The 115,343-nt window shown below is 63.0% G+C and carries 94 protein-coding genes (2 of these 94 only partly in view); 66 read left to right on the plus strand and 28 right to left on the minus strand.

Features of this window, described 5'->3' with window-relative positions:
* From tssH to WDB88_RS14345, 3 genes are all read left to right on the plus strand, one after another.
* Positions 1-154: the final stretch of a type VI secretion system ATPase TssH gene (gene tssH / locus WDB88_RS14335; RefSeq protein ID WP_330647223.1), read on the plus strand. Its footprint begins 2,555 nt before the window's first position; only the last 154 of its 2,709 coding nucleotides appear in the window; its start codon lies beyond the left edge, outside the window; it ends in the stop codon at positions 152-154.
* Positions 141-539: a lysozyme inhibitor LprI family protein gene (locus tag WDB88_RS14340; protein ID WP_339109788.1), complete on the plus strand. Its 399-nt coding sequence runs from the start codon at positions 141-143 to the stop codon at positions 537-539. The genes tssH and WDB88_RS14340 overlap by 14 nt, the downstream gene beginning before the upstream one ends.
* 92 nt (positions 540-631) lie before the next feature.
* Positions 632-1,285, plus strand: coding sequence for a hypothetical protein (locus tag WDB88_RS14345; RefSeq protein ID WP_330647221.1), 654 nt, complete (start codon positions 632-634; stop codon positions 1,283-1,285).
* A 6-nt stretch (positions 1,286-1,291) separates the two neighbouring features.
* Here WDB88_RS14345 and WDB88_RS14350 read toward each other — a convergent pair whose 3' ends face one another.
* The 4 genes from WDB88_RS14350 to WDB88_RS14365 form a co-directional block, all read right to left on the minus strand.
* Positions 1,292-3,235: a hypothetical protein gene (locus WDB88_RS14350; RefSeq protein ID WP_339109790.1), complete on the minus strand. Its 1,944-nt coding sequence runs from the start codon at positions 3,233-3,235 to the stop codon at positions 1,292-1,294.
* Positions 3,232-4,509 carry a hypothetical protein gene (locus WDB88_RS14355; protein WP_339109802.1) on the minus strand — a complete coding sequence of 426 codons (1,278 nt, stop codon included), beginning with the start codon at positions 4,507-4,509 and terminating at the stop codon, positions 3,232-3,234. The genes WDB88_RS14350 and WDB88_RS14355 overlap by 4 nt, the downstream gene beginning before the upstream one ends.
* A gap of 67 nt (positions 4,510-4,576) precedes the next feature.
* On the minus strand, positions 4,577-5,056 hold the full coding sequence (locus tag WDB88_RS14360) for a DUF1036 domain-containing protein (RefSeq protein WP_339109791.1): 480 nt from the start codon (positions 5,054-5,056) through the stop codon (positions 4,577-4,579).
* Between the two features lie 147 nt (positions 5,057-5,203).
* Entirely contained in the window at positions 5,204-6,073 is an 870-nt protein-coding gene (locus tag WDB88_RS14365) for a tetratricopeptide repeat protein (RefSeq protein ID WP_330647218.1), read from the minus strand.
* A 336-nt stretch (positions 6,074-6,409) separates the two neighbouring features.
* On the opposite strand from WDB88_RS14365, the gene WDB88_RS14370 reads away from it, so the two are divergent.
* From WDB88_RS14370 to WDB88_RS14405, 8 genes are all read left to right on the plus strand, one after another.
* Positions 6,410-17,746 carry an autotransporter-associated beta strand repeat-containing protein gene (locus tag WDB88_RS14370; protein WP_339109792.1) on the plus strand — a complete coding sequence of 3,779 codons (11,337 nt, stop codon included), beginning with the start codon at positions 6,410-6,412 and terminating at the stop codon, positions 17,744-17,746.
* A 117-nt stretch (positions 17,747-17,863) separates the two neighbouring features.
* A complete protein-coding gene (gene tssK, locus WDB88_RS14375; RefSeq protein WP_330647216.1) occupies positions 17,864-19,195 on the plus strand; it encodes a type VI secretion system baseplate subunit TssK in 1,332 nt (443 codons plus the stop codon).
* A complete protein-coding gene (icmH, locus tag WDB88_RS14380; RefSeq protein ID WP_339109793.1) occupies positions 19,195-20,859 on the plus strand; it encodes a type IVB secretion system protein IcmH/DotU in 1,665 nt (554 codons plus the stop codon). The genes tssK and icmH overlap by 1 nt, the downstream gene beginning before the upstream one ends.
* 1 nt (position 20,860) lies before the next feature.
* Positions 20,861-24,514 carry a type VI secretion system membrane subunit TssM gene (tssM, locus tag WDB88_RS14385; protein WP_339109794.1) on the plus strand — a complete coding sequence of 1,218 codons (3,654 nt, stop codon included), beginning with the start codon at positions 20,861-20,863 and terminating at the stop codon, positions 24,512-24,514.
* 3 nt (positions 24,515-24,517) lie between these two features.
* Positions 24,518-25,192, plus strand: a complete 675-nt coding sequence (gene tagF / locus WDB88_RS14390) for a type VI secretion system-associated protein TagF (protein WP_330647213.1) — start codon at positions 24,518-24,520, stop codon at positions 25,190-25,192.
* Positions 25,193-25,210: 18 nt separating this feature from the next.
* Entirely contained in the window at positions 25,211-25,981 is a 771-nt protein-coding gene (locus tag WDB88_RS14395; protein WP_330647212.1) for a protein phosphatase 2C domain-containing protein, read from the plus strand.
* Positions 25,978-27,975, plus strand: coding sequence for a serine/threonine-protein kinase (locus tag WDB88_RS14400; protein WP_339109795.1), 1,998 nt, complete (start codon positions 25,978-25,980; stop codon positions 27,973-27,975). The genes WDB88_RS14395 and WDB88_RS14400 overlap by 4 nt, the downstream gene beginning before the upstream one ends.
* Positions 27,976-28,021: 46 nt before the next feature.
* Positions 28,022-28,552 (plus strand): hypothetical protein, encoded by a 531-nt coding sequence (locus WDB88_RS14405; RefSeq protein ID WP_339109796.1) that lies wholly within the window; start codon positions 28,022-28,024, stop codon positions 28,550-28,552.
* Between the two features lie 225 nt (positions 28,553-28,777).
* Here the strand turns inward: WDB88_RS14405 and WDB88_RS14410 are convergent, their stop codons facing one another.
* On the minus strand, positions 28,778-34,609 hold the full coding sequence (locus WDB88_RS14410; protein WP_339109797.1) for a DUF3320 domain-containing protein: 5,832 nt from the start codon (positions 34,607-34,609) through the stop codon (positions 28,778-28,780).
* 500 nt (positions 34,610-35,109) lie between these two features.
* Here WDB88_RS14410 and WDB88_RS14415 point away from each other — a divergent pair, with 500 nt between their 5' ends.
* The 5 genes from WDB88_RS14415 to WDB88_RS14435 all read left to right on the plus strand — a co-directional run bounded on the left by WDB88_RS14415 (position 35,110) and on the right by WDB88_RS14435 (position 39,386).
* Complete coding sequence (locus WDB88_RS14415) at positions 35,110-35,739, plus strand: MotA/TolQ/ExbB proton channel family protein (RefSeq protein ID WP_330647208.1); 630 nt, start codon at positions 35,110-35,112, stop codon at positions 35,737-35,739.
* Positions 35,740-35,745: 6 nt separating this feature from the next.
* A complete protein-coding gene (locus tag WDB88_RS14420) occupies positions 35,746-36,213 on the plus strand; it encodes a biopolymer transporter ExbD (protein ID WP_339109798.1) in 468 nt (155 codons plus the stop codon).
* The gene (locus WDB88_RS14425; RefSeq protein WP_339109799.1) at positions 36,213-36,632 is read left to right on the plus strand and encodes a biopolymer transporter ExbD; all 420 of its coding nucleotides are present in this window, start codon (positions 36,213-36,215) and stop codon (positions 36,630-36,632) included. Before WDB88_RS14420 ends, WDB88_RS14425 begins: the two co-directional genes overlap by 1 nt.
* Positions 36,629-38,035, plus strand: a complete 1,407-nt coding sequence (locus WDB88_RS14430) for a hypothetical protein (protein ID WP_339109800.1) — start codon at positions 36,629-36,631, stop codon at positions 38,033-38,035. Before WDB88_RS14425 ends, WDB88_RS14430 begins: the two co-directional genes overlap by 4 nt.
* 178 nt (positions 38,036-38,213) lie before the next feature.
* The gene (locus WDB88_RS14435) at positions 38,214-39,386 is read left to right on the plus strand and encodes an iron-containing alcohol dehydrogenase (protein ID WP_339109545.1); all 1,173 of its coding nucleotides are present in this window, start codon (positions 38,214-38,216) and stop codon (positions 39,384-39,386) included.
* 408 nt (positions 39,387-39,794) lie between these two features.
* Here WDB88_RS14435 and WDB88_RS14440 read toward each other — a convergent pair whose 3' ends face one another.
* Positions 39,795-40,055 carry a hypothetical protein gene (locus WDB88_RS14440; RefSeq protein ID WP_330647203.1) on the minus strand — a complete coding sequence of 87 codons (261 nt, stop codon included), beginning with the start codon at positions 40,053-40,055 and terminating at the stop codon, positions 39,795-39,797.
* Between the two features lie 507 nt (positions 40,056-40,562).
* Here WDB88_RS14440 and WDB88_RS14445 point away from each other — a divergent pair.
* Positions 40,563-42,449, plus strand: a complete 1,887-nt coding sequence (locus WDB88_RS14445) for a PhoX family phosphatase (RefSeq protein WP_330647202.1) — start codon at positions 40,563-40,565, stop codon at positions 42,447-42,449.
* Positions 42,450-42,506: 57 nt separating this feature from the next.
* On the opposite strand, the gene WDB88_RS14450 is transcribed toward WDB88_RS14445, so the two are convergent.
* Positions 42,507-42,839: a DUF2322 family protein gene (locus tag WDB88_RS14450; RefSeq protein WP_339109546.1), complete on the minus strand. Its 333-nt coding sequence runs from the start codon at positions 42,837-42,839 to the stop codon at positions 42,507-42,509.
* A 59-nt stretch (positions 42,840-42,898) separates the two neighbouring features.
* Positions 42,899-43,801, minus strand: a complete 903-nt coding sequence (locus WDB88_RS14455; RefSeq protein ID WP_339109547.1) for an EamA family transporter — start codon at positions 43,799-43,801, stop codon at positions 42,899-42,901.
* 345 nt (positions 43,802-44,146) lie between these two features.
* Between WDB88_RS14455 and WDB88_RS14460 the strand changes: the two genes are divergently transcribed.
* The 7 genes from WDB88_RS14460 to WDB88_RS14490 all read left to right on the plus strand — a co-directional run bounded on the left by WDB88_RS14460 (position 44,147) and on the right by WDB88_RS14490 (position 51,106).
* Complete coding sequence (locus tag WDB88_RS14460; protein WP_339109548.1) at positions 44,147-45,361, plus strand: GTP-binding protein; 1,215 nt, start codon at positions 44,147-44,149, stop codon at positions 45,359-45,361.
* A 258-nt stretch (positions 45,362-45,619) separates the two neighbouring features.
* Positions 45,620-46,600: a biotin synthase BioB gene (bioB, locus tag WDB88_RS14465; RefSeq protein WP_339109549.1), complete on the plus strand. Its 981-nt coding sequence runs from the start codon at positions 45,620-45,622 to the stop codon at positions 46,598-46,600.
* 10 nt (positions 46,601-46,610) lie between these two features.
* Complete coding sequence (locus WDB88_RS14470; RefSeq protein WP_339109550.1) at positions 46,611-47,744, plus strand: aminotransferase class I/II-fold pyridoxal phosphate-dependent enzyme; 1,134 nt, start codon at positions 46,611-46,613, stop codon at positions 47,742-47,744.
* Entirely contained in the window at positions 47,741-48,361 is a 621-nt protein-coding gene (bioD, locus tag WDB88_RS14475) for a dethiobiotin synthase (protein ID WP_330647196.1), read from the plus strand. Before WDB88_RS14470 ends, bioD begins: the two co-directional genes overlap by 4 nt.
* Positions 48,358-49,644, plus strand: a complete 1,287-nt coding sequence (bioA, locus tag WDB88_RS14480; protein WP_339109551.1) for an adenosylmethionine--8-amino-7-oxononanoate transaminase — start codon at positions 48,358-48,360, stop codon at positions 49,642-49,644. The genes bioD and bioA overlap by 4 nt, the downstream gene beginning before the upstream one ends.
* Complete coding sequence (locus WDB88_RS14485) at positions 49,641-50,276, plus strand: pimeloyl-ACP methyl esterase BioG family protein (protein ID WP_339109552.1); 636 nt, start codon at positions 49,641-49,643, stop codon at positions 50,274-50,276. Before bioA ends, WDB88_RS14485 begins: the two co-directional genes overlap by 4 nt.
* Entirely contained in the window at positions 50,273-51,106 is an 834-nt protein-coding gene (locus WDB88_RS14490; RefSeq protein ID WP_339109553.1) for a methyltransferase domain-containing protein, read from the plus strand. The genes WDB88_RS14485 and WDB88_RS14490 overlap by 4 nt, the downstream gene beginning before the upstream one ends.
* On the opposite strand, the gene WDB88_RS14495 is transcribed toward WDB88_RS14490, so the two are convergent.
* The 3 genes from WDB88_RS14495 to WDB88_RS14505 form a co-directional block, all read right to left on the minus strand.
* A complete protein-coding gene (locus WDB88_RS14495) occupies positions 51,042-51,650 on the minus strand; it encodes a GntR family transcriptional regulator (RefSeq protein WP_330647193.1) in 609 nt (202 codons plus the stop codon). The genes WDB88_RS14490 and WDB88_RS14495 overlap by 65 nt on opposite strands.
* Positions 51,651-51,889: 239 nt before the next feature.
* Positions 51,890-53,179 (minus strand): FAD-binding oxidoreductase, encoded by a 1,290-nt coding sequence (locus tag WDB88_RS14500; protein WP_330647192.1) that lies wholly within the window; start codon positions 53,177-53,179, stop codon positions 51,890-51,892.
* 20 nt (positions 53,180-53,199) lie between these two features.
* The gene (locus WDB88_RS14505) at positions 53,200-53,865 is read right to left on the minus strand and encodes a haloacid dehalogenase type II (protein WP_330647191.1); all 666 of its coding nucleotides are present in this window, start codon (positions 53,863-53,865) and stop codon (positions 53,200-53,202) included.
* Between the two features lie 216 nt (positions 53,866-54,081).
* Here WDB88_RS14505 and WDB88_RS14510 point away from each other — a divergent pair, with 216 nt between their 5' ends.
* The 10 genes from WDB88_RS14510 to WDB88_RS14555 all read left to right on the plus strand — a co-directional run bounded on the left by WDB88_RS14510 (position 54,082) and on the right by WDB88_RS14555 (position 65,155).
* Complete coding sequence (locus WDB88_RS14510; RefSeq protein WP_330647190.1) at positions 54,082-54,450, plus strand: cupin domain-containing protein; 369 nt, start codon at positions 54,082-54,084, stop codon at positions 54,448-54,450.
* A complete protein-coding gene (argE, locus tag WDB88_RS14515; protein WP_339109554.1) occupies positions 54,447-55,583 on the plus strand; it encodes an acetylornithine deacetylase in 1,137 nt (378 codons plus the stop codon). The genes WDB88_RS14510 and argE overlap by 4 nt, the downstream gene beginning before the upstream one ends.
* A 136-nt stretch (positions 55,584-55,719) precedes the next feature.
* Complete coding sequence (locus WDB88_RS14520) at positions 55,720-56,571, plus strand: GNAT family N-acetyltransferase (protein ID WP_339109555.1); 852 nt, start codon at positions 55,720-55,722, stop codon at positions 56,569-56,571.
* Positions 56,572-56,587: 16 nt separating this feature from the next.
* Positions 56,588-57,958 (plus strand): aspartate aminotransferase family protein, encoded by a 1,371-nt coding sequence (locus WDB88_RS14525; protein WP_330647187.1) that lies wholly within the window; start codon positions 56,588-56,590, stop codon positions 57,956-57,958.
* Positions 57,958-58,869, plus strand: coding sequence for a glyoxylate/hydroxypyruvate reductase A (locus tag WDB88_RS14530; RefSeq protein ID WP_339109556.1), 912 nt, complete (start codon positions 57,958-57,960; stop codon positions 58,867-58,869). The genes WDB88_RS14525 and WDB88_RS14530 overlap by 1 nt, the downstream gene beginning before the upstream one ends.
* A 281-nt stretch (positions 58,870-59,150) precedes the next feature.
* A complete protein-coding gene (locus tag WDB88_RS14535; protein WP_339109558.1) occupies positions 59,151-59,882 on the plus strand; it encodes an HAD-IA family hydrolase in 732 nt (243 codons plus the stop codon).
* 97 nt (positions 59,883-59,979) lie between these two features.
* Positions 59,980-61,590, plus strand: a complete 1,611-nt coding sequence (locus WDB88_RS14540; RefSeq protein ID WP_339109559.1) for an ABC transporter substrate-binding protein — start codon at positions 59,980-59,982, stop codon at positions 61,588-61,590.
* Between the two features lie 89 nt (positions 61,591-61,679).
* Entirely contained in the window at positions 61,680-62,627 is a 948-nt protein-coding gene (locus tag WDB88_RS14545) for an ABC transporter permease (RefSeq protein ID WP_339109804.1), read from the plus strand.
* Positions 62,627-63,475 carry an ABC transporter permease gene (locus WDB88_RS14550; RefSeq protein ID WP_330647183.1) on the plus strand — a complete coding sequence of 283 codons (849 nt, stop codon included), beginning with the start codon at positions 62,627-62,629 and terminating at the stop codon, positions 63,473-63,475. Before WDB88_RS14545 ends, WDB88_RS14550 begins: the two co-directional genes overlap by 1 nt.
* A gap of 3 nt (positions 63,476-63,478) precedes the next feature.
* Complete coding sequence (locus WDB88_RS14555; RefSeq protein WP_339109561.1) at positions 63,479-65,155, plus strand: ABC transporter ATP-binding protein; 1,677 nt, start codon at positions 63,479-63,481, stop codon at positions 65,153-65,155.
* Positions 65,156-65,184: 29 nt separating this feature from the next.
* On the opposite strand, the gene WDB88_RS14560 is transcribed toward WDB88_RS14555, so the two are convergent.
* Positions 65,185-65,679, minus strand: coding sequence for an Lrp/AsnC family transcriptional regulator (locus WDB88_RS14560; protein ID WP_330647181.1), 495 nt, complete (start codon positions 65,677-65,679; stop codon positions 65,185-65,187).
* A 168-nt stretch (positions 65,680-65,847) separates the two neighbouring features.
* Between WDB88_RS14560 and WDB88_RS14565 the strand changes: the two genes are divergently transcribed.
* From WDB88_RS14565 to WDB88_RS14580, 4 genes are all read left to right on the plus strand, one after another.
* Positions 65,848-67,173 carry an FAD-binding oxidoreductase gene (locus WDB88_RS14565; RefSeq protein ID WP_339109562.1) on the plus strand — a complete coding sequence of 442 codons (1,326 nt, stop codon included), beginning with the start codon at positions 65,848-65,850 and terminating at the stop codon, positions 67,171-67,173.
* Positions 67,174-67,292: 119 nt separating this feature from the next.
* Positions 67,293-68,756, plus strand: coding sequence for an aldehyde dehydrogenase family protein (locus WDB88_RS14570; protein ID WP_339109564.1), 1,464 nt, complete (start codon positions 67,293-67,295; stop codon positions 68,754-68,756).
* 18 nt (positions 68,757-68,774) lie between these two features.
* Entirely contained in the window at positions 68,775-69,821 is a 1,047-nt protein-coding gene (locus WDB88_RS14575; protein ID WP_339109565.1) for a tartrate dehydrogenase, read from the plus strand.
* Between the two features lies 1 nt (position 69,822).
* Positions 69,823-71,289, plus strand: coding sequence for an NAD-dependent succinate-semialdehyde dehydrogenase (locus WDB88_RS14580; RefSeq protein WP_339109566.1), 1,467 nt, complete (start codon positions 69,823-69,825; stop codon positions 71,287-71,289).
* A 48-nt stretch (positions 71,290-71,337) separates the two neighbouring features.
* On the opposite strand, the gene pdxY is transcribed toward WDB88_RS14580, so the two are convergent.
* The 4 genes from pdxY to WDB88_RS14600 form a co-directional block, all read right to left on the minus strand.
* Positions 71,338-72,189 (minus strand): pyridoxal kinase, encoded by an 852-nt coding sequence (gene pdxY / locus WDB88_RS14585; RefSeq protein WP_339109567.1) that lies wholly within the window; start codon positions 72,187-72,189, stop codon positions 71,338-71,340.
* Between the two features lie 165 nt (positions 72,190-72,354).
* The gene (locus WDB88_RS14590; protein WP_339109568.1) at positions 72,355-73,626 is read right to left on the minus strand and encodes an amino acid permease; all 1,272 of its coding nucleotides are present in this window, start codon (positions 73,624-73,626) and stop codon (positions 72,355-72,357) included.
* Positions 73,619-73,975 carry a cupin domain-containing protein gene (locus WDB88_RS14595; RefSeq protein ID WP_330647174.1) on the minus strand — a complete coding sequence of 119 codons (357 nt, stop codon included), beginning with the start codon at positions 73,973-73,975 and terminating at the stop codon, positions 73,619-73,621. Before WDB88_RS14595 ends, WDB88_RS14590 begins: the two co-directional genes overlap by 8 nt.
* 4 nt (positions 73,976-73,979) lie before the next feature.
* Positions 73,980-74,720, minus strand: a complete 741-nt coding sequence (locus WDB88_RS14600) for a YqcI/YcgG family protein (protein ID WP_330647173.1) — start codon at positions 74,718-74,720, stop codon at positions 73,980-73,982.
* Between the two features lie 134 nt (positions 74,721-74,854).
* Between WDB88_RS14600 and WDB88_RS14605 the strand changes: the two genes are divergently transcribed.
* A complete protein-coding gene (locus tag WDB88_RS14605) occupies positions 74,855-75,295 on the plus strand; it encodes an Lrp/AsnC family transcriptional regulator (RefSeq protein WP_330647172.1) in 441 nt (146 codons plus the stop codon).
* 216 nt (positions 75,296-75,511) lie between these two features.
* Here WDB88_RS14605 and WDB88_RS14610 read toward each other — a convergent pair whose 3' ends face one another.
* Together WDB88_RS14610 and tssI are read right to left on the minus strand one after the other, a co-directional pair.
* Positions 75,512-75,769 carry a PAAR domain-containing protein gene (locus tag WDB88_RS14610; RefSeq protein WP_330647171.1) on the minus strand — a complete coding sequence of 86 codons (258 nt, stop codon included), beginning with the start codon at positions 75,767-75,769 and terminating at the stop codon, positions 75,512-75,514.
* A complete protein-coding gene (gene tssI, locus WDB88_RS14615; protein ID WP_339109569.1) occupies positions 75,769-77,817 on the minus strand; it encodes a type VI secretion system tip protein TssI/VgrG in 2,049 nt (682 codons plus the stop codon). Before tssI ends, WDB88_RS14610 begins: the two co-directional genes overlap by 1 nt.
* Positions 77,818-78,027: 210 nt before the next feature.
* On the opposite strand from tssI, the gene WDB88_RS14620 reads away from it, so the two are divergent.
* Both WDB88_RS14620 and WDB88_RS14625 read left to right on the plus strand, forming a co-directional pair.
* Complete coding sequence (locus tag WDB88_RS14620; RefSeq protein WP_330647169.1) at positions 78,028-78,222, plus strand: hypothetical protein; 195 nt, start codon at positions 78,028-78,030, stop codon at positions 78,220-78,222.
* Entirely contained in the window at positions 78,219-79,682 is a 1,464-nt protein-coding gene (locus WDB88_RS14625; RefSeq protein ID WP_339109570.1) for a sodium:solute symporter family protein, read from the plus strand. Before WDB88_RS14620 ends, WDB88_RS14625 begins: the two co-directional genes overlap by 4 nt.
* Before the next feature lie 92 nt (positions 79,683-79,774).
* On the opposite strand, the gene WDB88_RS14630 is transcribed toward WDB88_RS14625, so the two are convergent.
* Entirely contained in the window at positions 79,775-80,956 is a 1,182-nt protein-coding gene (locus WDB88_RS14630; protein ID WP_339109571.1) for a pyridoxal phosphate-dependent aminotransferase, read from the minus strand.
* A gap of 38 nt (positions 80,957-80,994) precedes the next feature.
* Positions 80,995-81,645, minus strand: a complete 651-nt coding sequence (locus WDB88_RS14635; protein WP_339109572.1) for a TetR family transcriptional regulator C-terminal domain-containing protein — start codon at positions 81,643-81,645, stop codon at positions 80,995-80,997.
* 271 nt (positions 81,646-81,916) lie between these two features.
* Here WDB88_RS14635 and WDB88_RS14640 point away from each other — a divergent pair, with 271 nt between their 5' ends.
* The 4 genes from WDB88_RS14640 (at position 81,917) to WDB88_RS14655 (ending at position 85,135) form a co-directional block, all read left to right on the plus strand.
* Positions 81,917-82,681, plus strand: a complete 765-nt coding sequence (locus tag WDB88_RS14640; protein WP_339109573.1) for an ATP-binding cassette domain-containing protein — start codon at positions 81,917-81,919, stop codon at positions 82,679-82,681.
* A 55-nt stretch (positions 82,682-82,736) separates the two neighbouring features.
* On the plus strand, positions 82,737-83,510 hold the full coding sequence (locus WDB88_RS14645) for a transporter substrate-binding domain-containing protein (RefSeq protein WP_330647164.1): 774 nt from the start codon (positions 82,737-82,739) through the stop codon (positions 83,508-83,510).
* Positions 83,511-83,578: 68 nt separating this feature from the next.
* Positions 83,579-84,292: an ABC transporter permease subunit gene (locus WDB88_RS14650; protein ID WP_339109574.1), complete on the plus strand. Its 714-nt coding sequence runs from the start codon at positions 83,579-83,581 to the stop codon at positions 84,290-84,292.
* Positions 84,293-84,385: 93 nt separating this feature from the next.
* Positions 84,386-85,135: an ABC transporter permease gene (locus tag WDB88_RS14655; RefSeq protein ID WP_330647282.1), complete on the plus strand. Its 750-nt coding sequence runs from the start codon at positions 84,386-84,388 to the stop codon at positions 85,133-85,135.
* 49 nt (positions 85,136-85,184) lie between these two features.
* Here WDB88_RS14655 and WDB88_RS14660 read toward each other — a convergent pair whose 3' ends face one another.
* Positions 85,185-85,850, minus strand: coding sequence for a GntR family transcriptional regulator (locus tag WDB88_RS14660; protein ID WP_339109575.1), 666 nt, complete (start codon positions 85,848-85,850; stop codon positions 85,185-85,187).
* A 249-nt stretch (positions 85,851-86,099) separates the two neighbouring features.
* Between WDB88_RS14660 and WDB88_RS14665 the strand changes: the two genes are divergently transcribed.
* Genes WDB88_RS14665 through WDB88_RS14680 form a run of 4 tightly spaced genes read left to right on the plus strand, consistent with a single transcriptional unit; the run spans position 86,100 to position 91,502 of the window.
* A complete protein-coding gene (locus WDB88_RS14665; RefSeq protein ID WP_330647161.1) occupies positions 86,100-87,347 on the plus strand; it encodes an NRAMP family divalent metal transporter in 1,248 nt (415 codons plus the stop codon).
* A 39-nt stretch (positions 87,348-87,386) separates the two neighbouring features.
* Entirely contained in the window at positions 87,387-88,151 is a 765-nt protein-coding gene (locus tag WDB88_RS14670; RefSeq protein ID WP_339109576.1) for a 5-oxoprolinase subunit PxpA, read from the plus strand.
* Positions 88,148-89,722 (plus strand): urea amidolyase family protein, encoded by a 1,575-nt coding sequence (locus tag WDB88_RS14675; RefSeq protein ID WP_339109577.1) that lies wholly within the window; start codon positions 88,148-88,150, stop codon positions 89,720-89,722. Before WDB88_RS14670 ends, WDB88_RS14675 begins: the two co-directional genes overlap by 4 nt.
* A 16-nt stretch (positions 89,723-89,738) precedes the next feature.
* Positions 89,739-91,502, plus strand: a complete 1,764-nt coding sequence (locus WDB88_RS14680; RefSeq protein ID WP_339109578.1) for a biotin carboxylase N-terminal domain-containing protein — start codon at positions 89,739-89,741, stop codon at positions 91,500-91,502.
* A 97-nt stretch (positions 91,503-91,599) separates the two neighbouring features.
* Here the strand turns inward: WDB88_RS14680 and WDB88_RS14685 are convergent, their stop codons facing one another.
* On the minus strand, positions 91,600-91,941 hold the full coding sequence (locus tag WDB88_RS14685) for a zinc ribbon domain-containing protein YjdM (protein WP_330647281.1): 342 nt from the start codon (positions 91,939-91,941) through the stop codon (positions 91,600-91,602).
* A gap of 250 nt (positions 91,942-92,191) precedes the next feature.
* Between WDB88_RS14685 and WDB88_RS14690 the strand changes: the two genes are divergently transcribed.
* From WDB88_RS14690 to glnT, 8 genes are all read left to right on the plus strand, one after another.
* Positions 92,192-92,545 carry a 6-pyruvoyl tetrahydropterin synthase family protein gene (locus WDB88_RS14690; RefSeq protein ID WP_330647157.1) on the plus strand — a complete coding sequence of 118 codons (354 nt, stop codon included), beginning with the start codon at positions 92,192-92,194 and terminating at the stop codon, positions 92,543-92,545.
* Entirely contained in the window at positions 92,542-93,249 is a 708-nt protein-coding gene (queE, locus tag WDB88_RS14695) for a 7-carboxy-7-deazaguanine synthase QueE (RefSeq protein WP_330647156.1), read from the plus strand. The genes WDB88_RS14690 and queE overlap by 4 nt, the downstream gene beginning before the upstream one ends.
* A 60-nt stretch (positions 93,250-93,309) precedes the next feature.
* On the plus strand, positions 93,310-94,668 hold the full coding sequence (dgt, locus tag WDB88_RS14700; protein WP_339109579.1) for a dGTP triphosphohydrolase: 1,359 nt from the start codon (positions 93,310-93,312) through the stop codon (positions 94,666-94,668).
* A 111-nt stretch (positions 94,669-94,779) separates the two neighbouring features.
* Complete coding sequence (locus WDB88_RS14705) at positions 94,780-95,415, plus strand: helix-turn-helix domain-containing protein (RefSeq protein ID WP_339109580.1); 636 nt, start codon at positions 94,780-94,782, stop codon at positions 95,413-95,415.
* A 188-nt stretch (positions 95,416-95,603) separates the two neighbouring features.
* Positions 95,604-96,491: a glutamine amidotransferase family protein gene (locus tag WDB88_RS14710; RefSeq protein ID WP_339109581.1), complete on the plus strand. Its 888-nt coding sequence runs from the start codon at positions 95,604-95,606 to the stop codon at positions 96,489-96,491.
* 3 nt (positions 96,492-96,494) lie between these two features.
* Complete coding sequence (locus WDB88_RS14715; RefSeq protein WP_339109582.1) at positions 96,495-97,178, plus strand: GXGXG domain-containing protein; 684 nt, start codon at positions 96,495-96,497, stop codon at positions 97,176-97,178.
* Positions 97,179-97,189: 11 nt separating this feature from the next.
* Complete coding sequence (locus WDB88_RS14720) at positions 97,190-98,515, plus strand: FMN-binding glutamate synthase family protein (RefSeq protein ID WP_339109583.1); 1,326 nt, start codon at positions 97,190-97,192, stop codon at positions 98,513-98,515.
* Positions 98,516-98,596: 81 nt separating this feature from the next.
* Positions 98,597-99,901 carry a type III glutamate--ammonia ligase gene (gene glnT / locus WDB88_RS14725; protein WP_339109584.1) on the plus strand — a complete coding sequence of 435 codons (1,305 nt, stop codon included), beginning with the start codon at positions 98,597-98,599 and terminating at the stop codon, positions 99,899-99,901.
* Positions 99,902-99,931: 30 nt separating this feature from the next.
* Here the strand turns inward: glnT and WDB88_RS14730 are convergent, their stop codons facing one another.
* Positions 99,932-100,882, minus strand: a complete 951-nt coding sequence (locus WDB88_RS14730) for a GlxA family transcriptional regulator (RefSeq protein ID WP_339109585.1) — start codon at positions 100,880-100,882, stop codon at positions 99,932-99,934.
* Between the two features lie 110 nt (positions 100,883-100,992).
* On the opposite strand from WDB88_RS14730, the gene WDB88_RS14735 reads away from it, so the two are divergent.
* From WDB88_RS14735 to nrdF, 9 genes are all read left to right on the plus strand, one after another.
* The gene (locus tag WDB88_RS14735; RefSeq protein ID WP_339109586.1) at positions 100,993-102,243 is read left to right on the plus strand and encodes a sarcosine oxidase subunit beta family protein; all 1,251 of its coding nucleotides are present in this window, start codon (positions 100,993-100,995) and stop codon (positions 102,241-102,243) included.
* Between the two features lie 9 nt (positions 102,244-102,252).
* Complete coding sequence (locus WDB88_RS14740; RefSeq protein ID WP_330647147.1) at positions 102,253-102,522, plus strand: sarcosine oxidase subunit delta; 270 nt, start codon at positions 102,253-102,255, stop codon at positions 102,520-102,522.
* Entirely contained in the window at positions 102,519-105,464 is a 2,946-nt protein-coding gene (locus WDB88_RS14745; RefSeq protein WP_339109587.1) for a sarcosine oxidase subunit alpha family protein, read from the plus strand. Before WDB88_RS14740 ends, WDB88_RS14745 begins: the two co-directional genes overlap by 4 nt.
* On the plus strand, positions 105,457-106,011 hold the full coding sequence (locus tag WDB88_RS14750) for a sarcosine oxidase subunit gamma (protein ID WP_339109588.1): 555 nt from the start codon (positions 105,457-105,459) through the stop codon (positions 106,009-106,011). Before WDB88_RS14745 ends, WDB88_RS14750 begins: the two co-directional genes overlap by 8 nt.
* A 173-nt stretch (positions 106,012-106,184) precedes the next feature.
* Complete coding sequence (gene purU / locus WDB88_RS14755; RefSeq protein WP_339109589.1) at positions 106,185-107,069, plus strand: formyltetrahydrofolate deformylase; 885 nt, start codon at positions 106,185-106,187, stop codon at positions 107,067-107,069.
* A gap of 591 nt (positions 107,070-107,660) precedes the next feature.
* Positions 107,661-107,885 (plus strand): glutaredoxin-like protein NrdH, encoded by a 225-nt coding sequence (gene nrdH, locus WDB88_RS14760; protein ID WP_330647143.1) that lies wholly within the window; start codon positions 107,661-107,663, stop codon positions 107,883-107,885.
* A 9-nt stretch (positions 107,886-107,894) separates the two neighbouring features.
* On the plus strand, positions 107,895-108,317 hold the full coding sequence (gene nrdI / locus WDB88_RS14765) for a class Ib ribonucleoside-diphosphate reductase assembly flavoprotein NrdI (RefSeq protein WP_339109590.1): 423 nt from the start codon (positions 107,895-107,897) through the stop codon (positions 108,315-108,317).
* A complete protein-coding gene (gene nrdE, locus WDB88_RS14770) occupies positions 108,293-110,428 on the plus strand; it encodes a class 1b ribonucleoside-diphosphate reductase subunit alpha (protein WP_339109591.1) in 2,136 nt (711 codons plus the stop codon). The genes nrdI and nrdE overlap by 25 nt, the downstream gene beginning before the upstream one ends.
* Positions 110,429-110,448: 20 nt before the next feature.
* Positions 110,449-111,417 (plus strand): class 1b ribonucleoside-diphosphate reductase subunit beta, encoded by a 969-nt coding sequence (gene nrdF, locus WDB88_RS14775; protein ID WP_330647140.1) that lies wholly within the window; start codon positions 110,449-110,451, stop codon positions 111,415-111,417.
* Positions 111,418-111,488: 71 nt separating this feature from the next.
* On the opposite strand, the gene WDB88_RS14780 is transcribed toward nrdF, so the two are convergent.
* The 5 genes from WDB88_RS14780 to WDB88_RS14800 form a co-directional block, all read right to left on the minus strand.
* Positions 111,489-112,184 (minus strand): autoinducer binding domain-containing protein, encoded by a 696-nt coding sequence (locus WDB88_RS14780; protein WP_339109592.1) that lies wholly within the window; start codon positions 112,182-112,184, stop codon positions 111,489-111,491.
* A 196-nt stretch (positions 112,185-112,380) separates the two neighbouring features.
* A complete protein-coding gene (locus tag WDB88_RS14785) occupies positions 112,381-113,055 on the minus strand; it encodes an ATP-binding cassette domain-containing protein (RefSeq protein WP_330647138.1) in 675 nt (224 codons plus the stop codon).
* The gene (gene devC, locus WDB88_RS14790) at positions 113,052-114,224 is read right to left on the minus strand and encodes an ABC transporter permease DevC (RefSeq protein ID WP_330647137.1); all 1,173 of its coding nucleotides are present in this window, start codon (positions 114,222-114,224) and stop codon (positions 113,052-113,054) included. Before devC ends, WDB88_RS14785 begins: the two co-directional genes overlap by 4 nt.
* Positions 114,224-115,075: an efflux RND transporter periplasmic adaptor subunit gene (locus tag WDB88_RS14795; protein ID WP_330647136.1), complete on the minus strand. Its 852-nt coding sequence runs from the start codon at positions 115,073-115,075 to the stop codon at positions 114,224-114,226. The genes devC and WDB88_RS14795 overlap by 1 nt, the downstream gene beginning before the upstream one ends.
* A gap of 98 nt (positions 115,076-115,173) precedes the next feature.
* On the minus strand, positions 115,174-115,343 hold the end of the coding sequence (locus WDB88_RS14800; protein WP_339109593.1) for a DUF1295 domain-containing protein. Its footprint extends 571 nt past the window's final position; the window shows 170 of its 741 coding nt (coding positions 572-741); its start codon lies beyond the right edge, outside the window; its stop codon occupies positions 115,174-115,176.

The following is a 115,343-nucleotide window of genomic DNA, read 5'->3' on the forward strand; positions in this document are numbered from 1 at the left end:
GGATTCGGGCGGGCGGATGATCGACAATATCATCACCAACACGATTTTGCCCGAACTCTCGCGCGAGGTGCTGCGCCGGATGGTCTCGGGCGAGGATATTTCCCGCGTGACCATCGCGATGAAAGACGGAGCCTTTGCATATGAAATTGTCTAGTTCTTGGCTGATGATGACGGCGCTTCTGGCGCTGCCGCTCATGGGGCCGGTCGCGGCGCATGCCGATGTCGACGAAGACTGTGCCAGCGCCAAGACGCAGGCCGAGATGAACCAGTGCTATGACAAAGCCCTGACCGAGGCCGAGGCCAAGCTGCAGGCGGCCTATACGAAGGCACTGGAAAACAACAATGCCGAGGAGCCGGGACTGGCGGCAATGCTGGAAGTCGCCGAACCCGGCTGGCTGGCCTATCGTGACCAGCAATGTGCGCTGGAAAATTACTATTCGCGCGGTGGCTCGGGCTATGGTGTGTTTGTGGCCTCTTGCCGCATCAAGATGACCGAGGCACGCACGGCCTTCCTGACCGATATGGTCGAGGCGCCCTGATGTGATGCCCTGCGTGCGTGATAGGGGTGGAGATCTTCCTCCGGCGCGCGGGGCGTCTTTTCCCCTTTTACTTTACAAACAAGGATTTCTTTATGGCTGATGTTCAACCGCTTTCCAATGTGCAGATCGCGCCGACCAAAGGGTCGCTGACATGGAATTCCGAAGGCACCGAGGGGGGGTATTACCATTCGCGCAGGCTGCATGTGCCCAGCAGTGCGTCGGGCCTTACGATCGGGCGCGGCTATGACATGAAAGAAAAGACCAAAACGAAGATCATGGCCGATCTGAAGCGCGCAGGTGTCAGCACCGAAAACGCCACGCTTATCGCGGGGGCTGCGGGAAAATCGGGCGCGCAGGCCGAGAAATTCATCACCGATAACAAGCTGGAGAAATTCGAGATTTCCCAGCAGGGCCAGAAGGTTCTGTTTGATATCAGCTATGCCGAGACAGAAGCTGTTGTGATGCGCATCTGTAGCAAGGCCGACACGGTCGCCACCTATGGCGCGGTTAATTGGGGCAAGCTGCATGGGGCCATCAAGGAGATGCTGGTCGATCTGAAATTCCGCGGGGATTATGATCCCAGATCACGCAAATTCCTGCAAAAGCATGTGGCTGCTAACGATCTGGCGGCGTTCGGGGCGGAGATCGTGAAACGGATGAACTGGCTGGGCGTGCCGCAAGACCGTTTCCAACGCCGTAAGACCTTCATGGAAAAGGCGATGAAGGCCGCCAAGGTCGCGGCCTGAGGTCGCTCAGCCCGCGTCTGCCCGCGCCAGTATCGTGTCGATGGCGCGGCGATAGGCGCGGGTGGCGGGGCTTTGTGTGCTGGCCAGCGGCAGCGATGCCGTGCTCTTTCCGCCAACCTTGCGTTCCGCCCAGATCTGCAGGTCGGCTATGCTGCGCCCTGTCAGGAACGGGTTGGCCGACACGACATTCGCCCCCATCACCGTACTCACCAGCGCATCGGGATCGGCCCGCAGCGCCTGTACCGCGCCCTGCGGTCCTAGAAAATGCGCCAGATACAGCCGTCCCGCTGTGATCGGAATGCCGTTTGCAGCCAGATAACGGCGGTTCTCGCGGGTCAGGGCATAGACCATCTCGACGGACAGAACCGGATCGGTGCGCAGCGCCAGCACCTCGTCACGGGTCAGGGTTTGCATCAGTTCGGGGTGATATTGCGAAATCATCCGCAGCCATGTCGAGATGATGAACTGCCCCGGACCAAGCGCGCTGGACCGCGGATTGCGCGCATTGGCCTGCCCGCCGCTTTCGACATGGATGATGCGGGCGATCAGGGTCCGGATCGCCTGATCATCCTCGTCCGCAGGGCCGCTTGCGGACGGGTCCGTTCCGGCAGGCGGCAGGGCCCCGTTTGCCAAGGGGGTGGCGGCACCGGCACAGGCCCATTCCCCCGCCTCTTCGACAACATAGCACTGGCGCGGCGCGTGGCCGGCGGTTTCGGCAGGCAGCCCGACATAAAGGATCTGCCCCAGCGCGCCCCCCTGTTCTGCCGCACCCGTCACCCTTAGCAGTGTGATCTTCTCCTCGGGCTGGGCGCGCCTGTCCAGACTGAAGCGCTGCGCCACCATGGCCACCAGATTGCCCGCCACGCTTTGGGACAACCCGCTTTGCAATGCGGTTGTGTAAAGCGCATCCAGCAAAAGCGGCGGGGCGTTTTCCGTGCGGAAGGCTTTGGCCGCGCGTGCGGGCAGCTCCATGCCGTCCCACGGATTGGCCGCGCGGACCCATCTGCCAGACCCGACCTGTGCCAGACTGCCGCGATACCCTTCGGGGCCATAAAGCGAGACCTGCCGAAGCTGGTTGGCCTTGGTTGTGGCTGTCGAAGGTTCCAGCCGCAGCGCCATGACCGATTTTGCCGGCAGCGCAGATGTCTTTGCGCCGGTATTTGCGTCGCTCCCTGTGTCGGGCGCTGCGTCTGTCCGTGCGGTGGAGAGCGGCGCAAGCTGGCGCATGACGGCTTGTGCACCGGCCTGCGAAAACCCCGCCTGTTCCAGCAAACCCGCCCCCGATGCCTCGCGCCGTGCCAGCAGGATCTGGTCCTGAAACAGCGCGCGGCGTTGGGCCTGCGGACGGGCAATGATGGCCAAACGGTTGGCGGCAGGCCGGAAGGGGGCAGAGCGTCTTTGGGCCAGCGCACGATTGCGGCGGGCCTGATACAGGGCGAAATCTTCGGGGCTGGAGGGCGGGTTGAGCTGGAGCCGGTCACTATCGACCGCCAGCCGCGCCTGCGACAGATGCAGCGCCAAGCTTCCTTGCAGCCGCGCGGCTGGCAGGCCGTCCTCGGCCCGCGTGGCAAGGGTGCGCTCGGTCTGCGCATCGGGTTGCGGCAGCCATAGCATCAGCGGATCGCGTGGCAGGTTCAATAGCGCCACGAACGGGTCGGGTTTGGTGGCTGTGTCAGGCGGGGCGGGCGGGTCTTCGACCATCGCCAGATCCTGATCTTCCGATATCGCGCCCGTTTGTGCCGCAAGGGGGCGGGGGGGTGCGGGCCCCTCAAGGGGTGCAGTCTGGCGCGTCTCGGGGGAAGGCTGCCACCACCATGCCAGCGCACCGGCCCCAAGCGCCAGAGCGGCTGCGCCAAGGAGCAGACGCCGTGCAATCCGTGCGCGCCGGCGCGCGCGCGCGCGCGCATTTGCGGCACGGAACGCGGGGTCGATCCCGTCTTTAGGGCTCATTTGTACACCCCGTTCATCAGCCGCAGCTTCTTGATGACGGGTGTATCTTCTTTCGGCGCGGCAGGCGGGGGCGCGGTGCGCTGGGGCGTTTGGCGGACAGGCGATGTGCGCGGTTTCTCTTCCCTGACGACGGTTTTCGGCGCGGGGCAGGCCACATCGGGGGCCAGAATGATCTGGCGATAGAGGGCGGCTGCGGCGTCTTCGGTGACGGCTTCGCTTGTGTCGTCACGCTCGTTGAAATAGCCGCGCACGGCCGCGCGCGAGCCCGCACCCCATTTGCCATCGATGCTTTGACGGTAACAGCCCATGCGTGCGAGTTCGGTCTGGATCGCGCGGGCCATCTGTGCGGCGGGCGGGTCGAAGGCACCTTCATTGACCAGCGCCCGATAGGTCTCGGGATTGTCCTGACGCAGGGCGATCCGGCTGGCGAGATCCCGCGCTTGGGTGCCATCTTCGGGCGTGGGTGTCAGGAAGGCAGGGCCGATCAGCCCCAGAATGACCGAAGGCTGGGGCAGACCTTTTGCGGTCGGAATGGCGGCCAGTGTCTCGTCGGGCACCTGCGTCAGATCCGCGCCTTGCGGGGGGGCGTAACGGAATGCGGCGGGCAGGGGGGCGGCGCTGCTGTCCTCGGGGGCCGGAGCCGAGATCTGCACCGTGGCAGGGGCCGTTTGGGCAACCGGTGTCAGCATCAGATCCGGCGCATCGGGGGCCGCATCGCTCCAGAAGCCCGCGAAATAGGCCGAAACCGGTTGTGCGGAGGCCAGATCACCGGCCTGTTGCAGCCGCGCAAACAGCCGGTCTCCGCCGTCGGGGCAGGTCTCGCCCGGCGCGGCGCTGGCAATCAGCCGGATCCGGTCCGATCGTGGCAGGGTGCGCGGAGCGGCAGGGGCACCGGAGGCCTGCGCACAATTACCGCTCAGCAGCACGGTCTGTGACAGGCCACTCTGGATGATCAGGTTGCGCAGGGCGCTTTCGGTCAGCCGCGCGCCGCTTTGTGCCATATCGCCATAGACCGCCACCACCATTCCGCGCCCTGCCTGATGCGCCTGCCCCAGCGCTGTGGCGATTGCCGCCTGATCCGGCGCGCGGGCCACGGTTGTGCGGGTGGCACCGGCAGTGGTCAGGGCCTGCGCGGCACTCTGGGGCAGGCCCGCCCCGTTTTGCGTCAGGTCGACCACCAGCGCATCCCAGATTTCGGCGGGGGCGTCCTGTGCCATTGCCTGCCCTGCACCAAGGCCGAAGCCCGAAGCCAAGCCCACCCCCAGGCATGTCATAACCAAGCTGGGGCCGCCCGGCAGCCTGCGCGCCGCTTCTTTCTTGGGGGGCGTGTCGATAGGGTGATTACGGCGCATCGGGATAGACAGAGAGCGTAAAGCCTCTTTCCTCTTTCGTATCGACTTCCAGATAGCGCGCTTCGAGATAGCCCCGTGCAAGGCAGTCGCTCTCACCGCGGATGTCGAATTGTTGCGGTGCGGCGCACATCGGGGTGGCTCCCTCGACCAGCACCTTTCCGAACGGGTCGGTGGCCAGCACATAGACAAACCGCGCATGTAACGGCTGGTCGGTCAGCTGCGCGCATTGGCCCGGCCCGATCACCCACCAGCCTTTCGTTTCAAAGAGATCGTCGCGGGACTGGCCGAATGCCGCGCTGAAGACATCCAGTGTTTCATTGCACAGCCGGAAGCCCGCCGGTTCGGTCTGTGCCGCGCTCCTGTCCGCGGCAAGCCCCCCGATTGCGCCCGCCAGAAGCCCTGCCACCAGCCAACTGCCCGCGCAAGGGCGCAAGCGGGAGCGGGGCTGCTGTATCGCGGCGGCGGTCATGTCGCACTCCATGCGGGCAGTCGCGGCGCAGGCGCGGGAAGGGAAAGCACGGGCTTTCACGTCACGGCCTGCGGGGGTCATCATATCCCAAAGCATAGCACATGGGCCTGTGGCAAGCCCATGTGTTTTCCTGATCTGGCGCGCGGCTCAGGGATTGGCTTTGGCCGCGGTGCCTGCGCGCAGGGCGTCCATCTTGGTGCGGGCCTCTTCCTGCGCCTTGGCAAGATCTTCTGCCGAGAGCTTTTCTTCCAGCTGGTCACGCAGCTTCGCTGCGTCGGGATGGTTCCGTGCGGCTGCCAGATTGGCGTAGACATAGGCCTCGCCCAGATCTTCGGTGATGCCGGTGCCGCTCTGATAGGCCAGCGCCATCTCGTACAGCCCCAGCGCATTGCCCTGATCGGCGGTCTTCTGGAACAGCGCCACGGCCTTGGCGGGATCGGCCTTGATGCCGGTGCCGTTTTTCAGCGCAAGGCCCAGAAGGTTGCGGGCGGCGATATGGCCCTGATCGGCGGCTTTGGTCCATTCTGCCACGGCTTTGGCCTCATCCTTGGCCATGCCGCGCCCGTTCATATAGACGACACCGCAATTGAACGCGCCATTCGCATCGCCTTGGTCGGCGGCCGCGCAGACCAGCCTTGCGCCCTCTTTGTAATCGCGCACCACGCCGCGCCCGTCGAGATACATCAGGCCCAGACGGTTCTGGGCCTCGGCGGACCCCTTCTCGGCAGCGGCGCGATAGAACTCGGTCGCGCGGGCGGGGTTCTTGGCGGTGCCCAGACCCAATTCGTAGAATCGGCCCAGATAGAACCCTGCATCGGCATTGCCGGCATTCCACGCGTCTTCGAACCCTTTCGCGGCCGCTTTCACATCGCCCTTGTCAAGCGCGGCCACTGCCGGTGCAAGAGGGTCATCTGTCGGGGCGGTCTGGGTTTGCTGGGCCAGCGCCGGAATGGATGTTGCCGGAAGCGACAGGGGCAGGGCGCAAAGCGAAAGAAGAACAATAGGGGACAAGCGCATGATCTGATCCTGATTAAATAGGTCTAATGATGATTGGCCCATCGCTAGAGCGACAGGCCCGTTCATGCAAGCCCGTAAAACAGCTTCTTGCGGCAATTCGCATCCCGACTTTCGGGACGCGCGCCGGGTCGAGGCGGTATAACCGGACACGATTTATCTCACAGGCAGAGATATTCAGCATTTATTAGAACTTGGGGCTTGCCGTACACGGTCGATCATTAATAAGAGAGGATAACTTTCTTTTCTGATCGCTTTCTATCTCGATATTCTTTGGGGGCTGGTGTGGTAATTCGTCATTTCATTGTTACAAAGTTCAAGCGTAACGATTTTGCAGCAGTGGCCCGCCCCCCGCGCGGCAAACGGATTGCCCTTCTCCTGCGCACCACGGCTCTGGCCTTGGCAATGATGGTCGGCGCGGGTCAGGTCTGGGCGGATAGCTATATCTGGACCGGCTCTGATGGCCAGTGGAGCGCGGATGCCAACTGGGATCTCGCCGCGACGCCGGGATCGGATGTCGCAAATCACGATACGGTCACCTTCAGCGATGGCGCAGCGACCCGGCATGTCGACCTCGACGGGCAAAGCTGGTCGCTCAGCGGGATGACCTTTGACAGCACCACGCCCTACACGCTCAGCGATGGCAGCATCATGCTTGTGGCAACAGATAGCGGCGATCCTGCTGCGTTGAACTTCCTCGGCCCGACCAGTCCCGATCTGACGGGCGTGGGTTTCCTTCTGGCCGCCGATACCGAGATCACCAACGCGGCCCCGCTGACCACCATCGCGGCGAATTTCTCCGGCGCAGGCAACCTGAGCGTGGACGCAGGTGATGGCAATACCGTGGTATTTACGGGCCTCAACACCCAGTTGGGCGACACGTCGGTGCAATCGGGCACCCTTGAGGTAATCGGCGGCTCGGCCCTGAGCGATTATGGGGTGGTGTCGCTGGAGAGCGCGGGCACGGCGTTGATCGTCGAGACCGCCGAGACCGTCGGCGGGCTCAGTGGTGTCGCGGGCAGCACGGTCACGCTCAATGATGACCTGACCGTGGCGAGCGGGATGACACCCCTTCCCACCACTTATGGCGGGGTGATCTCGGGCACCGGGTCTTTGATCGTCGCTGGCGCGGATCTGACGCTGTCGGGGGTCTCGGAGTATAGCGGATCGACGGAGGTCAGCGACGGCACGCTGACGGTGACCGGGACGGGGTCTCTGGCCAGCCGGTCGGTCGAGGTGGGCGGTTCGGGTCAGCTTGCGACCGCAGGCGGGGCGCTGGAGGCCGAGGCCTCGGTGGTGCTGGATGGCGGCTGGACGCTGTCGGGCGACGAGACGGTGGCGTCGCTGTCGGGCACGGGGGCTCTGGGGCTTGGCGATGCGGATCTGACGCTGGGCTCGGTCGGGTTCTCGGGCACGGTGGAGGGCACGACTGCGGCGGTCCTGTCGGTTGCGGGCAGCACGGGCAACAGCCTGGGCGGCGATCTGTCGGGCTTTGCGGGGACTCTGGCCCTGAGCAATGCCGATCTGTCGATTGCCGATGATCTCTCGGGCCTTGTGACGCTGTCTTCGGGCACGCTGTCGACCAGCGCGGCGGCGCTGTCGGCGGGGGTCTCGGTGACGGGCGCGGGCGCGATCATGGCCACGGGCAGCGGCGAGACGCGGCTGTCGGGGGCGCTGGATCTGTCGGGGGCGCTGTCTTTGGGCAGCAGCGACGGGCTGGCGCTGGATATGACGGCGGGGGTGATCGACAGCGGATCGACGCTGACGCTGACCTCGGGCAGCCTGCGGCTGGTGGATCAGGAGGCGGCGGATCTTCTGGCGGCGCTGTCCTCGACCGAGGTGCAGAGCGGCGCGGTGCTCGATCTGGACGGTCAGGCGCTGACGCTGGCGGATCTGCAGGGCGCGGGCGAGGTGAGCAGCACGTCGGCGGCGGTTCTGACGCTGGCCGATGGCACGTTCAGCGGGGCGCTTTCGGGCGCGCTGTCGCTGGTCTCGACCGGCGATCTGACGCTGTCGGGGGTCTCGGAGTATAGCGGATCGACGGAGGTCAGCGGCGGCACGCTGACGGTGACCGGGACGGGGTCTCTGGCCAGCCGCTCGGTCGAGGTGGGCGGTTCGGGGCAGCTTGCGACCGCAGGCGGGGCGCTGGATGCCGAGGCCTCGGTGGTGCTGGATGGCGGCTGGACGCTGTCGGGCGACGAGACGGTGGCGTCGCTGTCGGGCACGGGGTCTCTGGGGCTTGGCGATGCGGATCTGACGCTGGGCTCGGTCGGGTTCTCGGGCACGGTGGAGGGCACGTCTGCGGCGGTCCTGTCGGTTGCGGGCAGCACGGGCAACAGCCTGAGCGGCGATCTGTCGGGCTTTGCGGGCACTCTGGCCCTGAGCAATGCCGATCTGTCGATTGCCGATGATCTCTCGGGCCTTGTGACGCTGTCTTCGGGCACGCTGTCGACCAGCGCGGCGGCGCTGTCGGCGGGGGTCTCGGTGACGGGCGCGGGCGCGATCATGGCCACGGGCAGCGGCGAGACGCGGCTGTCGGGGGCGCTGGATCTGTCGGGGGCGCTGTCTTTGGGCAGCAGCGACGGGCTGGCGCTGGATATGACGGCGGGGGTGATCGACAGCGGATCGACGCTGACGCTGACCTCGGGCAGCCTGCGGCTGGTGGATCAGGAGGCGGCGGATCTTCTGGCGGCGCTGTCCTCGACCGAGGTGCAGAGCGGCGCGGTGCTCGATCTGGACGGTCAGGCGCTGACGCTGGCGGATCTGCAGGGCGCGGGCGAGGTGAGCAGCACGTCGGCGGCGGTTCTGACGCTGGCCGATGGCACGTTCAGCGGGGCGCTTTCGGGCGCGCTGTCGCTGGTCTCGACCGGCGATCTGACGCTGTCGGGGGTCTCGGAGTATAGCGGATCGACGGAGGTCAGCGGCGGCACGCTGACGGTGACCGGGACGGGGTCTCTGGCCAGCCGCTCGGTCGAGGTGGGCGGTTCGGGGCAGCTTGCGACCGCAGGCGGGGCGCTGGATGCCGAGGCCTCGGTGGTGCTGGATGGCGGCTGGACGCTGTCGGGCGACGAGACGGTGGCGTCGCTGTCGGGCACGGGGTCTCTGGGGCTTGGCGATGCGGATCTGACGCTGGGCTCGGTCGGGTTCTCGGGCACGGTGGAGGGCACGTCTGCGGCGGTCCTGTCGGTTGCGGGCAGCACGGGCAACAGCCTGAGCGGCGATCTGTCGGGCTTTGCGGGCACTCTGGCCCTGAGCAATGCCGATCTGTCGATTGCCGATGATCTCTCGGGCCTTGTGACGCTGTCTTCGGGCACGCTGTCGACCAGCGCGGCGGCGCTGTCGGCGGGGGTCTCGGTGACGGGCGCGGGCGCGATCATGGCCACGGGCAGCGGCGAGACGCGGCTGTCGGGGGCGCTGGATCTGTCGGGGGCGCTGTCTTTGGGCAGCAGCGACGGGCTGGCGCTGGATATGACGGCGGGGGTGATCGACAGCGGATCGACGCTGACGCTGACCTCGGGCAGCCTGCGGCTGGTGGATCAGGAGGCGGCGGATCTTCTGGCGGCGCTGTCCTCGACCGAGGTGCAGAGCGGCGCGGTGCTCGATCTGGACGGTCAGGCGCTGACGCTGGCGGATCTGCAGGGCGCGGGCGAGGTGAGCAGCACGTCGGCGGCGGTTCTGACGCTGGCCGATGGCACGTTCAGCGGGGCGCTTTCGGGCGCGCTGTCGCTGGTCTCGACCGGCGATCTGACGCTGTCGGGGGTCTCGGAGTATAGCGGATCGACGGAGGTCAGCGGCGGCACGCTGACGGTGACCGGGACGGGGTCTCTGGCCAGCCGCTCGGTCGAGGTGGGCGGTTCGGGGCAGCTTGCGACCGCAGGCGGGGCGCTGGATGCCGAGGCCTCGGTGGTGCTGGATGGCGGCTGGACGCTGTCGGGCGACGAGACGGTGGCGTCGCTGTCGGGCACGGGGTCTCTGGGGCTTGGCGATGCGGATCTGACGCTGGGCTCGGTCGGGTTCTCGGGCACGGTGGAGGGCACGTCTGCGGCGGTCCTGTCGGTTGCGGGCAGCACGGGCAACAGCCTGAGCGGCGATCTGTCGGGCTTTGCGGGCACTCTGGCCCTGAGCAATGCCGATCTGTCGATTGCCGATGATCTCTCGGGCCTTGTGACGCTGTCTTCGGGCACGCTGTCGACCAGCGCGGCGGCGCTGTCGGCGGGGGTCTCGGTGACGGGCGCGGGCGCGATCATGGCCACGGGCAGCGGCGAGACGCGGCTGTCGGGGGCGCTGGATCTGTCGGGGGCGCTGTCTTTGGGCAGCAGCGACGGGCTGGCGCTGGATATGACGGCGGGGGTGATCGACAGCGGATCGACGCTGACGCTGACCTCGGGCAGCCTGCGGCTGGTGGATCAGGAGGCGGCGGATCTTCTGGCGGCGCTGTCCTCGACCGAGGTGCAGAGCGGCGCGGTGCTCGATCTGGACGGTCAGGCGCTGACGCTGGCGGATCTGCAGGGCGCGGGCGAGGTGAGCAGCACGTCGGCGGCGGTTCTGACGCTGGCCGATGGCACGTTCAGCGGGGCGCTTTCGGGCGCGCTGTCGCTGGTCTCGACCGGCGATCTGACGCTGTCGGGGGCTTCGGAGTATAGCGGATCGACGGAGGTCAGCGGCGGCACGCTGACGGTGGCGGGCAGTGTCGGGGATGTCGATGTGGCCGCCGGTGCGCAGATGGATGTGCTGACTGGCGGCTCTGCGGGGCAGATCACGCTGGCGGGATCGGGCAGCAATGCGGGCGAGATCTCGGGGCTGGTGCAGAGCGCGGGCAGCTTTGTGAACAGCGGCACCATTACCGGTGCGGTCGGCCTTTCGGGCGGGCAGTTGGAGAATGACGCAGAGGGTGCGATCGCGGGCGTGCTCGCGGTTTCTGGCGGGGCCGTGGTCACGAATGCGGGCGCGCTGGCCGCGCTGAGCCTGAGCGATGGCACCGTGACCACAACCGGCACGTTGGGGACGGCGACGGTTACGGGCGGCAGCCTGCTGAATAGTGGCATCCTGTCAGGGGATGTGCTGCTCTCGGACGGGACGCTGGACAATAGTGGCGAGCTGTCGGGCGCGACCACGGTTGAGGGCGGTACGCTTGAGAATAACGGTCTTGTCAGCGGCAGCGTGACGCTTGCTTCCGGCATGGTGAACAATACCGATACCATCACCGGTCTGGTAACGGTGGAGGGCGGCACCTTTACCAATGATGGCACGCTGGCCGGACTGGATATTTCTGCCGGCACGCTGGTCAATCATGCAAGCGCTCAGGTGACGGGGGCGTTGACGGTCTCCGGTACGGGGCTTGTGACGAATGCGGGTTCGCTGGCCTCGGTCGAGATGACGGGCGGCACGCTGGGCAATAGTGGCACCCTGACCGAGGCCTTGGTGCAGGCGGGGGCGCTGACCAATGACTTTGGCGGGGCGATTGGCACTCTGCGCCTGAGCGAGACCGGCAGCGTGATCAATAGCGGCACTCTGGCCACGGCGATTGTCAGCGGGGGAACGCTGACCAATAGCGCCAGCGGCACCCTGACATCGGCCCTGTCGCTTCTGGCTGGCAGTGTTGTCAATGAGGGCGTGATCTCGGGCGATCTGACGCTGACCGGCGGCAGCCTGACCAATAACGGTGCTATCCGCGCGGATCTCGATATCAGCGACGCGACGGTCACCGGTGCAGGCACGATCACTGGCGATGTGACGCTGCGCGCAGGCGGTGACCTGACGGTGACCAGCATGCTTGACGGCTCGGTGGCGGTGCTGCTGGGCGGCACGCTGACGCTGTCGGAGGCCGATGTTTCGGGCGGGATCGACAATGCGGGCACTGTCGTGCTGAGCGGGTCGGTCAATGTGGATGGCGATTTCACCAATACCGGCACGCTGACCACCTCCGGCAGCACGCCGGTCCTGCTGACGCTGACCTCGGGCAGTTTCTATGCCGGTGGCGATATCGATGCCTCGGCCAGCAGCCTGATCATTACGGCGGGCGAGATCCAGATTCTGGCGGGCTTCAGCGTGACCGGCGATGTCACCTATGACGGCACGGTCACCAATGCCGGTCTGGTCGAACTTGGTCAGGATCTGAAAAACAATCTGGTCAACCAGACGGGCGGTCAGGTTTCGGTGACGGCCAATGTCGATGGGGCCGGGTTCGATGTCACCAATAGCGGCACATTCGCCATCGCGGAAGGTTTCGGGCTGGGCAATCTGGACCTGTTCCAGAACGAGGGCGATCTGGTTCTGGCCGACACGGCCAGCCTTGCGGCGCAGCGGTTTGCAGGCAGCGGGACCCTCACGCTGAATTCCGGTTCGGTGCTGGATATCTCGGACAGTTTCGTGCTGGGATCGGGGGGCGCTCTGACGGTCTTGGGGGCGGCGGCCTCGCTGGGCAGCAGCGCCTCGCTGACGCTTTCCTCGGGCAGTCGTCTGACAGTCGAGGACGGCCAGAGCCTGAACGGGCAGGCCACGACGGTCGATAGCGCGGGCAATATCATCGTCGGGCAGGATGCCAGCCTCGTGCTGGCGGGGCTTACCTCAAGCGGCAGCCTGACCAATAGCGGGACATTGACCACCACCACCGCCCTGACCAGCACCGGAACGCTGGTCAATAGCGGCACGATCACAAGCGGGCTGATCGTTGCGGGCGGGACGGCCACCAGCACCGGCAGCCTTGGCGACTGGACGGTGAGCGACGGGCGTCTGTCGCTTGCGGGCACAGGCGCTGCGGGGGTGATCACCGGCGGCGAGGTCGATATTGACGGCACGGTGGGCAGCATCGCGCTTTCTGGCGGCACGCTGGATCTCTCGGGGCAGTCGGGTGTGATCACGCAGGAGGGCGGCAGCGTCACGCTTTCTGGCGGCGTGGCCGACGGGCTTGTGGCCAGTGCCGGAGAGGCGAGGCTTTCTGGCGGCACGCTGGCCGGTGCATTGGCGGTGTCCGGCACGGCGGATGTGACAGTGGGCATGGCGCTGACCAATGCTGTGACGCTGGAAGAGGGCGCGCTGACGCTGACTGCTGCGGGCAGCATCGCGGGGGATCTGGGCTTTGCGTCGGGCAGCTTCACCAATGCGGGCACGCTGAGCGGCAATCTGGCGCAGGATGGCGGCAGCACTGAAAATAGCGGCACGATTTCGGGCGGCGTCATGCTGACCAATGGCAGCTTTACCAACCTCGTCGGCGGGCTCACAGGGGGCGTGACGCAATCGGGCGGCGATCTGGTCAATGCGGGCATTCTGGCCGCGCTGGAGCTTTCGGGCGGCACGGCGCTTTCAACGGGCGAGATCCTCGGAGCGGTCGATATTTCGGCGGGCAGCCTCGACAATGACGGGACGATTGGCGGTCTGGCGACGGTCACCGGCGGTCGTCTTGACACGAGCGGTGCCATTTCCGGCGGGCTGACACTGGCGGGCACCGATGCCGAGGTCGACAATAGCGGCAGCGTGACCGGTGCGATCACCGTCTCTGCGGGCGCGCTGACCAATAGCGGAGCGCTGAATGGCACCCTGACCCAGACCGGCGGCAGCGTGATCAACGAAAGCAACGCGACCCTTGCGGGCGATGCCACCGTGTCGGGGGGCAGCCTCGAGAATGCGGGGACGATTGGCGGCGATCTTGATCTGCTTGCGGGGAGTGTGACCAATAGCGGCAGCGTGACCGGCGATACCAGCGTGTCGGACGGGGCGCTGCTGGTGTCGGATGGTGGCAGCTTCTCGGGCGATGTGGTCCTTGCCGGTGATAGCGGCGCGGGCGGGGCTGTCGTGCAACTCTCGGGCCAGACCAGCGTGGGCGGGGATCTGGTGAATGACGGCACCATCACGACCGCCGACAGCACGGGGGCCGGTGTCAGCGTGGCCGGTGATTTCACCAATAACGGCACGATTGACGGCTCGACAGGCCAGATCAGCATCACGGCCTCGACCATTATCGTGGCCGATACGGCCTCGGTTCTGGGCGATGTCGTGCTGGAGGGCGCACTGGTCAATGCGGGCATGGTCGAGCTGACCAATGATCTGGAAGACGATGTCACCAACCAGCTTGGCGGCACGATCTCCGTGACCTCCGATGTGTCGGGCGCAGGCTATGACCTGACCAATGCGGGCGCGCTGGTTGTTGCGGATGCCGTGGCCTTCACCGGTCTGGGGGTGGTCGACAATAGCGGCACCATCGATCTGGGCGCAGGGGCAGAACTGGCCTCGGCCACGATGAACAATAGCGGCGAGATCACGCTGGGCGCGGGGGCCGTTCTTTCGGGCACCGGCAACACGCTCAATAATGACGGTACGATCACCGTTGGCGATGGCGGCACGGTCACCGATGCGGGCGCGATCAACAACAGCGGTACCATCACCTATGACGGGTCGGGCGTTCTGGCCGCCGATACGGGCGATAACGGCACCGCGCTTGTCAATGACGGTCTGATCCAGACTGTCGCAGGCGGCAATGATACCATCGTGATCGGTGATGGCAGCGCCAACAGCTTCGAGAATACCGCCACCGGCACTTTCGTCATCGGTGCGCTGGACAGCGTCGTGGCGACGCAGACCGATCTGGACAATGCGGGGGCGCTGAGCATCGGCAGCGGGGCCAGCCTGAGCCTTGCCAACCTGACCAATACCGGCACGCTGGAAAATGCCGGAACAGTGGATGTGTCTGGCAGCCTGACCAATGCGGGCGGCGCAATCGTCAATAGTGGCGCGGTCAGCGCCGATCTGGCAATGACGGCAGGCACGCTGGCCAATAGCGGTACTCTGGCCGAGGTCACGCTGGCGGGCGGCACGCTGACGCAAAGCGCAGGCAGCATTGCGGCGCTGTCGGTCACCGGTGGCAGCGCCACGCTTTCGGCGGGCAGCGTCACGGGCGATCTGGGTATCACCGGCGGCAGCGTGGAGCTGGCCGGAGCCGCCAGCGTGTCTGGCACCACCCGCGTGGGCAGCAGCGGCAGCCTGACCAATGCGGGCCAACTGGCCGATCTGGTCAGCGCGGGCACGACCGTGACAAGCGGCACGGTGACGGGGAATGCCACGATCACCGGCGGCAGCTTCACGTCCACCGGCACCATCCTTGGCAGCGCGACGCTGTCGGGGGCGGCGCAGGCACAGCTGTCCGGCACCATCGCGGGCACTCTGGCCCTGAGCGATACGGCCAGCGCCGAGATCCTCTCCGATCTGTCGGTGGCCGAGGTCACGAACACGACCGAGAGCAGCCTGCTGCTGAGCGCGGGCACTCTGGCGGTTGGCAGCGGCAGCCTGACCAATACCGGCACGCTGGAGATCGCGGGCGGCACGCTGGAGGCCGCGGTCGAGAACGCGGCCACGCTGGTGATGACCTCTGGGGTGATTGAGGGCGATCTGGCGGCGGGTGGTCGCGCGCAGACCGCATTGGCGGGCAGCCTGAACGGGGCACTGGCCATCACCGATGCTGCCAGCGTCGAGGTGACGGGCGATCTGGACGGGGTGACCTCGATCAGCCAGACCAGCAGCAGCGCGCTGGTGCTGTCGGCTGGAACGCTCAGCCTGACGGGCGCGCAAGGCGTCAGCAATGCGACCACGGTGTCGATCACCGGCGGCACGCTGCTATCTGACGCAGGTGCGGTTTTCACCAACGCGGCAGATGCCACGCTTTCGGTTGCGTCGGGGGGCACGCTCTCGATGGATGTCGAGAACGAGGCCGGGGCCCAGATGCTACTGGCCGGTGCCATGAACGGCGATCTCGTCAATGCCGGAACCGTGTCGCTGACCGGTTCGCTGACAGGCGATGTGAGCAATGAAACCGGCGCGGCGCTTGCGCTTTGGGGCGAGGTCACCGGCACGGTCTCCAATGCCAGCGGGGCGCTTCTGGCGCTTGCGGGGACTGTGGATGGCGATGTCAGCCAAGCCACCGGCGGCGTGTTGACGGTGGCGGCAGATGACAGCGCGACGATCACCGGATCGCTGTCGGGGCTGGGCCAGTTCGACATTGATGGGGCGTTGGCCATTGGCGATGAGTTCACCCTCGGCACGGCGGATGACGATGCGCAGGACGCGGTCCTGACGCTGGCAGGCGGTCAGCTTTCGGCGGGCAGCTTCCGCAATTTCGGCACCGTTTATCTGTCCGAGGATGCGGCGGTCAGCGCCGCGACGACCAACTATTCCACCGTCTATGTCACGGGCGGCGCGTCGATTTCGGGCAGCTATAGCAATGCGTCGGGCAGCCTTCTGTCCTTGGCCGATGATACCACGACAACCACGTTGAGCATTGATGGCGATGCGGCGCTGAACGGGACCATCGTCCTTGATGCGGCTCTGGGTGCGACGGATCAGTCGGCGGATAAGATCGCGGTGTCGGGTGCGCTGAGCGGCCATGCCACGATCGTCTTCAACAATCTGGCAGGCGATGATTACGCCCTGCTTGACGACGATCTGGCGATCCTTACCTATGGCAGCAATAACGGCTTCAGCGCCACGACCTCGGGTCTGCCGGAGACGGGGGCGGTGCTTTATGCGCTGTCCGATGACAGCAGCTCGAACACCATCAACCTGATTTCCGGTGCCAACCCTGCCTTCGGCGGGATCGCCTCGGGGCTGGCGCTGACCCAGTCCTTGATGGGCTCGGTGATCAACCGTCCGACCAGCCCCTATATCTCGGGTCTGGCCGCTGCGACAGAAGATGACGATCTGTGCGGCTTTGGCGGTTGGGGCCGGTTCGTTGGGGGTAAGGCCACCGCCACCGGCGCGTCGCAGACCGCGCTTGGCACCTTCCAGAACGAGGTCGAGGCGACCTATGGCGGGGCACAGGCGGGCTTTGACCATAGCTGCTTCAAGGATATCATCGGCGGCTGGAATGTCAGCTTCGGCGGGATCGGCGGCTTCAACATCGGCAAGATCGAACAGCCGGTCTATCTCTTCGATACCTCGACCGCGACGCTGAACACCGCGATCAAGACCAGCGAGAACAAGATCGATTTCAACCAGATCTATGGCGGCGGATATATCGGCCTGTCCAAAGGGCGCTGGGTGGCCGATCTGCAGGCGCGGGTGGACCGCACAAGCTATGACATCAAGAACCGTGCGACCGCGAACGAATATGGCGAGGCGCTGGGGCTGGATGACCAGAGCTACGACAGCCACGGCTATACGGTGTCGGGCTCTGTGGGCTATGCCTTCTCGCTTGACAGCCTTGTGTCGGGGATGAACCTCGTGCCCTCGGCGGGCTTCTCGTGGACGCGTTCGCAGGCGGATGACATCTACTTCTCGAACGATCCCGATGATAGCACCGATGATGGCGTGCTGGAATTCGATCCGATCACCAACAAGATCGCCTTCACCTCGCTGACACTGTCGCGCGGGCAGATCCTTGCCTCGGGCACCGAAGCGATCAACTATTTCGCGACGGGCACCTATTACCACGATTTCGGTGACTCCGCGAAGGCGACCTATTACGTGCTGGATGATGAGGGCAACAAATCGGGCACCGGTCTGGATGCCACCAACGAATTGCTGACCGATTACGGCGAGATCAGCTTTGGTCTGAACTATACCAAGGTTCTCAACCCCGGCATGGCGCTTCCGGCGCGGCAGTTCGATGCCTCGGCACGCTTCGACGGGCGCTTCTCCGATCAGCTTGACGGCTGGGGGGTTACGGCACAGCTGCGCTGGCAGTTCTGATCCGGTCGGGCCGGAACAGGGGCGGGGGGTTGACCAAATCGGGTGACCCCCTACAAAGGAACGGATTTTACGCGGCTATCTTGCTGGTCGCACCTTTGGAAGAAAGCTTTCGGGACGATGTCACTTTTCAGTAAGGTCGCATGGAAAGAGGGGCTGTTTCTGCAGCCGCACCACCTGCAGCAGGCAGATCGCTATCACGAGTATCTGACGCGCGCGCGTGTGGGGGTGCTCAGCCCCTATCCTTGGGGGATTGCGACCCTGCGGCTGGATCGTGACAAGGCCCAGCTTGGCCAGATCGGGCTGACCGAGGTTTCGGGCATCATGCCGGATGGCACGCCGTTCGATGCGCCGGGGGTCTCGCCCCTGCCGCTGGCGGTCGAGGTGCCCGAGGATGGCGCGGGGCTGGATATCTGGCTGACATTGCCCGATGCGGCGATCAATGGTCAGGACATCGCGCCTCAGGCCAAGGATGCCAGCACGCGCTATGTGCTCGACAGCGATACCGTGGTCGATAACCAGTCCGCCAGCCGGTCCGAACAGGTGATCGAAGTGGCCCATCCGCGCCTCGAGATCGCCATCCGCAAGACCCCGCGTCCGGGCTATCAGAACATCCGTCTGGGCCGCGTGCTGGAGCTGCGCGACGGCATCGTGACGCTGGATGACCGCGTGCCGCCCTCGGCGCTGCGCCTGCCTGCGCATCCGGCCTATGATGGCTATCTCAGCCGTGTGATCGGCTGGATCGAGGCCAAGCTGGAGACGCTGGCCCGCTATGCCTCGGACCCGACCTCGGGCGGGGGGATGCAGGCCAGCGACTATCTGATGCTGATGGTGCTCAACCGCGAGCTTCCGGTGCTGCGGCATCTGAAATCCATGGCCAATGTCCATCCCGAGCGGCTGTATGAACGGCTGATCGCGCTGGCCGGCGAGCTGACGACCTTTGATCAGGGCGACCGCCATGCGCGCGATTACGGCGGCTATAAGCATGATCTGCCCAATGAAAGCTTCCAGCCCGTGGTCTCGGATATCCAGCGTCTTCTGGCGCGCGATGTGGGCCGTGCGGTGCGCCTGCCGCTACAGGAGGTGCGCGCCAATTCCTTCGCAGCACTTGTCAATGACCGCTCGCTTTTCGCGCAGGCGACCTTCGTGCTGGAGGTCTCTTCGGGGCTGCCGCTGACGCAGGTGCAAAGCCAGTTCCCGCAGCTGTGCAAGGTCGGGCCCTCGACCCAGATGAAGACCATCATCAACAACAACCTCCCCGGTATCGGGTTGGTGCATCTGCCCAATCCGCCACGGCAGATCCGCGTTGTGTCCACCAATGTCTACTTCCTGTTGGACAAATCCACTCAGCTCTGGCGCGAGTTCTCGACCGCGCCCGCGATCGGGATGCATTTTGCCGGTAACTGGCCGGATCTGAAGCTGGAACTCTGGGCCGTACCGGAGAGCGCCTGATGTCGGATGATGACGATAAGACCGTCTTCGGGCAGCCGCTGCCCTCTTTCCCGCCGCGCAAGGATGCAGGACGACCGGCGGCGCCCCAGCCGCCTGCCCGCGAGGATGACACATGGCTTGGCGGGGCGCTGAAGCCGCAGCAGGGTTATCCTGCCGCGTCCCCCCAACAGCCGCCCTATCCTGCGCCTCAGCCCCCGCAGGGCTGGGGGCATCCGGTGCCGCCACAACCACCGCAGCCCGCGCCCCAAGGCGGCTATCCCGGGCAGAACCCGCCCGGTCCCAACCCCTATCTGCCGCCCCAGCAGCCTGCGGCCACTCCCTATGGCCAGCCGCTTTACCAGCCCGATACCGGTGCGCGGCCCGAAGGCGCGGGGATGTTTCCCGATCTCAACCAGCCACAGGCGCAGGCCGCGCGCGTGGCCCCGCGCATCGCGCTGGCCGATGCACTGCGCGCTTCGGCACGGCAAAGCGGAGAGGGGGCGGCCTCGAACCCGCTTCTGGCCGAGGCCACGGGGCTTCTGATCCTGCTGGGCCGTCTGCGCACGGGACTGGTCGAGATGCAGTCCGGCCCGCTGCTGGACCATGTCGCCCGCGCGATCGATGATTTCGAGACGCGGGCTCTGGCGCGTGGCCTGCCCGCGCCGCAGGTGCGCGATGCGAAATATGCGCTTTCGGCCACGGCCGATGATATCGTGCAGAACCTTCCCGGTGCCGACCGTGGCATGTGGCTGCAATATTCGATGGTGGCGCGCTTCTTTGGCGAGCGGTCCTCGGGTGTCGGCTTCTTCCAGAAGGTCGACGAGGCGATGAAGGTGCCGGGGCAGAGCTTCAATCTGCTGGAGTTGATGCTGAGCTGTCTTCAGCTTGGCTTCGAAGGCCAGTACCGGACGCTGCCCAATGGCTCGGTCGAGCTGGCGCGTATCCGCTCCGCTATCTACGAGACCCTGCGCCGTGTCAGCCCGCGCCCCGATGATGATGTCTCGCCCGCTTGGGAGGGCGTGCCGATGCATGGCCGCCGCCAGCGCGGCGCGACGCCCGTCTGGGTGGTGGGGCTGATTGCAGGTGCGATGCTGGTGGCGCTGTTTGCGACGCTTTCCACGCTTTTGACCCGCCAGTCTGCCACGGTGCGCGATCAGGTTCTGGCGCTGCATCGCGGGATCCCCGATGTCACGATCGAGCGGACAGAGCCCGTGGTGACCCCCTATCAGGCCAGCTCGACCCAGATGCAGCGGATCAGCGATGCGCTGCAATCCGAAATCGATGCGGGGCGGGTCGAGGTGACGCAGAGCACAGATTGGGTTCTGGTGCGCGTGGGCGATGCACTGCGCTTTGCCACAGGGCGCGAGACCTTGGCCGATACGCAATCGGTGATGCCGCTTCTGGGCGCGATTGCGCAGACGCTGGATAAGGAAAACGGGCCGATCCGCGTGGTGGGCCATACGGATTCGGTGCCGATGTCGGGCCGCGGGCGTTTCAAGACCAATCAGGCCTTGTCCGAGGCGCGGGCGCAGACCGTTGCCGGTGTGCTCGAGGGGCTGGTCAAAGACCCCGCCCGTATCAGCGCCGAAGGTAAAGGGGCGACCGATCCGGTGGCCGATAACAAGACGGCTGAAGGCCGCGCCCGTAACCGCCGGGTCGAGATCATGATCCCGCGGGAGGACTGAGATGGCATTTTCTCTTCTGAAAAAGGCAGCCCGCGCGACGGCGTCCGGCTTCCGGCATAAATGGGTGCGCCGTGTGATGATCGCGCTGGCGCTGGTGGGCGCGGGGCTGGCGATCTGGTTCGGCTTTGTGATGACCGGCCTTGATCTTCTGGCCTCGCCCTGGCTTCGCGGCGGGGTGATCGCCCTGCTATATGCGGTGGTGGGGCTTGTCTGGGTCCTGCGCTGGCGCAAGCGGCGCAAGAAGGCGCAGGCGTTGGAAGACAGCCTGTTCTCGGCCCCCGCCAGCGACAGCAAGGTGCTGAACGAGCGCATGCAGGAGGCGATGGCCAAGCTGCGCAAATCGGGCGGGCGCAACTATCTCTATGATCTGCCGTGGTATGTCATCATCGGTCCGCCCGGCGCGGGCAAGACGACCGCTCTGGCCAATTCGGGCATCGAGTTTCCGGGGCAGGACGGTCTGGCCGATCATGCGCGCGGCTTTGGTGGCACCCGCAACTGCGACTGGTGGTTTGCCGAGGATGCCGTGCTGATCGACACCGCTGGCCGCTACACCACGCAAGACAGCGACCGTCAGGCCGATCAGGCCTCATGGAAGGCGTTTCTGGACCTGTTGAAAAAGGGCCGCCCCGACCAGCCGGTCAATGGCGTGATGCTGGCGTTTTCGGTGGAAGACGTGATGAACGCCACCGAGGATAGTCTTCAGGCCCATGCCGAGACCGTACGTGCCCGTCTGGCCGAACTGCACGAGACCCTGCGCATCGATGTGCCGGTCTATGCGATTTTCACCAAGGCCGACCTGATCTCGGGGTTCCGCGAATATTTCGGGTCCTTCTCGCAGTCGCGGCGCAAGCTGGTCTGGGGGCATACCTTCCAGACCCGCGACCGCAAGGCCGCCACCCATGAAGAGGTGCCCGCCGCCTTTGACGCGCTGCTGACGCGGCTGAGCGACGAGGTCGTGGACCGCATGACAGAAGAGCCCGATCCCGCCTCGCGGATCGCGATTTTCGGCCTGCCGGGGCAGATGGAGATGCTGCGCGACAAGATGGCCGAATTCCTGCGGCTGGTCTTTGAACCGACGCGCTACAAATCGGCGGCGATCCTGCGCGGCTTCTATTTCACCTCCGGCACACAGGAGGGCACGCCCGTCGATCAGGTGCTGGGGGCGATGGCGCGTGACAGCCAGTCCGAGGGCTTCCGTCCCGCTTTCATGTCGGGCAAGGGCAAGAGCTATTTCCTGCATGACCTTCTGCGCAAGGTGATCTTTGCCGAGCGCGACTGGGTGGGCTTTGACCGCAAGGCCGTGCGCCGCCGCCAGATCCTGCATACCGGCGGGCTGGCGCTGATTTCGGTGGTGACGCTTCTGGGGATGGCAGGCTTTGGCTATGCGTTCTGGAAAAGCGCCGACCAGCTGCGCGCGGCGCAGGTGGATGCCAGCGATTATGCCGATACCGCTCGCGAGGAACTGTCGAAGACGGTGATCTCGGACGATGATCCGGCACCCGTTCTGCCGGAATTGCAGCGTCTGCGCGATATGCGCGCGGGCTATGCCGACAAGACCGCCCCGCCGCTGATCGAGAATATGGGCCTGTCGCGCTGGAGCGAGCTGCATCAGGCGGCCAATCGCGCCTATTCCGACGGGCTGGAGCGGATGCTGCGCCCGCGTCTGGTGCTCTATCTTGAAAACACCATTCCGCAACTGATTGCCGACGGCAATACCGCCGGCGTCTATCGGGCGCTGAAGGTCTATCTGCTGCTGGGCGGGCAGGGGCCTGCGAAATCGTCCGATATGGCAGCGGTCGAGAGCTATTTCGACGATCTGTGGAGCGCGCGATATTCCGCCCCCGGCGAGACCCGTATCCATGACCAGCTTATGGGCCATCTGCAAGCCATGCTGCAACTCGATGGTGACCGTACCGACCTGATCGGTATCGATAATGCCATCGTGACCAAGGCCCGCGATGCCATTGTCAACCTGCCGCTGGCCGAGCAGGCCTATGCCTCGATCAAGGATCGGGCCATCAGTTCGGGGCAGACGGCCTTCGGGCTGGCCGATGCCATTGGCGGGCAGGTCGATCAGGTGCTGACCACCAATGACGGGACCGACCTGCATCAGCTTGTGGTGCCCGGTCTGTATACATTCGAGGGCTATTGGGGCTTCTTCCTTGACGAGCTGACGAATGCGCGCGCGCGTCTGGAAGAGGATCGCTGGGTGCTGGGCGATGCCGCCGACCGTGTGGATTACCAGCGTCAGTTGGGGTCGCTGTCGCGCGATCTGCATCGCATGTATCGCCAGCAATTCGATGCGGCATGGAACAACGTGCTGTCACGTCTGGCCCTGCAGCGGATGTCGGCGGACCCGCCGCGCTATGATAAACTGGCCGTGGCGGGGTCGTCGGTCAACTCGCCGCTGCTGCGCCTTGTTGAAGAGGTGGACCGGCAGACCCGTTTGAGCCGCCTTTACGACAAGCTCGATACCCTCAGCCCCGAACAGGCGGCGCAGATGGCCGCAGGCGGGGGCGATCTGGGGGCGGCTCTGGGCGATACGGCCTTCAACCAGATCTATGCGGGGTCGGGGGTCTTCCAGCGCGTGGTGATGGACCAGCTGCGCGCCAGCTCGACCGGCAAGAGCCAGACCCGCGCGCAAAGCGCGGGCGGGGCCTCGGCCACCGATGACAGCCAGCGCGCGCAGGTCGAACGTATCAGCGGCGATTTCGCGATCTGGCACCGTCTGCTGGACGGCGAACAGGGCGGGCGCGCGATTGACGTGGTTCTGTCGAACCTGCAGGCGCTGCGCGAGAACCGGCGCAATGCGTCACTGGCACCGACCCCGGCCGATGAAACCATGCTGCGCCAGCAGCTTGCGACGCTGACGATGAACAATTCGGCCCTGCCCAAGCCGCTGGCAACCATGCTCAACGGGGTCGAGCGCGAATTCTCCTCGGTGGCGCAGGATGCGACAGTCAGCCAGCTCAATCGTGCGCTGAATGATGATGTGGGGGCCTTCTGCCGTGAATTCATCGCGCCCTATTTCCCCTTCGCGCAAAATGGCCGCCATGTGTCGCCTGCGATTTTCGGGCAGTTCTTCGGTCCCGGAGGGCGGATGGACCGCTATTTCACCACCTATCTGCAACCCTATGTCAGCCGTGGTGAAAACGGTCTGGAACCCGCGCCCGACAATGCGCTGGGGCAGCGTCTTTCGCCCGCACTCCTGCGCTCTTTCTCGCAGGCCGAAGCGATCCGGATGGCGTTTTTTGCCTCCGGTTCGTCCGAGCCGGAAGTGTCGATGTCGATCACCCATGTCAGCTCCAGCCCCTCGGTGCAGCTTGCAGTGCTGACGATGAATGGCAAGCAACTGCGCACCCAGCCCAATTCGACAGCCGCCGAGATGGTGTGGCCGGGGCAATCCTCGGGGGTCAATCTCAGCCTCTATCCGCAAAGCGAGGGGGGCAATTCCGCGCTGAATTTCAATGACGGGCGGTGGGATATCGTGTCGTTCCTGCGCAATGGCGTGGTCAAGATCAATGGCAATGTCGCCAATGTCGCAGAGCAGGTGGGCGGGCGCTCGATCACCTATCGCTTCGAATTCGACAGCACCACGGTGCCGTTCCTTATGCCGGAACTGTCCGAATTCACCTGTCCCGTCTCGGTGGAGTAAGCCATGCAGGAGGCATCCGTTCTGAACACCGCGCCGATAGGTCTTCTGGGCAAGCATCCGGGCTATGGCGATTTCCTGCAGGCAGGGCTGGGGGCCTCGATTGTCGAGGCGCTCAACCAGTGGCTTGATGCCTCTTTGGGGGGGCTGCGTGACGAGATGGGCAATGACTGGCCTGCCTTTTGGGACCGTGCGCAAGAGCTGCGGTTCTGGGTCGGGCGCGGCCATTTCGGTCAGACGCTGGCGGGGGTTCTGCGGCCGTCCCATGACAAGGTGGGGCGGCGGTTCCCGCTGCTGCTGTTGACGCAGGGGGCGGATCTGCCCGCCCCGACCGACCCCGCCTCGGACCAGAGCCTGTGGGACAGGTTCTCGGCGCATCTCGACAAGGCGCAACCGGGACAGGGGGCTGCGGCACTGTTGCACGGGCTTGATCTGGCCTTGCCCGACGAGGCTGCGAAAGCCAGTCAGGGGCCACAGGTCTGGGCGCATCACCCCGAGGGCGACCTTGCGGCGCTGCTGCGCTCGGCTGCGACAGTCGAGCGCGAGCGCGCCATGTTGACGCGGGTCCATTTCTGGACGAAGGGGGAGGCGGGCCGCGCAGCCCAGTGGATTGCCGGACCGCAGATGCCCGATGCGCGGGTGATGGGTTGGCTCTTGGGGGGCATGCCGGAGGCGGCGTAAGGGCAGGAGACGGTGGGGATGGACGGTTTTTTCAGCAATGGTGTGTTCTGTTTCGAAACGGGCGCCGCCACCGATGTGGGCTGCCGCCGGTCGATCAACGAGGACAGTCTGATCTGCCGTCCCGAATTCGGTCTGTGGACGGTGGCCGATGGTATGGGCGGCCATGCGGCGGGGGATTATGCCAGTGGCATGATCGTGCAGGAACTCGGCTCGGTCGGGGTGGCGGCCTCGGAGCAGGATCTGCAGGCGCGGTATATGGAACGGCTGGTGCGTGCAAATCAGGCGATCCGCAGCCATGCGGTCAAACTGGGTGGGCAGACCATCGGCTCGACGGTGGTTTCGCTCCTTGTGCAGGGCGAGGACTGGTTTGTCGTCTGGTCCGGAGACAGCCGCGCCTATCTGATGCGCGAGGGTCATCTGGTGCAGCAAAGCCGCGACCATACCGAGTTGCAGGCCATGCTGGACGGCGGACAGTTGCGCCCCGAAGACGCGCGTAGCTACCCGCGCAAGAATGTCATTACCCGCGCGATCGGTGTCACCGCCGAGCCGCAATGCGACATTGTTTCGGGCAAGCTCAGGGCGGGGGATCTGTTCGTGCTATGCTCGGACGGGTTGATGGAGCATATGGCCGATCGCGAGATTGCCGCCATCGTGCGCGATTATCCGCCGCAGGCGGCCTGCAACCAGCTGATCCGCGAGACTCTGGCGCGCGGGGCACGCGATAATGTGACGGTGGTTGTGATAAGCTGCAGCCCGACCATGTTTGACGAGACGACCCAACCCGTATGACCCGCCCTCCGCACATGCCGACCGATCCGCCACAAGGCGATGAGGAAGCGACCCGTCTGGCGGGCCTGCCGTCTGCTGCGCAGGCCTCCGTTCCGCAGCCTCCGGTCGTGCAGGCCCCTGTGCCGCAAGGCGATGACGAGCGCACGCAATTCGCCTTTGCGCCCGCGACGGAGGAGGCGACACGCTTCGATACGGGGGCGGCAGCGGGCGCCCCTGCGGCCAAGCCATCCGCAGGGCAGGCCGATCTCAAGATCGGGACGCTGATCAACAACAATTACCGCGTCACCGCCGAGTTGAAGGCCGGAGGCATGGGCTCGGTCTATCGCGGGGTGGAAATCGGGACGGGGGATCCGGTGGCCATCAAGCTGGTGCTGTCGGTTCTGGCCGAGCACGAGCAGACCGCCATGCTGTTTCGCCGCGAGGCCCGCACGCTGCGCCAGCTGACCCATCCGGCCATCGTGCGCTATTACAATTACGTGCAGGACCCGCAACTCGACCGGTATTTCCTTGTCATGGAATATATCGACGGGATCGCGCTGTCGGATTACGTGGTCAGCCGTGGCACGCTTGGCTCGGAAGCGGCGCTGACTCTGATGGAACGGCTTGCGGGGGGCTTGGGGTCCGCCCATGCGCTGGGAGTGATCCACCGCGATCTTTCGCCCGATAACGTGATGCTGCCGGGCGGTGATATCGCACAGGCGCGGCTGATCGATTTCGGGATCGCGCGCTCGGCTATCCAGAGCGACCGCCAGCTTGATAACCAGTTTGCGGGCAAGCTGAAATATGTGGCTCCGGAACAGCTTGGCCTTTACGGCGGCGATGCGGGACCGCGCGCCGATATCTACGGGCTGGCCCTGCTGGTCATTGCAGCATTGCAGGGCAAGCCGCTGCAGATGGGCGCCACGATCGAAGAAGCGATCGAGCGGCGTGCCGAGGTGCCCGATATCAGTGCGGTGCCATTGCGGTTGCAACCTTTACTGCGGCAGATGCTGGCCCCCGATCCGGCGGACCGTCCGGCCTCGATGGAGGCGCTTCTGGCCAAGATCGAGGCTTTGCGTGCCCCCGCCCAGCCGCGCCCCGTGGCCGGTCTGAGCCTGCCGCCCGGCTTGCAGGGGCCGCTCCCGCCCGAGGCCCCTGTGCCCGAGCGGTCGGGCATGGACAAGGCGTCTGCTCCGAAGCGCAAACGCGACCCGCTGCCGCGGCGGCTTGTGCTGTTGATGGGGGTGGTTTTTGCCGCTGTGCTGGGCTTTGCGGGCTGGCAAAGCGGCTGGTTGCGGCCTCAGGGCCAGATGGAGGCCTCAGGGGCGGGGGCTGTGGCCGAGGCCGCCAACGGGTTGGCCCCGCGCGAGGCAGGCACGCGCGATGCGTTTCTGGCCAGCTATCCGTCGGCTCCGGCCTGTTTTTATGCCCATCGTCTCACCGCAGGCCCGCGCACGGGGGTGCTGTCGGTGCTGTCGACGGCCGATGCGGGCACCACTCTGCCGGCACCGGATCTGGTGTCCGATTATGCGAAGACATTCGGTGCGGCACCGGGGCGGTTTGATGCCCGTATTACCGATGCACAATGCCCTGTGCTGGATTTCGCCCGCGAGATGCAGGCCCGTCCGGGCCCTGATCTGGCGCTGACCGTGGCCAATGACGATATCGCCTCCGGGGAAACCCTGCGGGCCACGCTCGAGGCGGATCCGCAGGCCCAGACATGGGTCGGGCTGGTGACGCCCGAGGGACAGATCTACAATCTTGGCGGGCGGTTGACGGGCAAGGATCTGGCCTTTGCCCTTTCGACCGGCGCGGCAGGGCAGGCACAGACGCAGCTTGTGCTGAGCATTGCCAGCACGCAGGCGCTTGTGGGGCTGGCGACGCTGCAGGATGGCGCTGAGGCCGCCAAGATCATGCCGGGACTGCTGGCCGAGATCAGGCAGACGGGGCAACAGGTCTCGGTGCGGGTGACACCGATCCATCTGCATCCTGCTCCTGATGAGGCGGCCGAGTAATGATTTTTGCCTATCGGCTTTTCGTATTCTGGGTTACGCTCGACAGATGATTAAACTTATTGTGGTTTCGGCATTTCTGATTGGCGGCACGGTTGCAGGCGGTGTCGGTCTGGCCGTCTGGCATGGCACGCAGGCACCGGCCACGCCAAGCCTTGCCGCGCCGTCGGCCCTGCCCGAAGTCAGGCGCAGCACCCGCTACGAACTTGGCCGGTATGAGGGGCAAAGCGCCGGAGCCGTACGGCCCGCAGCAGGCACCCTGCCGCGCGTGCCGCTCCCGCAACAGGCGGCGCTGCCATCTGTCGATGCCATGCCTGCCCCCGCCGCTGATGCGCCCGTCCGCTTGCCGCAAAACCGCCCCGTTGCGACCCCTTCACCGGCGACAGGGTCTGTTGCCCTGCGCGCGGCACCTGTGCCAGCGCGTGCGCCCGAAGCCTATCCCGTCACGGCAGGGGCGCCTCTTTCAACGGTTGTGCCCTACGCATATGCCGCCCCGCCCCGTGAGGCAGCACAGATGCGCAAACCGGTCGCCGCCCAGACGGATGCCGAGCCGGGCTATTTTATCGGCGTTTATCGCTAGCGATCGACGGTTTCCACCAGCCGGTTTGGCCGTGCCTGAAGCCGCAATGCCTTCCACTCTACGGCCGATTTGCACCAAGCTGCAGCATGTCGGGACTGCTGTTCACCACAGACCCGCGCAATCCTTTAGCCATCCTGTGGCGGGCGCTTCGACGCCCTTGCATCCAAACCGCACGGATCGGGGCCGATACACAAAGTTCTGGACCCTCCCCGAAGGTCTGCGGCCTTAAAGCCTTGTGGCCCTTTGCCATTCTAGGCATGTCAGAAGATACGAACGCGCATCCGCCGAAAGTCTCGCGATTCCTGCATAACGGGCGAGATCGAGCACCGGATCTTCGCTTCGGCTCAACTCGGTTGCGTGGCGCTCGTAAAGTTCGGCGATTTCGGCCCGGGAAATGTCCCGGATCGCGCGATCCGTCCCCGCGCGGAACGCCAGCCTGTCGGTCTTCGTGCCGGAGACCCAAAGGAAATCAACGTCTCCCTCGCGATATATTTCGACATGGCCAAGAGCTGCGGACACTTGCTCGGAGATCCGCCGTCCTGTCCGTTGCCAGCCATGTCGCCCCGACACACACTTGCCGAGTAAGGCCACTGGCATAGGTCCCTCTTGCCTGACGATCTCCGCGATCATCTTTTCGAGAATGGGAATGTAATCGGCATCATAGAACCTGCTTGGATCGGGAATGATCTCGGTCGCATCATTGGGCTCCACGATACCTGCCTGCGCGCCGCTGGCAAATTTCGGCGGCTGACGGGCGGGTGCGGGGGATGTCCTGACCTCTTGCGGTACCGGCGTTTCGGCGGAGACGATTTTGTTACTCTCGTCCGCATCAACGTCCGTGTCTTCTTCCTCCGTCGTTTCCGCAAACTTGGCCTCGCGCTCGGCCTCGTCTTCCGCACGTCTGGCGCGATCCGCCTCGAGATGCGCGCTCAGTGCGGCATGAATACGCTCGACCACAGTGGCAGGGTTGCGGAACCAGTCGGTCGACCAGATCCGGAAGATCGTCCAGCCAAGGTTCTCCAGCACCGCCTGCCGCACCTTGTCACGGTCCCGCGCTGTGGCCGAGCCGTGATAGGTCGCGCCATCGCATTCGATCCCTGCAAGGTAGACGCCCGCGTGATCGGGATGCACAACGCCAAGGTCAATCCGGAAGCCTGAGACGCCGATCTGCGGACGCAACTCCCATCCCTTGGCCTCGATCGCCAGCTTGATCGCGGCCTCGAAGACATTCTCGACCGGACCAAGCGAGCCATCATCCTGCGCCGGAAGTGCCACCGGACCGCGGGCCGCAAAATCGAGGAAGCCTTTGAGATGTTTCACGCCAATGGCTTTGGTCCGGGTCAGATCGATCTGGTCCGCGCGGATCGAGGCGAAAACATGCAGCTCGGCTCTGGCCCGCGTGACGGCAACGTTCAGACGCTTTTCGCCGCCGTCACTGTTGAGCGCCCCGAAAGCCATCGAGAGCTTGCCCGCATGATCGGGGCCGAAGGTGATGGAGAACAGCATGACATCACGCTCGTCGCCTTGGATGTTCTCGAGGTTCTTCACGATAACCGGCTCTTCGCGCGCATCCTCGAAGAACCATTCCAGATCGGGGTTCTTGCGGCGTTCCTCGTCGAGAAGATCGAGGATCAGACCCTGTTGTTCGGCATTGAAGGTGATGACCCCGAGCGTCAGCCGCTCTTCTTCCGGCCAGCGCAGCCATTCGTTGAGACGGCGCACCGTCATGCGGACAATCGCGCGGGCCTCTGACTCGTTGGTCCGTCCCATGCCCCGCCCGTAGACACCATCCACCTGATGCAGTTGCACCGCGTCCGACACCGTCGCCGGAGAGGGAAATGTCACCAGTCGACCGCCATAATAATGCCAGTTGGAAAAGGCGATCAGCGCCTCGTCTCGGCTGCGATAGTGCCAGTCAAGCTGCTGCGTCGGAACCCCTGCTGCTGCAACCTCGTCCAGAATGGAGGCCAGATCGCGCTCTGTTTCCGGCAGATCCTCCTCTCCGGCATCGCTGCGTCCGAAGAAATTCGTAGGCGGCAACTGTTTCGGGTCTCCGACAATGATCGCCTGCTTGCCCCGTGCGATCGCACCGATCGCGTCCCAAGTGGTGATCTGGGAGGCTTCATCGAAAATCACCACATCGAAGGCGGCCTGTCCCGCAGGCAGATATTGCGCCACGGAAAGCGGCGACATCAGCACGCAAGGCGCCAGCTTGGTAAAGGCATCGGGCATTTCCGAGATCAGCTCCCGGATCGGCATGCTGGGCCGTTGCAGCCCCAGCTGATGGCGCAATGTGCCCAGTTCCGAGCGGCGCGCGACAGCATCTTGCGCGGGCAACCCGTGCTGGATGCGGGAGAGAACCTGATCCGCCGCCATGGAGGTCGCCCGATCATCCAGCTCCCTGAAGCGCTTGATCGCATCCTCATGCGACCAGTGGGAGAATCCGCGCAGCTCGGGCTGGGCATCCATGGCCTGAGGCAACCACCACGCCGCATAGGCAGAGGTGAAGGCAGCTTCGATATCGTCCTCGATCTGCCCCTCTTCCACAGCTAGAACCAGCGCCTCAAGCCCCGCGCCCGTGGCCTGCGCCCGTATTTCGACCCAACGGGTCCAGTCCTGTAGATGCGCCTTGTTGTCCTGAATGACCTGCAAAGCTGTCAGCACATCGGATAGCGCCATACCGTCGGGCGATACCTGCGCGATCTGCGCGAAGGCATCGGCATGTTCCTTCCACACACCCTGCCTGTGCCGGAAGAACGTGATCGCGTCTCTCAGGCCGCCGCTTTCCCTCGCAAGGCTCTGGCAGGCCAGATCCCACCGAACGGGATCGGTGACCATCGGCGTGACTTGGGCAATAGCCGCGTGTAACGCGCGCGCTTGATCGACCCATGCGTTCAGCTGTGCGGTATCCGTTTGCACGCCTTTGACCACAGGACACCCGTTGAGTGGCGTGGCTTCAATACCGGCCCTGATACGTTTGGCATCGGCCAAAGCGACGATATCGGTCTGCGGATCGGCACTGCCCCCCTCGGCATAGGTCTGCAATAGCTTGCGAACCGAAGATTTGGCAAAGGCCGAGAACGGCCACATCTTGGTCTGCGCGAGCCGCCAGTTGGCATCAAGCTGATCCAGCGGGATACTGTCCAGCCGATCCATCGGATAGCGCCCGGACGTCCGCGCGGCGGCGTCCCTGTAGGCGGTAAGGTTTTCCGTAAGCGCCTCTGTCTGAACCTGTAGCTCGCGGACATCGCGCTTGAGCGACCAGCTGACATCCTCACCGCTTTCGGGGATCGACGACAGAAGCACAAGCGGTTGAAGCTCTGACGTATCGCCCGCACCTGTCCACGCCAGCCCCGCTTGATGCGCAAGCGCCTCTGCCGCCTCGGACAGCTCTTGGGTGGCGAGGCTCAGTTTCGCGCCTCGCTCCAGAAGATCGGCCTGCCAGCCGAAAGACCATTCCGCCGCCTCGATCAGCGGCAGCGGCGCACGGCCTGCAATGATGTCATGGCAGCGGCCAAGCGCCTCGGACAGCTTTCGCAAATGCATGTAGCTCTGTGCATCATGCGCGTCTTTATTGGCGAAAGACAGGCTGAACGGTTGTGCCGGACCAGCGGCTTTTCCGATGGCCTGAAACACGCTGAAGCCTTGCGTTCCCTTTGCATGCAAGGCCGCGACATAGGCGTTCAGCTGTTCGCGGGTGACCGTCAGGTCATCTGTCACCCTGATCCACTCGGCCTCAGAAGCACTGCTCGCCCGCGCCCAGCTGCGGCCCAGTTGCGCCAATACCGATTTCCGGTCGGCCTTGTTGGAATGCAACTCCAGCACCGCATCGCCCAGTCCGTGCGAAGCGAGACGCCGCTGCACCACATCCAGCGCGGCCGATTTCTCCGCCACGAAGAGAACGGTCTTCTGCATGGCAAGGCATTGAGAAATGATATTGGCAATCGTCTGGCTCTTGCCCGTTCCCGGCGGACCGATCAGGACAAAATCATGCCCCTCCTGCGCGGCCAGAACCGCTGCAAGCTGCGAGGAATCCGCAGGGAGCGGCGTGAACAGGTCACGCGGCGCAAGCCTGCGGTCCACATCAACCGCAACCGGTAACCCGGGCGCCCCTTCGGCCAGAAACGGTTCTGTCGGGTTGTCGACGAGGTGCCTCACCAAGGCGCTTTCACGCAGGCCATCCGTGCGCTCGACCAGATCCTTCCACATCAGGAACTTGGCAAAAGAGAAGGTCGAGAGCGCCAGATCCTCGACCACTTCGAACCCCGCAACATCGCGCACCTTGCGGCGCATGATCTCGAAGATACGCGGCAGGTCGAAACCACTCTCGTCGCGCGGCAGTTCGCCCTCCAGTTCGGGCACCTTGAGGTCGAAGTCCCGCTTGAGGAACTCCAGCAGCGTGGTGTTGAAGCGCACGTCATCTTCGTGATGTTCGATCACGAATTCCGACTGGGCAGACTTACGCGAGATTTTCACCGGCACCAGAAGGAGCGGCGCCCGATAGCTGCGGGTATCCCCTTCGGTTTTTTTCCAGCGCAAGAAGCCTGCCGCAAGGAACAGCGTGTTCGTGCCGCCCTCCTGCATGTCGCTCTTGGCTCGCCGGTGCAACTCCAGCAGCCGACGCTCGCTTTCCTTGCCCGTCAGTGGTACCGCAATCTGGCCCTTGGCAAACGCGTCCTTCGCCACTTCTTCAAGGAGCTTGGGCTCGTCTTTTGCCAGAAGGTCACGCGTGCCGACCGGATCTTCGTCCTTGAGCGCAAGCGCGCGGAACTTCCTGCCCTCTGCCAGCTGGTCCTCGAGCGCCGAGACATCGGGACAGAGCAAGGGAAGCGTCTGCTTGCTGTCTTTGAAGTTTAACAACCGGTTGCGCAAGGACAGATCCAGCAGCTTGCGTTGCCAGCGCGAGATCCGGTCCGCAGGGGTCGAGGCGGCCTCCTCGATCAGCTCGCCCGGCAGAAGCCCCAGATCAAGCGGTCGTGGCAAAGCCGCCGGACTTGCAACGACCTCCTCGGTTTCGGCCTCCGGTGCGGAGCGATGGCTGGCAAGCGGGCGGATGCGCGCGGCCCGCGCCCGCCGGATGTCGATCGCCATGACAAAGTTATGTTCATTTCGTTCCGAGACAAGATCTCGCGCCTTATCAACCGCCTGCTCGAATCCCACGCTGGGCCGATGCGTCAGCAAGGTGGTTTCCATGACCACGAATTCACGCGCCTCGATGGCTTTGCGGACTGTCATCACATCAGGCTCGCTGATGCTTCCGAAGTCGCGTTCGGTCAGCCAGACACCGGTCCAGGCGTGGCCTTCGGAGAAAAGAATAACCGGATTGAGGCCCGCTGCCTCGAAACAGCCCGCCACTAGGAGGGCCGTGTCGAGGCAGGTCGCCAGACCCTCGGATTTGATCCGTCCGGGATCGCGGATCTTCTGGCCGTTCAGTTCGAAACTTGCAGGCGGTACCGCATAAGTCAGCCCCATACCCGTAACCGCTGACCAGATCGCCCCTGCCAGCATCCATGATCGGGACGGGTCGCCGGATTGATAGCCATTCATCGCGCCGCTCTGCCCAGCACTTTCCAGCAGCCGCCCGGCGTCTTTCAGGACTGCTGCGACGACCGCATCATTCGGAGAGACGAAAGCTGCCAGCAGATGCGCCATGTCGCCAACACCGCCCCATTCGTCACGTGCAAGCATCTCGATCGGATGGCATTCGTCGAGCAGCGCCGCCCCATCCTGTTTGACGACAAATCGCAACTCGCCCCGTTCCGCCTCGTTGAGCCCCCCAAGGAGCTGCGTATCAAGCGGCGTTTCAAGGTCAGGCAACTGCTGATTTTGGCCGGGCATCAACCGGTCCACCGTCCAGATTTTCGGGCGGATCAATCCGGGGCTGCAGGACAGCTCGAGGGTCAGCTTCTCCAGCGGCACATCTGTCAGGTTCTGCAGCGCAACGTTCTTCAGCACGGAAACGCCATTCTGGGAGGATGCGAAATTCACTTTCTGCGCGACGTCAAGCTCCAACGCGACTTGGCCGCGCGTGTGTTCCTCAGCCGTATCAAATGACATTTTGCGCTACCTGGTTCTTAAAATCATAAGCCAGTCAGACATATAGGATAGAAACTGTCAATCGTCGCGGCGGATCCTCCGCGTGGTGGCATCCGTGCGGTTCGTGTTTCGGTTGTGTTCTGGACGCCTGATGCCGCGTGCCTAGTCCTATAGGGGAGGCCAGAACCTATCAGCTTTTGCTGCCCAAGCTGGGTCTGGCTGATCCGGAGTTTGCCGCCATGCACTCTCCCGCTGATTGGACCGTGGCGCGTGTCTAAGCCCAAGGCCGCCATGATCTGCGCCTCGCGACAGACAGGACGGCTACCTATGGGCGGCTTTTGCGCAAGTGTCAGACATGATGTGCGAAGAGCAAGCGGCAGAGACAGGAAGCCGATCGGCGCTCTGCGGCGGATCGGGCTGGCCATGTTACTATAGCTTATGATAGGTCGGCACAGAGACGTTCGGGCCTTTGTGCCAGATCCCTGCCATACCTATTTCGATTTGATTTTGACAAGGTTTCCATGTCACAGCTTCTTTCTCCGCTTTCACTCGCTGTTTTTGCGGCTTTGGGACTGTTGTCTCTGGCCATGCTGACGGTGGCCCTTCGCAAACTGGCGCAATTCCGCAAGATGGGCGTCGGCGGGGGGCATAAGGCAGAGGCCGCGCTGGATCTGTGGCTTGCGGGGCGCGTCAACGAGGCGGTTACCGCCGCGCGCACCCAGAAGACCGTGCTGGGGCGTATTCTGGCCGGAGTGATCTCGGGGCTTCAGGCCCGCCCGGGCGATACCGGATTTGCCGAAGAGCTGGGGCGCCAGACCGCGCTTGTCGAACTGGCGCGGATGGGGCGGTACATGCGCTTCCTTGATATCTGTGTGCAATCGGCCCCGATGCTGGGGCTTCTGGGCACGGTGCTGGGCATGATCGACGCCTTCGCCACGCTGTCGGCCACGCAGGGGATGGCCGATCCGGCCAGCCTTGCCGGAGGGATCTGGACGGCGCTGACGACCACGGCGGCGGGGCTGGCTCTGGCGCTGGTGGCAAGTTTCATCACCACATGGTTCGAAAGCCGCATCGATCAGGAACGGATCATGGCCGAGGCGCTGATCTCCGCGGCGATCTACGGGCGGGTTGATCCGGCGCATAAGGGATAAGGCCCGATGTGTGCGGCCCGTCCCCTTCTGCCGCCTCCGCCGCGCCGCACGCGTCGCGTGGCGCTGACGCCTCTGGCGGATACGATGTTCCAGCTTCTGATCTTCTTCATGCTGTCTTCGGGCTTGACGCCCTATTCGCTGCTGGGGCTCAGCGGTGCCTCGGGGGTGGGTGGCCAGACCATGACCGCATCCGGCACGGGGCAGGGGGGAGCGCAACCGGCGCGAGGTCGTGATCAGGACCAGCAGCTCTGGCGTATCGGCGCGGGCGATGTCGAGACCAATGGCCAGCATTTCCCCTTCGCCCAGATCGACGCTCTCGCACAGGCGCTGGCGCAGCAAGAACCGGTGCCGGATGTCGTTCTGGTGGCGCGCGCCGAGGCGCATGTGCAGGATGTGGTGACCGTTATGGCGCGGTTGCACGCGCAGGGGCTGCAGAATGTGCGGCTGGCCATTGATGCGGAAGGTGGTCGCTGATGGCGCGCAAACCCCCGCTTCTGCCGCCTGCCCCCGCGCGTGAAAAGCCCGATATGGCTTTGGCAATCGTCAATGTGGTGCTGCTGCTTATCATGTTCTTTCTGGCCACTGGGGCGCTGTTCAACCGCGCGGCGCCCAGCAGCGTCAGCCTGTCGCAGACCACCGATCTGGCGGTGACGCAACTGCCGAAACCGCTGCTGGAAAAACGTCCCGATGGCGGGCTGTATCTGGATGATGCGCCGGTGACGCCCGACGCGCTTGGCAACGCGCTTGCGCCTGTCGGGGATGTGTATGTGCTGATCGACAAGACCGCGCCCGCCTTCGAGCTGACCTCGCTGCTGGCACTGCCGGGGCTGAGCGGCCATGACATCGTGCTGGTGACGGTCCATAGTCAACCGGAGGCGGGGCCGCAGCCATGAGCTATCTGCCTTATTCTTCCGGCGGAAACAGGGGCTGGGTCTATCGCGATTGGGCTTGGGCCGGTGTGGCGGCTCTGGGCCTACATGGCATGGCTTTGGGCGGGCTTTGGTGGGCGCTGACCTATGCGCCCGCGCCTGCGCCCGATACGCCCGAGCCCGCCTTCACGATCAGTTTGCAGCGGCTGGACACCGATACTCTGGCGGGGATGTCCCTTTCCAACGGGATCGCCAATGGCAATGCCGGTGCGGGCACGCGCCTGCCCGACCCCGAGAAGGGCGCCATGCCCGAGGTCGCTCCCATGCCTGCGACCGACCCCGCCGCCGTATCGCCGCCTTTGCCCGAGACCGCGCTGACCGCGATGCCGGAGTCGCCCGAGGACACGCCGTCTCCTGAGGCAGAGCCCGAGAATGTGCCGGATATTGGGCCGGAAACGGGTCCTGAAACGGGACCGGATGCCGTCAAAGTGCCGCCAGAGACACAGCAGACCCCCGAAGATCCGCCGGTTGCTTTGGCGGAACCTGCCTCGCGGACGTCGCCTTTGTTGCCAGCCGAAGGCGAAGCCGTGGGGGCGGGCGGGGCGGCTGTGGCGCCTGCTGCGCCAGAGCCGGAAGTTGCATTGCCCGTGCCGCAGGACGGGGCTGCAGATCCGGCGTTGTCGCGGGCGGAAGATCCCGAACCCTCGTCCGATCCGGATGTGGCACAAGAGCCCAGCGGCGCAGGGAATGCCGCCGAAACGGTCGGGCCTGACGGGACAGGGGCGGTTGCCGCGCGGGCCATCGACCTGGCTGCGGGCGACCTGATCCGCAAAATCCGCGAGACCCCGCAGCCCGACTGCGTGGTGGCCCTGCCGCGGCGGACCTTGCAGGGCGGGCTCGGGCTGGAAATGCTGGGCGCCTCGGAAACCCTCATGGAGCAATATGGCGCCGCCCTGTCCAAAGGGTTCGGCACCGGGGATGCCCCGCTTGTGCAGACGCGGCGTCTTGTCGACCCGCGTCAATGCGCGGCGCTCGATTTCGTGGCCCATAGCCCGAACTACCCCGCGACACGTCTTGGGGTCTCGCTTGAGGCCAGTACGACGGCAAGCGGTGGCTGGTTGCGGGGCGGGGTGCGCGGCACTTCGGGCCGGTATGTCGTGCTGATGCTGGTGGACACCAATGGTGTTGTGCAGGATCTGCAGCGCTTCAGTCTTTTTGGCGAGAATCGCGCCGATTTCGCGGTGCCGGTGACACGGGTCGGTCCGGCGCGCGACACTTCCTATCTGGTGCTGGCACTGGCCAGCGATGAACCTCTGGCGGCCTTGCGCGGCAAGTTGGGCCATCTGGCCAAGGATGTGATGCCGCTTGCCGAGGCCGCCATGACCCCGGGCACCGCTTTAGCCATCACCAGTTTCGACCTTCGCTAGGCGGGTGCTTGCGCGCGCCCTGTCTCGGAACTGAGACAGTTTTCAGGTGGGAGTATGGTTTTCGGGCTTTGAAATGCCGGAAATCGGGTTGCTCAAATTGGTTACGTTATAACATAAAATAACCCCTGAGGCGGGGAGGACCCATGCCGCCTTGCAAAATCTCTGGGAGGAGAAATTTATGTCTTTCAAGCAGCTTGCGGATCGCACCTATAGCTTTTTCATTCCGAATGTCAGTCTGATCGGCCCGGGTGTTTCGGCCGAGGTTGGCCCGCGCGCGAAGGCCTTTGGCTATAAGAAGGCGCTTTTAGTGACCGATAAGGGGATCGTCGCCGCTGGTATTGCCGACCAGATCGTCCGGCAACTGGGCGAGGTCGGTATCGAGACCGTGGTTTTTGACGGGGCCGAACCCAACCCGACCGATCTCAATGTGCATGACGGGGTCAAGGCCTATCAGGGCGGGGCATGTGATTTTATCGTCTCGCTCGGGGGCGGCTCGGCCCATGACTGCGCCAAAGGCGTCGGGCTGGTGACTGCGGGCGGTGGCCATATCCGCGATTACGAGGGGATCGACAAGAGCACGGTGACGATGACGCCGCTGATCTCGGTCAACACCACGGCGGGCACCGCCGCCGAGATGACCCGCTTCTGCATCATCACCAATTCCGATACGCATGTGAAAATGGCGATTGTCGACTGGCGCTGCACGCCGCTGATCGCGATTGACGATCCGCGCCTGATGGAAGGCAAGCCTGCCGCGTTGACGGCGGCCACGGGTGTGGACGCGCTGACCCACTCGATCGAGGCCTTCGTCTCGACGGAAGCCAACCCCATCACCGATGCCTGCGCGGAAAAGGCGATCAAGCTGATTTCCGAATATCTGCGTCCGGCGGTGGCCAATGGCCAGAATATCGAGGCCCGTGACGCGATGACCTACGCGCAGTTCCTTGCGGGTATGGCCTTCAATAACGCCTCGCTGGGCTATGTCCATGCCATCGCACACCAGTTGGGGGGCGTTTACAACCTGCCTCACGGCGTGTGTAACGCGGTGCTTCTGCCGCATGTCTGCGCCTTCAACCTGATCGCGGCTCCGAAACGCTATGCGCAGATCGCGCAACTGCTCGGGGTCAATACCGAAGGCATGGATGATATGACTGCCGCGCGGGCCGGCCTTGATGCCATCCGTGATCTAACGGTGTCGGTCGGGATTCCGTCCGGACTGGAAGAGCTGGGCGTGAAGCGGGAAGATTTCGAGCTGATGGCGCAGAATGCCCAGAAGGATGCCTGCATGCTGACCAATCCGCGCAAGGCCTCGTTGCAGGAGGTGATTGCCATCCTCGAAGCTGCATACTGAGTGTATGTTCCGGGTCCTCCGCCCGGGATGTTTCCTTTAAGTGGTACCTCCGACGGGCCGGGAGATGGTTTCATCTCCCGGTCTGCCGCATTGGGGCGACAGGAACCGGATGTGGAAAAGCCAGCCCCGAATGCGGCTGGCGGCAAGAGCTTTCCCGACCGGATGGAACCGGACCACGTGCGGGGCTGTGGCGATCTCGGGTAGGGCCGGAGGAAATGCGGAGGAAACGGGGTATCAGGCGCAGGCCGTCTGTCCCGCGGGCCGCAGCGCCAAGCCGTGGCGGTCTTGGCACGGGAATTGGCGCGGGGGAATGGCGGACCAAAGCCCGAGCGTGGCGGTGTCAGACAAGGCCGCTCTGCTAGGGCTGGTCAATCCTGTCTGGAAAAAACCAGAGGCTCAGCCAGAGCTTCAGATCGTGCCGAAGCGCTGGAACTGGCGGTATTTCGCGGTCGCTGCATAGGCATAGGAGCGGACGCGATCTGCCACGCCCTTACGGGCGGATGCGGGGGCCACAAAGGTATCTGCAAGCGTCCAGTCCGTGCCGGTGGCTGCGTCTTCCGATGTGATACGCACATAGTATTGACCGTTTTCGACGATCAGTTCGAAAGGTTGTCCATCGAGTTCGCCGCTGGCGCGATGGTTGTTCAGTTCAGTCAGTTTCAATCCCATTCGGATTTCCTTTTTTTATTATATGCTCGTAAAGCAAGCTTAGTGTGTTTCGTCTTCCTGCAGGTTGCAGAGGGAGGACGAGAAGAGTATGCGCCCCGAAACTTTCCAAATTGGAAACAAATCCATGACAGTTTCATGAATTTTCCAAGCTGGCGGGCCGGAGAACAATGTGCCGTTCATCCCGAAAGATGTTTCTGACACAGGCGGTAAATGCCCGAACGGGGCCGGAATGCGGCGCAATCGGAACCTTACCTGACATGCCGCCTGAGCAAGTGGTTTGCTTGATCTTTGGCGCGGGGCACAACCTCTGCCCACCATGTCATCGCAAGATTTGGGGGCTTTGGCTGACAAGTCAAGATTTTTTCTACATAAATCGCAAAATACTTCTGTCAGCGCTCACAGCATTCCCGCGGCACGCGTGTCGCAATTTCTTGTCCGGACTGTCACGAAACTTTTTCATGGGCTCATTAACTCCTTGCTCACGAATTACCTTTGAGGATCGCCAAGATGAGCAAGCTGCCGCCACACAAGATGCCCGCAGATGAATGGGACGAGCTGCATTTCCCCCGTCCGGAAGAGAATGACTTCGACCGTGTTGTCGAACGCGCAATCTCGCGCCGTGGTTTCCTGAGCGGGATCGTAGCCTTTGGTTCGGGCGCGGTCGCGATGGGGGCGGGGCTTCTGAATTCGACCTCGGCACAGGCGCAGGCCGTGTCGCGCTTCCCTTTCACGCCGATTGACGCGCAGACCGATATGACCGTCCACGTCCCCGAGGGCTGGAACTGGAAGCCGATGGTCAGCTGGGGCGATGCCCTGTTCGAGGATGTGCGCGGGTTCGAGGCCACCACAGGTGTGTCGCTGGCAGACTCCGATAAGGTCTTTGGCGAGAATACCGACGGTATGGAGACCTTCCAGATCGGCGGGCACGAGATCCTTGCCGTGAACAATGAATATGTGAACCCCGAAACCAACCTTCCCCACACCAAGGACGGCGTGCCGCAATCGGCTGAGGATGTGCGGATGCTGCAGAATTTCCAAGGTGTCACGGTGATGGAAATCGCCGAAGGGCAGGGCGGTTTCGCGCCGGTCAAGGGATCGCGCTTCAATCGCCGTCTGCATCACAATGCGCCGATGACCATGTCCGGTCCGGCAGCGGGTCATGCGCTGTTGCAGACGGCTGCGGATGCCGAGGGCCGGAATGTGCTGGGCACGATGGGAAATTGCGGGGCGGGCAAAACCCCGTGGGGCACCTATCTGACCTGCGAGGAAAACTTTAACGGCTATTTCGGTGGCAAGGCCGAGGGGCTGTCGGATCTGGTGCAGGCCGGTTACGAACGGTACGGGCTGGCAGACGAAAGCCAGTATGGCTACGAGAAATTCGATGCGCGCTTCGATCTTTCGCATAACCCCAACGAGCCGCATCGCTTCGGCTGGGTGGTCGAGATCGACCCGACCAATCCCGATAGCACGCCGGTCAAACGCACCGCTCTGGGCCGTTTCAAGCACGAGAACGCCGAGGTGACGCTGGCGCCCGACGGGCGTGTGGTGGTGTATCTGGGCGATGACGAGCGCGGCGAGTTCCTGTATCGCTACGTGTCGACCAACCCCTATGTCGCGGGTCAGCCGACGGATGGTCTTCTGGATGACGGCACGCTTTATGTGGCCAAGTTCAATGATGACCAGACCGGCGAATGGATGGCGCTGACGCCGGAGAGCACCGGCATGGACAAGGCCGAGATGCTGATCTTTGCGCGTCAGGCGGCCTCGAAGCTGGGCGCGACCACGATGGACCGTCCCGAATGGATCGCCGTCAACCCCTATGCGGTCGAGGCCTATTGCTGCCTGACCAATAACAAGAACCGTGGTGTGAAGCCCAATGCCGGTGGTGACGAGACCCCCGTTGGTGGTCCGAACCCGCGTCAGGCCAACCATTACGGCCAGATCGTACGCTGGTATCCCGACGAGGATGACCATGCGAAGGATACGTTCAGATGGGATCTGTTCGTGATGGCGGGCAACCCGACCGTGCATGGCGATGCCTATGCCGGCTCGAAAAATGTCACGCAGGGCAATATGTTCAACTCGCCCGACGGGATGACCTTCGACAGCGCGGGCCTGTTGTGGATCCAGACCGATGGCGAAGACAGCAATGAAGGTGATTTCGCAGGCATGGGCAACAACCAGCAACTTGCGGGCGATCCCGTCACCGGCGAGATTGCGCGCTTCCTGACCGGCCCGACGGGCTGCGAGATCACCGGCCTGTGCTGGTCGGCAGACCGCCGCACGATGTTTGTCGGCATCCAGCACCCCGGCGGAAGCTGGCCTTCGGACAGCGGCCTGCCGCGTTCGACCGTGATCGCGGTCAAGCGTGACGACGCCGCGCTGGTTGGCTGAGCCATCGCCCTATGGCCGCCCCTTCCCGCGCGCTTGGCGGGGAGGGGCGTTTTATGTCTAGACCTTGGCGACCACGCGCAGCGTCTGCGCGGGCGCTCCTTGGGTGATCTCGAACAGCCGGTCGATATTGGGATGCGCCCCGGGGCGGGCCTTGGCATCAAGGCTATGTTCGGCAAAAAGCGCGATGGCGTAGGTTGCGGCCTGTGCATCCAGCGCCCCGAACATCTGGGCGAGATAGTGATAGACGGCAAGCGAGCCCTGTTTGCCCGGCTTGTTCTCGATGCGGGCCAGAACCGTCCCTGTCGCATCCAGCAATTCGATATGGCTCAGCCCGTCGATGGGTGGCAAAAGCGCCAGATTGTCTTTGAAAGAGGCGGTGGGGGCGATCATGGGGACATCCTTTCATCATCATCGGTGGTTCCGCCCATACCAGCTTTGCGCAGGCGAGCCTAGCTGCCCGAGAGCAGGACGACCCCCAGCACCAGAATGGCGCATCCTGCCAGACGTGCCGGACCGACAGCCTCTTTCAGCAGTACCATCCCCAGCAAGGCCCCGACCATCATCGAGCTTTCGCGCAGCGGGGCCACGAGGCTGAGCGGTGCCCCATGCGCGATGGCGGTGAGCACCAGAATATAGGCCAGTGGCGAAAAGAGCCCGATGGCCGCTGCCCGTCGCCAGTGCCCCTGCATGCGCTGACCTGCAAGATGGCGGTTTTTCAGGGCCAGAGGGGCCAGCATGGCCACGCGCATCAGGTTGCACACCCATTCCAGCAGGACAGGTGCCACCCCCAGCAGCTTGACGGCGGTCGCATCGGTCAGGGTGTAGCAGGCAATCAGGCTGCCGGTGAGCAGCCCCCAAAGCAGGCCCGTCCGCCCCTCCGGTCGCCAGAACATCGCCAGCCGTCCTTGTGACGCGATCAGCACGATCCCCGTCACCACGCAGAGCATCCCCGCGATGCCCGTGAGGCTGGCAGGCTCTTGCAGCAGAACAAACGCCCCGAGCACCGACACAAGCGGCCCCGTCCCGCGGGCGACCGGATAGACGACCGACAGATCGGCCTTGGCATAACCTTGTTGCAGGCAGAGATTATAGGCCAGATGGATCAGCCCGCTGGCCACCATCACCAGTAGCCCCGTGAGGCTCGGGCCGGTGGCATCAAGGCCTGCGGCGCTTTCCGCAATGTGGCTGCGCCAGAAAATCCAAACCACCCAAGGCGTGTAGATCAGGCAGGCGCAGGCCGAATAGGCCAGCACGAAAACCGGTCCGGCCTGAGCCGCCCGTTTTGCCAGCAAATTCCAGCCCGCGTGAAGAAAAGCGGCGCAGAGCACCAGAAGAATGGCAGATAGCGTCATGGAGACCCCCTTCATGCGCCCGAAGACGTGCTCGGGCGTTGGTTGATCTCGACGTCTCCGCCTCTGGGATTTTATCCCTCGGGTGCAGCCAGAGGATATGGCCTCCGGTCTCTGCAACGCTCGGTCGCTGACGGCGCATCGCGCCCGGAACCCTAGTTGCCACTCGGTCGATAGGGGCAGGCTAGGTCAAAGATCCCGACAGGTCCAGCCGTCGGAGGAGTTTTTCTCTTGGTGGCGCGATACAGATAGGGTGGGCGCCGGTCATATGGCCTCTTGCACTCTGTGACAGGATATGATTTGTTATAGTATAACATAACAAAAGATGACATAAAGGATGGGCCTACCATGTCAGTCGAAGATACCCGCTTGCCGGTCACGGTGCTTTCAGGTTTTCTGGGCGCCGGAAAAACGACATTGCTGAATGCGATCCTGAACAATCGCGAAGGCCGCCGTGTGGCGGTGATCGTGAATGATATGTCCGAGGTGAATATCGACGCCGATCTGGTGCGTTCGGGCGGGGCAGAGCTGAGCCATGCCGAGGAGAAGCTCGTCGAGATGACGAATGGCTGCATCTGCTGCACCCTGCGTGACGATCTTCTGGCCGAGGTGCGCCGTCTCGCGGAAGAAAAGCGTTTCGATTATCTGCTGATCGAAGGCACCGGTATCGCCGAGCCGCTGCCTGTGGCGGCGACTTTCGAGTTCCGCGATGAAAACGGCGACAGCCTCTCGGATGTGGCGCGGCTTGATACGATGGTGACCGTGGTCGATGCGGCCAACCTGCTGAACGACTATTCCAGCCATGATTTCATCGCCGATCGCGGCGAAAGTCTGGGCGAGGGCGACGAGCGGCGGATTGTCGACCTGCTGGTTGACCAGATCGAGTTCGCGGATGTGGTGGTGCTGAACAAGGTCAGCGATGCGGGGCCTGCCAAGGTGGATGCGGCGCGCAAGATCATCACCTCGCTGAACCCTGATGCGCAGATCATCGAGACGGACCATTCGCAGGTTGCGCCCGAGCGTATTCTCGACACGGGCCTGTTCGATTTCGACACCGCGCATGACCACCCGCTCTGGGCGAAAGAGCTGTATGGTTTTGCCGATCATGTGCCGGAAACCGAGGAATATGGCGTGTCCTCTTTCGTGTATCGCGCGCGTTTGCCCTTCCATCCGCAACGCATCCATGATGCGCTGAACGGGCCGCTGCGGGGGGTGATCCGTGCAAAAGGCCATTTCTGGCTTGCGACCCGCCCCGACTGGCTGGCGGAGTTCTCGCTGGCGGGGGCGCTTTCGGCGGTGCGCCCGATGGGGATCTGGTGGGCATCGGTGCCGCAAGATCGCTGGCCCGACAGCCCCAGCGCGCGGCAATATCTCGAACATCACTGGGCCGAACCCTATGGCGACCGCCGTCAGGAACTGGTGTTTATCGGGGCGGGGCTCGACAAGGAGGGGATCACCAAGGCGCTTGATGCGGCCCTTGTCGACCCCGAAGAGTGCCCGCCGCATCGCTGGGCCGACCTGCCCGACCCCTTCCCGCGCTGGCGTCAGCCCGAAGCGGCCTGATCCATCCGTTTTGTCTTGCGGTCCCTATGCCGCAGGGCGAGCCCGCCCCCGCGACACTCCCTCGCGGGGGCGTTTTTATGCGCTTTTGCCTTTGGTCCGCGCGGATTGCGGGGCGGACGTAACGTTTTTTCTTTTTCCTGTAGGAGGTTAGGCGCTGGTTGCTAGGCTTGTCTGGCGCAGGGCAAGAATAGGGCTTGATGCCTTTCATAATATCGATAATAAATTTACGAGATATGAAATATTGGGTTTTTGTCGATAATGTCTACTACAGCCAGCACTTGGACCAGCCAGGCCGCAAAGTCTCTTTATGATATGCCGCTTATGGATCTCCTTTTTCGCGCTCAATCGGTGCATCGGGAGAATTTCGATCCTAACCAGATCCAGACTTCCCGCCTTCTATCGATAAAAACCGGCGGCTGTGCCGAGGATTGCGCCTATTGTTCGCAATCGGCGCGGAACGGCTCGCAGCTTTCCGCTTCGAAGATGATCGAGGTGGAGCGTGTTCTCAGCGCGGCCCGCAAGGCGCGTGACGGAGGGGCCACGCGGTTTTGCATGGGGGCGGCATGGCGCGAGCCCAAAGAGCGCGACATGGACGCCCTTGTGGCGATGGTCGAAGGGGTGCGCGGTCTGGGTATGGAAACCTGTATGACGCTTGGTATGCTGGATGACAGTCAGGTGATCCGCCTGCGCGATGCCGGTCTCGATTATTATAACCATAATATCGACACCTCCGAGCGCTATTATCCCGAGGTGATCACCACGCGTAGTTTCGCTGACCGGATCGACACCCTCAATCGCGTGAAAGAGGCGGGGATCAAAGTCTGCTCGGGCGGTATTCTGGGGATGGGCGAGCATGCGCAGGACCGCGTCGATATGCTGGTCACGCTGGCCAATTTGAACCCTGCGCCCGATTCCGTGCCGGTCAATATGCTGATGCCGCAGGCGGATACGCCCTTGGCAGAGGCCAAGCCGGTGGACCCGATCGACTTCGTGCGGCTGATCGCGACGGCACGGATCATGATGCCGGCCTCCTATGTGCGGCTTTCGGCAGGGCGCAGCGAGATGAGCGACGAGATGCAGGCCTTGTGTTTCCTGGCGGGTGCGAATTCGATCTTTGTGGGCGAGACCCTGCTGACGGCAGAAAATCCCGAAGAGGACAAGGATGCGGTCCTGTTTGCCAAGCTCGGCTTGCGTGCCGAGACAATGGCAGGGCGCTGCGAGACAAAAGCCGCAGAGTGAGGGCGGCGCAATGAAGGCTCTCGCGCGTCTGGACGATATGCTCGGCCATCTGGAGGCACGTCATCGCCGCAGGGTTGTCGCGCCACGTCAGGGGGTGGATTTTGCCTCGAACGACTATCTTGGCCTGACCGGCTCGGCCTTTCTCAAGGAGGCCGCGCTGCGGGTTCTGGCGCGCGATGTGCCTCTGGGCGCGGGGGGCTCGCGGCTCTTGCGCGGCAACCATCCCGAACACGAGGCGCTGGAGGCCGAAGCCGCCGCCTTTTTCGGTGCGCAAGCGGCGCTGTTCATGGGCGGCGGTTTTCAGGCCAATCAGGCGATCTTCTCGACGCTGCCTGCGGCGGGCGATCTGGTGGCCTATGATGCGCTGGTCCATGCCAGCGCCCATGAGGGCTTCCGGCTGGGGCGGGCCGACCTGCGCAGCTTTGCCCATAATGATGTCGAGGCGGCCCGCCAGACGATTGCGGACTGGCGGGCATCGGGGGGGCGCGGGCAGGTCTGGATTGCGGTGGAAAGCGTCTATTCGATGGAGGGCGATCTGGCGCCGCTGGCTGCCTTCGACCGCCTCGCACAGGCGGAAGAGGCGGTGCTGGTGGTGGACGAGGCCCATGCCACCGGGGTGTTTGGCCCGTCGGGGCGCGGGTTGGCGCATGGTCTGCAGGCCGAGGTTCTCAGCCTGCATACATGCGGCAAGGGGCTGGGCGTTTCGGGCGGGCTTGTCTGTGGCGCGAAGGTTTTTATCGATAGTCTGGTCTCCCGTGCGCGGCCTTTCATCTTTGCCACCGCGCCGGCCCCGTTTACGGCTGCACTCTTGCGCGAGGTTCTCGCGCATCTGGCCGCAACGCCTGCCTTGGTGGCACAGGCGCAGGCGCGGATTGCCTTTGCCCATGATCAGGCGCGGCTGCACCGGATCGACCGCGCCGGACTGCACAGCCAGATCATTCCGGTGATACTGGGCGGGGATGCGCAGGTGATGGCATGGGCCGATCGTTTGCGCGGGCAGGGGTTCGACCTGCGTGGGATCCGCCCGCCCACCGTTGCGCGCGGCACGGCGCGGCTGCGGATCTCGGTGACGGGCAATGTCACCCCTGCCGAAATTGCCGCCCTGTTCGAAACCCTCGCCGCCTATCAGAAGGAGGCCGCATGAGCGCCGTCATCGTTACCGGAACCGATACCGGCATTGGCAAAACCGTGTTTGCCGCAGGTCTGACAGCGGCGCTTGGTGCGCAGTACTGGAAACCTGTCCAGTCGGGGCTGGAGGAGGAGACCGACAGCCTGATCGTGTCAAGACTGGCAGGGGTGACGCCTCTGCCCGAAGCCTACCGCCTGCGCCGCCCCGCCTCGCCGCATCTGTCTGCCGAGGCGGAAGGCATCGAGATCGATCCGGACCGGCTGGCCCTTCCTGCGGTGGACGGGCCGCTGGTGGTGGAAGGCGCGGGGGGCGTGATGGTGCCGCTGACGCGCAAAGCCTTCTTTCTGGATATGTTCCGGCTCTGGCAGGCTCCGGTGATCTTGGTGGCGCGCACGGCGCTTGGCACGATCAACCATACCGCGCTGTCGCTTCTGGCGCTGCGTTCGGCGGGCTGTTCGGTGATTGGCGTCGCGTTCGTGGGCGATCCGGCCCCCGATGTCGAGCAGAGCATCGTGGACACCTGCGCCATTCCCCGTCTGGGCCGCCTGCCGCTGCTGCCCGATCTGGGGCGCGACAGCCTTGCCCGCGCCTTTGACGGCATCGACCTTGCCACCATCCGGAGCCATCTGTGACAGCCCTTGCCTTTGACGCCCGCCATCTGTGGCACCCCTATACCAATGTGCTCGATCCCGGTCCGATGCATCTTGTCACCGAGGCCGAGGGCGTGTGGCTGACCCGTGCCGATGGCGGGCGGATGATCGATGCGATGTCCTCGTGGTGGTGCACGGTGCACGGCCATCGCCATCCCGCCATTACCGCAGCGATGCACCGCCAGTTGGACCGGATGCCGCATGTGATGTTTGGTGGCCTGACCCATATGCCCGCAATCGATCTGGGCCAGCGCTTGGTGGCGCTTCTGCCCGAGGGGCTGGACCGGCTGTTCTATTGCGATAGCGGTTCGGTCGCGGTGGAAGTGGCGCTGAAGATGGCGGTACAATACCAAAGGGCGATGGGCCATCCGGAGCGGGCCGAGTTTGCCACGATCCGTGGTGGCTATCACGGCGATACATGGAAGGCGATGAGCGTCTGTGACCCGCAGACGGGGATGCACAGCCTGTTTCAGGGCGCGCTTTCGATCCAGCATTTCCTGCCGCGTCCGCCGATTGCCTTCGGGCAGGATTGGTCTGCCGATCCGGCACAGAACGGGCTGGGCGCGCTGGAGGTGCTCCTGTCGCGGAACGCGCACCGGCTGGCGGCGCTGATCGTGGAGCCGGTGGTGCAGGGGGCGGGGGGGATGTATTTCTATCACCCCGCGTGGTTGCAGGGCGCGCAGGCGCTGTGTCGGGACTATGGCATTTTGTTGATCCTGGACGAGATCGCCACGGGGTTCGGGCGCACGGGCAGGCTGTTTGCGGCGGATCATGCCGCCGTCACCCCCGATATCCTGTGCATCGGCAAGGCGCTGACCGGCGGGCATATCAGCATGGCGGCGACCGTCGCGACCGAGGCCGTCGCCCGTGGGATCGGGGAAAGTGCCGCCAATGTGCTGATGCATGGCCCGACCTATATGGCCAATCCTCTGGCCTGTGTGGCGGCCATTGCCAGCCTCGAGCTTTTGCACGAACGTGATTGGGCGGCCGAGGTGGCGGCCATTTCGCGCCAGCTTGCGCAGGATCTGGCCCCCGCGCGGGACTTACCGCATGTGGTCGATATGCGGGTTCTCGGGGCCATCGGCGTGATCGAGATGGACCGCCCCGTCGATCCGGATCTGGCGCATCGGCGGGCGTGCGAGACGGGCGTGTGGCTGCGTCCTTTTGGGCGCAACATCTATTGCATGCCGCCCTTCGTGATCACCCCTGCCGAATTGCGCAAGGTCAGCACTGCCATGCTGGAACTGGCGGAGGGAGCCCGATGAAAGGGCAATGGCTCGGGCCACGGAAGCACCGCGACCTGCTTCTGGTCTTTGGCGGATGGGCGCTTGGCGCGGCGGCTTTTGCGGGGATGGTGGGCCAGACCGATGTGCTTTTGCTGGATGATTACAAGGATCTGACGGTCGATCTGCCCCCGCTGGAGGGATATGCCCATATCGATCTTCTGGCCTATTCCTTCGGCGTTGCAGGCGCGGCGCATTGGTTGGCGGGGCAGAAGTTGGTGGGGCGGGGTCTCCGCCTCCGTCGCTCTGTCGCGATCGCCGGAACTCTGACCCCTGCATCGGTCACCTCCGGCATACCGCCCGAGCGGGTGCGGGCCACCGCCGAGGGGTTGACGGCGGCGACATTTGCCACCTTCTGCCGTCGCGCCGGACTGGCAGGCCCTGCGCCGCAGCTTGATCTGGAGGCGGCCCGTGCCGAATTGCTGGAGGTGATGGCGCGCGGCCCTGCGCCCGCCTATGCCTTCGACCGGATCTGGATTCCCCGCCGCGACAGGATCGTGCCGCCACAGGCACAGGAATATGCGTGGCACTCCCGCGCTGCGGCTGTGCGGTTTGTCGATGCACCCCATGTGCCGTTTCGGGCGGGGCAGGACTGGCAGGACTGGCTGCAATGAGCGCACTTTTGTCCCAGCGGGTGCAGCGCAGCTTCAGCCGCAGCTTCCACAGTTATCACGAAGCAGCCTGCCCGCAGGCGCGGATTGCGGATCTGCTGGTGGGGGCGCTGGCCCGTGCCGGTGCACCGGCGCGGTTCGGCTCGGTGCTTGAACTCGGTTGCGGCACGGGGCATCTGACCGCGCGGCTGCAACGCCAGTTCGAGTGTCCCCAGATGACGCTCAATGACCTTTCCCCCGCGGCCTGCCAGACGGCACGACAGTATGGAGCGACGTTCCTCTGCGGCGATGCCCTCGCGCTCGACTGGCCCGAGATGCCCTCGCTTATCGCGTCGGCCTCGATGATCCAGTGGCTGCCCGACCCTTTGGCGCTGGTGCGACGGGCCGCGCGGGCCTTGCCGGAGGGGGGGTGGCTGGCGCTTTCGGGCTTCGGGCCCGGGCATTTCCGTGAACTGTCCGCGCTCGGCTCGCAGGCACAGGCCCCTGGGCTGTGTCCTCGCCACGCTCTGGCCGCAGCCGTGGCACCCGATCTGGACGTTCTGGCCTGTGGCGAGGATCTCTTGCCGCTCTATTTCCCCTCGCCGCGCGAGGTCTTGCGTCATTTGCGCCGCACAGGGGTCAACGGACAGGCGCGGCAAAACTGGACCCGCGCCCGCCTTGCCTGTTTCGAGGCCGCCTATCGACAGCAGTTCGGCACGGCGCAGGGGGTGTCGCTGACCTATCAGGCGGTGTGGATCGTGGCGCGCAAACCGGTCGGAGCTGCCCCGATCAGGAAAAGCGCATCAGATGGCGCTGCATCACCGTGCGGGCACGTGCGGCATCGCGGGCCTTGATGGCGCTGAGGATCGCGGCGTGGTCAGGGTCGTCCCTGCGGCGCCATTTGTCGCTATAGCGGGCTTTGAAGTGCCGCGCATACAGCAGTTGGAGGTTGCTGATCTCGCTGACAAGGCGCGGCATGTGGCAGCCTGCGATAATCGCCATGTGGAAGCCGCGATTGGCCTCTTCCCAATCTTCGGCGGTCGCGGCGGCATTGCAGGCCTCGTGCAGATGTTCGATCTCGGCAATCTGGGCGGGGTTCAGATACGGCACCGACCGCTCCAGCGCCAGCGGCTCCAGCGCGTGGCGCATCAGACGCAATTCCTCGATCGCATCCTTGTCGATCGGGGTGACGCACATGCCGCGACGGGGCAGGCTGATGGCCAGCCCCTGCGAGGCCAGCCGCAGCAGGGCTTCGCGGGCGGTGACCTGACTGACCCCGTATTCGCGCGCGATCAGATCCTGACGCAGCTTTTCGCCCGGGGCAAATTCGCCACGGATGATGCGCGTGGACAGTTGCTGGGCGATAGTATCCGATTTTGTGGTTGGCTGATAGGACACTCTATCTCCCTTGAGAGGCGGCGGATGGGCAGGTTTTAGCTGATTACAACGGCGTGACAGATCGGGCAACCGAGCAGAGGCCGATATTCCACATCCCCCGCCCGTCGGAGGAAAAAGATAGCATCGTTCCCGCGCCTGACGCCGCATTACACCCTATCCCCGCACGACGAGCCGCGCAGGACGCGCGGCCCTTGGTGCGGCCCTCTTGGTGCGGCCCTTGGTGCGGGGGGGGGCGGGAGTTAGGAGAGCCTGTCTTTCAGCCCGAAATACATCCCCACCAGAGGCAGGAACCACGGTTTGCCGCTATACATCGGGATGGTGGGCCATTCCAGCCCGGCCAGCGGGTTGGTTCCGGCGCGTCCCAAGGCCATATCGGCCAGTGCCTGCCCGACCAGCGTCGACATCTGCGCCCCGTGGCCGGAATAGCCCATGCCGTAAAGCAGACCATCGGTTTCGCCCGCGCGCGGGTAACGGTCTTTGGTCATGCCCACGAGCCCGCCCCAGCAATAGTCGATCTCCACCGGAGCAAGCTGGGGGAACAGGCGCAGCATCGCGCGGCGCAGGATTGCGCCGGATTTCGCGTCGGAGGCCTGATCCGAGCGTGCCGAAAACCGCGCCCTGCCACCGAAGATCAGCCGGTTATCGGGCGAGAGCCGGAAATAGTTGCCGATATTCATCGAGGTGACATAGGTCCGGTTGGCGGGGGCGATGCTGGCCGCCTCTGCGGGGCTCAGCGGGCGTGTGGCGATGATGAAGGACCCGACCGAAATCATCCGCTTGCGGAAATAGCTCAGCGGCGCCTCGGGCACGACCCCTCCGTAAGCCCCTGTGGCAAGGATCACACGGTTGGCCGACAGGGTGCCGCGCGGTGTGAGGATGTCCCAGCCCGTCGCGGTTTTGCGCCGCGCCGTCATCGGGGCATATTCCCAGAGTTTCGCGCCGTGGCGGTGACAGGCCTCGGCCAGACCGTTCACATAGCGCCCCATATGCATCATCGCGCTTTTTTCGTAGAGCATTCCGGCATGGAAGGCGTCCGAACCGATCTCCTGTGCCAGTCCCGGCCGTTCGATCCAGCGGGTCTCGGGGTCGACCTCGCGGTGGATCAGCTCGAAATTGGCCCGCAGCCCCGCCACATGGCTCGGTTTCGAGGCCAGTTTGAGCTTGCCCGACCGCCGGAAGTTGCAATCGATGCCCTCTTCGGCCACCAGCGCCTCGATCATGTCGATCGAGCGGTCATAGGCTTTGTAAAGGCGGTGTGCCTGTTCGGCCCCCAGATGTGCCTTGGCGTCGCCATAACCATGAGCGATGCCATTATTGAGATGCCCGCCATTGCGCCCCGATCCGCCCGCGCCCACATGGGCGGCGTCCAGAACCGCCACATGGACACCTTCCTTCGCCAGTTTGCGTGCGGCGTTCAGGCCGGTGAAGCCTGCGCCGATCACGACCACGTCGAACTGCCCCTCGACCGCGCCGGATTGGGCATGGGCGAAGGGGGTCGATGTGTCATGCCAGTAGGAGTGATAATCCATCTCTTCCCCCTTCTTACGGCCTACAGGCCGACAACCTCGGCCAGACCGGAGATATCCTTGACCTCGGTATAGCCGTAGAACGGATTGGCCGGTTCATGGGCGCGGTTAACCCAGACCTTGTGCTTGATGCCCATGTCATGCGCGGTCATCAGATCGTAGCGGAAGCTCGACGACACATGCAGGATGTCCTCCGGCCCGCAGCCCAGCTCGTCCAGCATATATTCGAACGGCCTCATCTGCGGTTTATAGGCGCCTGCGCTTTCGGCGGTGAAGACATGGGCGATGGGGGCCCCGAGCTTGGCGATGTTATGCGGGATCTGCGCATTCATCGAGTTGGTCAGGGCCACCAGCGGAATATGCGGTGCGATACGGGCCAGCCCTGCGGGCACATCCGCATGCGGCCCCCAAGTGGGCACGCGGGTGTAGATATCATGTGCCACTGCGGCATCGAATGGCACAGCATTGCGTTTGCAGGTCCGTTCCAGCGCGTTATGGACGATTTCGGCATAAGGCTTCCATGCGCCCAGCACCTCGTCGAGACGGTAGGCCGAGAAATCGCGGATGAAGGCGTCCATTGCGGGCGCGGAGAGATGCGCGCTGTAATGGTGGCGCGCCGCACCGGCCATGTCGAAGTTGATCATCGTGCCGTGGCAGTCGAAGGTGATGAATTTCGGGCGGAAGGTCATAGCTGTCTCCGGGAACTGTAAGATGGGTCCAGCCTGACGCCTTTGCCGCGACCATAGGTGCCGCAAGTGCGGCCTCTAGCGCAGGAAATACCGTTTGCAGCGCGCAGATCGGCATGCGCTGCCGCCTGTGCCACGGTTTCGATGCCTTGGCGCAGGCGGGATCGGGCAGGATGGGTCTATCGGAATGCGTCCCACACCTAGCCGAAAGGATCTCCTATGACGTGCCTTCTTCCTCTAGAGACCTCGCCCGCCTTTCCCCCGCGCGAAGCGACCGCCGCGCCCGAGCGGCTGATCGAGGGGCAGCCGCAGTATAAGACATGGGAGCTTGATGCCGCGCTGGCCGAGGCCGCCAAATGGGGCAAGATCCGTACCGGCATCTGGGAGGCTACGCCGGGCAAGACGGTCTCGATGAAGGGCGATACTTTCGAGTTCTGCCATATCCTGTCGGGGCGCTGCCTGATTTCGGAAGAGGGCGGGGCCAGCCATGAATTCGCGGCAGGCGACAGTTTCATCCTGAAGCCCGGCTTTGTCGGTACATGGCAGACGCTCGAAACGCTGCGCAAAATCTTTGTGATCGCAGCATGAGCCCCGCCACTCTTACGCCCGCCACGCTTACGCCCGCGGATCTTCTGGCCCGTCTGGTGGGCTTTCCAACGGTGGTCGGCCAGCCCAATGGGGCGCTGATCGAGGATGTGGCGCGTTATCTGCGCGCGCATGGGGCCGAGGTGACGGTTCTGGCAGGGCCCGAGGGCGACAGGTCCAACCTCTTCGCAAGCTTCGGTCCGAAAGACGTACCCGGCATTGTGCTGTCGGGGCATGTCGATGTGGTGCCTGCCACCGAACCGGAATGGCGCGCCGATCCGTTCGTGCTGCGCCGCGAGGGGGACCGGCTGATCGGGCGCGGGGCCTGTGACATGAAGGGCTTCGTGGCTGCGGTGCTGGCGGCGGCTCCCGCGATGGGGCGGATGGCTCTGCGTGCGCCGCTCCATATCGCGCTGTCCTATGACGAGGAAGCGGGGTGCAAAGGGGTGCCGCATCTTCTGGCCGCCCTGCCTGCGCTCTGCGCGCCGCCCGAGGGGGCGATTATCGGTGAGCCCACCGGACTGGTGCCGGTGCTGGCGCATAAAGGCAAGGCGGCGCTGCGGCTTTCGGCCAAGGGGCGTTCGGGTCATAGCTCGCGTCCCGATCTGGGCCAGAATGCCATCCAGCGGCTGGTGCCGGTGCTGGCGCGGATCTGTGCGCAGGCGGAAGCCTTGGTGCGGGGGCCGCAGGATGCACGCTTCGCCCCGCCTTACAGCTCGGTGCAGATCGGCACGATCTGCGGAGGCCAGGCGGTGAATATCATTCCGGATTTCGCCGAAGCCCAGATCGAGGCCCGGGCCATTGCCGGCGTATCCCCCAAAGCGATCTTGCAGGAGGTTCTGGTGGATCTGCCCGAAGGGGTCAGCCTCGATTGGCTGTCGGAATATCCCGCCCTTGCGCTGGCTCCCGAGGCCCCTCTTGCCCGTTTGGCCGAGACCCTGACGGGGCGGGCTGCACAGGGCGCGGTCAGCTTTGGCACCGAGGCCGGTTTGTTCCAGCAAGCGGGGATTGCGGCCATTGTCTGTGGTCCGGGAGATATTGCGCGTGCGCATAAACCCGAGGAATATCTCACCCTGTCCGAGCTTGAGGGCACCTGTGCGATGTTGTCCTCCCTGATCGACCGGCAGGCGGTCTGAAGGGCGGCATAAAATGCTGTCGGGCTGCGGCAAATGCGATCTAGGCTGCGGCCCGACCCCGCGATGCAAGGGAAACTGCCGTGGTGCAGGCGCTAGTCTGGAGCGGACAGATGCAAGAAGGAAAGAGACCCGAGCCATGACCGATGCCGCCCAAATCACTATTGCGCCGATGGAGCCTGCGCATCTGGCGCAGGCCCATGCGATGTCGCAGGCTGTTGCATGGCCCCATCGTCGCGAAGACTGGGCCTTGGTGCTGGGCGTGTCCGAGGCAGTGGTGGCGCTGCAGGGGGATAAGGTTGTGGGGACCGCGATCCTGTCGCTGCTGGGCGATGTCGGCACGATGAATATGATTATCGTCGACGCGGCGATGCGCGGGCGCGGGTTGGGGCGGGCATTGATGCAGACGCTGCTGGATCGGGCGGGCAGCATGGAGCTGCGGCTGGTGGCCACTGCCGACGGTTTGCCGCTGTATCGCAAGCTCGGCTTTCAGGCCGTGGGCGAGGTGGCGCAATATCAGGGTGTCGCACAGGCCCAAGCCCCCGAACAGCCGGTGCGGGAGGCCACGCCCGAAGATCTGGCCGTCCTGTTGGCGGCGGATCGCGCCGCGACCGGTATGGAGCGGAGCCGCGTGCTGCACGAGATTGCCGCGCAGGGCGAGGTGATCGCCACGCAAGGCGGGGTGGCGATGATCCGTGCCTTCGGACGCGGGCACGTGATCGGGCCGATCCTTGCGGCAGATGACCGTGCCGCGCGGGCGCTGCTTTCGGAAGCGGCCTGCCGCGCGGCGGGGCAGTTCCTGCGCGTCGATTTCGCGCCCGAGCACGCTCTGGCCGATCATGCCAAGGCGCTGGGGCTGCACCACGCAGGGGGCGGGATCGCGATGGTGCGCCCTGCGGGCGAGCGCGCCCGCACCCGCGACCGCGCCGCAGCACCGGCGCAATCGTTAGAACTGAAAACCTATGCCCTCGTGTCACAGGCCCTGGGCTGATCTTAGGAGACTGTCAATGTTGACCAATTCCCTGATCGAGATGGATCGCCAGCACCTGATCCACCCCGTGTCCTCGTTTCAAGGCCATGCTGCGCGTGGTGTGCGGGTGCTGGCCTCGGCCAAAGGGGCGCGGGTGACCGATGCCGAAGGGCGCGAGCTGATTGACGGCTTTGCCGGTCTTTGGTGCGTGAATGCGGGCTATGGCCATGAAAGCGTCGTCGAGGCGGCGGCTGAACAGATGCGCAAGCTGCCTTATGCCACGGGCTATTTCGGCCTTGGGTCCGAAGCCCCGATCAAGCTGGCCGCGGCTTTGGCCGAACGGGCTCCGGGGGATCTGAACCATATCTATTTCTCGTTGGGCGGCTCGGATGCTGTCGATAGCACGATCCGTTTCGTGCGCTATTACTGGCATGCCAAGGGGCAGCCCGGGCGGGACCAGTTCATTTCGGTCGAGGAAGGCTATCACGGGTCGACCAGCATGGGCGCGGGCCTGACCGCGCTGGCCGGTTTCCACGAGGGGTTCGGTGTGCCCTATAGCTGGCAGCACAAGATCTCGTCGCATTACACCTATCGCAACCCGTTGAAAAGCGACGCCGAAATCATTGCCGCCTCGGTGGCTGAACTGAAGGCGAAGGTGGCCGCGATCGGGCCGGAGCGCGTCGCGGCATTCTATGTCGAGCCGATTCAGGGGTCGGGCGGGGTGCTCGTGCCGCCGAAGGGCTGGATCAAGGCCATGCGCGAGGCCTGCCGCGAATTGGACATCCTGTTTATCGCGGATGAGGTCATCACCGGTTTCGGGCGCACCGGTCCTCTCTTTGCCTGCGAGGAAGAGGGCATCGTGCCGGATATGATGACCACAGCCAAGGGCCTCACCTCGGGCTATGTGCCGATGGGGGCGGTGTTCATGTCGGACCATGTGTTCGAGACCATTGCCGAGGGCGCGGGCGCCAAGGCGGTGGGCCACGGTTTCACCTATTCGGCGCATCCCGTGTCGGCGGCGGTCGCGCTGGAAGTGCTGTCGCTTTACGAAGGGGGGCTGCTGGAGAATGGTCGCAAGGCCGGTGCGCGTCTGATGGAGGGATTGCAGAGCCTGTCCGATCACCCGCTTGTGGGCGATGTGCGGGGCCGCGGGATGCTGGCCGCACTCGAACTGGTGACGGATAAGGACAAGAAAACCCGCCTGCCTGCCTCGGTCCAACCGGCGACACGGCTGTTTGATCGCGCATGGGACAAGGGGCTGATCGTGCGGTCCTTCGCTCAGGGGATCTTCGGTTATGCGCCGCCGCTCTGCTGCACCGATGACGAGATCGACCAGATCGTGGCGCGCACCAAGGCGGTGCTGGACGAGACGCTGGATGATGCGGATGTCCGCGCGGCGATGGCCTGATGGCGCTTCTGTATCTTTCGGTTCCCGAACGCGGTGCGGTCTGGGCGCAGATGCTGGCCCGTGCGGGGGTCGAGATGGTGATGGGCGAGGCGGCAGTGACAGATCCTGCCGCCATCACCCATATCGCCTGCTGGCAACCGCCGGAGGATCTGGCGCGCTACCCCAATCTCAGGGCGGTGATCTCGGTCGGGGCGGGGGTGGACCAGATGCCGCCCATGCCCGAAGGGGTCATCCTGTCGCGCACGATTGCGCCGGGTATCGAACAGATGGTGCGGGACTGGGTGGTGATGGCGGTGCTGGCGCTGCATCGCGATCTGTCACTATATATCGCGCAGGCCCGCGAGGGACGCTGGCAGCTGCATGCGCCCCGCTCTGCCCATGAGGCCCGTGTGGGGATCATGGGAATGGGGCGGATCGGGCAGCTTGTCGCGCAGACGCTGGGCGCGCTCGGCTTCGAGGTGGCCGGATGGTCGCGCTCGGGGCAGTCCACGGCAGAATGTGCCGTCTATGATCAGGCGGGCCTGCCGGAATTTCTGGCGCGCAGCGACATTCTCGTGTGTCTTCTGCCTTTGACCGAACAGACGCGGGGGCTGATGGATGCCGCGTTTCTGGCGCAACTGCCGCAGGGCGCGCGGCTGGTGCAGGCCGGACGGGGGCCGCAGCTTAATCTGGAGGCGCTCAGAACGGCGCTGGACAGCGGCCGGATTGCTGCGGCAATGCTGGATGTGACCGACCCCGAACCCCTGCCTGCCGATCATTGGGCATGGGCCGATCCGCGTGTGCTGATTACGCCGCATATTGCCGCGAAAACCGGCCATGAGGAGGGCGCGCACCATGTGCTTGCCGTGATCGAGGCCACCACCAACGGAACGCCCGTGCCCGGTCAGGTCGATCAGGCAAAAGGCTACTGACCCCTGCCGGCCGGCCCTCGGGCCGGTTGCGCCCTTGCCGCATGAAATTCTGTCCCTGCGCGGATCGATACAGAAGATTATGCCGTGAAGCCCCCTCAATTCGGTGTTCCAAGCGCAGGATCCTTCGGCACACTGGGGTTTGTAAGACCAAGATTGCAGGGGAGATACCGGCGCCCGCAGCTCAGCCTACCCTCGCGCGGAGGCAGGCCCGCCGCCACCTCTCCCGCCCGCGTTTTTGCCGGATCTCTCCTCCGGTCCACCCGCAGAAAGGACTGCCGAAAATGGCAACCACCACCGCCACCAAACCGTTGACCGCCTTTCGCTATGTCACGTTCGATGTGGTCGGCACCCTGATCGATTTCGAAGGGGCCATCAAAGAAGGGCTTGCGCAGATCGCGGCCAAGGAAGGTCTGGCGATTGACGGCGAGGCTGCGCTGTCGGTCTATCGCGAGGCGCGCTATGAAGAGGGCGCGCAGCGTTTCCCCGATGATCTGGGGCGGTGCTATGCGCGCATTGCCGCAGCGATGGGCCTGCCCGACACCGAAGAATACCGTCAGCTGATGATCGACATCGTGGGCGAGGCCAAGCCTTTCCCCGATAGCGTCAAGGCGATGGCGATGCTCAAACAGCATTACAAGCTGGTGGCCATGACCAATGCCCGCCGCTGGGCTTTCGAGAAATATGCCGACAAACTGGGCCAGCCGTTCTGGGCGGGGTTCACCACCGACGATACCGGCTGCGAGAAGCCCGACCCCGATTACTTCCATCAGGTTTTTGCCTATGTGGAACAGGATGGCGGGTCGAAGGAGGACATCCTGCATACCGCGCAAAGCCAGTATCATGATATCGGCATCTCGCGCGCATTGGGCATGACAAACGCTTGGATCCAGCGGCGGCACGCGCAAAGCGGATATGGCGGCACGATCGCCCCGAAAGAGTTCACCGAACCCGATTACCATTTCCATGCGCTGGCCGGTCTGGCGCAAGCGGCAGACGCGGCCTTTCGCGGCTGACACATCTTTCCCAGGGCGGCATCAAGACCGCCCGGGCTTCCGTCCAACGATCATAAAAACGGTGCGGCTGCGCACCCCTGACAGGGATACCCACGATATGACATATAAGCCGACAAACTGGTCCGGTCGCGATGATGCGATGGTCGAGACGATGATCCGTCGCGGGGCCTCGCGACGGGATCTTCTGAAGATGCTGATGGCCTCGGGGATCGGGATGGCGGCGGGCGGGTCGCTTCTGCTGCGGGCCGATCAGGCGGTCGCGGCGACCCCTGTCTATGGCGGGCATCTGAAAGCTGCGGGCTGGTCGTCCTCGACCGCCGATACGCTTGATCCGGCCAAGGCCTCCATGTCGACCGATTACGTGCGCTGCTGTGCGTTCTATAACCGCCTGACCATTCTCGACGAACAGGGCGTCGTGCAGATGGAACTGGCCGACAGTCTCAAGACCGATGATGCGAAGACATGGGAAATCAAGCTGAAATCCGGTGTGAGCTTCCATGACGGCAAGACCCTCTTGGCCGAGGATGTGGTCTATTCTCTCAAGCGCCATCTTGATCCGTCCGTAGGGTCCAAGGCCAACGCGATGGCCGCGCAGATGACCGAAATCTCCAAGCTTGACGATCTGACGGTGAAGATCGTGCTGGCCGGCGCCAATGCCGATCTGCCGACCATTCTGGCGATGCACCATTTCATGATCATCGCCGATGGCACGACCGATTTCAGCAAGGCCAACGGCACAGGTGCTTTCATTTGCGAAACCTTCGAGCCGGGTGTGCGGTCGATCGCTGTGAAAAACCCGAATTACTTCAAGGACAAAGCCCCCTATCTTGATAGTTTCGAATTCTTCGCGATTGCCGATACCAATGCGCGGGTCAATGCGCTTTTGTCGGGGGATATTCAGGTCGGGGCTTCGCTCAACCCGCGTTCGGTGCGCTTTATGGACGGCAAGCCGGGGGTGCAGACCTCGATCACGCGCTCGGGCAGCTATACCGACCTCAATATCCGGCTGGATATGGAGCCGGGTGCCAAGACCGGCTTTGTCGAGGGGATGAAATATCTGGTCAATCGCGAGGCGATCCAGAAGTCGATCCTGCGGGGCATGGCCGAAATCGGCAATGACCAGCCCGTTTCGGCATCGGACCGGTATCACAATCCCAATCTCAAACCGCGCGCTTACGACCCCGATCAGGCCAGACACCATTTCGAGAAAGCGGGGCTTTTGGGGGTCGAGATCCCGCTTGTGGCCTCGACGGCGGCGAATTCCTCGGTGGATATGGCGACCATCATCCAGCAGATGGGCGCGCAGATCGGCATGAAATTTACAGTCGATCAGGTGCCGCCCGATGGCTATTGGTCGAATTACTGGCTGAAATCGCCGGTGCATTTCGGCAATATCAACCCGCGCCCGACCCCCGATATCCTGTTCTCGCTGCTTTATGCCTCGGATGCGCCGTGGAATGAAAGCCATTACAAATCGGAGAAATTCGACAAGATGATGCTGGAGGCGCGCGGCTCGCTGGACGAGGAGAAGCGGACCTCGATCTATTGGGAAATGCAGGAAATGGTGGCCAATGAGGCGGGCACGATCATTCCTGCCTATATCTCCAATGTCGACGGGCTTTCGGATAAGGTCGGGGGGATGCGCCCGAACCCGCTGGGGGCGCTGATGGGCTTCACCTTTGCCGAACATATCTGGCTGAACGCCTGATCATAGCCGAGCGGACCTGCGCGCCCTGGCGCGCAGGGGCCATTCTTGAAGATTGCTCCGAAGGGAGGTGCCCCTTGCCCCAGTCGTTTATGCCTTGGGTTCTTGTTTTCCAACGGCTTGGTATCGCGATCCTGACATTGCTGATCGTGTCTTTCGCCGTGTTCTTTGCCACCGAACTCCTGCCCGGAGATGTGGCGGAAATCCTGCTGGGACAGGCGGCAACGCCCGATGCCGTGGCCGGTCTGCGCGAGGCGATGGGCCTTGATAAGCCCGCCCTCCTGCGCTTTCTGGGCTGGCTTCTGGGCTTTTTCCACGGTGATCTCGGTATTTCCTATGTCAATAATATCCCCGTGGCCGATCTGGTGGGCGGGCGGCTTCTGAGCTCGCTGAAACTGGCGGGGATCACCACCGTGATCTCGGTGCCGGTCGCGCTCGGTCTCGGGATCGGGGCGGCCATGTGGCGCGGGTCCTGGTTTGACCGGATCGTGTCGATCCTGACCATTTCGGTGATCTCGGTACCCGAATTCATGGTGGCCACGCTGTCGGTGCTGATCTTTGCGGTCTGGCTGGGCTGGCTTCCCGCGCTCAGTTACGGGGCGGCAGAGGTGACCTCGTTCGGGGCGCTTCTCAAGGCCTATGCGATGCCGGTGATCACGCTGAGCTTCGTCATCTCGGCGCAGATGATCCGCATGACCCGTGCGGCCGTCATCGAGACGATCAACACCCCCTATGTCGAGATGGCGCTGCTGAAGGGGGCCTCGCGCAAGCGGATGGTGCTCAAACATGCGCTGCCCAATGCGCTGGGGCCGATCGCCAATGCGGTCGCCCTGTCGCTGAGCTATCTGGTGGGCGGGGTCATCATCGTCGAGACGATCTTCAACTATCCCGGCGTGGCCAAGCTGATGGTCGATGCCGTTTCCACCCGCGACCTGCCGCTGATCCAGTCCTGCGCATTGATCTTCTGCGTCAGCTATCTGCTGCTGATCACGCTGGCCGATCTTATCGCCATTCTCTCCAACCCGAGGCTGCGCCGTTGATGAATATGACAAGTTTCCGCCTCCCGACGCCGAAAAACCTTGGCTATTCGTTTAATTGGGTCGGCCGTATCGGTCTGGCCGTGATCCTGTTCTGGGCGGTGATCGCGATCTGCGGCAGTGCCCTTGCGCCGCATCCGCCGGGCGAGATCGTCGATTGGGATTTCTTCGGTGCCGCCTCCGGAAAGTTCTGGATGGGCACGGATTATCTGGGGCGCGACGTATTCTCGCGTGTGTTGCTGGGCGCGCGTTACACCGTCGGTATCGCGCTGGCCTCGGTTTTTCTGGCCTGTTCGGGCGGGGTGATCCTTGGCATGGTGGCGGCGGTCGCGGGGGGCTGGTTCGACATGATCCTGTCGCGGCTGCTGGATGCGCTGAACGGCATTCCCTCGCTGCTGTTCGGGCTGGTGACGGTGGCGGCCATCGGCTCCTCCATTCCGGTGCTGGTCGGGACTTTGGCGGTGATCTATCTGCCCGGGGCGTATCGCTTTGCCCGCGCGCTGGCGGTCAATGTGAACACGATGGATTTCGTGACGGTGGCCCGTGCGCGGGGCGAGGGCACCCCCTATCTGATCGCGCGCGAGATATTCCCCAATATCCTCGGCCCCGTTCTGGCCGATCTGGGATTGCGTTTCGTGTTCATCGTGCTGGTGCTTTCGGGGCTGTCCTTCCTTGGCCTCGGGGTGCAGCCGCCCAATGCCGATTGGGGCGGGCTTGTGCGCGAGAATATCGAAGGTCTGTCGCTGGGGGCGCCGGCGGTGGTCTTCCCCTGCTTGGCCATCGCTTCGCTGACCATTTCGGTGAACCTGTTCATCGACAACCTGCCCACCAAAATCCGCGACAGGAGCTGAACCATGAAAGATTTCGCACAAGAAACCGCGCTTGTTTCGGTCCGTGATCTGCGGATCGGGGCGACCACCGATGCGGGGCGTAAAATCGAGATCATCAAGGGGGTCAGTTTCGACATCGCCCCCGGCGAGATGGTGTCATTGATCGGGGAATCCGGTTCGGGCAAAACCACGATCGCGCTGTCGCTGATGGGCCATACCCGCACCGGCTGCGAGATCACCGGCGGCGAAATCCGGCTGGACCGGCATATCGTGACCGCGATGTCGGAAAAAGCCCGTGCCCGTATTCGCGGCACCGAGGTGTCCTATGTGCCGCAATCGGCGGCTGCGGCCTTCAACCCCAGCCAGCGTATCATGGATCAGGTGGTGGAAATCACCACAATCCACGGCCTGATGCCCCGCGATGAGGCCGAGGCCAAGGCTGTATCTCTGTTCCGTGCCTTGGCTCTGCCCAACCCCGAGACCATCGGTCAACGCTATCCCCATCAGGTCTCTGGCGGGCAGTTGCAGCGGCTGTCGGCGGCGATGGCGTTGATCGGTAGCCCCAAGCTGGTGATTTTCGATGAGCCGACCACTGCGCTGGATGTGACCACCCAGATCGAGGTGTTGCGGGCGTTTCGCAATGCGATGGCCGAGGTCGGGGCGGCGGGTGTCTATGTCAGCCATGATCTGGCGGTGGTGGCGCAGATTGCGGACCGGATCGTGGTGCTGAAGGGCGGCGAGATACAGGAAGAAGGCAGCTGCGAGCAGATCCTGCATGCGCCTGCCCATCCCTATACCAGACAGCTTCTGGCCGCTTTCGAGCCGGTGCTGCATGAACCCTCCGGCGTGCCGGACCGCGTCAAGCACACGCCCATTCTGGAGGTGCATGATCTTTGCGCCGGATACGGGCCGATGCGCGATGGCGTGCCCTATGCCAAAATCCTCAAAAACGTGAATTTCAAGCTGGATCGGGGCCGCAATCTTGGGGTGATTGGGGAATCCGGCTCGGGGAAATCAACCCTTGCACGGGCGATTGCGGGGATCTTGCCGCCCTATCGCGGCTATACGATGGTGGACGGGCAGGAAATGCCGCTTGATCTGGTTAAACGCTCCAAGGAACAGCTGCGCCGTGCGCAGATCGTGTTCCAGCTAGCCGATACGGCGCTGAATCCGGCACAATCCATCGGCACCATTCTGGGCCGTCCGCTGACCTTCTATCACGGGCTGCGGGGGCAGGCGCGCGAGGCCCGCGTGATCGAGCTGCTGGACATGGTGCGTCTGCCTGCCAGCCTGCGCCACCGCCTGCCGGGCGAACTGTCGGGCGGGCAGAAACAGCGCGTCAATCTGGCCCGCGCCTTGGCCGCCGAGCCGGAGCTGATCCTGTGCGACGAGATCACCTCGGCGCTGGATACGGTTGTGGCGGCGGCGATCATCGAGCTGCTGAAAGAGCTGCAGCGTGAACTGCACCTGAGTTATATGTTCATCAGCCATGATCTTTCGACCGTCGAGGCGATATGTGACGAGGTGCTGGTGATGTATAAGGGCGAGGTGGTCGAGGCGCTGCCTGCGGCCCGCATGAGCGCGGAGGCGTTGCATCCCTATTCGCGGCTGCTGATTTCGTCTGTGCCGCAGCTTGATACGAACTGGCTGAACACGCTGGAACAGGACCCCGAACTGATTGCCACATTCGCCAACCGCTAAGTGAAAGCCCCGCCCTTCGCGGGGCTTTTTCACAGCCGGTCGGCAAAGATCCGCGTCAGCGGGATCTGGGTTTTGACGAAGGGCGTTTTCATCACCACGAAGCTGAAATATTTGTCGATGCCGATATCGCGGTCCACGAGCCCTTCGAGGATGGTCTGGTAATCGCCAATAGAGGCGGTGACGAATTTGGCCAGATAGTCATAGCCCCCCGAGACCAGATGGCATTCGATGCAGCTATCCACCTTTTCCAACGCCTCCTGAAAGCGGGCGAAGTCGATCTGGCGATGGTTCTTGAGGGTGAACTCGGTGAACACCGTCAGGGTTTCCCCGAGCTTCGTCATGTCGATCTGTGCGGTATAGCCGCTGATATATCCCGCCCGCTGGAGCTTCTTGACCCGCATCAGGCAGGGTGAGGGCGAGAGCGCCACCAGATCGGCAAGTTCGACATTGGTAATGCGGCCATTGCGTTGCAGCTCCGCCAGAATCTTCAGGTCGATTCTGTCCAGTTTATAGGCCGTGCTCATGTCTTCCCCTGCCGTGATCGCTTTTCCGACCATTCTTAGCGTATTTTACAGCGCAAGGAAGAGTGTGCAAGGCGGCGCATACAACATGAAATGCCACAAAAGCCCGAGATTTGGCAGATGACGCTGCGCAGGGGCGGTTAGCCTGCGGGAAATAATAAGGAGACGCCGATGCCTGCCCCCCTTTTGACATTGGAAAGCAGTGACATGCTGCCCGCCGAGGCGGATTGCGTTGTCATCGGCGCAGGGATTGTCGGCACCTGTGCGGCCTATTGGCTGGCGCGGGCAGGGCAGAAGGTTGTCCTGCTGGAAAAGGGCCGCGTGGGCGCCGAACAATCCAGCCGCAACTGGGGCTGGTGCCGCCAGCAGAACCGCGATGCGCGGGAACTGCCTTTGTCGACCAAGTCTCTGGATTTATGGGAGGATATGACTCGCGATATCGGCGAGGATATGGGGTTCAAACGCTGTGGTCTGCTGTATCTGTCCAATGATGCGGCGGAAATAGAGGGTTGGGCGAAATGGGGCGAATTCGCGCGGGGCGAGGGGGTTGATACCCGTATGCTCAGCGCCGCCGAGGCCGCCCTACGCGGAGCCGCCACGCAAAAGCCCTGGGCGGGCGGTGTCTGGTCGCCCAGCGACGGCACGGCGGATCCTTCGCGCGCAGCCCCTGTGATTGCCAAGGGCATTTTGAAACACGGCGGCCATGTGATCCAGAATTGCGCGGCGCGCGGGTTGGAGACCTCCGCAGGGCAGGTCAGCGCCGTGGTGACCGAACGCGGCACCATCAAGACGCAGCAGGTGGTGATGGCAGGCGGCGCCTGGGCATCGAGCTTCCTGCATCAGCTGGGCATCGCCTTCCCGCAGGCCTCGGTGCGCAGCTCGATTCTATCTGTGGCTCCGGGGGCGGAAGGCATCCCCGAGGCGCTGCATACGGCGGCGGTCTCGATCACGCGGCGCGGCGATGGTGCCTATACACTGGCGATCTCGGGCAAGGCCGCCGTGGACCCGACGCCGGGCATGATCGCTCAGGCCAAGCACTTCCTGCCGATGTTCACCAAGCGCTGGAAAAGCCTCACTCCGGGCGGCTTGCAGGCATGGAAGGCGGGCTTCGAGACCCGCAAGACTTGGGCGCTGGACCAGATCACCCCGATGGAGCGCGCCCGTGTACTGGATCCCGTGCCCGACAAGGGGCTGGTCACTCTGACCCTGCAACGCGCGCGCGATCTGCTGCCTGCGCTGAAGGTGCTGCCGGTGCAGGCCTCTTGGGCGGGCTTCATCGATTCCACCCCCGATGGCGTTCCGGTGATTGACACCGACACCGGCCTGAAGGGGCTGACGCTGGCGGCGGGCCTGTCGGGTCATGGTTTCGGCATCGGTCCGGGCGTGGGGCATCTGGTGGCCGATATGCTGCTGGGCCGCACCCCCATCACCGAGACCGCGCAATATAAGCTGGCGCGTTTCAACGAAAGCCAATGGGGCAAGGTCTCGAAGTTCTAAGCCAGCATATTATGCTGCCAGAGCGCTTGCGCAGACAATTATGCCGTCGGCGCGGGCGTTTTAACCAGAATTCACGCGCCGGTCTCGCTTAGGCTGGGGCCAAGCATGATGAGGATAGCATGAGTTTCGCATTCGACCCCACTTCGGTCTCTCTGCCTTCGGGCCATTTCATCGGCGGCGACTATGTCGCAGCCCCCGAGGCGATCGAGGTCATCTCGCCCTCGACAGGCCAACGCATCGGCGCCATTGCCTGTGCCGATGCGCAGATGGTGGATCGCGCTGTCGCCTCGGCGCGTCAGGCGTTGAAGACCTCGAACTGGGGTGGGCTTGCACCGCGTGACCGTGCCAAGGCGCTGCATAAATGGGCCGATCTGATGGAGGCCGAGGCGCCTTATCTGGCACAACTTGAGGCGCTCTGTTCCTCGCGCCCCTATGCGCAGGCGCTGACCGGCGATATCTCGGTCACCGCCGAGCAGATCCGTTTCTTTGCGGAATTCGCCGATAAGGAATGCGGTGATCTGGTGCCCACGTCGGACGGGCAGTTCGGCTATATCTCGGACCATCCCTATGGGGTGATCGGCGCGGTGACCCCGTGGAACTTCCCGATCTCCATGGCGGGCTGGAAGCTGGGCCCCGCGCTTGCGGCAGGAAATGCCGTGGTGATCAAACCCTCCGAGATGACGCCCTATACCACGCTCTATATGGCCGAACTTTCGGTCAAGGCGGGGATTCCGGCGGGTCTGGTCAATGTGGTTCTGGGCGATGGCCCCACCACCGGCAATGCGATCACCGGTCATCCGGGCATCGATAAGGTGTCTTTCACCGGTTCGACCCGCGCGGGTGCGGCGATCATGGAGAATATCGCGCGCCATGGCATCAAGCCGATGACGCTGGAGCTGGGCGGCAAAAGCCCGATGCTGGTCTTTGCCGATGCCGATCTGGATAAGGCGGCCGAATGTCTGGCCAAGGGTATCCTCCCCAATGCGGGGCAATTCTGCGTGGCGGGGTCGCGCATTCTGGTCGCGGCCTCGGTGGCCGATGAGCTGTCTGCCAAGCTGATGGCGGAATTTGGCCGCCAGGTGCCCGATGTGACCCATGCGGGGGCTGCGGGCTTCTCGCCCATCATTTCCGCCCGTCAGATGGGGCGCATTGATTCCATCGTGCAGGCGGCCCGTGCCAAGGGCGGCGAGATCCTCTGCGGTGGGGCTGCCTTTGACCGCGAGGGCAGCTTCTACCAGCCGACCCTGATTGCGGGCGTGGATGAGACAAACCCCGCCGTGACCGAGGAAATCTTCGGCCCCGTGGCCACCCTCCAGACCTTCGACAGCGAGGAAGACGCGATGGCGCTGGCGGCACATGACACCTACGGGCTGTGCGCGGGGCTGTTCACCCAAGACCTCTCGCGTGCGCTGCGTCTGAGCGGGCGGCTTGAGGCCGGCACCGTTTGGGTCAACCGCTATGGCCGCTCGCGTGATCACATTCTGCCGACGGGGGGCTGGAAGGCCTCCGGTCTTGGCAAGGACTTGGGCCGCGAGGCCTACCGCGCCAACCGGCGCACGAAATCTGTGCTGATCGATCTGTAATCGGCCAAAGGAGTAAAGATGAAGACCTATACGCTCGCCCTTATCCCCGGTGACGGGATTGGCGTTGATGTGACCGATGCGACGATGGAAGTGCTGGATGTGGCTGCGGCCAAATTCGGTTTTGCGCTGAAGCCCACCACCTTCTCGTGGTCCTGTGAATATTATGTCGAGACCGGCAAGATGATGCCCGAGGACGGGATCGAGCAGCTGCGCCCCTTCGATGCCATCTATCTGGGCGCCGTGGGTTGGCCGAAGACCGTGCCGGATTCGGTATCTTTGCACGGGCTTTTGCTGCCGATCCGCAAGGCGTTCACCCAATATGCCAATATCCGCCCGCACCGCCTGTTGCCGGGTGTGGAAGGCCCGCTGAAGGCCGAAGGCTTCGACATCCTGTGCATCCGCGAGAATACCGAGGGCGAATATGCCGGAGCCGGTGGCCGCGTGCATCAGGGGCAGGACAATGAGGTGGCGACCGAGGTCTCGATATTCACCCGCAAGGGCGTCGAACGTATCCTGCGCTTCGGCTTCGAGCAGGCCCGTTCGCGGCGCAAGCATCTGACGAGCGTGACGAAATCCAACGCCCAGAAATACTCGATGGTGTTCTGGGACGAGATGACCGACAAACTGGCCGCCGAATATCCGGATGTGACCGTCAGCCATATGCATATCGACGCGATGGCCGCCAAGATGGTGATGGCGCCGCAGGATCTGGATGTGATCGTGGCCTCGAACCTCTTTGGCGATATCCTCACCGATCTGGGTGCGGCCATCCAAGGCGGTCTTGGCTTTGCGGCTTCGGCCAATATCTGCCCCGACCGTTCCGTGCCCTCGATGTTCGAACCGGTGCATGGCTCGGCCCCCGATATCGCGGGTAAAAACATCGCCAACCCGATTGCCGCGATCTGGTCGGGCGCTATGATGCTTGAGCATCTGGGCGAGAAGGCAGCAGCCGAGGCTATTCTGGCCGCCATCGAGGCCGCCACCGCCCGTGGCATCGGCACCCGTCCGAGCGCCAGCACCACCGATGAAATTACCGCAGCGGTGAAAGCCGCATTGGAGGCATAAGATGACCCTGCATGAAAGCTTTGATCTGCGCGCCCAGCTGCGCGACCCCGCCTTGTTTGTTGAGGCAGCCCTGATCAATGGCGAGTGGCGCGCACGGGCAGATATGGCGGTGATGAACCCCGCCACCGGCGATGTGCTGGGCCATATGCCCGACAACACCGCCGCCGAGACCGAAGAGGCGATTGCCGCCGCGGCAGAGGCGATGAAGTCGTGGAAGGCCAAGACCCATGCCGAGCGCGCCGATATCCTGATGGCGTGGTATGATCTGATGCTGGAGAACGCCGATGATCTGGCGCTGATCCTGACCGCCGAGCAGGGTAAGCCGCTGGCCGAGGCCAAGGGCGAGATCGTCTATGGCGCGTCCTTCCTCCGCTGGTTTGCCGAAGAGGCGCGTCGCATCAACGGCCATATCATCCCGAGCCCCGTGAAGGGCAAGAAGATCTTTGCGATGAAAGAGCCGGTGGGTGTCTGCGCGATCATCACGCCGTGGAACTTCCCGACCGCGATGATCACCCGCAAGGTGGCACCGGGTCTGGCGGCAGGCTGCACGATGGTTATCAAACCCTCGGATTTCACGCCCTATTCGGCGCTGGCGCTGTGTCTTCTGGGCGAGCGTGCAGGCATTCCTGCGGGCGTGTTGAACTGCCTGACCGGTCGCCCCGAGGCGATTGGCGGCGCGCTGACCGCAAGCCCCGTGGTGCGCAAGCTGTCCTTCACCGGCTCGACCCGTGTGGGCGCGCTTCTGGCGCAGCAATGCGCGCCGACGCTGAAGAAGATGTCGCTGGAACTGGGCGGCAATGCGCCCTTCATCGTGTTTGACGACGCCGATCTGGATGCGGCTGTCGAAGGGGCTATGGCCTCGAAGTTCCGCAATGGCGGTCAGACTTGCGTTTGTGCCAACCGTCTGCTGGTACAATCGGGCATTCATGACGCTTTCGTGGCCAAGCTGGCCGAGAAGGTCAATGCGCTGAAAGTCGGCCCCGGCACGGCGGAAGACACCACCATCGGCCCGATGATCAATTCGGCGGCGATCGACAAGATCAACCGCCATATCGAGGATGCGCTCTCCAAAGGTGCCACCCGCGCGACCAAGAAGCGCGCGCTGAGCGGCCAATATGCCGATCCGACCGTGCTTGTGGGCGCGACGCTGGATATGCAATGCGCCGGCGAGGAAACCTTTGGTCCCGTGGCTCCGGTCTTCAAATTCGAGACCGAGGAAGAGGCGCTGGAGATCGCAAATGGCACGCCCTTCGGTCTGGCGGCCTATTTCTACACCACCGATATGGCGCGTGCCTTCCGCTTTGGCGAGGCGCTGGAAACCGGTCTGGTGGGTCTGAACACCGGTGCGGTCTCCCATGCCGAAGCGCCGTTTGGTGGCGTCAAAGCCTCGGGTCTGGGGCGTGAGGGCGCGCAGGAAGGCATCGAGGAATATCTCGAAACCAAAGCCTTCCACTTCGGCGGGTTGTAAGCTGGCGGGCGGAACGGCCAAGGGCAGGCCTTGAGGTCTGCCTCTGGCCTAGCGGTCTTGCGAAAGGGTCAGCAGGGCCTTGCGGAACTCCGGATTGCTCAGCACGACCTCGCCCGCCCCCAGCGTTTTGGCATGGGACAGCGCCATTGCCACAAGCTGTTGCGCCTGTTCAACCGCCTGTGCAAGCGACAGGTCGTGTCCCAGCCCCGCGATGATCAGCGCGGCAAACAGATCCCCTGTGCCGGGCAGGGCGATCGGAAGTTTGCGTACAGGATGGCGGCTGGGAGGCTCGGGGCCCAGAATGATACTTTCGATATGGCCATCGGCTGTGTCCTCCAATGCGCAGCCGGTCACCACAAGCCGCGCATCCGCCCCCATGCCAAGCGCGTGTCGGGCGTGCTCCAGTGCCTCCAGCGTGGTAAAGGGTTGGCCGGTCAGCCATGCCAGTTCGAACGGATTGGGGGTGGCCAGATCGGCCAGCGGCAGGAGCAGGTCGCGCATGACATCGGCAATGGCTTCCGGCACGTAGAGACCCGGCCCGCTATCGCCCAGTACCGGATCGCAGAGATAGAAGAGGTCCGGATTGTCGGCTTTGGCCTGCGCGATGAACGCGGCGGTTTGCCGCGCCACCTCGACCGAACCGATATAGCCCGTCAGAAGGAAATCCGCCCGCTCGGGCAGGCCCCTTTCCTGCGCGCCGCGCAGCAGATCGGCAAAGAAGGCGGCGGGCAGGGCCTGTCCGCGCAGGGTCGGATAATCGGGGGTGTTCGAAAAGACGACGGTCGGGATGGCTGCGACCTCCAGCCCTGCCGCCTGCATCGGAAAGACCGCCGCCGAATTGCCGACATGGCCAAAGACAACCTGACTTTGGATCGAGATCACGAAAGGCGGATGGGGCATGGCTTGGGGTCCGTTGGCTGGCGGCATCGGTGGTGGGATCTTTGCGATACGCTTCCTGCTCTGGCGGGTCAATCGGCGCGGGGCAGCGGTCGGCTATGAAAAAAGGCCGGTCTTGCGACCGGCCAGTTTGGGGGAGTGCCCGTCAGGGAGAAGGCCGGGCTCCGCCTATTCCGCAGGGGACTGGTTGCGCAGGGCCGCATCGCCCTTCTGCAAGAACGAGATTGCCAGTCCCAGTGCGATCAGCAGGACAGGGTAGAGAAGCCCCTGTCCGCCGCGCCCGATGAACAGCAGGCAGACCAGCGCGAGACATCCCAGCGAGAGGAGCCGGTAGGCGGTGCGGCGTTCGAGGCGCAGCAAGGATGCCGCCGCACCGGTATAGAGCAGCAGGAAGTTCTGCCCCGCTGCCGCCAGAAGATGCGACATATCCAGAATACCCGCGCCGACCAGACCGACCACGCTCAGCAGCACGACGACCGTGACCATGACGGCATTCAGAGGCACGTCGTTGCGGATCTGGGCAATCGGGGCCGGAAGCAGCCCGTCGCGGGCGGCGGAATAGACCATGCGCGAGACCGCCCAGATTGCGGCTGACAGATTGGCAAAGATCAGCAGCACGGCGAGTGCGGCAATGGTGATGCGGCCCGCAGGGCCGAAGGACTGGCCGAAAATCTGCGCGAAAGGTGCGGGGCCTGCGCCCAATGCGCCCGCCTTGGCCACAACCAGCGCCAGCACCAGATAGAGCCCCACCGCCAGAAAGAAGGAAAACGCCATCGCGCGGGGGACGTCCCGCTTGGGGTTGCGGAATTCGCCGCCCAGATTGGCGCTGACTTCCCAGCCTGTAAAGGCGAAGAACACCATCATGAAGACCATGCCCAGACGGCGCAGGTCGGTATCGGCGGATGGTGTGCTGGCTGCCGACAGGTCGAAGGCGGGTTGCACGGCCAGATAGCCCACGATGGCCAGCCCCAGAATGAAGACCAGAACCAGAGAGGCGATGAAGGTGTTGACCCGTCCGGCCATTTCGGCAGACAGGAAATTGACCCCCAGAGCGGCCACGATCAGCGCGCCTGCATATACTGCCGCGGGGCCGCCAAAGGTTGCGGCGACGTAATGCCCGCCGGTCAGAGCCACAGCGGGCAGCCCTACCGAAACCGCCCCCAGAAACAGCAAGGTTGCACAGATCCGGCCGGATTTGCCAAAGGCGTGGCCCATGATAGAGGCGATGCCGCCCGCATCGGGGTAGCGCCGCCCGAGAATGGCGAAGACCCAAAGCAGAGGGGCGGCGGCCACCGCGCAGGCGATCCAGATCAGGGTCGCGGAGCTACCCACTTCCTGCACCGCCAGTCCCGGCAGCGTCAACAGACCCGCCCCCAGAACGATATTGAGCATCATCGCCGTGCCGCGCGTGACGCCAAGGGATTTTTTCAGCTCAGCCATGATCGGCAAGCTCGACGGCATGGAACGAAATCAGATAGCGCACGCCCTCGTCCAATGCGACAGAGCCGTGGCGCACCCCCGCCGGTAGCGAGATCACGGCCCCCGCGCCGCAGATCTGTTCGCCCCCCTCCCAGTAGAAGCGCGCCTGTCCTTCCAGCACCACAAGCGTTTCATCGGTCGGGTGCTGGTGCCATGCATGTTCCTTGCCCGGCGCGTCCTGCTGGACCTCGATACAGCCCTGCTGTGGCATGAGCTTTTCGATGATCGACCAGTAATCGGCCTTGGCGAGCGCGATCTGTTTGACCGAGGGCGTGGCGGTGGTTTCGGGTGTCGATGTCAGGTCTTTCATGGGGTTATCCTTCCTTGACGAGCTGCAGACGGGCCTCGCCCAGCCGATGGAACGGGCAGGCGGGGGTCTCGTTGGTATCGTCGATGAAATATTGTGTATATTCGCGGTTGGCCGGATCGCCGTAATGGCCCAGCGAGGGCGAGGGGGCGATCAGGTCGTAATCTTCCAACAGGTCGCGCACGCGCTTGAGCGAACGCTGGACCCCCGGCTCGTCGCTATCGGTGATGCCGTTGAACACCCAGCGCGGCTGGAAGGTGATCATGAAGCTGCTGGCGCGGCGGCTTTGACGCATGACATGGGCGGGTGTGTTGCACACCACGAAAATCGGTTCGCCGCCAAAGGAGAATTCCCATGTCGGATCATCGAGATTGCGGGAGACCCCGTCGGGTTGGGGGCTGTCATCCAGTGCGACGAGACCGTCAAGCAGGTCCCAGAACTGTTCGCGGTAACGATCGAAGGACTGAACCGGACCGGGACGGGCAAAGATGACCAGCGAGGTCATCGGGCCGATCCCGCGCGCCTGGGCAAGATAGGATTTCAGGATGGGGGCCAGAGTTTCCGGTGTCAGCGGGTCGGGGAAAGCGAAGCGCAGGCGATCCGCTTTGAAACCGGCAACGCCGAAGACACAGGGGAAGGGGCGGCTCTTGCTTGTCAATGCAGTGTCGAATTCACAGAAAACGGTCTTTTCCCAGCTTTGTCCGGAAAAAGCCTCGGTGACCTCGCTACTCTTGAAGACTAAATCCATGAATCATGATCCCTTCGTTGAATGACATGGTAAGTGTGGCCGCCTTGACGTGGCGCCGCCTACAATTCAAAACGCAATTCTCTCTTCGTTTCGAAGAAAAACTCGTTATCCTGACACGTAATGGGAGAGTTTCGATGCGTTTGAGTCCGACAGAGAACCTGATTTTGGAATTGCTGCGCGAAAACAGTCGCCGGTCTCTGACCGAGATTGCCGATATTGTCGGCCTGTCGCGCCCGACGGTGAAATATCATGTCGACAAGCTGATCGAGAGTAAGGTCATCAGTCGTTTCACGATCGAGGTGGACACGACGCAGGTGGATTCGGTCACCGGCACGCGGGCGATGTTCGATCTGCAACTCAAGCGCAATACCTGCTCGATCGTCTACGCCTCGATCCAGCGCTGGAGCGAGGTGGTCTCGGCATGGTCGCTGACGGGTGATACCGACATGCGTATTCTGCTGGAGGCGGCCAATCTGAGCATTCTCGAAGAGCTGCGTGACCGTTTGTCACGGCATCCCGAGGTGCTGACCGTCACGACGTCTGTCATTCTGAAGTCGTGGCGGGAAAAGACCTGAAAGCGCGCGCATTCTGCGGCGGAACCGGCTCTTTACGAGCTTCATGTTTCATGCGGTTGCGGGGCAGGGTTTATGTTGGGCCGGATTTTCTGGCGCGGGGGATATCGCAAACAGAAACGGGGCACCTGTCGGCCCCAGTGTTTGATTTGGCCGTTTGGTCTGGCCGTTTGATCTGGCATCGTCAGGTTCTGGCGATGGCGCGCCCTCTGCGCTCTGTCAGGCGGTATGGTTGGGCGAGCCGGAAACGATGGTGCCACCGCCCGAGGTTTTGGAGCCGACAATCGCCACCGGTCGCCCGTCAAGGGTCTGCTGCGACGACCCTGTGACAATGGTGCAGCCGCAGGCGCATTTATCGCCCACCCGTGCAATCGGCTTGCCATCCGCCATTGCCGTGCCGCCCGAGACGATCACATTGGTTCCGTGACCCTGTTTGGGGCAAACATGTTTATCACCCACCCGTGCGACCTGTGGCATCAGCTGTCCTCCTTGGCGGCGGCGCATTCCTCGCAAAGCGGCAGGCCTTCCTTGGCCGCCATCTGCAGCGTCGGCACCTGAGCCGAGCCAGACCCGCCCATAGAGACCGCGCCCTTGAGGTTGATCTTGGCCGCTTCCAGCGTGATCCCCGAGGCGTCGATGGTGATCTTGCCCCCCGGACCCTTGATCTGGAATTTCTCGAAGGCCATCAGCGTGTGCTTGCCGGTATTATTGGTGATCGAGCTGCCCACATCCAGCGTGAATTTGCCAGCGACCTCGCCCTGATAATTGCGGCCTACCTCATAGAGGTGGTCGGCATAGATCGATTGCTTGTGGATATTGCCGACGCGATGGATGTGGTCCTTGCCGTAGTTTTCCTGCTGGTTGCGGGCCACATCGTAATACATATCGTTGCCGATATTCTCGCGGTGGTCATTGCCGACCGAGATCGTCTTGTCATGGCCGATCGATTCCGACTGGTCATTGCCCACGGTTTTCGAGCGGTCATGGCCGATGGAATGGCTTTCGTCATTCTCGATGATCGTATTATGGTCTTTCTGCGCATGCATGAAGACCTCTTCGCGGTCCTTCTCGTCCTCGAAGCGGAATTCATTATAGCCCGAGCCCTGATGGGTGTCGGATTTGAAGGTCGAGACAGTCTTATTGGCGGGCAGATCATAGGGCACGGCGTTTTTGCCGTTATAGACACAACCCGTGACGAGTGGCTTGTCAGGGTCGCCGTCGAGGAATTCGACCACCACCTCCATCCCGATCCGCGGGATAACCATGCCGCCCCAGCCATTGCCAGCCCAGCTTTGTGACACGCGGCAGCGCATGGAATAATCGGCATCCAGATCCCAGTGGAACTGCACCAGAATGCGGCCATATTCGTCGCAGTCAATCTCGCCATCGCCGACAACCACCGCCGTCTGCGGGCCCTTCACATCGGCGCGCGGGGTCTTCAATTCGGGCACCAAAGGCGCGGAAGACGGCATCAGGATATAGCGCCCCGAATAGGCATAGCCATCGCCTTCGGTCCCGCCCGAGCCGTAATTATCCGAGGTATAAGAATGGCTTGCCGAGAGGCAGATATATTCCTCACCAATCCCCGGAACGGTGTCGCCCGCCAGATCGACCCGCGTGCCACCGCGCAGGGTGATGATGTCGCCCACCGCCTCATAGCGGCGGTCCTGACCGCGCTCGCCCTGCGTGCGCAGCTGCGCCACAACGCGCCCACGCGATTGCGCCAGATAATCGCCGGGCCAGTCGAAGCTCTCGATCTGCCCCTGAGCGTACTCGGCATCGCCGATCTGATCGGTCTCCATCGCGGCATTCGGGGTCTTGAAGTTGTAATCCGTCAGGCGGATCGCGCCGGTGGTGATGCGCCGCGCCGGATGCCAGTCCCAGAAATGCGCGAAATCGGCCTGATGGTGGCCATCGTCGGGCTTGAAGGGCACGGCACCGATGGTCGCATGGGCCTCGACGGCGTCGGAAAGCACCATCTCATGCGCGCCTTCGGAATGGGTGAAGTGATAGCTGATACCGTGGCGCTCCATCATCCGCGTGGCAAAGGCCATATCGGATTCGCGGTATTGCACGGTATATTCCAGCTCGGGGTAGTCATTCGCCAGATTGACCGTCAGCTTGCCCGCATCCGAGTAGCTTCCCAAAAGCTCGGTCAGGATCTCGACCACGGTTTTATTGTGGAAGATCCGCTGGTTGCGGCGCAGGCTGGCCAGGAAGAACCACGGCTGAAGGCGCAGGCGGTACTTATGCCCATTGTCGCCCGTGCCCAGCCAGCGGGCCTCGGTCACGATCCCGTCGAAATACTGGTCACTCCCCTCGCGGGTGACAAGCGCAACGCTTGCATGGGTCCCGATCAGCGCGTCGAAATCGACATCCGCCGAGGAGGCCAGACAGTCCACCTGATAGTCATAGAGCGCGTTGATATGGTCGGTCCCATCGAACCGCTGCAGCACCAGCTCATCCGTGCCGAGAACCGTGGTGAGCCGCCCCATACGGGCATCCTGCGAGAAAAATACAGACATAATAAGAGCCAGTGCTGAAAACTTTGGCTTACCTTACAGGCAAGATAATGCGGGTTTCAAGATCCGGTGAGGCCTTGTGTGCATAAAGCCGCCATTCTGCCCGCGCCGCTGGGCGGCAGCATCGGCGTAAAGGCGTATTGGCATCTGCCGCGCGATGCCGCATCTTGCCGCCGAAATCATGTCTGCGGTCTTCCGAAAGCAAGGATACTCATGTCACGGCCCCTCGCGCTTTTCCTGACGGCTCTCGTCATTCTGGCCTCTTATGGCGTCCCCTACCTTCTGTTGGGCGATATCGCTGCATGGTATGGCTGCTTCCTGTTCTGGGCACTGGCCGGTCTTGCGGTGATCGGTCTCAATGTCGTAGCCACGGCAGGCTTTGCCGCGCAAGAGGAGGATACGCAATGACCGTGTCTCTGGTGTTGTGGGGTGTGGTTCTTTATGTCCTGCTCTCTTCGGTCGTCACCTATCTGTCACGCCAGCGCGGTCCGCAGGGCGGCCAATCGATGTCGCGCTATTTTCTGGGCAACCGCTCGATGGGCGGGGTCGTCTCGGCGCTCAGTTATTCGGCCACGACCTATTCGGCCTTCATGATGGTCGGGCTGGCGGGGCTGACCTATAAGGGCGGGGTCGGCGCGCTAGGCTTCGAGATTATCTATTTCGCCGGTGTCTCGCTGGTGTCGATCTTCGGGCCGCGCTTCTGGAAAGCGGCCCGCCGTCATGCCTTTGTCACCCCCTCCGAAATGCTGGGAAAGCGCTATGGTTCGCGCTGGGTGGCAGTTGCGGCGGGGCTGACGGCGCTGGGGTTCCTGATCCCCTATTCAGCGGTGCAGCTTGCGGGGGTGGGGTATCTGCTGTCGGGGATGACCCAAGGCGCGATCCCGTTCGGGGCGGGGGTCGTGCTGGCCACGCTTCTGGCCATCGCTTTTTCCTTCGTCGCCGGTATCCGTTCCGTGATGTGGACCGATAGCCTGCAGGCCCTTGTGATGATTGTGGCCTCGGTGCTGGTCGGGGGGCTTGTGGTGGCCAGACTCGGCGGCCCCGTGGTCCTGTTTGAGACCATCGCCAGCCGTGCGCCGCAGATGTTGCAGGTGCCCGGTCCGGGTCTTTTCAGCTTCCCGACCTTTCTGGGGTTGACCATTCCGTGGTTCTTCTTCGCGATCTCCAACCCGCAGGTGAGCCAGCGTCTGTTCATGCCGAAATCTCTGGCGGCCTTGCGACAGATGCTGTTGATTTTTCTGTGTTTCGGGCTGGTCTATACGCTTGTTTCGGTCCTGTGGGGGTTTTCGGCTTTTGTGGCGTTCCCCGATCTGGCAACCCCCGATCTGGCGACCGCGACCCTGCTGGCCTCGGACTATGTGCCGCCTGTGCTGGGGGTGGTGGTGATGGTCGGGATTCTCGCCGCGGCGGTCTCGACAATCGATTCCATCCTGCTGACGCTTTCCTCCATCTTTGCCCGTGACGTCTATGGCAATCTGCGCCCCGACGCGCCCGAACGCCGCCAGCTCTGGGTGGGGAAGGCTGTCATTCCGGTAATCTCCGTGCTGGCGCTGGTCTTCGCAACCTTGCAGCTTTCGATGATCTCCATTCTGTCGGTTGCGGCCTCTGCGGGGCTGGTGGTGGTGGTTCCGGCCACGATCGGTGCGTTTTTCTGGCGCAGGGGGACGGCCACGGGGGCGTTGCTCTCCATTCTGGGCGGGGTGGCGTTCGTGCTGTGGATGTATCTGAGCGGGAACCGGCTGTTCGGGCTGAATGCCGGTGTTCTGGGCTTTCCGGTGGCCAGCCTGCTCTTTGTGGCGGGAAGCCTGCTGACACGTCCCAAGGCGACAGCGACCACCGAAGGCTTCCTGCCCATGTCTTCGGACTGACTGCCGCACCAAGGCGGCGCGGCGTTCCGGACGGAAGGAAACGGGCGCGCCGTCTTAAGCCGTCTTAAGGCGTCAGTCTTTTGCCACTCCGGTCAGGGCTTTCCGGTTAGGGCGGTTCGGGCAAGTGCGGCCATGCGCGAGATGGCATCCGCCAGTTCCGCATCCGGAACCGTCAGCGCGACGCGGATCAGATCGCGCCCCTGCGCCCCGAAAGCCGAGCCGGGCATGACCGCCACATTCTCTTCGTCCAGCAGCCGCCACGCGAAAGCCTCGCCATCCATGCCGGTTTGCGACACGTCGATCATGGCAAACATGCCGCCCGAGGGCATGTGGCAGGACAGCCCCGTGCTCTCTTCGATCATGCGTGTCACCATGCGCGCCCGCCGTCCGAGCGCCGTGCGCAGCTGGGCGCTGGTGGTGTGATTGCCGCGCAGTGCGGCGGTCGTCATATCGGCGATGAAGGGCTGGTTCCCAAAGAGCATGGTTTCCGAGATCGGCAGCAGCCTGCGCGAAAATTCGACCGGACCGATGGACCAGCCGCTGCGGAAGCCGGTTGCCGCATGGCTTTTGGAAATCGAGGACACCACAATGGTGCGCTCGCGCAGCGCATCGATTTCCAGTGGCGAGGCGAAGCCGCCCTCGAAGATCAGTGCCTCGTAGACCTCGTCGCAGACAATCCACAGATCATGCGCAATAGCCAGCGCGCCAAGCGCCTCCAATGTGTTGCGGTCGAGCACCGCGCCGGTCGGGTTATGCGGCGTGTTCAACAGCAGCACGCGGCTTTCAGGGGTGATCGCGGCGGCCAGATCTTCGGGTTGCATGATAAATCCGTGCCGCATCTGTAGCGGCACGGGCTGCATTATGGCGCCGGTCGAGCGGATGACCCCTTCATAGGTGGCGTAATAGGGGTCGCCCAGCAAGACCGCATCGCCGCTTTGCACCAGCGCAGTCATCACGGCAAACAGGGCGGTCTGGGTGCCGGGGAAGCACAGGATATTCTCGTCACGGATCGTGGGCAGTCTGGGGCGGTAGAGATCGGCCAGCGCGGCGACCAGATCGGGCTCGCCGCGTCCGTTCGAATATCGGGTCCGGCCTGCCTTGAGGGCGCGCACGCATTCCTCCACCAGTTCGGGCGCGGGGGCGATATCGGGTTCGCCAATGGTCAGTTCCAGGATGTCCTGCCCTTGGGCAACCCTGTCACGCGCGGCAAAATGCACCGCCCATTTGTCACTTCCAAGAGTATAGAGCCTGTCGGTCACCGAAGCGTAGCGCATGGAAAAATCCTTTCGAGCCTGCGAGGAGGCAGGCATTCTCAAGAGGCAATTTGATGTTGGGTCAGACTGTCTTTGGGGAGATGCAGCAGGCCTTCCGCTGCCTGAAGGGCGATCAGGGGCAGGCGTTCGGGGTCATAAATCCCGTGGTCCAGAGACCCCTCGATCCAGAGGCCGTCGATCAGCCCGTTCAGCGCGATGGCCAGATCATGGCACAGGGGCGCGTCATGGGGCAGGTCACAGGCATGGCGGGCATCGCGGATCAGCGTGGCAAGCAGGTCGAGGAATTCCTGATAGCTGGCGCGATGGATCTGCGAATATCCCGGCTCGTGCTCGACCCGCCCGATAAAGGTCGACCAGAGCGAGACCTTGCGCGCCGAAAGGTTCGGGCGCATCAGGTTGGCCGAGATGAAACCGGCCAGAGACTGTGCAGGCGTCAGCGCGCGGGTTTGCGCCACCGCCTCGGCCTGACCGGTCAACTGGGTCATCAGATGGGCATAGGCCGCCCGCAGCATTTCCTCTTTCGAGCCGAAATAATGGCGGATCAATCCGGCCGTGACACCGGCGCGCTCGGCAATTTTGCGGGCGCTGGCACCATTCAGCCCGTCTTCCCCGATACAGGCCAGTGTCGCTTCAAGAAGTTCCAGACGGCGGGCATCTTCTGGCAGGCGCTGGAATGTTTTTCGGCTCATAACGGGGCCCGCTCTGTTGCTTTTTCGCGCGGAAAGTCCCAAAGACGGAGCGATGAAAGAAACAAACTGCCTAGCATTGGTGCGTAGTGCGGTGCGGGTGCCTGTGAAATGAGCATAGTTCGACATCTCCATTCTGGCGGGGCGCTGTTACGGCAGTGCGTGTTTCTGAGACGGGTCTTATGCTGTTATACGATCGTATAGTAATGGCCAAAAGACAAGACACCTTCGCAATTTTTCGTAACAGGCGCAGCCAGAACTTCTCCGGTAGATCATGACCCCGACCATCGAAATCGACAATCTGCACAAAAGCTTCGGCCCGCTTGAGGTTCTCAAGGGGGTCTCTCTGAAAGCCTATCCCGGCGATGTGGTCGCGGTGATCGGCGGCTCCGGCTCGGGCAAGTCCACGATGCTGCGCTGCATCAACCTGCTCGAGGTGCCCAGCTCGGGGATGATCCGCATCAAGGGCGAGGCCTATGAGCTGCGCAAGACCCGCTCCGGCGAGATGGAGCCTGCCAACCGCCAACAGGTGCAGCGGATTCGGGCGCATCTGGGCATGGTTTTCCAGTCGTTCAACCTCTGGCCGCACCGCACCGTTCTGGGCAATGTGACCGAAGTGCCGATCCATGTGCTGGGGCTGTCGCGGGACGAGGCGGAGGCGCGGGCGATTGCCTATCTGGAACGGGTCGGGCTGGGCGACAAGCTGCAGGCATGGCCCTCGCAGCTTTCGGGTGGCCAACAGCAGCGCGCGGCGATTGCGCGGGTGCTGGCCGTTGATCCCCATGCCATGCTGCTCGACGAGCCGACGTCGGCGCTGGACCCCGAGCTTGTGGGCGAGGTGCTGGCCGTGCTGCGCGATCTGGCGCAGGAAAAGCGCACGATGGTTCTGGTCACCCACGAGATGGCCTTTGCCCGTGATGTCGCAAGCCATGTCGTCTATCTGCGCGACGGCCGCATCGAAGAGCAGGGCCCGCCCCAGCAGATCTTCGGGGCGCCGCAATCGCCGCATCTGCAGCAATTTCTTCGCTCGGTCAGCTAGGCCCTAGGCGCTGCCGTTTTCTCCTCAACCTGAATCATCCGATAAAGGACTGCATATGATCAGAAAAATCGCCCTGACCCTGTTGGTCACCGCCGGTATGGCCATCCCTGCTATGGCTGAAACCCTGAAGGTCGGTGTCTCGGCTGAACCCTATCCGCCCTTCTATACCCCCGATGCCGATGGCAACTGGAGTGGCTGGGAAATCGACCTTATGCATGAGGTCTGCAAACGGATCGACGCGGATTGTGTGGTGGCACCCGTGGCATGGGAAGGGATCATTCCCGCGCTGAATACCGGCAAGATCGATATGATTATGGGCTCGATGGCGATTACCGCCGAGCGTGCCAAGCAGATCGCCTTCTCGGATAAATACTATGACTCGCCGACCGGTATTCTGGCCGCGAAATCGCTTGACATCACCCCCGATGCCGAAGGCGTGAAGGGGCTGTATATCGGCACGCAATCCGGCTCGAGCCAGGAGAATTTCGTCAATGCCCATCTGGCCGATAGCGCCAGTGGCGTGCGCGTCTACCAGACGCTGGACGAAGAGCTGCAGGATCTTGCCGCAGGCCGGATCGATGCGGTGGTCGGCGATACGCTGGCGATGCAGCCCTTCATCGAATCCGACGAAGGGAAAGCCTGCTGCCATTATGTCGGTGCTGTGAAGGGCGACCCCGAAACGCTGGGTCGTGGCGTGGGCGTCGGCGTGCGCCAGAAAGACACCGAACTTCTGGCGCGGGTCAATAAGGCCATTGCCGATATCCGTGCCGACGGGACCTATGACACCCTGTCCAAGCGGTATTTCACGATTGATATCTACGGCGAATAAGTGGTGGGGCCGGGCGTTCAGGCGCCCGGCCTTCCGGCTTTTACCCTGACAGAAGGAGCAACCGTATCATGGCGACGGGGATAGATTTCAGCCTGCTGGCCTTGAACGCGCCGGGATGGGGCGGAACCCTTCTGACGGGGTTCGTGCGCTCGGTCGAACTGGCCGCTGGGGGGTATCTGCTTGGTATTGTGATCGGCATTATCGGCGCGGTCTCGAAACTCTATGGCGGGCGCGTGCTGCGGGATGTGGCCGAGCTTTACACCATTCTCATCCGCGCGGTGCCCGAGCTGGTGCTGATGCTGCTGTTTTACTATGTCGGCACGGATCTGGCCAATAAGGCGATGCAGGCGATGGGCTATGAGGGCTTCGACATCAATGGCCTGACGGCGGGGATCTTGGTGATCGGGCTGGTGCAGGGAGGCTATGCGACCGAAGTCATCCGCGGGGCGATCAAGTCGGTGCCCTATGGCCAGATCGAGGCGGCCCATGCTTTCGGTATGTCCTCGCGCAAGGTGCTGACCCGTGTGACACTTCCCGCCATGACGCCACATGCCCTGCCGGGGATGGCCAATCTGTGGATGATCGCCACCAAAGATACCGCGCTTCTGGCGGTGATCGGCTTCTCCGAGCTGACGCTGGCAACCCGTCAGGCGGCGTCGGCGACGCGGTCCTATTTTCTGTTCTTTTTCGCGGCGGGGGCGCTTTATCTGGCCCTGACGCTTGTCTCCAATCTCGGTTTGCGCTGGTTCGAGAAACGCGCGCGCCGTGGTCTGGCCCGCTGATCTGGGAAGCCCGAGATGCCTGATAGCGATATTGTCACCCCGCTCGAACCTGCGCCCCTGTCCCGTTTGCTGGGGCAATGGCGGGCCGCGCTGATGCCGCACCGGATCGTGATGGCGCTGCTGGCTGTGGGGGCCGTGGCCGCGATGGTCCATTATATGGACTGGAGCTGGCTGCCCACCTATTTCCCCAAACTCTGGAGCGGTCTGGGCATGACGATGATCATGCTGGTCGCGAGCGTGGTGATCGGATTTCTCTGCGCCCTGCCTCTGGGTCTGGTGCAGGTGACGGGGCCGCGCCCGTTGAAATGGGCGGCGACGGCCTTCTGCACGGTGATCCGCGGCACGCCGCTGCTATTGCAGATGTGGCTGTTCTATTACGGGCTCGGGTCGCTTTTCGCGCAGTTTCCCGAAATCCGTGACTCCTGGCTCTGGCCCTATCTGCGGCAGGCATGGCCCTATGGGCTGATCGCGCTGACTGTCTCGTTCGCGGCCTATGAGGGCGAGGTGATGCGCGGGGCCTTTGCGGGTGTGCCCGAGGGCGAATTGGAGGCCGCGCGCGCCTTCGGGATGCCGCGCTTCATGCTGTTCCGTCGGGTATGGTTCCCGCGGGCGCTGCATCGCGCCCTGCCGACGCTGACCGGCGAGATCATCCTGCAACTCAAATCAACGCCTCTGGTGGCCACGATTACGATCACCGACCTTTATGCGGTGATCACCCGCGTGCGCCAGACCACATTCCTGACCTATGAACCGCTGCTGTTTCTGGTCGCGGTCTATCTGGTGCTCAGCGGCACGCTGACGCTGGCGCTGCGTTGGCTGGAAAACCGGCTGCCGTCGGCCTAAGGCCGCGCCCCTCCCCCAAGCGTCTTTTCTGTCGCAAGGGGGATGTGGGCTAGCGGGCGGCCTTTGCGGCATCGCTGCGTGAGAATGCAGCGATCAGCATCCGTTCGGACTGGTCAAGATAGCCTTCCAGCATCAGGGCGGCGGCCTCTGTCTCGGCGGCTTTCATCAACCCCAGAAGCTTCTCGTTCAGCGGAATAAAGGGTGCATGCAGGAATTCGGGGTCCTGAATGACACCGAAGGCCAGCCGCAACTCTGCTGTCAGATTGGCATAGAAGGTCGCAAGCCTCGGGCTGTCGCTCAGGGCGACAATCGCGCTATGGAAATCGACATTGGCACTGCCCACACCGCGCCAGTCGCACTCTGCGGCAGAGCGATGTGCCTTGGCGATGGCGGCCTCCATTGCCGCCAGTGCCGGATGCTGGGCGTAGCTGCCGCGAATGGCCTGCACCTCGATCACGCGGCGCACCCGATAGATATCGATGATCGAGGCCATCGACGGGCTGGCCACCGAAATCCCCTTATTGGCCTCGTGATGGAGTAAACCGTCCTTGGTCAGGATGCGGAAGGCTTCGCGCAGCGTATTGCGCGAGACTTCCAGCCCCTCGGCGCAGGCGGTTTCGGAGAGCCGCTGGCCCGGAACAAGCTCTCCCATGATCAGTTGATCGCGAATCCGCTGCGCGGTGCGTTCGGCAAGGGAGAGGGGCGGTGCGGACATGGAAAGACCTTCAAAGTGACTCTTCCGCTCTATCGCATATCCCGCCCCCAAGCACCATTCGCCTCTGGCATCGCGTAATAATTGGGCGAATTTGCATAATTATTGATCATAAAGCATGCGAATATAGGGTGATGCCTGCAAATATGGCCTACGATACAAATATATTGTTGAACAATGTGAATATGGTTGCTCTCTTTTGTGACAGGAGAGGCGGATCAATCCGCCCGACAGGGATCAAGGGAGATAGAAATGTCCGAAATAGAAACAGCGACAACTGCGACCGGCAAAGGGGCCAAGCTGCGCCGTCACGCGCTGGTTGCGGCGATTTTCATGATGGCGACCTCGGCGATTGGGCCGGGCTTCATTACCCAGACCGCAACCTTCACCGCCAGCATGGGCGCCACCTTCGCCTTCGCCATTCTCGTCTCGGTGCTGATCGATTTTGTCGTGCAGATGAATATCTGGCGGATCGTGACCCTGTCGAAATGCCGTGCGGCCGAACTGGCCAACCGTGCCGTGCCCGGGACGGGGTATCTGCTGGCCGTTTTCATCCTGCTGGGCGGTTTCGTCTTCAACGTGGGCAATATCGCAGGGGCCGGTCTGGGGACCAACGCACTTTTGGGCATGGACCCGAAGATCGGTGGTCTGATCAGTGCGCTGATTGCGGTGGCCATTTTCCTTTCGCGTCGCGCGGGTCTGCTGATGGACCGTGTCGTGGTCGTGCTGGGGGTGGTGATGCTGCTGATGACGCTTTTCGTGGCGGGGGTCTCGCATCCTCCGGTGGGCGAGGCGCTCTCGCAGTCGATCTGGCCCGATAGCATCAACTTCGCCACGATCGTGACCATCGTCGGCGGCACGATTGGCGGGTATATCACCTATGCCGGTGCGCATCGTCTTCTGGATCAGGGGATGGTGGGCGAGGAAAATCTTGCCGCGGTCACCCGTGCGTCCGTGACCGGCATCGTGGTCACCGGCGTGATGCGTTTTGTGCTGTTTCTGGCCGTGCTGGGCGTGGTCTCGGCGGGTCTGGTGATGGATACCACGGGGCATGCGGCCAATCCGGCGGCACAGGCCTTTCAGGCGGCTGCGGGCGATCTGGGCCTGCGGGTGTTCGGCGCGATCCTGTGGGGGGCGGCCATTACCAGCGTGATCGGCGCGGCCTATACATCCGTGTCTTTCCTGACAGTGTTCCTCCCCTCGCTGACCGAGCGCGGTCGGGCCTATGCGACTGTCGCCTTCATCGCCGCCTCGCTGGCAACCTATGTCGGGCTTGGCACCGCACCGGCGGCGCTGCTGGTCTTTGCGGGCGGGTTCAACGGGTTGATCTTGCCTTTGGGCTTCAGCCTCTTCATCTATGTGGGCTGGGCGCGCAGGGATCTGCTGAATGGCTATAGCTATCCGCGCAGCCTGCTGATCCTCGGGACGATCGTCTGCGCCCTGACATGGTATATGGGGTTCAAATCGGTTGGCTCGATCTTCGCGTTCCTCGGGCAGTAAGGCCCGAACCTGCCACAGACTGTCCTGAAGGGAGAAAACATGGATCTCAATAGTGATCTGGGCGAAAGCTTCGGTGCATGGGCGATGGGGGATGACGCGACGATGCTGGAGATCGTCACCTCGGCCAATGTGGCCTGCGGGTTCCATGCCGGCGACCCGAACGGCATCCTGACCACTTTGCGTGCGGCGGCAGAACGCGGCGTGCAGGTCGGGGCCCATGTGGGGTATCGCGATCTGGCGGGGTTCGGGCGGCGCAATATGGATGTCGCCAGCGCGGATCTGACAGCAGAGGTCATCTACCAGATCGGCGCGCTCCAGGGGCTGGCCCGTGCGGCAGGCACCAAGGTGAGCTATGTCAAACCGCATGGGGCGCTTTATAACACCATTGCCCATGACATGCGTCAGGCGGAGGCCGTGATCGCGGCGCTCGGGGCGGTGGACCCGAGCCTGACCCTGATGGTGCTTGCGGGCAGCCCTCTTGAGCAGCGCGCCCGGCAGGCGGGGCTGAGCGTTGTGGCCGAAGCCTTTGCCGACCGTGCCTATGATGACGGGGGGCAGCTTGTGTCGCGCAAATTGCCGGGTGCGGTTTTGCATGATGCGGATGTGGTGGCACAGCGGATGCTGCGCTTTGTGCGCGAGGGGGTGATCCGCTCGATCAACGGGCGTGATGTCCGTGTTGACGCACAGTCGATCTGTGTGCATGGGGACAGCCCCGGCGCGGTCGAAATGGCCCGCCAGATCCGTGCGCTGTTCCTGCGTGAAGGCGTGTCGCTTGCGGCCTTCGGGGCGGGTGGTGCGGCATGAGCCATCTGCGTTTCCTGCCCGTCGCGCTGGATGCGCTGCTGGTCGAGCTTGCCGATCTCGAACAGGTTCTGACCCTGCATGCGCTGCTGCGCGAGGCCCCGCTGGCGGGTCTTCGCGAAACGATCCCTGCGGCGCGGACCCTGTTTGTCCGGTTTGATCCGCAAGAGGTCTCGGCGCAGGCTCTGGCGGCACAGATCGATGCGCTGGATCTGACGCCACATGTGCAGAAGGCGGCACGGGTTGTGACCATTCCGACGCGCTATGATGGCGAGGATCTGGCCGAGGTGGCAGAGCTGACAGGGCTCAGCGTGGCCGAGGTGATCGAGCGTCATCAGGCCCGCCCCTGGACCGTGGCGTTTTGCGGCTTCGCGCCGGGCTTCGGCTATATGGCGGGGGGCGATCCGGCTTTGGAAGTGCCCCGCCGCCGCACGCCACGGACCCGCATTCCGGCAGGATCGGTCGCGCTGGCCGGTGCGTTTTCGGGCATCTATCCCAAGGCCAGCCCCGGTGGCTGGCAGATCATCGGTACCACCGATCTGGCGATGTGGGATCTGGGGCGCACGCCTCCGGCGCTGCTGCAGCCCGGAGATCAGGTGCAATTCGAGCGCCATGACGCGGTTGCGGCCTATCCCGTTGCGGCCCTTCCGCCGTCTGCGGACATGCCATCGGGGCAGGGTGGCTTCGAGGTTCTGGCCGCGCCCTTCCCCGCGATGTTCGAGGATAACGGGCGGGCTGGACAGGCGGCACAAGGGGTTGCGGCCTCGGGGGTGCTGGATCGCGGCGCTCTGCGCGCGCTCAACCGTATGCTGGGCAATCCTGCGGGAACCGCCGCGCTAGAGATCACGGGCGGCGGGTTTGCCTTCCGCGCCAAGGAACCGGCCGTGATTGCGGTGACGGGCGCGCCCTGTCGCGTCAGCGTCAATGACTGGGACTTCGGGTCGCATGCGCCGATTGCGGTGGATCCGGGCGACAGGATCACCCTCTCGGTGCCCAAAGCGGGGCTGCGCGCCTTGCTCGGGGTGCGGGGCGGGTTTGCCGTGGCACCGGTGATGGGGGCTGCGACATGGGACAGTCTGGCCGAGATCGGGCCACAGCCGGTTCGCCAGGGCGCGCATCTGGCGCTGGCCCATGCCCCCGCCGATGCCGTAGGGCCTGCGATTTCCCTGCCCGCCCTGCCTAAAGCGGGTGATCTGGTGGTGCTGGATGTGGTGATGGGGCCACGCAGCGACTGGTTCGAGCCGCAGATACTGGACCGTTTCACCCAGCAGGAATGGGAGGTGACGGCGCAATCCAGCCGTGTCGGGATCCGGCTGAACGGGGCCGCGCCACTGACCCGTCCGGACCAGAGCGAACTGCCCTCCGAAGGCACCGCGACCGGCGCGATACAGGTGCCCCATTCCGGCCAGCCGGTTCTGTTTCTGGCCGACCACCCCCTGACAGGCGGCTATCCGGTGATCGGGGCCGTTGCCGATTATCACCTTGATCTGGCGGGCCAGTTGCCGCCCGGCGTGAAAATCCGGTTCAATCCGGTCGCGCCCTTTGCCGAAATCAAGCCCTGCGCGGGCATGTGACACGAAAGACGTTCCAATGAAGACTGTACTGATTGCCAATCGCGGCGAAATCGCTTTGCGTGTGGTGCGCGCCTGCCGTGATTACGGAGTGGGTTCGGTGGCGATTTTCGCGGATGCCGATGCGGATGCGCCCTATGTGCGCGAAGCCGATAGGGCCTTTTCCCTGCCCGGTTCGCGCCCTGCCGAGACCTATCTCAATATCCCTGCCATTCTCGAAATCGCGCAGCGTGCGGGGGCGGATGCGGTGCATCCGGGCTACGGCTTCCTGTCGGAAAGTGCCGAATTCGCGCAGGCGGTGCTTGCGGCGGGGCTTGCATGGGTCGGCCCACCGCCCGCGGTGATTGCCGAGCTGGGAGATAAGGTCGCGGCGCGGCGCATTGCGATGAAGGTGGGGGCGCCTTTGGTCCCGGGGACGCCCGGTCCGGTGGATGGCCCGGAAGATGTGCTGGCTTTCGTGCGGGCGCATGGTCTGCCGATTGCGATCAAGGCGTCGCATGGTGGAGGCGGGCGTGGCATGCGTGTCGCCCGCGAAATGGCCGAGATCGAGGAATTGTATCACGCCGCCCGCCGCGAGGCCGAGACCGCCTTTGGCAACGGGGCCTGCTATGTCGAACGTTTTCTCGACCGCCCGCGCCATGTCGAGGCGCAGGTGATTGCCGACCGTCTGGGCAATGTGGTGGTGTTGGGGACGCGGGACTGTTCGCTCCAGCGCCGGAACCAGAAACTGATCGAAGAAGCCCCCGCGCCCTTCCTCAGTGAGGTGCAGCGCGACACGATCCATGATGCCGCACGCAGGATCTGCACCGAGGCCGGTTATGAAGGGGCGGGGACGGTGGAGTTTCTGCTTGGGGCGGACGGGATGATCTCGTTTCTCGAGGTCAATACCCGCCTGCAGGTCGAGCATCCGGTGACCGAGGAAACCACCGGCGTCGATCTGGTGGTCGAGCAGCTGCGGATTGCCGATGGTCTGCCGCTATCCGTATCCCAGACCCCGCGCCCCAATGGTCATGCGATCGAATTCCGGATCAATGCCGAAGATCCGGGTCGGGGGTTCCTGCCGACGCCGGGCGGGATTTCGATGTTCCATGCGCCATCCGGTCCGGGTGTCCGGGTCGATAGCGGTGTGGAAAGTGGCAGCACCGTGCCCGGCACGTTTGATTCCATGATGGCCAAGCTGGTGGTCTGGGGGCCGGATCGTAAAACGGCGCTGTCACGGGCGCGCCGCGCGCTGAGAGAATTCCGGATCGAGGGGGTCGCGTCGGTGTTGCCGTTCCACCGTGCCGCGCTGCAGGCCGAGGATTTCACACAGGAGACGGGGTTTGCGGTGCATACCCGCTGGATCGAAACCGATTTTGCCGAACCGCTGGAAGCGGCGCTGCGTGTGCCGCCCGAACCTGCGCCCGCCGTTCTGCGCGGTCGGATCGAGATTGATGGGGCTTTGTGTGATGTCGGCTTCGGGGCCGATCTTGTGGCAAAGCTTGCGCGTCTGGGCACGATACCGGCAGAGGGTGCCGCCAGAGCCGCCGAAGCCTCTGCGCGCGGCGCGGGCGAGGGGCCGGCAGAAGGTGCCGGATACGGGGTGGCCGCGCCCATCTCGGGCCTGCTTCTGGACTGGACGGTCGGCGAAGGCGAGACCGTGCGCGCGGGGCAGACTGTGGCGATGATGGAAGCCATGAAGATGGAAACACCGGTTGTCGTGCAAAAGGACGGGGTGATCCATCTGCAGGCCGCAAAAGGCGCCAGCCTCGCGGCGGGCCAGATCGTCGCAGAGATCGCCTGAAACAGGCAGGCGGGCTTGGCCGATCCAAGCCCGCCTCAAAGCCCGTTCGAAAGGGCATGCCCTGCGCCCGGCGGGGCGCGCAGGGCGGTCTTGGGGATCAGTCGTTCACTTTCTTGACGAATTGGGATTTCAGCCCCATCTGGCCGATCCCGGGAACCTTGCAATCGATATCGTGATCGCCGCCGACAAGGCGGATGCCGCGCACTTTGGTGCCGACTTTCACGACCGAGGAACTGCCTTTGACCTTGAGATCCTTGATCACGGTCACGGTGTCGCCATCGGCGAGAATATTGCCAACCGCGTCGCGGATGACCTCTTCGTCAGAGCCGGACATGTCAGCCGACCATTCATGCCCGCATTCGGGGCAGGTGAGCAGGGCATCGACCTCGTAGGTATAGGTGGATGCGCAATTGGGGCAGGGGGGCAATGTATCCATCATGGTCGCAGCGGATAGGGGGCCATGCAGCTTTTGGCAAGAAAATTCGATTGCAATGACCAAAATTTACGATGGTTTTTGTCTTTTCAGACCGCTTGCGCGAAAATCGCGAAGGCTGTATCGACGGCGCACCGGTCGCAGCCTACCCGGTTATCAAAACAAGGACTGATCCTATGACCTATATCCTAAAGGGGTGTCGCCCCTGTGCCGTTGTGTTGCCGCATGTCCTGCCCGCGCCCAAGGAGATGCCGTAATGTTCCGGATCACGAAAGAATTCCACTTTTCCGCCTCTCACCAGTTGGACCACCTGCCCGCCTGCCATCAATGTGCGCGGTTGCATGGCCATAACTATATCGTCGTGGTCGAACTGGCCGCCGCCGATCTGAATGCCGACGGGTTCGTGCGCGATTATCACGAACTGGCGGCGCTAAAAGACTATATTGACGGCACCTTCGATCATCGCCATCTCAATGACGTGCTCGATTGCCCCTCGACGGCCGAACATATGGCACGTCACTTCTATCTCTGGTGCAAGGCGCGCTGGCCCGAGGTTGCGGCAGTGAAGGTCTCGGAGACGCCCAAGACATGGGCGGAATATCGTCCATGAGCCTGCGGATCTGCGAGATTTTCGGCCCGACCATCCAGGGGGAAGGGGTGCTGATCGGCGAGCCGACGGTGTTTGTGCGCACCGGCGGCTGCGATTATCGCTGTAGCTGGTGCGACAGTCTGCACGCGGTCGACAGCGCCTATCGCCATGACTGGGAGGTCATGACCCCGACCGAGGTCTGGGACGAGATCGTGCATCTGTCGGACCATAGACCGCTGACCGTTTCGCTGTCGGGCGGTAATCCGGCGATCCAGAATCTGGCACCGGTGATCGAGATGGGGCAGGCGGCAGGCTACCGTTTTGCCTGCGAGACACAGGGGTCGATCCCTGCGGCATGGTTCGGGCGGCTTGATACGCTCGTGCTGAGCCCGAAGCCGCCCTCCTCGGGGGAACGGGTCGTCTGGGAGCGCTTTGAGGATTGTCTCAAGGCGGCGGGTCCGCATACGCAGGTGGTGATGAAGATCGTCGTTTTCGACGAGGACGATTTCGCCTTTGCCCGTGCCACCGCGGCAAGCTATCCCGATCTGCCGCTTTACCTGCAGCCGGGCAATCGCGAGGTGGACCCCGCGACCCCCGTCAATCTGGATGTGGCGGCCAAGCGGCTGGAATGGCTGGTCCAGCAGACCCTTGCCGCAAAATGGTTCCGCCCTCGGGTGCTGCCGCAGTTGCATGTGATGATCTGGGGCAATAAGCGCGGTGTGTGATGCCGTCTCGCTATTGGCGGGGCTTGGGGCTAGAAAGGGACGGCCCCTACGGAGATGAACATGGACTGGACAAAGCTTCTGTCGAACGAACGCCTGTGCGACCGGACCTATTCCGAGCAGAGCAACCGCTCCATCTTCACGCAGGATTACGACCGGATCGTGTTTTCCCAGCCCTTCCGGCGTCTGGCCAATAAAACGCAGGTGCAGCCGCTATACGAACATGACCACGTGCATCACCGGCTGATCCATTCGATCGAGGTGGGTTCTGTCGGGCGGTCGCTGGCGATGGCCATCGGGCAATGGCTGGTGGCGCAGGGCCATATCGCGGCGGGCGAGGAAAACAGCCTTGCCAATATCGTGCAGGCCGCTTGCGCTGCCCATGATATCGGCAATCCGCCCTTTGGTCATTCGGGCGAGGCCTCGATTGGCGCATGGTTCGCGCGGGCCTTCGGGGAGGAGCGCGGGGTGTTTGGTGATCTGGACCCCGCTCTGCAAGACGAGTTCCGCCAGTTCGAAGGCAATGCGCAAGGGTTCCGTATCATCGCCCGCACCGAGATGTATCGCAATGATGGCGGGATGCGGCTGTCCAAGGCGGTGCTGGGCGCCTTCATGAAATACCCGCTTTCGGCAGCGACGAAAACCGCATTGGGCGAGGAGAGCTATCACGCCGATGGGTATTTCGGCGCCAAGAAATTCGGGATTTTCCATTCGGAATTGCGGCTTTTTGCCGAGGTGGCGGCAAGCCTTGGCCTGCCCCAGATCGAGATCGGCCCGAACCAGTGGTGGCGGCGTCACCCGCTGGTCTATGTCGTCGAGGCGGCTGACGACATCTGCTATAATATCGTCGATCTCGAAGATGCCTTCACCACGGGCGAGCTGCCATTCGAGGTGGTGCGCGACACGTTGCTCCGGCTGGCGGGGCGCGAGGACAGGCCCGTGCAAAGCCGCCCGTCGCGTCTGCCTGCCGAAGAGATCGCCCTTCTGCGGGCAATGAGTATCGGGCGGGCCATCGAAAGCTGTGTGGAGGCCTTCAAGGCACATTACAGCGCGATCATGGAGGGCCGGTTCAGCCACGCTCTGGTCGAGGCCGGTCATCTGGGCGCACAGTTCTCCGCGATCCGCGATCTTGCCAAAGCGCGTATCTTCACCGCCCCGCGCAAGACAGAGCTGGAAGTTTCGGGCTATCGGGTCATTGCCAATGTGCTGGACGGGATCGCCCCGATCTATCAGCAGCTTGGCGCGCGGGGATGGCAGGCCGAGGCGCTGGACACCCATGCGGCGCAGATCGTGCGGGTGTTGGGGCTGGACCTGCGGGATGTGACATCGGCGGAAACGGCGCTGCATGCGATGGGTGATTTCGTTTCGGGGATGACAGACCGCTATGCGTTGCGGATTTCGCGGATGTTTTCAGGCATATAACCCTTTGACAGCGTTTTAGGGCCTTTCCTGACAAGAAACTTTTTTGAATAATGGCTTTGCGCAGGCCGGTTTTCCAAAGCGGCCCCGCACTGTCATGAGGGAGAGCCAGACATGTCTGAAACCAAAAAGGGTTTGCAACAAAACCCCCATGCCGTGCGCGAGATCCGCGAGAAGAACCTCGAGGTGGCGATTGGCCGTCAGGTGCGCGAATTGCGCAAGCGCCAGCGCATGACGGTGGCCGATCTGGCAGGGCAGGCAGGGCTTTCGGTGGGCATGCTGTCGAAGATCGAAAATGGTGTGACCTCGCCCTCGCTCGGCACGATTTCCACCTTGGCCCATGCGTTGCGGGTGCCGCTGGTCCAGTTGTTTTCGGGGTTCGAGGAGCAACGCGGCTGTATGCATGTGAAAGCCGGTGACGGGGTCGAAATCGAACGGGAGGGCACGCGGGCGGGCCATCAATACCAGCTTCTGGGCCATATCGGGTCGAACAATTCCGGCGTTGTGGTCGAGCCCTATATGATCACGCTGGAAAATCCCACCGAACGCTTCCCCATCTTCCAGCATGAGGGCATCGAGATCCTGTATATGCTGGAAGGCGAGATGACCTATCGGCACGGGGACCAGCGCTATCTGATGGAACCGGGCGACTCGCTGGTGTTTGACTCGGATGCGCCGCACGGGCCGGAAGATCTGGCGGCCCTGCCGATCCGCTACCTGTCCATCATCACCTATCCGCAAGCGCGTTGATCTTCCGCCTAAGGGCTGGGCGTTGTGCGGCTTGGCCCTGCGGATTTTGCGTAAAATCTATGCGGTTCCATGCGGCCTTCCGGAAAGACCGGAGAAAACGGCGGTTTTCCTAGAAGGAATAAAATATTCTCTTTAGTGATGTTCTTGAAGGCGCGCTGCGCCGGTCTCGAACGCAACGGAGAGGACCTATGTGTGGGATTGTTGGCCTTTTTTTGAAAAAGGATGATCTGCGCCCGAAGCTGGGCGATATGCTGACCGATATGCTGATCACCATGACCGAACGCGGCCCCGATAGTGCGGGCATCGCGATCTATGGGGATGACGGCGAAGGTGTGAAAATCACCGTGCAATCGGACGCGCCGGAAGTGGATTTTGCGGGTCTGGAAGACGATCTGTCGAAGGCTGCGGGTGTTGCGGTTTCGGTGAAGGTTGTCTCCACCCATGCCGTGATAAAAGCGCCGCTTGCCGCCGAGGCCGCCCTTCTGGCCGCCGTTGAGGCCAAGGGCCTGCGTGTGATGGGCGTGGGCGAAAGCATGGAGATCTACAAAGAGATCGGCCTGCCGAAGGATGTGGCCGAGCGTTTCGGCATCCGCGAGATGGGCGGCAGTCACGGCATTGGCCATACCCGTATGGCCACCGAATCCGCCGTGACCACGCTGGGCGCGCACCCGTTTTCCACCGCCGATGACCAATGCCTTGTGCATAACGGCTCGCTGTCGAACCATAACTCGATGCGCCGCAAGCTCGCCAAAAAGGGCGTTTTCACCAAGACCGAAAACGACACCGAAGTGGGGGCTGCCTATATTTCCTCGCGCATTGCCGATGGTGCCAGCCTTGGTGAAGCGCTGGAAGGCACGCTCGAGGACCTTGATGGCTTCTTCACTTTTGTAACCGGCACCAAGAACGGCTTTGGTGTTGTGCGTGATCCGGTGGCCTGCAAGCCCGCGATCATGGCCGAGACCGAAGACTATGTGGCCTTCGCCAGCGAATATCGCGCCTTTGCCGACCTGCCGGGCATCGAGGCGGCCCGCGTCTGGGAACCCGAACCCGCCACTGTCTATTTCTGGGAGCGTTGATCCATGACTGTTCTGGATATGTCGCAGGTTGCCCTGCGCGAGCTGAACTCCACGCTGCAGGCGGCTGCCAAAGACCGCAAGAATGAAGCTTTCGATATCACCAACCCGCGTGGCAGCCATGCGGTGGCCGTGGGTCTGGACGGGCCGCTGGATGTGACCATCAAGGGCTCAACGGGCTATTACTGCGCAGGCATGAACAAGGAAGCCACGGTGACGGTCGAAGGCTCGACCGGTCCGGGTGTGGCCGAGAATATGATGTCGGGCGTGGTCACCATCGAAGGTGACGCAAGCCAATATGCCGGTGCCACCGGTCGTGGCGGTCTGTTGAACATCAAGGGCAATGCCTCCTCGCGCTGCGGGATCTCGATGAAGGGCATCGATATCGTAGTGCATGGCAATATCGGCCATATGTCGGCCTTTATGGCGCAGCGCGGCAATCTGGTTGTGTTGGGCGATGCGGGCGATGCGTTGGGCGACAGCCTTTACGAGGCGCGCCTGTTCGTGCGCGGCAAAGTGAAATCGCTGGGGGCTGATTGCATCGAGAAAGAGATGCGCCCCGAGCATCTCACCTTCCTCAAGGACATCCTTGAGAAGACCGGCGCCGACGCCAAGCCCGAAGAGTTCAAACGCTATGGCTCGGCCCGCAAGCTCTACAACTTCAATATCGACCACGCCGACGAGTATTAAGGAGCGCGATCATGGATAAGACACCGCATACCGAACCGCGCCAAAGCTGGACCTTCTCGCAGGAGGTCAACTCCGAGATCCGTCGCGCCGCCGCCACCGGCATCTATGACATCCGCGGCGGCGGGGCCAAGCGTCGCGTGCCGCATTTCGACGACCTCTTGTTTCTGGGCGCGTCGATGTCGCGCTACCCGCTGGAAGGCTATCGCGAGAAATGCGATACCTCGGTCACCTTGGGCACGCGCTTTGCCAAGAAACCGATCGAGCTGAAAATCCCGATCACCATCGCGGGCATGTCCTTCGGGGCGCTTTCGGGCCACGCGAAAGAGGCTCTGGGTCGTGGGGCCAGCCTTGCAGGCACCTCGACCACCACCGGTGACGGTGGCATGACCGAGGAAGAGCGCGGCCATTCCGAAAAGCTGGTCTATCAATATCTACCCTCGCGCTACGGGATGAACCCCGATGACCTGCGCCGCGCCGATGCGATTGAAATCGTGGTGGGCCAAGGTGCGAAACCGGGCGGCGGCGGTATGCTGCTGGGTCAGAAGATCACCGAACGCGTGGCGGGCATGCGCGATCTGCCGGTCGGGATCGACCAGCGCTCGGCCTGTCGTCACCCCGACTGGACCGGCCCCGATGATCTGGAGATCAAGATCCTTGAACTCCGCGAGATCACCAACTGGGAAAAGCCGATCTACATCAAGGTCGGGGGTGCGCGCCCCTATTATGACACCGCTTTGGCTGTGAAAGCCGGTGCCGATGTGGTGGTGCTCGATGGCATGCAGGGCGGTACGGCGGCCACGCAGGACGTGTTCATCGAAAACGTTGGCCAACCGACGCTGGCCTGTATCCGCCCCGCCGTTCAGGCGTTGCAGGATCTGGGGCTACACCGCGAGGTGCAGCTGGTTGTCTCGGGCGGTATCCGCACCGGTGCGGATGTGGCGAAAGCGCTCGCCCTTGGCGCGGATGCGGTGGCAATCGGCACGGCGGCTTTGGTCGCGCTTGGCGACAATGACCCGAAATGGGAGGCCGAGTATAACGCGCTTGGCACCACAGCGGGTGCCTATGACGACTGGCATGAGGGCCGCGATCCGGCGGGCATCACCACGCAGGACCCCGAGCTGATGAAGCGCCTTGATCCGGTGGCGGCTGGTCGTCGCCTGCGCAACTACCTCAATGTGATGACGCTGGAATGCCAGACCATCGCGCGGGCCTGTGGCCATAACCATGTCCACAACCTCGAGCCCGAGGATCTTTGCGCGCTGACTATGGAGGCCGCTGCCATGGCGCAGGTGCCTCTGGCGGGCACGAGCTGGTGGCCGGGCAAGGGCGGCTTCTAAGCCCGTTTCCAGATTGGTCGAAAGACAGGGCGAGGGCGGCAAACGCCCCGCCATTCTCAACAGGGATAAAGAGGTGTTCAGATGGCAGGTCTTGCCGAGTTTGCCCGCGAGAAGGGCGTCAAATATTTCATGATCTCCTATACGGATCTCTTCGGGGGCCAGCGCGCAAAGCTGGTGCCCGCTCAGGCGATTACCGATATGGAGGAAGACGGCGCGGGCTTTGCCGGTTTTGCCACCTGGCTGGACCTGACCCCTGCGCATCCCGATATGCTGGCGGTGCCGGATGCATCGGCGGCGATCCAGCTGCCGTGGAAACCCGAGGTGGCTTGGGTGCCCGCAAATTGCGTGATGGAAGGCGAGCCTGTCGAACAGGCGCCGCGCAATGTGCTGCAAAAGCTGGTGGATGAGGCCGCAGCCGAAGGGCTTCGCGTGAAGACCGGTATCGAGGCCGAATTCTTCCTGCTCACCCCCGAGGGCGACCAGATCTCCGACCCCTATGACACGGCGGCCAAGCCCTGCTATGACCAGCAAGCCGTGATGCGCCGCTATGATATCATTGCCGAAATCAGCGATTATATGCTGGAGCTTGGCTGGGGCGCCTATCAGAACGACCATGAAGACGCCAATGGCCAGTTCGAGATGAACTGGGGCTTTGACGATGCGATGGTCACCGCCGACCGCCATAGCTTCTTCAAGTTCATGGTGAAATCCGTGGCCGAAAAGCACGGCATGCGGGCGACCTTCATGCCCAAACCGATCGAGGGGCTGACGGGCAATGGCTGCCACGCGCATATCTCGGTCTGGGATCTGGACGGTAAGGTCAATGCCTTTGCCGATAAGTCCAAAGAGCTGGGCCTGTCCGATCAGGGCCGCACCTTCCTGGGCGGTATCATGAAGCACGCCGAAGCCTTGGCCGCGATCACCAACCCCACGGTCAACAGCTACAAGCGCATCAATGCGCCGCGCACGACCTCGGGCGCAACTTGGGCGCCGAACACCGTGACATGGACCGGCAATAACCGCACCCATATGGTCCGTGTTCCCGGTCCGGGCCGGTTCGAGCTGCGCCTGCCCGATGGGGCGGTGAACCCCTATCTCCTGCAGGCGGTGATCATCGCGGCGGGTCTGTCGGGGATCAAATCCAAAGCCGATCCGGGGCCGCGTCACGATATCGACATGTATGCCGAAGGGTTCAAGATCAAGGACGCGCCGCGCCTGCCGCTGAACCTGCTGGACGCGCTGCGCAATTTTGACGCGGATGAGGGGCTGAAAGCTGCTTTGGGTGCCGAATTCTCGGCCTCCTACATCAAGATGAAGATGCAGGAATGGACCTCCTTCGTGTCGCATTTCTCCCAATGGGAGAAGGATAATACGCTCGATATCTGAGCCTGATTTACCCCTCCTAATGCCCGACGTTCACCTTTGTGACGTCGGGCTTTTTTTGTCGCGGAGGGCGCGGGGGGGATGGCCATAGGCCTCGCGGAAACGGTCGGCAAAATGCGACTGGCTGGCAAAGCCCGTCAGATGCGCGATCTCTGATAGCGGCAGCCGCGTGCCGGCGATCAGCTCGCGCGCTTTTTCCAGACGGATACGGCGGTAGACCTCCATCACCGGCGCGCCCATCTCTTGCCGGAACTGCCGTTGCAACTGGCGCAGCGACAGACCCGCAAGCCCCGCAAGCTGGCTTTGGTCCAGCGGGTCGGCAATATGGCTTTCCATCAGCTCCAGCGTCGCGGCCACCACCTTGGGCAGCACCCCGTAACGCGCCTCGATCGAGGCCATCTGGGGCGCATCGGCCCCGCGGATCTCGGTCTGGATGAACCAGTCGGAAATGCGCTGCGCAAAGCCCGTGCCATGTTCGCGCGCAATCAGCGCATGCATCATATCCAGCGGCGCGATGCCGCCCGCGCAGGTATAGCGGTTGCGGTCGATCACAAACAGCCGCCGCTCCAGCAGCCACTCGCCCGGCAGCGCGGCGATATCGTCATAATGGTGCCAGTGCAGCGTAAAACGCCGCCCCTCCAGCAGACCCGCCCGCGCAAGGATCATCGCCCCGCCCGAGATCCCCCCCAAGGCAACACCCCGCCGGTCGGCCTCGCGCAGCCATGCCATCAGCGCCGGATCATTCACCCGCGCAGGGTCTCCGCCTGCCACCACGAAGACCAGATCGAAATCAGGCGGGGTCGCGCGGAAGGGCAGGGCCGGAAATTCGGAGCCGATGGACGACACCGCCCGATCCGATCCCGAGAGAATCGTAATCCGGTAGGTTCCCGCCCGAAACTGGTTGGCCGCGCGCAAAGGTTCAAGCGCCGAGGCCGTTGACATCAGCGCATGGCCATCCAGCAGAAGAAAGGCGATATTTTGCATAGGCTTGCCCGATTAATCCTAATGGCATTTTTAGGATAAAAAATGTCACTTATAAAGAAGTTTATTCACCCTGCCTCGCCTAGCCTGTCTGGGACAAAGGAGCGCAGGTCATGAAGTTTTCAGGGTTCAAGGTGCTGAAAGAAGCGCTGACCGGACATAAGGGATGGGGGCCTTTGTGGCGCAATCCCGACCCCAAACCCAGCTATGATATCATCATCGTCGGTGGCGGCGGCCATGGCCTGTCGACGGCCTTCTATCTGGCGAAGAATTTCGGCCATCTGAAGGTGGCGGTGCTGGAAAAGGGCTGGCTCGGGTCGGGCAATATCGGGCGGAACACCACGATCATCCGCTCGAATTATTTGCTGCCGGGGAACCAGCCGTTCTACGAGCTTTCGATGAAGCTTTGGGAGAACCTTGAACAGGAAACCAACTTCAACTCGATGGTCAGCCAGCGCGGCATCTTCAACCTGTTCCATAGCGACGGCCAGCGCGATGCCTACCGTCGGCGCGGCAATGCGATGATGATCTCGGGGGCGGGCGCGAAGCTGGTGGATGCCGCCGATCTGCGCGAGAGGCTGCCCTACCTGAATTTCGACAATGCCCGTTTCCCGATCAAGGGCGCTTTGATCCAGCCGCGTGCAGGTACGGCGCGTCATGATGGCGTGGTCTGGGGCTATGCGCGTGGGGCCGATCAGCGCGGCGTGGATATCATCCAGAACTGCGAGGTCACCGGTTTCCGCATCACCAATGGTCAGGTTGAAGGGGTGGAGACGACCCGTGGTTTCATCGGCGCGAAGAAGGTGGGGGTTGCTGTCGCAGGTTCGACCGGTCGCGTGATGGAGAAGGCGGGGATGCGCCTGCCCATCGAAAGCCATGTGCTGCAGGCCTTTGTGTCCGAGGGGCTGAAACCGCTGATCGATAATGTCATCACCTTTGGCGCGGGGCATTTTTATATCAGCCAGTCCGATAAGGGCGGCCTTGTCTTTGGCGGCGATATCGACGGCTATAATTCCTATGCGCAGCGCGGCAATCTTCCGGTGGTGGAAGATGTGCTGGAAGGCGGTATGGCCCTGATGCCGATGATCGGTCGGGCGCGGCTTCTTCGTAACTGGGGCGGCATCATGGATATGTCGATGGATGGCTCGCCCATCATCGACGAGACGCCTGTCTCGGGCCTCTATCTGAATGCGGGCTGGTGCTATGGCGGCTTCAAGGCGACGCCTGCCTCGGGCTTCTGTTTTGCGCATCTTCTGGCCACAGGGCGGTCGCATGAGGTCACGGCGCAGATGCGGCTTGACCGTTTTGCACGCGGCTATGTCATTGATGAAAAGGGCGTTGGTGCCCAACCGAACCTGCACTGAGGCACGATTATGCTGATACCCCATCCTCTTCTTGGCCTGCGGGATGCGCAGGAGTTTACCTATCTGGGCGATGCCAGCCTGATGAACCGTCCCGCGCCTGACGCGGGCGAGGCGGCCTTTGCCGATTACGTCTTTCTGCGCGACAATCCGGCGGGCGTGCACCGCGAGCTTTGGTATCACGAGCAGGGCGACCGCTCGTGGCTGATTGTCACCCGTAACACGCTGACCCATGAGATTCTGGGCGCCGAGCTTGCGATGAAACCGGAGGGCGCGAAATGAGCCGTTTGTCTGGCGGTCTGGTAGATCGCAATGCGCCTTTGAAATTCCGCTTTGATGGGGTCGATTACACGGGCTTTCAGGGCGACACTCTGGCCTCGGCGCTTTTGGCCAATGGCGTGCAGCTTATGGGGCGGTCGTTCAAATACCACCGCCCGCGCGGTGTGGTGGCCGCCGGTTCGGAAGAGCCCAACGCGCTGGTGACCCTGCGCACGGGCGCGCAGGCCGAACCGAACACCCGCGCCACCGTGGCCGAGCTTTATGACGGGCTCGAGGCCAAATCGCAGAATTATGCGGGCTCGCTGGAGCATGACTGGCTGGCAGTGAATGATCTGCTGTCGCCCTTCTTTGCGGCGGGCTTCTACTACAAGACCTTCATGTGGCCGCGTGCCTTCTGGGAAAAGCTCTATGAGCCGATGATCCGTAAGGCGGCGGGGCTTGGGGCGCTGTCGGGGCTGCCCGACCCTGATGCCTATGATCGCGGATATCTGCATTGCGACCTGCTGGTGATCGGCGGTGGCGCGGCGGGGCTGATGGCGGCGCTGACCGCTGGCCGCGCGGGGGCCAAGGTCATTCTGGCGGATGAGGATTTCGCCTTGGGCGGGCGTCTTCTGGCCGAAAGCCATGCGCTGGATGACGCGCCCGCGACCGACTGGCTGCGCGCGACCGAGGCAGAACTTCGCGCGATGCCCAATGTTCGTGTGATGACGCGGATGACGGTTTTCGGCACCTATGACCACGGCGTCTATGGCGCGGTCGAGAGGGTCTCGGATCACCTGTCCGATGCAGGCGGGAAGGTGCGCCAGACGCTCTGGCGGGTCACCGCGCGGCGGGCGGTTCTGGCGGCGGGTGCGACCGAGCGTCATATCCCCTTCGCCAATAACGACCGTCCGGGCATCATGCTGGCAGGTGCCATGCGTGCCTATGCCAACCGCTGGGCGGTGGCGCCTGTGCGGGCGCCCGAGGACCGGATCGCCATTTTCACCAATAGCGACGATGGTCACCGCACCGCGCTGGATCTGATCGCCAAGGGCGCGCAGATTGCAGGCGTGATCGACACGCGGGCTGATGCGAAGTCGCTGGGCGATTACCGTGTCTACGCTGGCTCGGTGGTCTCGGACAGCAAGGGCCGTCTGGGCGTGACCAAGGTGCAGATCACCAGCGGCGGCACTCGCCAGTGGATCGACTGTGGCGCTTTGGGTGTCGCGGGCGGGTGGAACCCCAATGTGCATCTGGCCTCGCATCATCGTGGACGTCCGGTCTGGCGCGAGGATCTGCTGGCCTTTGTGCCGGGCGAGGGTGGACCCACGGGGCTGATCCCCGCAGGCGCCTGCAATGGCGAGGGCACGACCGCGCAGGCACTGGCCTCGGGCGCGAAGGCGGCTGTTGCGGCGCTGGCGGATCTGGGGATTGCGGCCATGACGCCCGATCTGCCCAAGGCCGAGGATAGCCCTGTTACCCCCACGGCCTTCTGGCATGTGGCCGGCAAAGGGCGCGCTTGGGTCGATTTCCAGAACGATGTGACGGTGAAGGATATCGCGCTGGCGCATAAGGAAAACATGCGTCCGGTCGAGCATCTTAAACGCTGGACCACTTTGGGCATGGCCACCGATCAGGGCAAGACGGCCAATGTCTCGGCGCTGGCGGTCATGGCCGAGCTCACCGGCAAATCCATCCCCGAGACCGGCACCACCATCTTCCGCCCGCCTTATACCGGCGTGTCTTTGGGTGTGCTGGGCGGCGGCGATACGGGCAAGGATTTCCGCCCGACCCGCCTGACCCCGACCCATGACTGGGCGAAAGCGCGCGGGGCGGTCTTTGTCGAGGTCGGCCAATGGATGCGGGCGCAATATTTCCCGCAAGGGAATGAGGAAGACTGGCGCGAAACCGTGGACCGCGAGGCCTTGGCCGTGCGCTCGGGCGTGGGGCTTTGCGATGTGACCACACTGGGCAAGGTCGATGTGCAGGGGGCAGATGCGGGGGAATTCCTCAACCGGATCTACGCCAATATGATGGGCACTTTGAAGGTTGGCAAAGTCCGCTATGGGCTGATGCTGCGCGAGGATGGCCATATCTATGACGATGGCACCTGTGCGCGTCTGGCCGAGGACCATTATGTGGTCACCACCACCACCGCCAATGCGGGGCTATGCTATCGCAATATGGAATTCGCGCGGCAATGCCTCTGGCCGGAGCTGGATGTGCAGCTGATCTCGACCACCGACGCTTGGGCGCAGATTGCCGTGGCGGGGCCGAACTCGCGCGCGCTTCTGTCGCGTGTGGTGGATGGGGTGGATCTGTCGAATGAGGCCTTCCCTTTCATGGGCTGTGCCGAGATTACCCTCTGCGGCGGGCTGCGGGCGCGTCTGTTCCGGATCTCTTTCTCGGGCGAATTGGCCTATGAGATCGCGGTGCCGGCACGTTACGGCAATGCGCTGATGGAACGGCTGATGGAGCAGGGTCAGGATCTGGGGGTGACCCCCTATGGCACGGAAACCTTGGCCGTGCTGCGGATCGAGAAAGGCCATGCTGCGGGCGCCGAGTTGAACGGGCAGACCACCGCGCAGATGCTGGGTCTGGGCAAGATGGTCTCGGTTAAGAAAGATTCCATCGGGGCGATCATGTCGCGCCGCGAGGGTCTGGCTGCTGACAAGCGCCGTCTGGTGGGGCTGCAACCGCTGAATGCCGAAGAGCGGATCTTTGCGGGCTCGCATCTGTTCACCCGTGGCGATCAGCGCACGATGCAGAGCGATCAGGGCTGGGTGACCTCGGCCTGCTATTCGCCCCATGTCAAAAGCCATATCGCGCTTGGTTTTGTCGAACAGGGCGACAAGCGGATCGGTGAGGTGATCGTCGCCTATAACCCGCTGGAAAATTCGGGCTGTGACTGCCGGATTGTGCCTGCCCATTTTGTTGACCCCGAAGGGGAGCGTCTCCGTGACTAAGCCCGTGACTGATCTGATTGCACAGACCGCCCTTGGCGGCACCCGTCCGAAAACCGAAACCCTCGGGTCGATGACCCTGACCGAACGCCCCGATATCGCGCTGGCCTCTGTGGTCGCGCGCCACGGGCAAAGCCTGACCGAAGTGGCGGGGCTGCCACTGCCTGCACCGGGGGCCTTGACCCAAGGCGCGGGGCTGACCGCCTTCTGGGCGGGGCCGAAGCAATGGCTGATCGAGGGCGAGGCCCGCGCCGAGGAAGATTTCGCGGCATGGGTCAAAACCCAAGCGTCTGCGGCATCGGTCACGGAACAGACCGATGGCTGGGTGGCCTTCGACATCACGGGCCCCGAGATGGACCGCCTGCTGGAACGTTTGGTCAACCTGCCCGATAGCGCCAAGGCCACAGGGCAGGCCACCCGCACCGGCCTGCATCATATGTCGGTCTTCCTGCTGCGGCTTGCAGACGACCACTGTCGGATCTGGGGCATGCGCTCTTATGCGGGAAGCCTCTGGCATGCCCTTCACGAGGTGGCTTCGCGGCTGTCTTGATGCGGGGCCTGATGCGGCGGGGCCCGAGATCAGGCCTTGCGGCTGGCGGCCTGCCTGCGGGCGGGGCGTCAGGGAATATCACGTGCAATCGGGGCGGTCTTTGACCGGTTCCTCTTCTCTTCATGCCTCCGATGGGGCTATACCTCTATGGCGAAAGACTTTCGGATACTCACATGACCAAATATTGCCTGACTGTAACCTGTCCTACCCAGCGCGGCATCGTCGCGGCCATCTCGGGTTTTCTGGCCGATAAAGGCTGCAATATCACCGATAGCGCCCAGTTCGACGATCTCGAGACGGGGAATTTCTTCATGCGGGTCAGCTTTACCTCGGAAACGGGGAATGATGGTGACAGCCTGCGCAGCGAGTTTGCCGAGACTGCGAAAAGTTTCGGTATGAACTTCGCCTTCCACGACGAGGCCACCAAGATGAAAGTCGTCATCATGGTGTCGCGCTTCGGGCATTGCCTGAATGACCTTCTGTACCGTGCGCGCATCGGCGCGCTGCCGGTGGAGATCGTGGCGGTGATCTCGAACCATATGGATTACCAGAAGGTCGTGGTGAATCAGGATATCCCCTTCCACTGCATCAAGGTGACCAAGGAAAACAAACCCGAGGCCGAAGCCCGCATCATGCAGGTGGTCGAGGAGGCAGGTGCCGAGCTGATCGTGCTGGCACGCTATATGCAGATCCTCTCGGACGAGATGTGCCAGAAGATGTCGGGGCGGATCATCAATATCCACCATTCCTTCCTGCCGTCCTTCAAAGGCGCGAACCCCTATAAGCAGGCCTTTGCCCGCGGGGTGAAGCTGATCGGGGCGACCTCGCATTATGTGACCGCCGATCTGGACGAGGGCCCGATCATCGAGCAGGACACCGTGCGGGTGACCCATGCGCAATCGCCCGAGGATTACGTCTCGCTGGGGCGCGATGTGGAAAGTCAGGTGCTGGCGCGGGCGATCCATGCCCATGCCCATCGCCGCGTCTTCATCAACGGGTCGAAAACGGTGGTCTTTCCTGCGTCTCCGGGATCGTTCTCGTCGGAGCGTATGGGCTAAGGCGCGCGTCTTTCCGCAAGATATAGTGGCCGCATGCCGGTTCGGGTCGTCCTTCGGGGCGGCCCTTTTATGTTTTGCAGGGCGAGGTCCTCTCCGGTTTTCAGCCCGGGATTGAACCTCCCGTGAACGAATCCGGAGCGTCGATTCGGTGTGCGCTGTCGGAAAACCCCGTCTAGCCCCAGAATTATTTTTTTGCGCTTTGCTTTGGGCGGGGTTCTTTGTAACTCGAAAGTCCCGCGATTCAGATGCAGGGCCAAGGTGATATACCCCGTTCGGCCTGCAGAGGGCCGGATGAAAAAGGCACTGGACTTTGGGCGCAAAGTGGCTACTATATATAGCGCATCAGGTGGGGTGGGATACTATATCAGCCTCACGCAAAGGGCCGCTACAGTTCCGGCCCGTCCGAGATCTCCGCTGTGGCAGGCTATCCTGTTGCAATGCCGGAGCGGACAGGTGGGCAGGCCGTCTCTGGCCTGTCAGCGGCCAGCCTGAATGCGATAATGTCCACGGGCGGTGCGTCTGGGGGGAGTTTGGCAGAAATGCGATCCACCTTCCCGAATGTCCGCCCCTTTGCTTCGGGGTCGAGAGCCTATGTCTATTACCGTCTACAGCAAGCCCGCTTGCGTTCAATGCACTGCGACCATCCGCGCGCTCAATGCCCGTGGGATCGAGCATGATGTCATCGATCTGACGCTGGATGCCGAAGCGATGGAAAAAGTGACCGGCCTTGGCTACCGTCAGGCACCTGTTGTTGTGGCGGGTGCCGACCACTGGGCAGGCTTCCGTCCGGACCGCATCGCAAGCCTTGGCGCCTGACCCGATCCGATGACCGGGCTGGCCTATTTTTCCTCGGCCACCGGAAACACGCATCGCTTCATCACCCGACTTGGACTGCCCGCTATCCGCATTGGTGGTACAGAAGATCGCTCGGCCAGTTTGGCCGAGCTGCCTTTTGTGCTAATATGCCCGTCTTATAGCGATGGCGAGGGTCGGGGGGCAGTTCCGAAACCCGTGATCCATGCTTTGAACAACCCGGAAATTCGCAAGAATATCAGGGGGGTAATCGGCACCGGAAACACCAATTTCGGGATCTATTATGGCTATGCGGGCAAAGTGATTGCCGAAAAATGCAAGATTCCTCTGCTCTATAGATTCGAGCTGAGTGGCACCGACCTAGATATTGCCCGTGTCAGAGACGGGCTCGAGAAATTCTGGAGAGCACAATGCTTGACAAAGCAGACGCCGTAAAAGGGCTCGACCATCACGCGCTGAACGCGCTGTTGAACCTGTATGATGCGGATGGAAAGATCCGTTTCGAGGCCGACAAGCAGGCCGCGCGCGCCTATTTCCTCAACCATGTGAACCAGAACACCGTGTTCTTCCACTCGCTGGATGAGAAGCTCGATTACCTCGTGGACGAGGGCTATTACGACGCTGCTGTGTTGGAGCTTTATGATCGCGACTTCTGCCGTCAGATCTGGGATGCCGCCTACAAGAAGAAGTTCCGCTTCCCGACCTTCCTTGGCGCGTTCAAATATTACACCGCCTATACGTTGAAGACCCGTGACGGTCAGCGCTACCTCGAACGCTATGAAGACCGCGTGGTGATGGTGGCTCTGGCGCTCGCGCGGGGTGACCGCAAGATGGCGCTGTCGCTGACCGAAGAGATGCTGGCGGGCCGCTTCCAGCCGGCAACGCCCACCTTCCTGAACGCAGGCAAGAAAAGCCGCGGCGAGCTGGTGTCCTGCTTCCTGCTGCGTCTTGAAGACAATATGGAATCCATCGGCCGCTCGATCAACTCGGCGCTGCAGCTCTCGAAGCGCGGCGGCGGTGTGGCATTGATGCTGACCAACCTGCGCGAAGCCGGTGCGCCGATCAAAGGCATCGAGAACCAGTCCTCGGGCGTCATTCCGGTGATGAAACTGCTCGAAGACAGCTTCTCCTATGCCAACCAGCTGGGTGCGCGTCAGGGGGCAGGGGCGGTCTATCTGAACGCCCACCACCCCGATATCCTGAAATTCCTCGACACCAAGCGCGAGAATGCCGACGAGAAGATCCGCATCAAGACACTGTCGCTGGGCGTGGTGATCCCCGATATCACCTTCGAGCTGGCGAAACGCGATGCCGAGATGTATCTCTTCTCGCCGCATGACATCCAGAAAGTCTATGGCTGTGCCTTCTCGGAAATCTCGGTCACCGAGAAATACGAGGAGCTGGTCGCTGACGCCCGTATCCGCAAGACCAAGATGCGCGCGCGTCGCTTCTTCGAGATTCTGGCCGAGATCCAGTTCGAAAGCGGCTACCCCTATCTGATGTTCGAAGACACGGTGAACCGCGCCAACCCGATCGACGGGCGCATCACCATGTCGAACCTCTGCTCGGAAATCCTGCAGGTAGCGGAGCCCTCGACCTTCAACGAAGACCTCAGCTACGCACATATGGGCACGGATATCTCGTGCAACTTGGGCTCGCTGAACATCGCCCGCGCGATGGATGGTGGTGAACTTGGCGCGACCGTCGAGGCCGCGATCCGCGCACTGACCGCCGTGTCGGAAATGTCGGCGATTGACGCTGTGCCCTCGATCCGTAAGGGCAATGACCAGAGCCATGCCATCGGTCTGGGCCAGATGAACCTGCACGGGTTCTTGGCGCGTGAGCGTATCCATTACGGCTCGGAAGAGGGGATCGATTTCACCTCCGCCTATTTCGCGGCTGTGGCCTATCACGCGCTGCGGGCCTCGAATCTGATCGCCCGCGAGAAGGGCGAAAGCTTCGTGGGCTTCGAGAAGTCGGATTACGCGAGCGGCACGTTCTTCGAGAAATATGTCACCCGCGACTGGCTGCCCGAGACCGAGACGGTGACAGCCCTTTTCGAGAAATTCGGCATCACCCTGCCCAGCCGCGCCGATTGGGCGCAGCTGCGGGATGATGTGATGGCGCATGGTCTTTATAACCGCAATCTGCAGGCCGTGCCGCCGACCGGTTCGATCAGCTATATCAATAATGCGACCGCCTCGATCCACCCGATCACCGCGCGCATCGAGATCCGCAAGGAAGGCAAGATCGGCCGCGTCTACTATCCGGCACCCTATATGGATAATGACAACCTTGAGTACTACAAGGATGCCTATGAGATCGGCCCCGAAAAGCTGATCGACACCTATGCGGCGGCCACCGAACACGTCGATCAGGGCCTCTCTCTGACCCTGTTCTTCCCCGATAGCGCGACGACCCGCGATATCAATCGCGCGCAGATCCGCGCGTGGAAATCGGGGATCAAGACCATCTATTACATCCGGCTCCGTCAGGCCGTGCTGGAAGGCACGGAAGTTCAGGGCTGTGTCTCCTGCAGCTTGTAACTGTCGGGAAAGGAAGAGTTATGCTTGATCAAACGAAAAAAGCGCCGCTCAAGGGCGTGAACTGGAACCGGCTTCAGGACGATAAGGACCTTGAGGTCTGGAACCGCCTGACCTCGAATTTCTGGCTACCCGAGAAGGTGCCGCTGTCGAATGACGTGCCCTCCTGGGCCAATCTGACAGCCGAAGAGCGCCAACTGACGATCCGCGTTTTCACCGGCCTGACACTGCTGGACACGGTGCAGAATACCGTTGGTGCGCCGACGCTGATGGCAGATGCGGTGACGCCGCATGAAGAGGCGGTTCTGTCCAATATCGCCTTCATGGAAGCCGTGCATGCGCGCAGCTATTCGTCGATCTTCTCGACGCTGTGCATGACCGCAGAGGTGGATGAGGCCTTCCGTTGGGCGGAAGAAAACCCGCATCTGCAGCGCAAGGCGAATCTGATCCTGAATGAATATAAGGCCGAAGATCCGCTGCGCAAAAAAGTGGCCTCGGTCTTTCTGGAAAGCTTCCTGTTCTATTCGGGTTTCTATCTGCCGATGTGGTGGTCCAGCCGCGCCAAGCTGACCAATACCGCCGATATGATCCGCCTGATCATCCGCGACGAGGCGGTGCATGGCTATTACATCGGCTATAAGTTCCAGCGCGCTTTGGAGAAAGTCTCGGAAGAAGAGCGCGCCGCCGTCAAGGATTTTGCCTTTGCACTGATGTTCGATCTCTATGAGGTCGAGACGCAATATACGGCAGAGCTGTATGACGGTATCGGGCTGACCGAAGATGTGCGCCACTTCCTGCATTACAACGCTAACAAGGCGCTGATGAATCTGGGGTATGAGCCGCTCTTCCCGCCGGAAGCCTGCGAGGTGAACCCCGCGATCATGGCCGCACTTTCGCCCGATAGCGAGAACCACGACTTCTTCTCGGGCTCGGGGTCGAGCTATGTGATCGGCAAGGCCGTGGCCACCGAAGACGAAGACTGGGATTTCTAAGACCCGTCATCCCGTATGTCCTGCGCCTCCGCTTTGGATGTCCGAAGCGGAGGCGTGTGTTTCCGGTCGCCTCAGATCGACAGAATGCCGCTGCGCATGGCCTTGATGATCGCGAAAGTCCGGCTATTGGCCGCAAGCTTGCGCATCGCGCTTTTGAAATGGCAATCCACCGTGTTATTGCTGATATGCAGGATCGCGGAAATATCGCTGGAGGTTTTGCCGATGGCCGCCCAGCTCAGGCATTCGATCTCGCGTTTGGTCAGGTCGTAATCGTTTTTTCCGGCCAGCTTCAGCGATGCTGACACCCCGTTGAGAGACTGTAAGGCGCGCGCGGCCTCGTTCATCAACGTGTCGTTCAACGCACAGGGATTGGCTTTGGACAGCGAGGCCAGAAGCAGGCTCCCATCAAGATTGTGGATGCTCATGCAGATGCCGGAATACAGCCCGAAATCCTGCGCCTGCCGTTGGACATGGCCATGCGTGTCGCCATAGCCCGACGCATGTTTCAGATCCGACCATTTAACCGGATAGGACACAAGGCGCCCGAATTGCAGCACCGGATCATAGCTATAAAGCTGCTGGCTGGCATAATGGCGGGCCCATTCTTCGGGGTAATTCGTCACATGCATGGTGGGCAGGGATTTTGCCGCCGTGAAATCCTGTGCCCCGATGGCGCAAATCGCGTAATAGTCGAAATCGAGATGCGCCAGATTATGCTCGATTGTGTCCGTCAATTTCGTGGCTGCCGCGCTTGTGCTGTCTCGCATGTCTAAATCCTCGTCTATGACGTCAAATAGCTACCCAAACGCGGTTCTGAACATATCCGATAAAATAATTACGGCGCTTTTGAGCGGGGTCGATAATTGCTGACGCGACCGTAACACCAAAACCGGCGCACAGAAACTCTTCAAAGGTAGGATAACGTAAAGAGGATGACAGTTTGACGACGCGACCCGTCCGGCATCACGCCGCGCGGATGCGCCCGTCTTCCATTTCAAGCACGCGGTCTCCGGTATCGAGGATACGCGCGTCATGGGTCACCATCAGCACCGCAGAGCCGTTCTGGCTCGCCAGATCGCGCAGCAGCTCCACCACCATCTTGCCGGTCTTGCCATCCAGAGAGGCGGTCGGCTCGTCGGCCAGCACGATCTTGGGACGGGTGACCAGTGCCCGCGCAATGGCCACCCGCTGGCGTTCGCCGCCCGACATCTCGCGCGGATATTTGTCCAGCGCATGGGACAGGCCGACCTGTTCCAGCAGGTCGCGGGCCGCTTTGGCGGGCGCAGGGATTTCGGGATGCAGCCGTAACGCCATCAGAAGGTTCTGGGTGGCCGTGAGCGCCCCGATCAGGTTATGCATCTGGAAAATAAAACCGATATGACGCCGGATTTGCAGTCGCTGCTGCGCCGATGTGCCATCCAGACGCTGGCCCAGAACGCTGATCTGGCCTTCCTGAGTGGCGCGAAGTCCGCCGATCAGGGTCAGGAATGTGGTCTTGCCCGAGCCGGAGGGGCCTTTGACGATCACGATTTCGCCGGGATCGAACCTGCCGCTCAGGTCGAACAGAACCTGCCGGCGCAATGCCTTGCTGCCATAGCTATGCGACAGGCCGGAAAATTCGATTACGGGATGTGTCATTGGAAAAGCTCCGCCGGATCGGCCTTGCGCAGGCGTCTCAGGGCCAGAATGCCCGAGAACAGGCACATGCCAGAGGTCATCAGGAACACCGCAAGCGACCAGCCCGGTGTCAGTCGCAGCGCATAGCCGGTGCTCTGGGCCGTGAAATAATAGATCAGCGCCGAAATCGCCACGCCCGGCACATAGCCCAGACAGGACAGGATCAGCGACTGTTTCAGCACCAGCGCCGAAAAATAGCTGTCGCGATAGCCCATCGCCTTGAGGGTGGCATATTCGGGCAGGTGGTCCGTTACATCGGTGTAAAGGATCTGGTAGACAATCACCGAGCCGACCAGAATGCCCATCAAGGCACCGGTGATGAAGATAAACCCGATAGCGGCGGTGGTATTCCAGTAATTCGCCTCAAGCGCCACAAAATCGGCGCGGGTCACGATCTTGATATCCTTGGCCTCCAGATCGGCCTGCAACCTGTCGCGCACCGTTGCCGGATCATATCCGGGGGCCAGTTTGATCAGCCCCAGACTGGGTTCCGCCGCGCTCAGATCGGGGCGGAGCGCAAAGAAGGTCGGGCTGCCCATAACGACGGTGCCATAGGCGATAAACGACGTGCCCATATCGAAAAGTCCGGTGATCCGCACCGGCTTGTCGGCCAGTTGTGTATCGACATGGCCGGTTTTCGCAAAGGCACCGGTGATGTCGCCGAAATAGGCGGGCAGGCTTTTACGGTCAAACAGCACCGCGCCGCTGACGGCAAACTGGTCCTGCGCCGCGACCAGTTCCGGCAGGTTGATCGCGGGCTTGTCCGGCTCTACGCCGATGGCCATGATCGACCGCGAATAGCCGTTCTCGATATTCTTGAAATTCATCAGCGATACATAAAGTGGGGCCACCTCTTGCACCCCTTCGGTCGCCATCGCCTCGTGCAGACGCATGCGGGAGAACTGGTGCTCGGCGCCGAAATATTCGAAATCGGCAGGCAGCATGACAAGATCGGCCTCAAGGCTGCTATGCACCTTGGTGGCGCTGTCGATCATGGCGTTGTAGAAACCGATCTGCACAAGGATCAGCACCACAGCGAACGCCACGCCGCAAATGGCCGCCAGCAGCCGCCGCGGCTCGAAGCTTAGCAGCCGCCATGCCAGCGAAAATCTTTGGTTGCGTGCGGGCATTATCGGGCCGCCCCACGCGTCTCAATCAGCACGGTCCCCTGAAAACCGTTCAGCAGCAGGACATCTTTGGGGCGATCCAGCGCGATAACCACCTGCACCACCCGTTTTTCCAGATTTTCCAGCGCATCGGTGGCGTAGATCGTCGTTTCGGTCACTTTCGGCAGGACCCGAAGCACCTTGCCACTGACGGGATGCGCCAGCGCGGGGCTTTCGAACCTGGCGGTCTGCCCGACTGCGACAAAGCGGGCCTTGGTCTCGAAAATCTCGGCCAGTGCCTCCATATGGGCGACATCGCCCATCTCGATCAGGTCCTCTCCGGCAATCACCCCTTCGCCCATGCGCTTGTTCAGGTCGAGGATCATTCCGTCAGTGGGCGCGCGGATCACCGATTGTTCCAGCAGGATCTTGTCGTAATCAAGCTGCTTTTGCGCCGTGACCAGCTGGGCTTTGGCCAGTTCCAGCGTTTGCAGGGCGGTGTCGTAATCACTTTGCGAGATCGGCGAGACCGAGGATTTGCGTAGCCGCGATTTCCGTTCGATATCGATCTGGGCGAAATTGACCGAGACCTCTGCCTCGGTCACACCGGCCTCGGCCAAAGCCACGGTGGCCGAAAGTGGCCCGCCGGTATCCAGTTCCAGAAGCGGCTGACCGGCTGTGACCATCTCTCCCTCATGCACCAGCACCTTGCTGATGCGATAGGTGGTATCCCCCGCAGGCCCCGTCAGATAGCGCACGCCATCTTGCGGGCGCAGCCGTGCAAAGCCCGACACGCGGGCGGGGCTTTGCACGCTTGGCGCGTCCTGCGCCAGCGCGGGCCAGGCCTGTGCCGTGCCCAGTGCCAGAACGGCCATGAAGATCCTCAAGCGAGGGCGGAAAGAGGGAAGACCCGACATGGACATTCTGCCTTTATTGTCGTGAGAGATATTGGCGCGATCAACCCGCGCGGTGGTCAGGATTTGAACGCGCCATAGGGCAGGAAGAGCGGGGTCGAGCGGCAGTAGCGCGCCCAGTTCTCGCCATGCCGTTCTTGCGAGAGTTTCTCGTTTTTCGGGATCGCATCGAAGAAATACTGCAAGAGGTTCACCACCGGCGCGACCAGCCCCCAAGGCCAGACAGAGA

This window comes from Thioclava sp. GXIMD4216 (assembly GCF_037949285.1).
In the GTDB taxonomy this organism is placed as follows: Bacteria; Pseudomonadota; Alphaproteobacteria; order Rhodobacterales; family Rhodobacteraceae; genus Thioclava; species Thioclava litoralis.

Coding starts and splice junctions, on each gene's coding strand:
- WDB88_RS14340 (WP_339109788.1), top strand. CDS start 141: ATGAAATTGTCTAGTTCTTGGCTGATGATGACGGCGCTTCTGGCGCTG.
- WDB88_RS14345 (WP_330647221.1), top strand. CDS start 632: ATGGCTGATGTTCAACCGCTTTCCAATGTGCAGATCGCGCCGACCAAA.
- WDB88_RS14350 (WP_339109790.1), bottom strand. CDS start 3,235: ATGAGCCCTAAAGACGGGATCGACCCCGCGTTCCGTGCCGCAAATGCG.
- WDB88_RS14355 (WP_339109802.1), bottom strand. CDS start 4,509: ATGACATGCCTGGGGGTGGGCTTGGCTTCGGGCTTCGGCCTTGGTGCA.
- WDB88_RS14360 (WP_339109791.1), bottom strand. CDS start 5,056: ATGACCGCCGCCGCGATACAGCAGCCCCGCTCCCGCTTGCGCCCTTGC.
- WDB88_RS14365 (WP_330647218.1), bottom strand. CDS start 6,073: ATGCGCTTGTCCCCTATTGTTCTTCTTTCGCTTTGCGCCCTGCCCCTG.
- tssK (WP_330647216.1), top strand. CDS start 17,864: ATGTCACTTTTCAGTAAGGTCGCATGGAAAGAGGGGCTGTTTCTGCAG.
- icmH (WP_339109793.1), top strand. CDS start 19,195: ATGTCGGATGATGACGATAAGACCGTCTTCGGGCAGCCGCTGCCCTCT.
- tssM (WP_339109794.1), top strand. CDS start 20,861: ATGGCATTTTCTCTTCTGAAAAAGGCAGCCCGCGCGACGGCGTCCGGC.
- tagF (WP_330647213.1), top strand. CDS start 24,518: ATGCAGGAGGCATCCGTTCTGAACACCGCGCCGATAGGTCTTCTGGGC.
- WDB88_RS14395 (WP_330647212.1), top strand. CDS start 25,211: ATGGACGGTTTTTTCAGCAATGGTGTGTTCTGTTTCGAAACGGGCGCC.
- WDB88_RS14400 (WP_339109795.1), top strand. CDS start 25,978: ATGACCCGCCCTCCGCACATGCCGACCGATCCGCCACAAGGCGATGAG.
- WDB88_RS14405 (WP_339109796.1), top strand. CDS start 28,022: ATGATTAAACTTATTGTGGTTTCGGCATTTCTGATTGGCGGCACGGTT.
- WDB88_RS14410 (WP_339109797.1), bottom strand. CDS start 34,609: ATGTCATTTGATACGGCTGAGGAACACACGCGCGGCCAAGTCGCGTTG.
- WDB88_RS14415 (WP_330647208.1), top strand. CDS start 35,110: ATGTCACAGCTTCTTTCTCCGCTTTCACTCGCTGTTTTTGCGGCTTTG.
- WDB88_RS14420 (WP_339109798.1), top strand. CDS start 35,746: ATGTGTGCGGCCCGTCCCCTTCTGCCGCCTCCGCCGCGCCGCACGCGT.
- WDB88_RS14425 (WP_339109799.1), top strand. CDS start 36,213: ATGGCGCGCAAACCCCCGCTTCTGCCGCCTGCCCCCGCGCGTGAAAAG.
- WDB88_RS14430 (WP_339109800.1), top strand. CDS start 36,629: ATGAGCTATCTGCCTTATTCTTCCGGCGGAAACAGGGGCTGGGTCTAT.
- WDB88_RS14435 (WP_339109545.1), top strand. CDS start 38,214: ATGTCTTTCAAGCAGCTTGCGGATCGCACCTATAGCTTTTTCATTCCG.
- WDB88_RS14440 (WP_330647203.1), bottom strand. CDS start 40,055: ATGGGATTGAAACTGACTGAACTGAACAACCATCGCGCCAGCGGCGAA.
- WDB88_RS14445 (WP_330647202.1), top strand. CDS start 40,563: ATGAGCAAGCTGCCGCCACACAAGATGCCCGCAGATGAATGGGACGAG.
- WDB88_RS14450 (WP_339109546.1), bottom strand. CDS start 42,839: ATGATCGCCCCCACCGCCTCTTTCAAAGACAATCTGGCGCTTTTGCCA.
- WDB88_RS14455 (WP_339109547.1), bottom strand. CDS start 43,801: ATGACGCTATCTGCCATTCTTCTGGTGCTCTGCGCCGCTTTTCTTCAC.
- WDB88_RS14460 (WP_339109548.1), top strand. CDS start 44,147: ATGTCAGTCGAAGATACCCGCTTGCCGGTCACGGTGCTTTCAGGTTTT.
- bioB (WP_339109549.1), top strand. CDS start 45,620: ATGTCTACTACAGCCAGCACTTGGACCAGCCAGGCCGCAAAGTCTCTT.
- WDB88_RS14470 (WP_339109550.1), top strand. CDS start 46,611: ATGAAGGCTCTCGCGCGTCTGGACGATATGCTCGGCCATCTGGAGGCA.
- bioD (WP_330647196.1), top strand. CDS start 47,741: ATGAGCGCCGTCATCGTTACCGGAACCGATACCGGCATTGGCAAAACC.
- WDB88_RS14485 (WP_339109552.1), top strand. CDS start 49,641: ATGAAAGGGCAATGGCTCGGGCCACGGAAGCACCGCGACCTGCTTCTG.
- WDB88_RS14490 (WP_339109553.1), top strand. CDS start 50,273: ATGAGCGCACTTTTGTCCCAGCGGGTGCAGCGCAGCTTCAGCCGCAGC.
- WDB88_RS14500 (WP_330647192.1), bottom strand. CDS start 53,179: ATGGATTATCACTCCTACTGGCATGACACATCGACCCCCTTCGCCCAT.
- WDB88_RS14505 (WP_330647191.1), bottom strand. CDS start 53,865: ATGACCTTCCGCCCGAAATTCATCACCTTCGACTGCCACGGCACGATG.
- WDB88_RS14510 (WP_330647190.1), top strand. CDS start 54,082: ATGACGTGCCTTCTTCCTCTAGAGACCTCGCCCGCCTTTCCCCCGCGC.
- argE (WP_339109554.1), top strand. CDS start 54,447: ATGAGCCCCGCCACTCTTACGCCCGCCACGCTTACGCCCGCGGATCTT.
- WDB88_RS14520 (WP_339109555.1), top strand. CDS start 55,720: ATGACCGATGCCGCCCAAATCACTATTGCGCCGATGGAGCCTGCGCAT.
- WDB88_RS14525 (WP_330647187.1), top strand. CDS start 56,588: ATGTTGACCAATTCCCTGATCGAGATGGATCGCCAGCACCTGATCCAC.
- WDB88_RS14530 (WP_339109556.1), top strand. CDS start 57,958: ATGGCGCTTCTGTATCTTTCGGTTCCCGAACGCGGTGCGGTCTGGGCG.
- WDB88_RS14535 (WP_339109558.1), top strand. CDS start 59,151: ATGGCAACCACCACCGCCACCAAACCGTTGACCGCCTTTCGCTATGTC.
- WDB88_RS14540 (WP_339109559.1), top strand. CDS start 59,980: ATGACATATAAGCCGACAAACTGGTCCGGTCGCGATGATGCGATGGTC.
- WDB88_RS14545 (WP_339109804.1), top strand. CDS start 61,680: ATGCCTTGGGTTCTTGTTTTCCAACGGCTTGGTATCGCGATCCTGACA.
- WDB88_RS14550 (WP_330647183.1), top strand. CDS start 62,627: ATGAATATGACAAGTTTCCGCCTCCCGACGCCGAAAAACCTTGGCTAT.
- WDB88_RS14555 (WP_339109561.1), top strand. CDS start 63,479: ATGAAAGATTTCGCACAAGAAACCGCGCTTGTTTCGGTCCGTGATCTG.
- WDB88_RS14560 (WP_330647181.1), bottom strand. CDS start 65,679: ATGAGCACGGCCTATAAACTGGACAGAATCGACCTGAAGATTCTGGCG.
- WDB88_RS14565 (WP_339109562.1), top strand. CDS start 65,848: ATGCCTGCCCCCCTTTTGACATTGGAAAGCAGTGACATGCTGCCCGCC.
- WDB88_RS14570 (WP_339109564.1), top strand. CDS start 67,293: ATGAGTTTCGCATTCGACCCCACTTCGGTCTCTCTGCCTTCGGGCCAT.
- WDB88_RS14575 (WP_339109565.1), top strand. CDS start 68,775: ATGAAGACCTATACGCTCGCCCTTATCCCCGGTGACGGGATTGGCGTT.
- WDB88_RS14580 (WP_339109566.1), top strand. CDS start 69,823: ATGACCCTGCATGAAAGCTTTGATCTGCGCGCCCAGCTGCGCGACCCC.
- pdxY (WP_339109567.1), bottom strand. CDS start 72,189: ATGCCCCATCCGCCTTTCGTGATCTCGATCCAAAGTCAGGTTGTCTTT.
- WDB88_RS14590 (WP_339109568.1), bottom strand. CDS start 73,626: ATGGCTGAGCTGAAAAAATCCCTTGGCGTCACGCGCGGCACGGCGATG.
- WDB88_RS14595 (WP_330647174.1), bottom strand. CDS start 73,975: ATGAAAGACCTGACATCGACACCCGAAACCACCGCCACGCCCTCGGTC.
- WDB88_RS14600 (WP_330647173.1), bottom strand. CDS start 74,720: ATGGATTTAGTCTTCAAGAGTAGCGAGGTCACCGAGGCTTTTTCCGGA.
- WDB88_RS14605 (WP_330647172.1), top strand. CDS start 74,855: ATGCGTTTGAGTCCGACAGAGAACCTGATTTTGGAATTGCTGCGCGAA.
- WDB88_RS14610 (WP_330647171.1), bottom strand. CDS start 75,769: ATGCCACAGGTCGCACGGGTGGGTGATAAACATGTTTGCCCCAAACAG.
- tssI (WP_339109569.1), bottom strand. CDS start 77,817: ATGTCTGTATTTTTCTCGCAGGATGCCCGTATGGGGCGGCTCACCACG.
- WDB88_RS14620 (WP_330647169.1), top strand. CDS start 78,028: ATGTCACGGCCCCTCGCGCTTTTCCTGACGGCTCTCGTCATTCTGGCC.
- WDB88_RS14625 (WP_339109570.1), top strand. CDS start 78,219: ATGACCGTGTCTCTGGTGTTGTGGGGTGTGGTTCTTTATGTCCTGCTC.
- WDB88_RS14630 (WP_339109571.1), bottom strand. CDS start 80,956: ATGCGCTACGCTTCGGTGACCGACAGGCTCTATACTCTTGGAAGTGAC.
- WDB88_RS14635 (WP_339109572.1), bottom strand. CDS start 81,645: ATGAGCCGAAAAACATTCCAGCGCCTGCCAGAAGATGCCCGCCGTCTG.
- WDB88_RS14640 (WP_339109573.1), top strand. CDS start 81,917: ATGACCCCGACCATCGAAATCGACAATCTGCACAAAAGCTTCGGCCCG.
- WDB88_RS14645 (WP_330647164.1), top strand. CDS start 82,737: ATGATCAGAAAAATCGCCCTGACCCTGTTGGTCACCGCCGGTATGGCC.
- WDB88_RS14650 (WP_339109574.1), top strand. CDS start 83,579: ATGGCGACGGGGATAGATTTCAGCCTGCTGGCCTTGAACGCGCCGGGA.
- WDB88_RS14655 (WP_330647282.1), top strand. CDS start 84,386: ATGCCGCACCGGATCGTGATGGCGCTGCTGGCTGTGGGGGCCGTGGCC.
- WDB88_RS14660 (WP_339109575.1), bottom strand. CDS start 85,850: ATGTCCGCACCGCCCCTCTCCCTTGCCGAACGCACCGCGCAGCGGATT.
- WDB88_RS14665 (WP_330647161.1), top strand. CDS start 86,100: ATGTCCGAAATAGAAACAGCGACAACTGCGACCGGCAAAGGGGCCAAG.
- WDB88_RS14670 (WP_339109576.1), top strand. CDS start 87,387: ATGGATCTCAATAGTGATCTGGGCGAAAGCTTCGGTGCATGGGCGATG.
- WDB88_RS14675 (WP_339109577.1), top strand. CDS start 88,148: ATGAGCCATCTGCGTTTCCTGCCCGTCGCGCTGGATGCGCTGCTGGTC.
- WDB88_RS14680 (WP_339109578.1), top strand. CDS start 89,739: ATGAAGACTGTACTGATTGCCAATCGCGGCGAAATCGCTTTGCGTGTG.
- WDB88_RS14685 (WP_330647281.1), bottom strand. CDS start 91,941: ATGATGGATACATTGCCCCCCTGCCCCAATTGCGCATCCACCTATACC.
- WDB88_RS14690 (WP_330647157.1), top strand. CDS start 92,192: ATGTTCCGGATCACGAAAGAATTCCACTTTTCCGCCTCTCACCAGTTG.
- queE (WP_330647156.1), top strand. CDS start 92,542: ATGAGCCTGCGGATCTGCGAGATTTTCGGCCCGACCATCCAGGGGGAA.
- dgt (WP_339109579.1), top strand. CDS start 93,310: ATGGACTGGACAAAGCTTCTGTCGAACGAACGCCTGTGCGACCGGACC.
- WDB88_RS14705 (WP_339109580.1), top strand. CDS start 94,780: ATGTCTGAAACCAAAAAGGGTTTGCAACAAAACCCCCATGCCGTGCGC.
- WDB88_RS14710 (WP_339109581.1), top strand. CDS start 95,604: ATGTGTGGGATTGTTGGCCTTTTTTTGAAAAAGGATGATCTGCGCCCG.
- WDB88_RS14715 (WP_339109582.1), top strand. CDS start 96,495: ATGACTGTTCTGGATATGTCGCAGGTTGCCCTGCGCGAGCTGAACTCC.
- WDB88_RS14720 (WP_339109583.1), top strand. CDS start 97,190: ATGGATAAGACACCGCATACCGAACCGCGCCAAAGCTGGACCTTCTCG.
- glnT (WP_339109584.1), top strand. CDS start 98,597: ATGGCAGGTCTTGCCGAGTTTGCCCGCGAGAAGGGCGTCAAATATTTC.
- WDB88_RS14730 (WP_339109585.1), bottom strand. CDS start 100,882: ATGCAAAATATCGCCTTTCTTCTGCTGGATGGCCATGCGCTGATGTCA.
- WDB88_RS14735 (WP_339109586.1), top strand. CDS start 100,993: ATGAAGTTTTCAGGGTTCAAGGTGCTGAAAGAAGCGCTGACCGGACAT.
- WDB88_RS14740 (WP_330647147.1), top strand. CDS start 102,253: ATGCTGATACCCCATCCTCTTCTTGGCCTGCGGGATGCGCAGGAGTTT.
- WDB88_RS14745 (WP_339109587.1), top strand. CDS start 102,519: ATGAGCCGTTTGTCTGGCGGTCTGGTAGATCGCAATGCGCCTTTGAAA.
- purU (WP_339109589.1), top strand. CDS start 106,185: ATGACCAAATATTGCCTGACTGTAACCTGTCCTACCCAGCGCGGCATC.
- nrdH (WP_330647143.1), top strand. CDS start 107,661: ATGTCTATTACCGTCTACAGCAAGCCCGCTTGCGTTCAATGCACTGCG.
- nrdI (WP_339109590.1), top strand. CDS start 107,895: ATGACCGGGCTGGCCTATTTTTCCTCGGCCACCGGAAACACGCATCGC.
- nrdE (WP_339109591.1), top strand. CDS start 108,293: ATGCTTGACAAAGCAGACGCCGTAAAAGGGCTCGACCATCACGCGCTG.
- nrdF (WP_330647140.1), top strand. CDS start 110,449: ATGCTTGATCAAACGAAAAAAGCGCCGCTCAAGGGCGTGAACTGGAAC.
- WDB88_RS14780 (WP_339109592.1), bottom strand. CDS start 112,184: ATGCGAGACAGCACAAGCGCGGCAGCCACGAAATTGACGGACACAATC.
- WDB88_RS14785 (WP_330647138.1), bottom strand. CDS start 113,055: ATGACACATCCCGTAATCGAATTTTCCGGCCTGTCGCATAGCTATGGC.
- devC (WP_330647137.1), bottom strand. CDS start 114,224: ATGCCCGCACGCAACCAAAGATTTTCGCTGGCATGGCGGCTGCTAAGC.
- WDB88_RS14795 (WP_330647136.1), bottom strand. CDS start 115,075: ATGGCCGTTCTGGCACTGGGCACGGCACAGGCCTGGCCCGCGCTGGCG.